Source organism: Microbacterium sp. NPDC096154, assembly GCF_040302945.1.
Classification (GTDB): Bacteria; Actinomycetota; Actinomycetes; order Actinomycetales; family Microbacteriaceae; genus Microbacterium.
On the sequence record NZ_JBEOSM010000002.1, the window covers coordinates 1 to 113713 of the forward strand.

Genomic DNA, 113713 nt, shown 5'->3' on the forward strand with positions numbered 1-113713 from the left:
CATTTGACAAGTGCACGCTGTTGAGTTCTCAAGGATCGGATGCTCCCAGCCCTGCGACTCCCGCCGCAGCCCTCCGGGGCAACTTCTCTATCTTACCGCTTGCTCATTCGCTGTCAAATCCGACACGCCGTGTCGCTTTCGACCCGCTGAACTCGCGGAGACAACCTCACCAGTGAATCAGTCAGAACCTGATCGATTCCTGAGTGGGATTGTTTGTCGCCGACCTGGGGTGGGAACCTTCCGGCTCAACCTCACCGCTTGGCGGCGACAAGGGAATACATTACGCCGATGTGGGGGGTCGGGCAAACCACGTCGCCCCTCGGGCGTGTCGCGCCGAAGCCGTGCATGTCCACCGGGGTGCCTCGCCGCGCGAACCGCGTGCGGCGCCCCGCCGGCCTGTGCTGCGCGAACGAAGAGGCGGAGAATCACGCCATGACCGCCCCCCGCCTCCACCCCCGGCGTCGCCGCACCACCATCGTCGTGCTCGCCGCATGCGGCGCCGCCCTCGTCCTCGGTGTCGCAGCCGTCGCGTTCGGGCCCGCCATCTACCGCGACGTGATCGTGGGCGCCGCACCGCCCGCACCCTCGCTCAGCCCGGGTGCGCCACCCGCAGCCGGCGCTTCGGACGCGACCGCCGTGCCGCTGACCGACCTCTCTGGTTCGTGGCACGCGTCCCCGGGCAGCTACGCGGGCTACCGCGTCGACGAGGTGCTCAATGGAACCGACGTCACCGTAGTGGGACGCACCGAGACGGTCACGGCCGAGATCCACGTGGACGGCCTGGCCGTCACCGACGCGCTCATCACGGTGGACGTGGCATCCATCGCCACGGACGAGCCGGCGCGCGACGGGTACTTCCGCGACACGGCTCTGCGCGTGAGCGAGCATCCGACGGCGACGTTCCGACTGACCGAGCCGCTCCGCGCCGAGCGCGCGCCCGCCGCAGGCCAGACCGCCACGGTCGAGGTCGCGGGCGAGCTGACCGTTCGCGGCGTGACCCGCGCCGCGACTGCAGAGATGCAGTCCGCGTTCGACGGGCGCACGGTGCAGGTGGCGGGCAGCATCCCGATCACCTTCGCGGACTACGGCGTCGAGGCCCCGAACCTCGGCTTCGTGAGCGTCGAGCCCGAGGGCTTCGTGGAGTTCCTGCTCGTGCTCGACAAAGTCTCGTAGCGGAAAGACAGAAGCCCCCGCCTTCCGGCGGGGGCTTCCTTCGGTGGACCCAGGGGGATTCGAACCCCCGACCTTCTCATTGCGAACGAGACGCGCTACCAACTGCGCCATGGGCCCGTGAACCTCGACCACATTACCAGACCTCCGCGGCCTCCCCGCACATCGGCGACCACCTCGGGCGCGCCGCGCCGTCAGGCGGATGCGCGGCGGGTGAGCAGGTCGCGCACGTGCGCCTCGATCTCGGCGTCGTCCACGTAGCCCATGCGCGCGTACGGCGACGAGGCTGCCGGCTCGGCGGCGCGCACATCCTGCTCCGCGACCCGCGCGGGCTCGACGCGTGCCGTCTCGATGCGCACGGGCGCAGGATGCAGCTGCTCGGCACGCGCGCGGAGCGCCTCCGCGCGGGCCGCCCGGTGCAGGGCCTCGCGGGCATCCGCCTCCGCACGTGCGCTCTGTGCGCGCGATCCCGCGGTCGTCGTGAGCGGTGCGGGGAGCCGGCGCGGCACCCAGCCTCGATCGGCCTCATCGATCAGGACGCCCGCAGCGCGTCGCCGTGCGGGAGCGACCGAGGTGACCGGCGCCGCCCGGCGCGCCGCCCGCGCCTGCACCGTCGCCATGCGCCGCAGCATCAGCGCGCCCGTCACGGCGAGCACGCCGCCCAGCGCCAGCCACAGGGCCCCTGCGCCGATCGCCAGCACCCACACGCCGACACCCGTCACCGCGAGCCCCGCGAGCACGAGCGCGGTCGCGACCAGCCGGACGCGACGACGCGCCTTCGCTCGGAGCACCTCGGGCGCGCTGCGCAATGCGGCAACCTCACGCCGCTGCCGCTCGATCGCGAGCAGATCCCTCTCGGCCCGCAGCCGGCTCTGCTCCAGCTTCAGGCGGCTCTGCTCGGCCTGCAGCTGACGGGCCAGCTTCTGCTTGGCGGCGGCCTCGCGCGCTGTGAGCTCGACGCGCACCTCCTCCGGCGTCTCGCTCGTCTCCGCGAGCACGCGCAGCGCCTGGTTCAGCCGCACCGCATTGCGCTCGGCCGCGTTGTACTGCATCCGGCTCTGCCAGGTGGGAAGCAGATAGACGAGCCACAGCACCGCGGCGACCGCCACGACCACGCCTCCGCCCAGCAGCTGCCCATCCATGCGCTCCACGGTAGGCGACGCGCCGCCCCTGACACGTGATGCCGCGCGCGTGTCCGCGCAGGATGGGGGTGGCGTGTCAGCCGGTGACCCGGTCAGCGGGCGGGATGTCCGCCGCGTGCTGCGGGGCGCGCCCCGTGATCCACCGCTTCAGGACGCCTTCCGGCACGTCCTCCGTGGTGAGTGCGAACGCGTAGTGATCGCGCCAGTCGCCGTCGATGTGGATGTAGCGCCGTCGCAGGCCCTCATAACGGAACCCGAGCTTCTGGACCACTCGCAGACTGGCCGCGTTCTCGGGACGGATGCAGATCTCCATCCGGTGCAGCTGCAGCTCGCTGAAGCACACATCGGTCGCCAGGGCGACCGCCGTCGGCGTGATCGCACGGCCCGCGAAGCGCTCGCTGACCCAGTAGCCGATGGTCGCCGAGGAGAGCGAACCCCGGGCGAGACCCCAGACGTTCAGCTGACCGGCGACCTCGCCCTCGTACTCCATCACGAACGGCACCCCCTGGCCGTCGCGATACTGCTGCAGCAGTCGCCGGATGCTCCCCCGCATGTCGAGGGGCGCCGCACCACCGGGGCTGGTCGCTTCCCACGGGCGCAGCCAGGAGCGGTTCGTCACCAGCTCGTGCTGCAGAGTGCGCGCATCGCGTTGACGAACGAGCCGGATGGAGATCGGCCCGTGCTGACGCGGGGCGAGGCCATCCATCCGGCTCCTTCGAACGCCGTCGAGAACGTCGTCCACCGTCACAGAGTGGCGGCGAACTCCTTGAACCACGGGCGCAGCTCGGGACCGAGGTCGGAGCGGTCGGCCGCGAGGCGCATGATCGCCTTGATGTAGTCGACGCGGTCGCCGGTGTCGTACCGGCGGCCGCGGAACACGACGCCGTACACGCCAGGCCCCGCGGGGTCGGAGGCCACCTCCTGCAGAGCGTCGGTCAGCTGGATCTCGCCGCCCTTGCCGGGCTCGGTGCGCTCCAGCACAGGGAAGATGTCGGGCGTGAGCACGTAACGGCCGATGATCGCCAGATTCGAGGGGGCGTCCTCCTTCGCCGGCTTCTCGACGAGGCCCTTGACCTTGACGACGCCCTCGGTGTCGGTCTCCTCCACGTCGGCGCAGCCGTACAGGTGGATGCTCTCGGGGTCCACCTCCATGAGCGCGATCACCATCGCGCCGCGCTTGGCCTGCTCGGCGATCATGGTCGTGAGCAGCTCGTCGCGCTCGTCGATGAGGTCGTCGCCCAGCATGACCGCGAAGGGAGCGTCGCCGACGTGGGCATAGGCGCGCAGCACCGCGTGCCCGAGCCCCTTCGGCTCGCCCTGACGGACGAAGTGGATGTCGGCCATGTCGCTCGAGGCCTGCACGCGCTCGAGGCGCCCGTGATCGCCCTTGTCGAGCAGCTTGGTCTCGAGCTCGGGCACCGAGTCGAAGTGGTTGGCCAGCGCGTTCTTGTTGCGGCCGATGATCATGAGGACATCGCGGATGCCCGCCGCGACAGCCTCTTCGACCACGTACTGGATGGCGGGCTTGTCGACGACCGGCAGCATCTCCTTGGGAGTCGCCTTGGTCGCCGGGAGGAAGCGCGTGCCCAGACCGGCCGCGGGGATGACTGCCTTGATCTGCGGGGGATGCATTCCTTCATCGTAGGTGACAAGGCGTTATCCGCCCGTGATCCCGCGAAAAGGTTCTGCCGCGTCGTCCCACCCGGCGGTGCAAACCCCCCGCACCCCTAGACTCGTCGCATGTCCGACGCGCTCGATCAGTCCAAGCGGGCGCTGCGCGCCGAGCTCCGTGAGCGGCGCCAGCAGCTGTCCGACTCGCAGCGCGAGACGGCCGCTGCGGGCATCCGCTCTCAGCTGGAGGCTCTCGTCGCGTCTCTCGGCGCGCGCAGCGTCTCGTGCTTCCTCTCCTCCCCCACCGAGCCCGGCACGCGACCCTTCATCAACGCCGCGATCGACAGCGGCGTCCGGGTGCTCCTGCCGGTGATGCGCGAGGACGGACTGCTCGACTGGACGGTCGCCTCCCCCGGCGGCGAGGAGGTGCAGAGCGCGCTGGGCGTCCCGGAGGCCGTGGGCGAACTGCTGGGACCGATCGCGGTGAACGACGTCGACCTGATGATCGTGCCGGCCGCAGCGGTGGACCGGTCGGGGATGCGCATGGGCTGGGGTCGGGGGTTCTTCGACAAGACCCTCGGTTCGATGGACCGGCGCCCGCCCGTCTACGCGGTCATCTATGATTCGGAACTGGTCGACAGCGTGCCGCGCGACGTGCACGACCAGCCGGTGACAGGCGTCGTGACGCCGACCCGCACGGTCACATTGCCGACCGATCACTGACGCCGTCTCGGCCGCCCGCTGCCGGGCGCGAGCCGGCGCCGCTCCAGCCACCCAGATCCGACGAGGTCTCATGCCCACCTACGCCTATGCCTGCAAGTCCTGCGGACACCGTTTCGATGCCGTCCAGTCCTTCAGCGACCCCACGCTCACCGAGTGCCCCGAGTGCCGCGGCGAGCTTCGCAAGGAGTACGGCTCGATCGGGGTGACCTTCAACGGCTCCGGCTTCTACCGCACGGACTCGCGCGGGTCGTCCGGCACGGGCACTTCTGCTGCTGGCGGCACCTCCGCCCCTGCTGCATCATCGAAGCCGGAGGCGTCACCCGCAGCGGGCGCGTGACGACGGATCCGAGGCGTCGGCACGCGCGCCGGCAAGAAGGGGGAACCAGCATGCTTCAGGGCTTCAAGGACTTCATCACCCGCGGCAATGTCATCGATCTCGCGGTCGCGGTGATCATCGGCGCCGCGTTCACTGCGATCGTGACCGCCGTCGTCGACAACCTCGTGAACCCGCTGATCGGCGCGCTGGTGCCCTCCGGGGATCTGGCGGAGTGGGTGATCCCGGTGCCGGGTCTGTTCGCGACGGCGAACTTCGGCATCGGCGCGATCATCTCGGCCATCATCAACTTCCTGGCCGTCGCCGCGGTCGTGTACTTCCTGCTGATCGTCCCGATGAACAAGCTCGCCGAGCGGCGCGCCGCCCGGCTGGGCGTGCAGGAGCCCGAGGCGCCCTCGGCTCCGACGCAGGAGGAGCTGCTCGCGGAGATCCGCGACCTGCTCGCCTCGCAGAACCGGGGCTGACCCGCTGCCTGCTTTCCGAAGGCCGCTCCGATTCGTCGGGGCGGCCTTCGTCGTGTCGGCCGTGCCGTCCTTCAGTAGTGCGGGGGAACGTCGCCGCGCAGCCGGTCGTCGTTCGGTCCCTTGTCCCCCGCTGCCGGAGCAGGCGGGGTCGCGCCGCGCAGCGTGGCCTCGGCCTCGGAGTCGCTCAGCGTGCCCTCGACCGGGGTGAGCTTCGCCCGTCGCGCGCCGCGCACGCGCACGACGCGCTGACGCGGCGGCTCATCCTGCCGCCCCGCGCCGTCTTCCGTCTGCCCGCTCACATCGTGAGCGGCTGCGTGTCGCCGTCGGCACGCTGCGCCTCGGGCGAGACGCCGAGCACAGCCGCGATGCGTCCGGCGACGGCCGCCGGGTCGCTGTACAGGTCGAACGCGTGCACGCGCACGTAGTGCCAGCCGAGGCGGCGCAGCACGTGCGGGCGCAGACGCAGCGACTCGCGCAGCGACTCGCCGCGCGACTCGGGGTCGGGCTCGACGACGACAGCCTTGCCACCGTGCTGCGCCACGAGCGGCAGCAGCCCGCGGTAGTCGACGTCGACAGCAACGCCGAGGCGTCGCAGCTCGCGCGCGAGGGCGAGCGTCAGCGGGTCGGCGAGGTCCTCGAGGCGGGCGTCGCGTCCGCGCGCCGCGATCGCGCCCAGGATGCCCATCAGGGTGGCGGCGCCATGCTCGAGCCGGCCCTCGTCGTAGGCGGACGGACGGATCGAGGAGACGATCACCATCGAGCGGCGCGCCCTCGTCATGCCGGCTGTGAGCAGACGCTCTCCATCGGGAGTGGAGAGGTCGCCGAAGTCACTCAGCACACGGCCGTGACGGGTCAGGCCGTATCCGACCGAGAAGATCACCCGGTCTCGACTCTCCGCCGTCGCCTCCTCCAGCGTGAGCACCGCAAGCGGCTCGGCCGTCTCCCGCGCCACGAAATCGGCGACATCCGCCCGTCCGGCGAACGCCTCCGTCACCGCATTGCGCACGCGCTCGGCATGCCGACGGCTGGGCGTGACCACCATCAGCGACTCGTTCGGGCGGTTGACCGCGTGCTCGACCACGAGCGTCACGACGCGGGCCACCTCGGCGTCCGGGCTCTCGACGGATCCCGTCACGGGATCGGGAGCGCCCGACCCGCCCTCGACGTAGTCGACCGACAGACTGCCGCGGCCCAGGTACGAGCCGGCCCAGGGCAGAGACACGATCTCGCCACCGTAGAAGGCGTCGTTCACCAGCTCGGCGAGGTCCTCGCCGCCCGCGCGATAGCTGCGGGTGAGCGTCGCCACCGGAAGGATCTCGGCCAGGCGCTCGAACAGGCTGTCGCGCTCGGCGGCCGCGCTCTCCGACGGCTCGCCGGCCGCCGCCACGACGAAGGGCGTGGGGCGCTGCGTGACCGGGTCGCCGAAGGCGACGACCTGACGCGCCCGTCGGATGGCCGGCGCCGCCTCGGTCACGTTCACCGCGCCCGCGTCGGCGACGATCACGACATCGAACGCCGGGTCATCCGGAATCGTGGGCACCTCGTACGGCGACGCGATCCAGACGGGCGCCAGGATGCGTCCGAGCGTCGGGGCCGCGCGCTCGAGCCCGGCCGCGGTGATCTGGCCCTGGGTGAGCGCGTGGCGCAGCGCGCGCGACTCGTCGGGCTCGTCCACGATGCCGATGCGCCACTGCGCGGCGAGCTGCCACGCGAGCAGCGGACCGGATGCCGCGGCGTGGGCCTCGTCGACCAGCCGGAAGTCGCGCTCGAGGCGGTCGACGACCGAGGTGTTGGCGCCGAGCAGGGCGCGATCGCTCTGCAGCAGATGCTCGAGCACCGACTGCCACCACGCGAACTCGAGCTCCTCGCCCACGCGCTCCTCGTCGACGTGACGCACCGACAGCTCGGTCAGGAGCGGCTCGAGCCCGAGGCGCGCGAGCTCACCGCGCAGCTCGGCGCGCTCGACGATGTTGTCGAAGACCTCGGACTCGGCTGCCAGGCCGGCGAGGGTGCGCACGAGGCGCTGCACAGGCATGGCCGCGAGCCGCGTGCCGCGCCCGAGAGCACCGTCGAGCTCGGAGAGCTCGGCCTCGACGCGCTGCCACTCGACCTGGACGTCACCGAGCCCCAGCGGGATGTCCGGGATCGTGCCGACGTCGACGAGCTTCTGCCACTGCGCCCGCTGGTGCTGGATGCGCACGAGCGCGTCGTGCATGTCTCCGATGTGCACGCCCGGACGCAGGTACTCCTTCGCGAGCCGCTTGAGCCGGCGGCGGCCCGCACCCGTCATCTGCGCGTCGCGGCGCGGACCGTACGCCCGGATCATGTCGGACAGGGGGCGCTCGAACACCGTCGGGCTGAAGCGATCGAGCGAGTCGCGGATGCCGTGCAGCAGACGCAGGAACTCACCGAGCTCGTCGATCGTGGTGAACGGACGCATCCGGGTCTGGGCGATCAGCTCGTACCCGCGCTCGAGCAGATCCGGCACGCTCTTGCGCTGCAGCTTGCCGGCCAGCTCGTGCGCACGGCGTGCTTCGTCGGTGGTGGCGAACGTCACCCCGTACCAGGGCGAGTCGTCGGGGCCGACCTTGAACTCGCCGAGGCGAGCGGCCAGCGCCAGGGTCGACGCGGCATGGCGGCGGTCGCCGGCGAGCGCCTCGAGTGCGCGACTGCCGAGGCGCGCGGAGGTCGAGGGGGGCTCGGGGAGCGAGGCCAGCCTGGTCAGGGCGCGTACGGCGTCGAGCACCGAGACGCCGAAGGCGTCGTGCGTCCGCGTGAGGGAGCGACGGTAGTCGCGCAGCACGGTCCGCAGGCGGACGAGGGCGTCGTCGATCTCGGCGACCTTGGGCTGCGTCGCCTTCTCGTTGCGGCCGATCGCCCTGATCAGGTCGCGACGCAGATCGGACGGCGACACGGCGAGGCCGTCCAGGCCGATGCCGGCGAGGCGATGGCGCACGCCGTCGAGCGTGGATCGGCGCGCGCTGACGACGAGCACGCGCTTGCCGGCGCGCACGAGCGACCCCACCGCGTTGATGACGGTCTGGGTACCGCCCGTGCCGGGGAGCGTGTGGACCACGAGCGATTGTCCGGCGACGATGCGGGCCAGCACCGCCTCCTGCTCGGCATCGGCGTCGAGCAGGAGGGTGTCTGCCGCGGGCGCGCGGTCGTCCGGGTTCGGAACCGCGGGAGCCTTGGCCTCGGCGTCGAGCGCCGCGAGGTCTTCGGGGTGCCCCGCGAGCGCGTTGAGCAGCGGGTGGTCGAGGTCGGTCAGATCGCGCGCCATCGCGCCGCCGACGTCGGCGAACGTCGAGACGATGAGCCGCGGGCGCACCGTGAAGGTGTCGACGTGGGCCAGCGCGGCCCGCAGGTGGTCGATCACGGGCTGGGGCTTGAAGACGCCTTCGTCATACGCGAGCGCCGCGAGGGAGTCGCCGTGGAGCTCGACGCCGAAGTGGTCGCGCGCCGCGCGCACCAGCTCGGGGTTCACCTGGAAGGCCCCGTGCAGCTTGAGCTCGAAATCGCTGTGGTGCCGCCGGATGGCCAGCGGTCGCAGCAGGACGGGTGCCGCGAACTCCTCGTCGGCGACGCGCCATACGGCCATCCCCACGGCGAGGCGCACGGCTTCGATGCCCCGCACGGTGCGCAGCTCGAGGTGCTTGGCGGTGATGCGCTCGGCCGCGATGCGCGCGGTGCGGAGGGCGACCTCGTCGCGGAACAGGTTCGACAGCAGCGTCGACTTGCCCGTGATGAACTGCGGCAGGCTGCCCGGATGGGCCTTGGTGATGTCGATGCCCGCCTCGGCGGCCTCGCGGCCGTCGGCGCCGAGCGGGTAGTGCAGCAGGGGCGAGAGGCCGCCGAGATCACCCGCCACGGCGCGCACGCGCTCGCGCTCGGGATCGGCGACGTGCGCGATCACGAGACCGGGCTCGGCCATGCCGAGGTCGGTCGGGGTCACGATGGTCCCCGTGTCGTCCGCGGCGACATGGTCGACCGCGGCGCTGCCTTCTGTTCGCCACACGTGAGTCAGGGTAGGCGCGCGACACGCTGACGACGCGCGGCGCCCCCGGAGTTTCGCCGGATTGGATCGAGCGCGTGCTCCCGCTGGGCGGGCCGGCGGCGCGGGAGCCGCACCCGCGGGGCGGGCCGGCGGCGCGGGAGCCGCATCCGGACGGCCGCGACGCCTCGTCCACAGGACGCGCGCATCCCTCGGCGCATCCTCGCCGCACCGCCGCGCCGCCGCATGTCGCCGGTGCACCCCAGGATGGAGGCGTGACCCTCCGCTACGACCTCGCCCCGACGCCTGTGGGCACCGCGATCGCCGTGCTCTCTCCCCTGGGCCTGCTGGCGCTGCGCGTGACCGCGGACGACGACCGCTGGGTTCTCGAGATGCTCGCGCGCGAACACGGCGTGGTTCCCGACCACGCGCCTGGGGCGGGCAGCGACCTCTTCGCCCAGCTCGATGAGTACTTCGGCGGCGCCCGACGCTCCTTCGACATCGAGCTCGACTGGGGTCTGACGAGAGGGTTCGCCGCCCAGGCACTGCGGGCTGTGTGCGACATCCCGTACGGCGAGACCGCCAGCTATGGCGAGGTCGCCGCCATGGCCGGTCGGCCGGGTGCCGCACGGGCGGTGGGCTCCGCGTGCCGCGCGACGCCGTTCTCGCTCGTCGTGCCGGTGCACCGCGTGATCCGCTCCGACGGCTCGCTGGGCGAGTACGGATCCGCACCGGAGGCCAAACGCTTCCTGGTCGACCTCGAGCGGCGCTCATCCCGGTCCGCCGCGTCCTCACCCGCCCGCGAACGGAGCCGCCGAACATGACCGATTCCGACAGGATCGATTCCGCCATGACCGAGCCGAAGATGACCGCGCCTGAAGCGACGGACGCCGAGCGGGTCGCGGGTCCATCCTCCGAGCTCGTGGTCGGCCCCGATGGCCTCGCCCGCCCGCTCTGGGCGGCGCGCGATCCGCTCCTCCAGGCGTACTACGACACCGAGTGGGGCATGCCCGTGCGCGACGAGCGGGGCCTGTTCGAACGGCTCAGCCTCGAGGGCTTCCAGTCGGGGCTGTCGTGGGCCACCATCCTGCGCAAGCGGCCGGCGTTCCGCGCGGCCTTCGCCGACTTCGATCCTGACACGGTCGCGGCGTTCGACGACACCGACGTGGAGCGCCTGATGCACGACGCCGGCATCGTGCGCAACCGCGCGAAGATCCTCGCCACCATCGGCAATGCCCGGGCGACGGTCGACCTGCGGGAGGACGGCGGCCTGGCCCAGCTGCTGTGGCGCTTCCAGCCGGCTCATACGCCGACGCCGCGCACGCTGGCCGAGATCCCTTCATCGTCGCCCGAGTCGGTCGCACTGTCGAAGGAGCTCAAGCGCCGGGGCTTCCGGTTCGTCGGGCCGACCACGATGTTCGCGCTCATGGAGGCGGTGGGGATCGTCGACACGCATCTGCTCGCCAGCCACCGCCGCGGCACCAGCGGCGTGTGGACGGCGTGAGCGCCGCGAGCGGAAGACGACCGAGCGCCGGTCGGGGCGAGTAGGCCGCCCCGGCCGGCGCTCGGCATGTCGCCTCTCGGCGACGCGGTCCCTAGTGCTGCACCGCCTTCTCCGCGCCGTGCCCGGTGAGCGAGCGCACTTCCATCTCGGCCGCGAGGCGGGGGTCCTCGGCCCCCTTCTTCGAGGTGAGCGAGCCGATCCAGCCGAGCAGGAAGCCGACGGGGATCGACACGATGCCGGGGTTGCTCAACGGGAAGATCGCGGTGCCCTCGCCCGTCTTCAGCACGCTGGTCTCGCCGCCGAAGAACACGGGCGACAGCACGATCAGCACGATCGCGGTCAGAAGGCCGCCGTACATGCTCCACACGGCGCCGCGCGTGGTGAAGCCCCGCCAGAACAGCGAGTACAGGATGGTCGGCAGGTTGGCCGACGCGGCGATCGCGAACGCGAGCGCGACCAGGAACGCCACGTTCTGTCCCAGCACCGCGATGCCGCCCACGATCGCGAGCGCTCCGATCACGAGGATCGTGATGTTCGCGACCTTGCGCTCGTCGCGCTCGGTGGCCGTGCCCCGCTTGATCACGCCGTTGAAGATGTCGTGCGAGAACGACGCCGCCGCCGTGATCGTGAGGCCGGCGACGACGGCCAGGATCGTCGCGAATGCCACCGCCGAGATGATGCCCATGAGGACCGGACCGCCGAGCGCCTGCGCGAGCAGCGGTGCGGCCGAGTTCACGCCGCCCGGCGCGCCCGCGATGGTGTCCGGGCCGACGATCGCGGCCGCGCCGTAGCCCAGCACGAGCGTGAGCAGGTAGAAGAGGCCGATCAGCATGATCGCCCACACCACCGAGCGACGCGCCTCCTTCGCGGTCGGCACCGTGTAGAAGCGCATCAGCACGTGAGGCAGGCCCGCGGTGCCCAGCACGAGCGCCAGGCCGAGCGACAGGAAGTCGACCGGGTTCGTGTACTGCAGGCCCGGCGCCAGCACTGCCTCGCCGTGCGGCGAGTTCGCCGCCGCATTGCCGAGCAGGTCGACACCCTGCAGCACCAGCACCCAGACGGTCATGATGATCGCGCCGCCGATGAGCAGGAAGGCCTTCACGATCTGCACCCAGGTCGTGCCCTTCATGCCGCCGATCAGCACGTAGCCCACCATGAGCACGCCGACGACGGCGACGACCACCGCCGTGCCGACGCGGTCGTTGACGCCCAGGAGCAGTGAGACCAGGCCGCCGGCACCCGCCATCTGCGCCAGCAGATAGAAGAAGCAGACGACGAGCGTGCTGATGGCGGCGGCCATGCGGACCGGGCGCTGCTTGAGACGGAACGAGAGCACATCGGCCATCGTGAACTTGCCGGTGTTGCGCATCAGCTCGGCGACGAGCAGAAGCGCGACCAGCCACGCGACGAGGAATCCGATCGAGTACAGGAAGCCGTCATATCCGTTGACGGCGATCGCACCGCAGATGCCGAGGAATGACGCCGCCGAGAGGTAATCCCCGGCGATCGCGAATCCGTTCTGCGGACCGGAGAACGAGCGTCCGCCGGCGTAGAAGTCGGCCGCGGTCTTGTTGTTGCGGGCGGCGCGGATCACGATGAACATCGTCACCGCGACGAACACGCCGAAGATCGCGATGTTGAGGACGGGATCGTTCTGGACGGTCGATTCGGCCGTTGTGAAGACCGCGTTCATGCGCCCGCCTCCCGCTTCTCGAGATCCTCGCGGATGGCGGTCGACTTAGGGTCGAGCTTGTTGTTGGCGAATGCGACGTACCAGAGCGTGATGATGAGCGTCGTCACGAACTGTCCGAGTCCGATCAGCAGGCCCACATTGATGTCGCCGATCACCGGCTGCGCCATGAAGTCCTTGGCCCATCCGGCGAGCAGCACGTAGATGAAGTACCAGATCAGGAAGAACGCCGAGAGCGGGAAGACGAATGAGCGGTGCGTCCGCTTCAGCTCCCGGAACCGGGGAGAGTTCTCCTCGGCGATGTAGTCGATGCGTCCCGTTGCTGGGGCGCCGGGGGACGTTTCTGTCACGAGGCCTCCTTGCCACATGTCCTCCGCAACGGCGCTTCACTGCGCCGCACGCGCACCACCAGCGCACACGCAGCGCCGGTGGTAGGTTCGACGCTACGAAAGACGGCGAAGCGGCCGTCACCCCCGAAAGTAGGTAGCCGGTTGCCCCTGCCTGAGCACCTCGCCGACGACCGCAGGCTGGTCGCGGACGCCGTGCGCGAGCTGGCTCGACGCACGAGATTCCCGATCGCGTTCGGAGGCCTCATCGAGGACGGCACGGCGCACATGTCGGCCTTCCTCGGCAACCACACCGACGCGCTCAACGGCCTCTCGGTGCGGCCGGAGCGCGGGCTCGGCGGACGCGCGATGGTCGAGCTGCGGCCCCGTATGACGGGCGATTACCGCACCGCTCGGCAGATCACTCATGACTACGACGGCTACATCCTCGGCGAGGGCATCGGCACGCTGATCGCCGCTCCCGTCGTCGTGGCCGGCCGGCCCCGTGGCGTGCTCTACGGCGGCGCGTGGGGCCGTTGGAACATCGGCGGCGTCGCCGCGGCGCCGGCGATGCGCGTCGCCGACGATCTCGCGCGCGAGCTCGCCGTGCGTGACGAGGTGCGCCGGCGGATGAGCGACCTCCCGACGCCCCAGCAGGCCGATCCGCTCTCCCCCAGTCACCGCGAGGAGCTGCGCGAGAGCTACGCCGAATTGCGCGCGATCGCCGCGGAGATCGACGACGCTGCCATCCGCGCCCGGCTCGCCGACGTCGAACGCCGGCTGGCGGCCCTTTCGGGATTCGCCGAAGCGCCGCAGACGGAGCCCGCCCCCGAAGTGCGCCTTTCTCCGCGCGAGATCGATGTGCTCGCCCGCGCGGCACTCGGCGAGACCAATGCCCAGATCGGCGCCCTGCTGGGACTTCGCGAAGGAACCGTCAAGGCGTATCTCAGCGCCGCAATGGCGAAACTCGACGCGTCCACTCGCCACGCCGCGGTCGCACGAGCCCGCAAATGGGGACTTCTGCCTTAGCACGCCGCCCGGGCAATTCCGGCATTTTCCACAGATGCGGCAGTGGGGAGATGTCTCCCTGAAATATCCCACTCAAAAGGACTATCATCACGGCCATGGCCCGAAAGATCGTTCACCAGCTCGTCGATGACATCGACGGCACCGTCCTCGAACCCGGTGAGGGCGAGACCGTGCTCTTCTCGCTCGACGGCAAGAGCTACGAGATCGACCTGACCGCGGAGAATGCGCAGAACCTGCGCGACGCCTTCGCGGATTACATCTCGGCCGCCCGGCGCATGTCGTCGGGCGCTTCCTCCTCGTCCGCTTCCCGCGGACGCCGCCGCGGCGGGCAGACCGACTACGCGCCCATCCGCGAGTGGGCGAAGAAGAACGGCTACACGGTCTCCGAGCGCGGCCGTGTTCCGGCCGCCATCATCGAGGCGTACGAAGCCGCCAACTGATCGCGAACGCGACTCTCCACGACGCCCGACCCCCAGGTGTGTATTGCCTGGGGGTCGGGCGTCGGCCTTGATATCGCTCGGGATTCTCGGAATCGTGGCCGGTCCCGAGGGAAGGAGAGCCAGATGCTCACGCTTACCGAGAACGCCGCGGACGCCGTCCGCACGATCGTCTCCCAGACGCCGGATGCCCCGACCGCGGGTCTGCGCATCCAGGGAACCAGCGCGTCGGTGGAGGGCTACGCGCTCACGCTCGCCCCGTCGCCCGAGCAGGGCGACACCGTGGTCGAGAACGGAGAGGCCCGTGTCTTCCTCGAGCAGGTCGCGGCCGACGAGCTGGACGACAAGGTGCTCGACGCACAGGTCACCCAGGAGGGCGTGCGATTCGCCCTCGCTCTGCAGCAGTAACGCGCCAGACGCGTCCACGCGGCGCCGCCCGGTTCCTTCCGGGCGGCGCCGCGTCATGTCTGCGGACGCCGCCGGTTAGACTGGCCGAGCCAGCCTCTGTAGCTCAATGGAAGAGCAGTTCCGTCCTAAGGAAACGGTTGGGGGTTCGAGTCCCTCCAGGGGCACCGTCTCATTTTCTCTCTGACCAGGATTCCTTCTCGGTGGCGCCAGACGTCGGCAGGCGGAAACGTGCGGGTCCGATACGGGCGGTTAGGCAGGGAATCGCTGCTCGAGACCCGAGCGCGATAGGCCAGGATGGGAGAGTTCGCGGCGCCGCAGCCGCTTGTTCGTTGCTCTACAGCAGGAGTGCCCACCTGTGGTGAATCACGTCGCCTTCATCTGGAACATCGCGGAGTCACTTCGCGGACCGTTCAAGCCCTCGGAGTACGGGTCGGTCGTCCTGCCGTTCACGGTACTTCGCCGCCTCGACGCCGTCCTCGCCGATACGAAACCCAGTGTGCTCGACGTTGCGAAGTCGATCGAATCGCTTCCGGGGATGCTGCAGGCGATCAAGCTGCAGGAGGCATCCGGTCATCAGTTCTACAACACCTCTTCGTTCGACTTCGCCAAGCTCGTCGCCGACCCGGCCGACTTGCGCGCGAACCTGTCCGCCTATCTGGCGGGGTTCTCGCCGAACGTGCGCGACATCTTCGAGCGGTTTGAGTTCGACAAGACCCTCAACAAGCTCGCGGAGAAGAACAAGCTGTTCGCGGTAACGGAGAAGTTCGCCCAGGCCGACTTCCATCCCCGGACGGTCAGCAACATCCAGATGGGGCTGGTGTTCGAGGAACTGATCCGGTGGGCGAACGAGCGCTCCAACGAAACCGCCGGCGACCATTACACCCCGCGCGAGGTCATCTCGCTGATGGTGCAGCTACTGTTCGCGCTCGACGACGACGCCCTATCGAAGGCGGGGGCCGTCCGCTCTATCTATGACCCGACCGCCGGCACCGGCGGCATGCTATCGGTCGCGGACGAGCACCTGCGCAAGATGAACCCGGGCATCCAGCTGAGCTTGTACGGGCAGGACTACAACGACCAGTCGTACGCGATCTGCAAGGCCGACATGGTCATCAAGGGACAGGACGTCGACAACATCGCCCTCGGCGACACCCTCACCGAGGACGCGTTCGAAGACAAGAGGTTCGACTACGGCCTATCGAACCCGCCGTTCGGTGTCGACTGGAAGGACCAGCGCCCTTTCGTCGATGATGAGCACACCAAGCTCGGGTTCAACGGTCGCTTCGGCCCCGGCACCCCCGCGGTGAGCGACGGCGCGATGCTGTTCCTGCTGCACCTGGTGTCGAAGATGCGCAAGCGCGAAGACGGCGGCTCCCGCATGGCGATCGTGCTCAACGGATCGCCGCTATTCTCCGGCGGCGCGGCCGGCGGCGAGTCGAATATCCGCAAGTGGCTGCTCGACAACGACCTCGTCGAAGCGATCATCGGGCTACCGAAGGACATGTTCTACAACACCGGCATCTCCACGTACATCTGGGTGCTCACCAACCGCAAGGACACCGAGCGCAAGGGCCGGGTACAGCTCATCGATGCCCGCGAGATGTTCCGCAAGCTCCGCAAGGGTCTCGGTTCCAAGCGCAATGAGTTGTCGCCGGAGAACATCGAGACCATCGTCAGCCTGTACGCGGTGTTCGAAGACGGCGAACAATCAAAGATCTTCCGCAACGAGGACTTTCTGTACCGCACCATCACCGTCGAGCGCCCGCTCAAATTGAACTGGCAAGCGAGCCCCGAGCGCATCGACGCCGTCATGCGAGCCAAGGCGGTGCAGAAGCTGAGCGAGACGGATGCCGGAGCCTTGCGCGCCGCCCTCGACCGGCTCGGCGCCGAGCGGGTGTGGAAAAACCGTGACGATTTCCACAAAGCGCTCAAGGATGCCGCGAAGGCCGAGGACCTCGCCCTCCCTGCCCCGCTGCTGAAGGCGGTGACCACCGAACTCGGCGAGCAGGACGACACCGCCGACACCTGCACCGACGCAAAGGGCAACCCCGAACCGGATGCCTCGCTCCGCGACACCGAGAACGTGCCGTGGCACGAGGATGTCGACGCCTACGTCGCCCGCGAAGTCCTCCCGTACGCGCCCGATGCGTGGGTCGATCACGCCAAGACCAAGGAAGGCGCGGAGATCCCCTTCACCCGCCATTTCTACCGGTACGTGCCGCCCCGCCCGCTCGAAGAGATCGACCGCGACCTGGAGCGTGTCATGAACGAGCTGCGCGCAATGCTCGCCGAGGTGGAGGGTTGAGGATCCAGTCCGAGCTCCTCGAGGCGCCTCAGGTCCCGCTGCGTTACTTGGTGCGGTTCAACCCTCGCCCAACGGCGATGAATAGCGACGAGTCTTGCTATCTCCCGATGGAGGCGATCTCAGAGTTCGGTGCCATCGATTCGTCCAGAATGCGCCCCACGACCGAGCTCGCGCAGGGCTACTCGTTCGTCGCGGACGGCGATGTCGCGTACGCGAAAGTCACGCCATGCTTCGAGAACGGCAAGGGCCTCCGAGCGGCAGGACTCCCTGGTGGATACGCATTCGCGACCACCGAGATCACCGTGATGCGCCCGTCCCGACAGCTCGACTCGCGGTACCTCTCCTGGGTTCTGCAGTCCGAGGACTTCCGAGCACCAGGCGAGGCGCACATGAGCGGGGCGGGTGGGCTCAAGCGTGTTCCAGAGTCGTACGCCGCCAAGTACCGCGTTTCTCACCCGAGGGTCGAGATCCAGCGGGCGATTGCGGACTATCTGGATCGGGAGACGGCGCAGATCGACGCGTTCATCGCGAAGAACGAGGAGCTCATCACCCTCCTCGCCGAACGCCGCGCCGCGTTCATTGACCACGCTTTCGAGCGGCTGGGCGCAGGGCCGACGCGGCTCAAGTACTGCGCTTCGATTCAGACCGGAGTGACGCTCAGTGGCGACGGAGACCCCGCGGATCCTGAGTGGCCATACCTGCGCGTGGCAAACGTTCAAGTCGGTCGAGTCGACCTGGACGAGATCAAGACAATCCGAGTGTCGGAAGCCAGAGCGCGTCAGTCAATGCTGAGCGAAGGTGATGTCTTGATGACGGAGGGTGGCGACCGCGACAAGCTCGGCCGTGGCGCGCTGTGGTCGGGCGAGATCAAGCCCATGCTTCACCAAAACCACGTGTTCGCCGTCAAGCTACGGTCGAACCTTGACGGTCGATTCTTGATGCGATGGCTGGATGCGAGCCCGTCGCGCCGCTATTTCGAAACCACCGCCGTGCAAACAACGAATCTCGCCTCGACGAACAAGACACTCGTCGGGAACCTGCCCGTGCCCTTCTGCTCTGTCGCGGCGCAGCTCGAGCTGGTGGGAGCACTCGATCTGCGCCTCGAAAGGCTCGACGCGGCCGTTCGCGTTGCCGAACAATCTGTCAGACTCGCGCGTGAGCGCCGTGCCGCGCTGATCTCGGCCGCGGTGACGGGGAAGATCGACGTGGGGGTGGCCGGATGAGTGGTGTTGCTGGGGCACATCTGGAGTCGGTGCTGGAGGCGGAGATCGCCGAGCATCTCGCCGCGAACGGGTGGATGTATTCGCCGACCGACGAGGGCTACGACCGAGACCTCGCGCTGTTCCCCGAGGACGTGCTCGGGTGGCTTGAGGATTCGCAGCCGACCGAGTTCGCAAAGGTCGTCCGCCCCGCTGACAGCGACGTCCAGCGGGACGCGGCGCGGCGCAGCATCCTGAACCGTCTCGCCAAGTCTCTCGATCTTGATCCGCTGAAGAACGGCGGCACGATCCGGATGCTGCACGACGGCTTCTCGATGGTGCCGCTGCACGGAGGTGCGGTGAGGTTCCGCTTGGCGCAGTTCCGGCCGGCGACGACGAACAACCCCGACACGCTCGAGGCGTACGCGAAGATGCGGGTGCGGGTGATGCGGCAGGTGCACTACTCAGCAAAGCACCCGCACAAGGCGCTGGATCTCGTCCTGTTCGTCAACGGCATCCCGGTGGCGACGATCGAGCTGAAGACCGACTTCACCCAGGCGATCGGCAACGCAGTCGCCCAGTACCAGTTCGACCGGAGCCCGGCGGGTGAGCCGCTGTTCGCGTTCGCGAAGCGGTCGCTGGTGCATTTCGTGGTCTCCAACTCCGAGGTGCGGATGTCCACGCGCCTCGCCGGCGCCGCCACCCGCTTCCTGCCCTTCAACAAGGGCGCGGATGAGGGCGCGGGCAACCCGCCGAACTCGAACGGCTCGGCATCCTCCTACTTCTGGGAGGAGATCCTTCAGCGCGACACGTGGCTGACGCTGCTGGGGTCATTCGTGCACCTGCAGGTCGAGACCGACGTCGACCCGGACACGGGCAAGAAGACGCGGTCAGAGAAGGTGCTGTTTCCGCGGTACCACCAGTGGCGGGCCGTCACGCGGCTGGTCGAGGCGGCGCGGGCAGAGGGGCCGGGCAACCGGTACCTGGTGCAGCACTCCGCGGGGTCGGGAAAGACGAACTCGATCTCGTGGCTCGCGCACCGCCTGTCGCAGCTGCACGATGACCACAACGAGCGGGTGTTCGACACCGTCGTCGTCGTCACCGATCGCACCGTTCTGGACAAGCAGCTACAAGATGCGATCGCCCAGTTCGAGAAGCAGGCCGGGGTGGTGCAGTCGATCACGCGGGAGTCGGGCGAGTCGAAGTCGAAGGAGCTCGAGGCAGCCCTGGTGGGCGGCAAGAACATCGTCATCGTCACGATCCAGTCGTTCGAGGCGCTGATCAAGGCGGTGCAGACCCTGCCGGAGTTGCAGGGTCGCCGGTTCGCGGTGATCGCCGACGAGGCCCACTCGTCGCAGACCGGGTCGACGGCGGGTGCGCTGACGAAGGTGCTGTCGCCGGCGGAGCAGGCCGCGATCGCCGAAGGCGCTCCGATCGACTCGGATGCGTACCTGCAGTGGGCGATGGAGGTCACCGCCTCCGCCCCGAACATCTCGTACTTCGCGTTCACGGCGACCCCGAAGGCGAAGACGCTGGAGCTGTTCGGTCGAGTACCCGAGGGTGGCGACCTGCCCGAGCCGTTCGACCTGTACGCGATGCAGCAGGCGATCGAAGAGGGGTTCATCCTCGACGTGCTCCAGAACTACACGCCCTACAAGGTGGCGTGGAAGCTGCAGCATCCGGATTCCGAATACGACGGTGCCGGCGAGGTCGACGAGTCGACCGCGGTAAAGGCGCTGGTGCAGTACGTGCGACTGCATCCGACGAACATCAGCCAAAAGGCGAAGATAGTCGTCGACCACTTCCGCACGTTCGCGCAGCCGCTTCTGGACGGCAAGGCGAAGGCGATGGTCGTCACCGGGTCGCGCAAGGAAGCGGTGCGATGGAAGAAATACCTCGACGCCTACATTCAGGATGCCGGGGTGCAGGGCGTGCGCTCGCTGGTCGCGTTCTCGGGAACAGTCGATGACCCGGAGGACGTCGGCGAGGGGCTGACGGAGCGGACCCAGAACCCGGGAGTGCAGTCGGATCTCGCCGAGGCGTTCAAGCCTGCAACGTTCAACGTGATGATCGTGGCAGAGAAGTTCCAGACCGGGTTCGACCAGCCGCGCCTCGTCGCGATGTACGTCGACAAGAAGCTCGGCGGCGTTCAGGCCGTGCAGACCCTGTCGCGGCTGAACCGCACCTACCCGGGCAAGGACAAGACGTTCGTGCTCGACTTCGCCAATGAACCGCAGGACGTGCTGGATGCGTTCCTGCCGTACTACCGGAAGGCGACGCTCACCGCGACAACCGACCCCAACCTCATCTACGACCTCGTGGCCAAGCTCGACTCGGCCGGCATCTACGCGATGGCCGAGGTCGAGCAGGCGTTCGACGCCGCCCTTGCTGGCGGGACGAACGCGAACTCCAAAGTGTCGGCGGCGACCGCGCCGGCGGTGGACCGGTTCCGCACCCGGTGGGTGAACGCGATCCTCGAAGAGGACGAGGCAGAGCAGGACGAACTGCGCCTGGTCAAGAGCGACATGGCCCAGTTCGTGAAGTTCTACGACTTCATCTCGCAGGCCCGCAACCTCGAAGACACCGACCTGCCCCGCCGGCACTACTTCTTCCGCCGCATCCTCCCGCAACTGTCCACGGCGACCCTGGCGGAGCCGGTGGACGTCTCGCAGGTGCATCTCACCGGCTTCAACATCAAGGCCGGCGAATCGGTCAAGCTGAACCTGGAGCAGGGGCCGGGTCTCGACCCGATCACCGCGATCGGTTCGGGGGCGATCCACGAGAAGCACCGCAGCGCGCTGGAAGAGATCATCCAGAGGCTCAACGAGCGACTCGGCGACAAGTACGGTGTCGGTGTCATCGACATCACGATGAACCACATCGTGGGGAAGCTGGCGCTGGATGTCGATCTCGCGCGGCAGGCCGAGGTCAACACCCCGCAGCAATTCGCTGAGTCGCCGGCCCTGCCGAAGGCGTTCCAGAAGGCCGTCGTGGAGGTTCGGGAAGACACGCCCGCGTTCATCGATGACTTGCTCGGCGATAGCGGTCTCTTCGCGGAATTGGGCAAGGCTCTGCCTGCGATGCTGTACGACTACCTGAAGATTAAGGGGGCGCGGCTTGGCTGACCTCAAACTGTTCCGGGTCATGGCCGGTGTGGCGACAGAGCTTCAGAGCACTGCAGTGGCATTTGAGCGGTCGCTGCAGCAGCTAATCGAGCGGAATATGGAGGAGATGTTCGCCACTCGATTCCTCGCGAGCGAGTTCTCCACGGGCAGCCGGCACGGCGGTCGGATCGACTCGCTCGGCATTGATGAGAACAACTCCCCGGTCATCTTCGAATACAAGCGCGCGACAAACGAGAACGTCATCAACCAGGGCCTCTTCTATCTGAACTGGCTCCTCGATCACAAAGCCGAGTTCACGCTCCTCGTGATGGAGAAGCTTGGCCCGGAGGCCGCGCAGGCGATCGACTGGCGTGCACCGCGGCTTGTCTGTGTTGCCAGCGGCTATACGCGGTACGACGAGCATGCCGTCGAGCAGATCAACCGCTCGATCGACCTCGTCACGTATCGCGACTTCGGCGGCGAGCTGTTCGCCCTTGAACTCGTCCACACATCGCGGGTCGAGCCGCAGTCAGCGTCCGATGCTCCGGGCGTCGCACGCGGCAGCCAGGGGAAGACGGTGAGCGAACTCCTCGCCCAGGCGTCCCCGGAACTCACCGCGCTCTACGAACAGCTCGACGCCTACCTCGTCGCTCTCGGCGACGATGTGTCGAAGAAGGCAACCAAGCAGTACTTCGCCTACCGCAGGCTCAAGAACTTCGCCTGCGTCGAAGTGCATCCGCAGTCGCGCAACCTTCTGGTGTATCTGAAGGTCGACCCCGACGATGTCGAACTCGAAGAAGGCTTCTCGCGCGACGTCAGGAACATCGGGCACTTCGGTACCGGCGAGCTTGAGCTGCGGATCTCGAATCAGCGCCAGTTGGATCGAGCGCAGAGCCTCCTGCAGGCCAGCTACGAGAACAGCTGACTCCGCCCGTCAGCCGGTCGTCGAGCGTCCGGATGGTGGTCTTGATCATGCGGGTGCCCAGGGCGGCGGCGCCGCGAGCACGGCGGCCACGTCCGCGAGGAGATCGCCCGCATCGAGATCGTCGAGATATGGCATCGACGCTCGCGCGCACTCGACCCGCACATCTACCGTCACCTCTGGCTGAACATCAAAATGCTCGGCGCGGACGGCAAGTGGTCGAACCTCGACTCGCGGGGTCGCGATGAAACTGCACACCGTCGTCAACGCCGAGGGCGAGCTCGCCGCCCGCACCGATCCGGCCTGGCTCGCCGCGCTCGCCCGGCGCGGATACACGCTCGGCGACACAGGTGAGATCGCCGAACTCGCCCACGCCGTCCGGCCTGTCTCGCGTCGGTCAGCGCAAATCGAAGGCAACCGCGCGCGCCTGATCGAGGAGTGGTCCTCGATCCACGGCCGATCTGCGCCGAGCGTGGAGGTGCTGCACCAGATCGATCGGCGCGCGTGGGCAGTGGCGCGTCCGAACAAGCCGGCCGATCTCAACGAGGCGTCGTGGGCGGCGCGTGTGCGCGACGACGTCGCAGCGATCGATCCGAGCATGATCAGCCCGCGCGCACCCATCCCCATGGCCGCAACGAGCCTGCATGCGGTCGACCTCGATCTGCTCGCTGCACAGGCGATCGTCGACGCGGACGAACGGTCCACGTCGTCCGGCGGGAGGTTCAGCATGTTCGACATACGCGCAGGCGCAATACGCGCGCTATCGCGCACGGGCATCGTTGCGGAGCGCGACCGGCTCGATGACATGATTGCCGAGATCCCGGAGCGTGCCACGCGTTCCGTCTATCGGCTTATTACGGAGGATCCGCCGGCGCACGTCAAGGCGTTCATGGCAACCGAGACCCTACGCGCCAAGGTGCGTCTAGCCGGCCGCTTGGATGTGCTCGCCCGGCCGGGCCGCTCCCTGCTCCCGGGCGGGTTGCGCCGGCTCGGAACGAACGAGGATCTGTCGGCACTGGATGCGTCGCAAAGCGTTGCTGCGTGCGCCATAGCCGGCACGGACGGGATCGTGACGGTGACCGGTCCCGCCGGCACGGTCAAGACGACGATGTTGCGCGCTGCGTCCGTGGCGCTCGTGTCGCAACAGCGACGGATGTTCGTTGTTGCTCCTGCGCGAAAAGCGGCATCGATGGCGTCTCGCGAGGTCGCGGCCGCGGCATCCAGCATTCATGCCCTGCTTTCGGGTCACGGCTACCGATGGGGCACCGACGAGGCCGGAGCGAAGGTGTGGACGAGGCTTCGAATGGGAGAGATCGATCCCAGCACTGGCGTCGTATACAGCGGACCAACCAAGTCTGTGTTGCGTTCTCGCGATCGGATCGTCGTCGACGAAGCCGGCATGGTCGACCTGCTGACGGCGAACGTGCTCGTCGAGCTCGCGATCGAGCAGAGTGTCGGGCTGGCGTTCGTGGGTGACACGCATCAGGCCTTGCCGGTCGGACACGCGGGCGCGATGGGCACTGCGATCCGGCACGCGAACGCTGCGGTCGAGCTCGACACGGTGCACCGGTTCCGCGATCCCGGTTACGCGGCGCTCACACTTCGGCTCCGGGATGCGGGTGATCGCGAGCGTGCGCTGGTGGTGGCGGGCGAGCTTGCCGAACACGGTCACGCCGCTCGGGTCGATCATCACGACGCGGCTCGTGAGTGGATGACCGACGCGTACTTCGAGCGGCACGCGCGCGGCAAGCGGGTGACGCTGGTGTCTGGCACGAATGCTGAGGCGGATGCCTTCAACGACGCCATCCAGCAGCGGCGAGTCGATCGGGGCGAGCTTGACGTCCACGTCGCCGCGTGGGGAATCGGGCAGCAGCGCATCCTCGTCGGCGACACCGTCCAGACCCGTCGCAACGACCGCCTCACGGGAGTCGAGAATCGCGCGCAGTGGATTGTGCGCGACATCCGCGATGAGTACCTGTCTCTGTCTCCGTGAACGACAGCGGCGAGGTGGCGCGGGTGTCCACCGAGTACGCGCGCGAGCACCTGCAGCTCGCCTACGCGTCCACCGTGCACGGCGTGCAGGGCGACACCGCCGATGCGTCAGTGGTCGAGCCGGATGTCGATGCCGCAGGGCTCTACGTCGGCCTCACGCGCGGGCGGCTGCACAACGTCGCGATCGTCGTCGCGCGGACGGACGCTGCGGCCCGCGAGTGCCTCGCCAAGTCGATGCAGCGCGGCACTCCGGAGCTGACGATGCAGGATGCTTTGCGCGCGGCCGAGGCTGAGGTGCGGCGCGCGACAAGAAGCCGCGGGGCGGCGATGGCAACGGGGCCGGTTGCCGGGGCGCCGAATGCTGGGCGCGGGATCGGGATGTAGGCGCTCTGTGGTCGGGCGCTCATCGACGAGAGGCTCGCACGGGCTTTTCGGGCGCGATGGGCGCGGGTTTCGACCTCGCCCACAGAATCTCCTCGCGCGTTCCGCGAACGACCCGCTTGCGGTCGCCGACGACCTTCGCTTGATCAGGTGGTTGTCGGGAGAATTGCTGCTGCGATCTTGGCGGCGATGTCCTGCACACTATCGCGGGCAGTCTCGAAGCCGGCGAGATCCGGGAGGATGCCGCTGTACTCGGCGACCTGCTCGAAGGTGACGTTGTGTAGTACGGGGATCAGGGTCTCCTGTGCAGGAGGGCTCCGAGCTCGCGCTCGGTCCAGAAACGACCTGTCAGGTATGCCGGCGTGAGCAAAGCGATCCTGCATCGGGCCGACCGCAGTCCCTTGTCCATCTGGAGGGCCTGACTTTTGCCGGCATAATCGCCACCTCGTCGAACCACACGGAAGCACCAAGGAGTTCCAGCTCAGCGCGAAGCGTGACCCCGACCTCGCTGCCGTCGATTCGCGCATAGCTCAGGAACGCATCGTGATCGCGTTCGGGGTGTTGCGCTGCCCGCTGCTGCACGCGGTCGGCTAGATCTTGCTCGGCGGGGGTGTATCGCGGTCCGGAAGCCGCAGACCGCAGCTGGCGGTTCAGTTCGGAGATCGTGGTCCGATTGCGCGCGTTCGTCTGTTCGTTGTGGGTGTTCACGCGCTGGTTGTGGGCATTCACGCGCGCGACTTCGGCGTTGTATGCATCGACTCGGCGCTGCTGAGCTTGAAGGACTTGGCGGTTGTGCTGGTCGACCTTACGGTTGTAATCGTCCACGCGTCGCTTGTTCTCGCGATTGACTCGGTCGAGTTCGGCTTTGATCTTTCGCTCCGCCTCGCGCTGGGCAGCACGAATCTTCGCCTCAATCTGCGATCTACTCAGTCTGGCCATCTGAACTTGCCCTCCGTCGTACGGACACTCAGAATAGGCGCACCCTCCGACATCCCTTCCCGCTAGCGATCCCGTTTGAGGTTCCCACGTTGGCCGCTCCGCGAGACGGCAGCATCGAGTCCGCTCGACCACCGGAACGGGCAAGTCCGAGGTGTCGCCGGTGTCGCCGAGCTCACCGCGACGCGCTGACGGGGCTACAGCGGTACCGGCGTCATCGATAGCGAGGGTCGCCTGGTCCGGATGAATGACGGCTACCGCCGCAACACGTCTCGAGCATTGTTCGTCGCGCGACCGCTGTTCACGTCCACGGTCGGCATCCTGCGCGATGAGGTGGTGGAGCATTCGACGTCGCAGCGTTAGTTTCAGATCCACATAGAGAGCCCCGATCGCCACTCGGTGACGGGGCTTCGTGCCGTCCGGGCAATGGCGCGTCAGTACCAATCCGAGTCGACGCTGCCGTCGAAGAAGTGCATCTGAGTCGCCGTCGCGGGGTCTATCGTCACGTGGTTCTTCAGGTACGCAACGAGCTCGTCGAGCTGATCAGCATGCGCTTCCAAGAAGTCGACGATCGCCCATGACAGCATCATGTCGCTTCGATTGTCATCCTTATCAACAGCCTGCTTGACGAGTGCGCCGTGGCGTTCGAGGAGGATCTCGGGCAGTGGTCGTCGCGCACGCTTTTCGGTGAGCTCGTGAGATAGATGCCACGCTTCGAGCAACCTGATGTTGGCTTCGTGTTGATCGTCAAAGGCGCGGAGATCACCCCACTCGCCGATGTTCTCGTAGGCCGCGCGAAGCCCGTCAACAAGCCGGACGACGGTGCCGTCCCAGCGCAGGTAGCCCCATAGGCCATATGAGTCGCCATCGAGGGCTTCCACCGCCAGGGAGAAGTGCGGCACAAGTTCTATCCACTTATCATCCCGATACCCGTGAAGAAGAGCCTGAAGGAAGTCGTGGTTGTCGTACACATTGGCGCTGATGTCCCACTGTGGCGCGGTCACCTCGAGCTGGTCGAGCCAGAGCCTGGCAGGGGCGACCCAGCCCGGTGAATCGGCGATCACCTTGGAGATGGACCCGCGGAATCCGGCCCACTGCGTAGCGTTGGATGTTCGCGCTCTCCCGTTGAAATGGTGAGCCGAGAGACCGCCTGTCCAGCCTTCGCATGCCTGCAGCAGATCCGCTTCTGGGAAGAGATCAGCGTCTTCAAAGACGCCAGAGCGCTCGACCAGGTCGACCTGCCAGCCATGGCTGTGGACGAGCGAACCCACCTTCTCCGGGTAACAGACGTTGAGCGGATGGCCCTCGCATTCCATCCCGAGCAGCACGAGCTCTTCCGTTGTCATCTCATCGAGGTCTTCGTCGTCGAAGTCCAGTTCCTTGCGTAGCACGTCACTCATCGGATCGCGCGGATCGTCCGAGAGGACCGTGCCGAGTGCCAGCACGACGATGTGCGCTCCGTCCAGAGAAAGATGCAGTGCGACGAAGTCATCGATCTGCAGTTCACGCAGCCGATCCTTCACTGCGTCCCAAGAAGCAGAGAGGTCATCGACAAGATCCCCGTCGATCCGTCGCTGCGCCGCGGTGAGGCTCCGCGGCGTGGAAGCGGCAAGTGCTGTCACTCTTTGTGCTGCCTTCGGCGTCAAGCCGTCGGCCTCCAGGTCGAGCTGAAATCCCCTGAGGTCGAAGTCGCTGTGGTGGACGTAGTAGCTGAACGGAACCAGGAGCTCGTGCCAGTCGGTCGATACGACGATCGCCCTGATCATCTCCGGCGGGAGTCCCTTGTCGCGACCAAGCAGGTCGACGTACTTTCCAACCTCATGCATTGCCTGCCGAGATGTCGAGATCGCCTTCTTAAGCTCGATGACGACAAAGGAACCCGTCGAGTCGCGGGCCAGAATGTCCACGAATCCGTCGGCGCCGTGGGCGTTCCGAACGTGATAGTTATTCGCCACGTGCTGCAGACCAGGCTCAATCAGCGAGAGCCGAGTCGCAAGCTGATCTCGAACATCGTTCTCGGAAGCAGTCACGTCGGAACACTACTGGACTCGGCGCAACCCGCATCAGCTTGCCCATGTCCATCCCCCGACCGAAGGTCGGCAAGGGATTCTCCTGCCCGAAAGGCGCACGGGACGCCGAGATACCGAGATTATTGGCGGGTGACTCCTCAGGACTCTCTCGACACGATCCGCGCCACATATGACGACCTCGACGCATGGCACGCTCGGGGTCAGAAGATGCCGCCTGAGGAACCGGAGCGGGGCAGCGCCCTCGCAGCCGACGACACAGTGTTCATCTGGCACCGCATCAGCGAGACCTCTCGATTGTCGTTGCTAACCGCTGGCGAACACCTCCGTTTGGCGAAGACCTCTATCGAGGCTGGGCAGGTCTACCCGAGCGCTCACTTCACGGTGATGCGCACCGCGCTCGTGTGCGCATCACAGGCCGTGTGGATTCTCGCCGCGGACGCGGCCGAGCGGCAGGAGCGCGGACTCACGCTGATCGGCGAGATGTACACGCAGCTGGCCAAGTACGACGAGGAGCAACTCAAGCTCCCGCTGAGCGCAAGCGAGAAGACGGAGTGCAGGATCACCTCGCGTGGTGCAAGTTGCGATTCAGTCAGGTAGTCGGGGCGAGACACACGAGGGCGAAGTTCATCCAGACCGACGTCATAGCGTGGGCGCTCGATCACCAGTTCCCCGACAATCGCCGACGAGGCGCCGGCCGACTGCTCTGGCGCCAGATGAGCTCCGACGCGCACGGCCTCGGGTGGGGCATGTACCAGCGGGGCTCGACGCTGAAAGCCGACCGTCGGACGGGCCTGGGTGTAGGCATGTCGGGCGGAGGTCTTGAATTCATAGCGGAGCCGTTCGTCGCGATCCACCAGCTGCTCAAGGAAGGGTGGTCCCTCTTCGACCGCCTCTGCGAGGAACCGGCTTCCTGACTTATTGGCAGACTCGCCACCTAGCGAGTCAGCAACGACGGGCCTCGCGACGCTTGAGGTCGGGCAGCAAGCTGGTTCGGCGGCAGCTCTGGTTGACCGCTCATGGACCGGTTCGCGGGCGGCGGGAGTGCCCCACACACCCAGAGGACCAGGGTCTTCCTGTCGCCTCCAACTGTTGCGTGCGAGGCAACCCTCATCCAGGGAGGCATGTTTCGATCAAGTCCCTCGGCGCGCACCGGATAAGCCACCGATTGTGGTCGGAGGGATCGCCACGAACGCAGCGTGATCAAATAGGGCCGCAGGAACTGCGCTTCCCGCTCGCGCCTTCCGCTCTCACGCCAGTACATAGCGGTACTCTCGCACTCATGACGGCAGAGCAATCATCGCCCTTTCCTACCCTGGTAGCTCTCGTCCTCCCGTCACTGGTGCCGGTGCCGCCGTACCCCGCCACTCCGCGGGAGCAGAAGATCTCCGAAGTCGCGAGGGAACTTCAGAAGACAGCCGGCAATTCCGATCTCGCCGGGATGGGTGCCTTCATCCACCTCGGGCCAGAGTGGGTGGATCAGATTGCGGAAATTCTGGGTCGTATCGGTTCGGCCGGCGAGCAACTCGCTCTTGCGCTTGCGACGAACAGAGACGCCCGGCGTTGGACCGTCGCGGATGCGGCTACCTTGGATCCGCAGCACGCGACGATGGGGGTGCGCGCGCAAGCCGAGATGACAGCCATGTGGACTCTCAGCGCCGCACACGGGTTGGCCAACGCGCTTGTACGGCTACTCCGGTTGAACGATGCCGCCCGGACGAGCATCGACGCCTCCTTCCCGAAGGCTGGAGGATTTCCACCGTTCAGCGAAAATCCCTCGGCATGGGTCTCCTTCGAACCGAGTGTCATGAAGGCAACACGCCAGGCAGCGACAGCGTCCCAGTCGCCTGCGACAATCACGGTCGCCAAGACACTTTCCGATCTCTTCGGCGACAATCGGTGGGCGAAGTTTCTCGAGCTCCGAAACGTCGGTTTCCATCGGTGGCGTCCGCAAAGCGTCGACGGCGGCACTCCGAAGGCGTCCTCTGTGACTGTGTCAGGCAGCGGCCACTCCATGGAAATTGGTATTGGACCCACGAATATTGCGCCCGACATGGCCGCAACTCTTCAGATCGCAGAGGCCGGGCTCGACCTTTTCAGCTCGGCTGCGAAGACAATGGACGACAACGTGCATGCAGCCATCAACGAGCTCAGCGGAAAGCCGATATTTCAGGTTTGACTTCTCCCCCTAGTTCCTGGAGTTGTCAACGTGTCCGGGTGGAGCATCCGCCGGAGCATCGGAGGGCCTTCGATCGGGCGATGACTCCAAAGCGGCGTGCCCAATAGCGTTGTTGGGTGTCCACCCGCCCCACCCGCCGCATTCTTCGCCTACGCGTCTCGATCGTGGGCTTGGAACCGGAGATCTGGCGCACGATCGACGTTGATGACGGCTTGTCGCTCGCCCAGCTACACATGGTGCTGCAGGTGGCGTTCAACTGGTTCGACTCGCACCTGCACCGCTTCTCCGAGGACGATCCGTGGGTCCGGACCAACGGGATCCCGCGCATCGGGCGGCAGCCTCGGGCGTGGGTTGATGCCTGGTCGCTGACAGAGGTCGAACTCCAGGGCGAAGAGGATGAGGCCGAAACGACCATCGGTGAGGCAATGCAGCACGACGGGCCGCTGTGGTACATCTACGACCAAGGCGACAACTGGTTGCACCGCATCGATCTGATGGATCGATGTCGCGAGACCTGACGAGTTGCTTGCCGCAACTGATCTCGGGGGAACGGCGCGCGCCGTTCGAGGATTCCGGCGGCCGAACCGGCTACGAGGAGATTGCCGCAATCCTCGCCGACGATTCGCATCCCGAGTATGGATCGACGAAGGCATGGGTCGCCACGGCAGTCGGACGTGGACCACAGGTGACCTCGAGGATGCCGATTTGGATGGCGCGCGCGGTGAGCCTGCCGCACTCTTCAGGCCGGCGGCATCCGACCTCTCAGGACTGGTGGATGCCGCCACCGGTGTGACGCACGACTCGCCTATCGCGCAATTCGCGTCGGGTCTGTCCGTGCCGCTCCGGTCGAACCTGCGCCGGCACCTTCGGCGGGGAGGAGCGCTTACCCCCGATCCGCTGCGCGACGAGGATTTCGCCGAGGCGGTAAAGCCGTACGCCGGGCTGATCGAGCGCATCGGCGTCGACGGGCTGACGTTGACCAAGGCAGGGTGGATGCCGCCCGCCGTCGTGCTGGAAGGGATGACGACGCTCGGCTGGCGCGACGATTGGATCCGCGAAGCGAACCGCGAAGACCTCACCTGCCCCATGCGCGATCTGCGCGCTTCGGCCGAACGACTGCGTCTGGTCCGCAAGCTCAAAGGTCGTCTCGAATTGGTGGGTCGGGCGCGCCCGACGATCGGGCGGCCTGCGACGCTGGCCGGACAGATCGCGCGCATGCTCCTGCGTCAGCGGATGACGGAAGGTCAGCGCGTTGCCAGCACGGCATTCGTCATCGGTCTCGCCGACGAGAGCATCACGACACGACGTGATGCGGAAGGCCAGGAAATCGAACTCCTCAATGAACTCGGATATGTCGACGCACAGGGTCGAGAACTCGACCATCGCTGGTTCTCCGCGCTGACCGAGCCGGTACTCGACGTACTCGAGGTGGTCGGTCTCTGGCGCTCGGGCCGCCGTCGGCGAGACGTCCCACCCACGGACGCCGTTCGCCTGATCGCGCGCCTCGCGCTCAAGTAGCGCCGTCGGTGCCATAGATCGCCACCACCGCAGGACGTCGAACTGTGGCTCGACAAGCACACCTTTTCCCGGGGACCGACCAGCAGCTCAACCGCAGGGCCGCCCGGGGAGGACGCGAGCCGTCGGGGGTCCATTCCGGGGCGAGGCCAGCGATGGGTTACTTGAGCACATTGCACGGCGAAAGCCCCGGACGTTGCCCCCAGCTTATCAATGTGCTCATTTGCTTCTCGTTGCCGCAAGAGCGAATCGTGGGCGCTGGACAGCCTGCGTCTCCGATGCTCCAGAACGCTGATTTTTCAGCGATTCTGCCCACGATTTACCCGCAAACCGTTTGCCGGAGCACGTTTCGTAGAGTTGCGCGATGTCGTCCAAGCTCCTCAAATTCCGCGTAATTCCGCGGTCCTTGCCGGTTGGTGCCCGATTAAGCAATATGCTCAGTCGTGTTCGAGTCCCTCCAGGGGCACGTCACGTGCCGCTCACGGCACCACGTAGCCGGCCGCTCGGAAGAGCTCGTACCACTCGGCGCGGGTGAGAGGCACCTCCGACCCCTGCGCCGCGGCGGCGACGCGCTCGGGCGTGGTGGTGCCCAGCACCACCTGCATCCGCGCGGGGTGACGCGTGATCCACGCGACCGCGATCGCCTCGGGCGGCACGCGGTACGAGGCCGACAGGCGGTCGATCACCGCGTTGAGCTCGGGATAGCGGTCGGAGCCGAGGAACGGCCCGTCGAAGAAGCCCGCCTGGAAGGGCGACCACGCCTGGATCGTGATGTCGTGCAGCCGGCAGTAGTCGACGATGCCGTCGTCGCGCACCAGCGACTGTTCCAGTCCCTGCATGTTGGCCGCGATGCCCTGCGCGATCATCGGCGCGTGGGTGATCGACAGCTGCAGCTGGTTGGCCACGATCGGCTGGGTCACGGACTTCCGCAGCAGGTCGATCTGCCTGGGCGTGTGGTTCGAGACGCCGAACGCGCGCACCTTGCCGGCCGCCGCGAGGTCGTCGAACGCGCGAGCCACCTCATCCGGCTCCACGAGGGCATCCGGACGGTGCAGCAGAAGGATGTCGAGGTAGTCGGTGCCGAGCGCCGCGAGCGAGCCGTTCACCGACTCGACGATGTGGGCGTACGAGAAGTCGAAGTAAGGGCCGTCCTTGACGATGCCCGTCTTGGACTGGATGACGTACTCCTCGCGCTCTGACGAGGTCAGCTTCATGGCCTCCCCGAAGCGGCGCTCGCAGCCATGCACGCTCGATCCGTAGATGTCGGCGTGATCGAGGAATGCGATGCCGGCGTCCCGGGCCGTGCGCACCAGCGTGCGCACCTCTTCGTCGCTCTTGTCCTGGATGCGCATGAGCCCGAGCACGACGTTCGGGACCACGATGTCGGTGCCCGGCAGGACGAAGGTCTTCATGGCGTTCAGCCTATGGCCGCGCGCGGCGGCCTCAGCCGCGCGCAGCACCCCCGCGCGTCAGGAGAGCAGGGCGAGCAACTGCGCCTTGGTCAGGCGCGAGTAGCCCGTGCGCTGCTCGGCGCGCGCCCGGGCGCGCAGCTGCGCGACCGTCATCGACGACAGCGCGGAGGCATCGAACGGCGCCACTGCTGCCTCGGGCTCCCGGCGCTCCGGCGCGCGCTCCTGGGCGACGGCGGGGGCCGGCTGCTCGATCTCGCCGCGATCGACGTCCGCAGGCTCGACGTCCGCGGGCGCCGCACGGGGCGGGACGACCGACTCCGCCGCATCCGGTCTCTCCCCCGCGTCGGGTGCCTCGACAGGGTCAGCGGCCTCGACCGCCGACGGCGCCTCGATCGACCCGGGCCGCTCGTGCTCGGCCGCGCGCTCGCGGGCCTTCCTGACGAGCTTGTCCGCAGCCTTCTTCTCCGCAGCGCGCTCGGAGCGCTTCGCCTCGATCTTCTCCGTGGCCTTCGCGATGGCGGCGACCGCGGCCGTCGCGTTCTTCTCGACCTTCCGCGGCTTGCGAGCCAGCCGCTTCTGCGAGACATCGGCGGCGTCCGACGCCTCCTCGGCGAGCGCGCGCAGCTTCTTGGCATGCTTCTTCGGAAGCGTCCTGCTGAGCTTCCTGGCGTCCTTCGCCGCGTCGGCGGCGGCCTCGATGGCCGCCTCCGCCGCCCGCTCGGCCTTGGTCTTCTTCGCCACGATCCAGCCTCCCTGTTGCCGCTCGGAGAGCGCGCGGCACGCGCGCGTGGCGAAGACCTTACCGGTCGCAGGCGAACGGCAGGAGAACTCGCCGCTCAGGCCGCCAGCGCCAGGTAGGGCTCCCACCGCGGATCGGTGCGCTCGGCGCCGCGCACCGTCCACGCCGTGCCGTGCGGGGGCCGCGGCGCCATCCGCAGCTCCCAGCCCATCTCCTGGGGCGTGCGATCGCCCTTGATGTTGTTGCAGCGCAGGCAGCACGCGGCAAGGTTCTCCCACGACGACCCGCCGCCGCGGGAGCGGGGCAGGATGTGGTCGATCGTCGAGGCCGCCTTGCCGCAGTACGCGCAGCGGTACGCGTCGCGCCGCAGCACGCCTCGGCGAGTGACGGGGATGCGGCGGGCTGACGGCACCCGCACATAGCGGGTCAGCACGATCACCGCCGGGCGGTCGTACGAGGCGGTCGTGCCCCAGATCGGTTCGTTCTCGTCGTGCTCGATGACCGTCGCCTTCTCGTTCATCACGAGCACCAGGGCTCTCTTGAACGAGACCACGGCAAGCGGCTCGTATCCCGCGTTCAACACCAGCGTGCGCATCTGCGTCCTCTCGATCGGTCCCGGACGGCTTCCGGGCTGTCGAACTGCCGTCACGTCGAGGACGAGACCTGTGCAGAGACGAGAAAAGGCGCTGTCAGACAGACAGCGCCTTCGGGGCCACGGTCGCACCGCGGCTCGCATGCACAGGATGAAAGAGAGAGTCGTGTCGAAGGACGTAACGCCCGAGCGCATCCATGGTTCGGATGCGAGGAATTCGCTCCATCGGCCTCTCCCTTCTCCTCTCGGCGACGGGATCAGGCTAGCCCACGCACGGCGCGGCGATGCGGAAACGACGGATGAATTCCCGCGCGTGTCCGGGCCGCGTCCCCCTGTACGACGAAGACCCCGCCGATGGGCGGGGTCTTCGTCGTACGGAGATCAGATCGGGAGCACGCCCATCGGATCGACCAGACCGCCGTTGATGCGCACCTCGATGTGGAGGTGGTTGGCGGTCGAGCGTCCGGTGCTGCCCACGTAGCCGATGACCTGACCGGCCTGCACCGTCTGGCCCGGCGAGACGGCGATCGAGCTCATGTGCGCGTTGCGCACCTCGACGCCCGAGCCGTTCACGTTGCCCGTGAACGTCACGAGGTTGCCGTACGCGCCCGACCAGCCGGCCGTCACGACCGTGCCGGAGGTGACGGCGTAGATGGGCGTGCCGGCGGCGCAGACCATGTCGGTGCCCTGGTGGCCGCTGCCCACGCTGCGGCTGATGTAGTACGAGCCGCCGGGGAGCGGCGAGCCGAAGCCGCCACTGACCGCGGCCGGCGCGGCGTAGCTGGTCGCGGGCGCCGAGGCGACGGCGGGAGCCGACGCTGCGGCTGCGGCGGCCGCCGCGGCCTGCTGCTTGGCGCGCTCCGCGGCGGCCTTCTCGGCCGCCGCCTTCTCGAGCTCCTCGGGGGTCGTCGCGGCATAGCTGGAGCCGGTCACCACGGGCGACTCGACCTCGGAGGCGACGACGAGCGACTGCGCCTCACCGGCGGCGACATCGTGCATCGTGACGGCGGTGCCGTCCGACTTGATGGCCGCGTAAGCGGGGAACGCGACACCGGCGATGAGAGCGCCGACCGCGGCGACGGTGCCGATGGCACGGAGAGGGCGCACCCGGGGGGCTCCCGCGCGACGGGCCTCGCGCTCGGCCTTGCGGATCACGGCGCGCATTCCGGCCTTCGTGCGGACGGGCGTCTCGGTGCGGGCGGGCACGAGGCTCGTCGTCTGGTCGGTGTCGGGCGCGACGGATGACGAATCGATCTGGGACAAGACTGTTTCCTCCATCGCCTCGCGGTTCGGGTCCGCCGGCTCGTCAGCACTGGGTTGTCGGGGCACGCAGTGTGCGATCCGTGGAAACGACGAGCCGCTGAGGCGATTTCCCACGGAGCAATCCGGGAAGGGTCGCCCCGGATATCCCTCGAGACTACGGGAAGGTAACGGAATTGTCACGCTCTGGTTGGCCGGAGCGCCTGTCAATCCCCTGGCAGCATCCCGTCGCCCATGTCAGTCCGTGTCGCGCGGGGCTTACCGGTCGTCCGGCGGCCGGAACGCTCGTGCGCTCAGCCGGCCACGTGCAGGGCTCCTCCGGGGCGGCCCTGGACGATGCGGTCGGCGCGGCTCAGGCCGCGAGGTCGTCCACGAGGAAGATGTGCGAGGCGAGCTCGACCGGCAGCTCGAGCCCCTCGTCCTGCCCATCCATCTGCACCAGCACGTATCCCTCGCTGTACCGGTAGTCGCCCTGGGCGCCCGGCACCACGCCCGCCTCGCGCAGCTGCTGCAGCAGGTCGGGGTCGACCTGAGCCGGCTCGGCGAGACGGCGCACGGTGCCGCGGATGGGACCGCCCGCGGCGTCGAGGCGCTTGACCAGGCCGATCACGCCCTCTTCGAACGTGTGGGCGGGCGCCCCGCCCAGCTGGTCGAGGCCCGGGATGGGGTTGCCGTACGGGGATTCCGTGGGGTGCCCGAGCAGCTCCACGAGGCGGCGCTCGACCTGCTCGCTCATGACGTGCTCCCAGCGGCACGCCTCCTCGTGCACGTACGCCCAGTCGAGGCCGATCACGTCCGACAGCAGCCGTTCGGCGAGGCGGTGCTTGCGCATCACGTCGACGGCCTTCTGCCGACCGGCGATGGTCAGCTCGAGGCGGCGGTCGTCGCCGACGACGACGAGCCCGTCGCGCTCCATGCGGCCGACCGTCTGCGACACCGTGGGCCCCGAGTGCCCCAGCCGCTCCGAGATGCGGGCACGCAGCGGCACGATGTTCTCCTCCTCCAGTTCGAGGATCGTCCGGAGATACATCTCGGTGGTATCGATCAGGTCGGTCATGCCAGCCTCCGTCGCGCGCTGCGTGTCAGGCAATCCTAACCAGCGCGACGGGCGGCCAGACGCGGTCCCGTCCGGGCGTGAGGGCCAGGCTCCCGTCCGCCTGTCGCGCGACGTGCGTGCGCGTGGCCGCCCCTTCCGGAGCAATAGAGTTTCCCCATGAGCCTGACGATTCCCGCCGATCTCCTGCCCGCCGACGGACGCTTCGGATGCGGTCCCTCGAAGGTGCGCGCCGCCCAGGTCGAGGCCCTCGCCGCCGTGGGATCGTCGCTCCTGGGCACATCGCACCGCCAGGCGCCGGTGAAGAACCTCGTGGGCAGCGTGCGGGAGCGCCTCGCGACGCTCTTCCGCCTTCCCGACGGCTACGAGATCGTGCTGGGCAACGGCGGCTCGACCGCGTTCTGGGATGCGGCGGCGTTCGGCCTGATCGAGCGGCGCAGCCAGCACCTCACGTTCGGCGAGTTCGGCGGCAAGTTCGCCAAGGCCGCCAAGGCGCCCTGGCTCGAGGCGCCGGATGTGCGGGACGCCCCGGCCGGTTCGCGCACGGACGCCGCCCCCCTCGAGGGCGTCGACGTGTACGCCTGGCCGCACAACGAGACGTCGACGGGCGTCGCGGCGCCCGTCTCCCGGGTGCACGGCGACGAGGGAGCGCTCACGGTGATCGATGCGACCAGCGCGGCCGGCGGCATCGACTTCGACGTCACCGAGACCGACGTGTACTACTTCGCGCCGCAGAAGAACCTCGGATCGGACGGCGGTCTCTGGTTCGCCGCGATGTCGCCCGCCGCCATCGAGCGCATCGAGCGCATCGCGGCATCCGGCCGCTACATCCCGGAGTTCCTGAGCCTGCAGCAGGCCGTGACGAACTCCCGCCTCCAGCAGACCCTCAACACCCCCGCGCTGACCACGCTGCACCTGCTCGACAGCCAGCTGGGCTGGATGCTCGACAACGGCGGACTCGAGTGGGCGGCCGCGCGCACCGCGGAATCGTCGCGTGCACTGTACGAGTGGGCCGAGGCGTCGGAGGTCGCGACCCCGTTCGTCACCGAGCCCGAGCACCGGTCGCCCGTGGTGGTGACGATCGACTTCGACGAGAGCATCGACGCCGCGGCCATCGCCAAGACGCTGCGGGCGAACGGCATCGTCGACACCGAGCCGTACCGCAAGCTGGGCCGGAATCAGCTGCGCGTGGCGACGTTCGTGTCGATCGACCCCGACGACGTGCGTCAGCTCATCCGCAGCATCGACTTCGTGCTGGAGGCTCAGCGCACGGGTCGCTGACGCCGCCTGCGGCGCCACGGAGGCAACGCACAGATTCGCGCGGATCGTCCTGCTAAGCGCGCGCGTATCTGCGTGCCGCTGAACTCGCTGTCAAATCGTCTCGCACGCGTTTGAGGCTCTGACCCGATTCTCGTTATGGTCGGGGCTTTGGTGCCCCCGGGCACCGGTCGAAACGAATGCGATCGATGCGAAACGAGTGATGATCCGTGAACCCCAGCAGCAGTAGTCAGCCGCCGAAGGCCCGGCCCGTGCAGGTCGCCCCCGCGATCCGGAGGCCTCGGCGGCAGCCCCGCAGACTCCGTGTCGAAGACGTGCTGGTCGTGAAGCGATCACGCATCCGCACCGCGATCTCCGGCACCGTCGTCGGCAACTTCATGGAGTGGTTCGACTTCGGCGTCTACGGCTACCTCGCCGTGACCATGGCCGCCGTGTTCACCGAGGGCCTGCCGCCGGAGGCGGGCCTGCTGGTGACGCTGTTCGGCTTCGCCGTGTCGTTCCTGGTCCGCCCCCTCGGCGGCGCCGTGCTCGGCCCTCTCGGCGACCGCATCGGGCGCCAGAAGGTGCTGTTCCTGACCATGGCGATGATGGCGGTCTCGACCGCGCTCATCGGCGTGCTGCCGACCGCGGCGCAGATCGGGCTGTGGGCCATCATCCCCCTGTATCTGCTGAAGATGGCGCAGGGCTTCTCGACCGGCGGCGAGTACGCCGGCGCGACGACGTACGTCGCGGAGTTCTCCCCCGATCGCCGCCGCGGCTTCTGGTCGTCATGGCTCGACGCCGGCTCGTACCTCGGCTTCGCGGCCGGCGCCTCGACCGTCGCGGTCACCACGCTGATCGTCGAGTCGGCCTCGGGCGCGGGCGCCATGGTCGACTACGGCTGGCGCATCCCCTTCCTCGTCGCGCTGCCGCTGGGCGCCGTCGCGATCTGGTTCCGCCTGCGCATCCCCGAGACGCCGGCCTACGAAGTCGCCGACTCCGCCGGCGAGACGACGGTCGATGCCGCCGACCCGCTGTCGCGGCACGGCCTGATCGGCATCTTCCGCCACTATTGGCGCCAGATCCTGATCGCCATGGCGATCGTGGCCGCGACCAACACCGCGGGGTACGCGCTGACGAGCTACATGCCCACGTATCTCGAGAACGAGGTGGGCGTGTCGAACCTGCTGGCCGCGATGGCGACCGTGCCCGTCCTGATCGTGCTGTCGGCATGCCTGCCCCTGATCGGCCGGCTCTCCGACCGCATCGGCCGCAAGCCGGTGTACCTGATGGCGTCGGCGTCGACCCTCGTGCTCATGCTGCCGGCCTTCGCGCTGCTGCAGCTCGGCGAGATCTGGGCGATCCTGATCGCGCTCGCGCTCTGCACGGTGCCCGTGGCGCTGTGGGTGGGCCCGTCGGCCGCCGCGCTGCCCGCGCTGTTCCCCACGGCGTCGCGTTTCGGCGCGATGGCGATCGCGTACAACCTGTCGGTCTCGCTGTTCGGCGGCACCACGCCGCTGTTCAGCGAATGGCTGATCCAGCTGACCGGCAACGCCTACATGCCGGCGTTCTACATCATGTTCTTCGGCCTGGTGGCGGGTATCGCGGTGCTGCCGATGCGCGAGTCGGCCCGGCGTCCGCTGCTCGGCTCCGTGCCCGCGGTCGAGACCCGGGCGGAGGCCGCCGAACTCGTCGAGGGTCAGGATGACAACCCGCTCATCGACACCCGTACGATGCCGCTCGAGGTCATCCGGCCCGAAGGCTCCGAGGCGCGCGAGCCCGCGGGCGTCTGACCGCGTCGACCACGCACGCGAAGGGCGCCCCGGCTCACCGGGGCGCCCTTCGTGTGCGTCAGGTCGTCTGCGTCAGGACAGGACGTCACTCCTCGTCGTCGTCGAACTCATCCTGATCCGACTCGTCGTCTTCGTCGTCCGACTCGTCGTCGTCCGACTCGTCGTCGTCCGACTCGTCATCATCGTCGTCCGACTCGTCGTCGTCATCGTCGTCATCGTCGTCCGACTCGTCGTCGTCATCGTCCGACTCGTCGTCCGAATCATCGTCCTCGTCCGACTCGTCGTCCAGCGCGTCGATGTCGACACCGTCGACGTCTCCGGCGTGCAGGATGGGCGAGCCGTCCTCGTCGAAGTCGTCGCCGTCCTCGTCGTCCGCGTCCTCCTCGGCAGCGAGCGCTGCGGCCTCGGCCGCCGCGGCCTGCGCCGCCTGGTACTCCTTGAGGCGCACGGCCCACGGGACCCACTCGGGCGCCAGGAGGGCGTCGTCTCCCGGCAGCAGCTCGGCCTCGAGCACCGTGGGCTGGGATCCCTCGACCACCGCGAGCGAGACGGTCCAGTACCAACCGGGATAGCCGAGCAGCGTGTTCTCGAAGCGCAGCGACACCACGCCGTCCGGCTCGACCAGGTGTCCCGCGGGCGCGCCGACCGTCGAGGCCGGCGTGATCTCGTGCAGCGCCGCGAGCGCGAGGTCGTGCGCCTCGAGCAGGCGCCGGTCGGGCTCGGGCAGCTCGGGCTCGGCGTCGGCGATCGGCGCGGCGTCGGCGATCGGCTCGGCGTCGGCGATCGGCGCGGCGTCGGCGATCGGCTCGGCGTCGGTGAGCGGCGCGGCGTCGGCGATCGGCTCGGCGTCGGTGAGCGGCGCGGCGTCGGCGATCGGCTCGGCGTCGGCGATCTCCGCCTCGGCCGCCGCGGAGGCCGGAACCTCCAGCTCAGCCGACGGCGCGGGCTCGGGCAGCTCAGCGCCGGGCAGCTCCCGCTCGGGGGCCTCGGCGCCGGAGGCCTCGACCTCGGGGACGGGCGCGTCGGCGTCAGACATCGAGCTCTTCCGCGACCTTGCGCAGCACGGCCGCGACCTTGCGCGCGTGACCGCTCGACGGGTAATGGCCACGGCGCAGATCGCCGCCGATGCCGTCGAGCAGCTTCACCAGGTCCTCCACGATCACGGCCATGTCGTCGGCGGGCTTGCGCTTGGCCTTGGCCAGGCTCGGCGGCGCCTCGAGCAGGCGCACCGAGAGGGCCTGCAGACCCTTGCGGCCATCGGCCACCCCGAACTCCAGCCGAGTGCCCGGCTTGGGCGCCGCCCCCGCGGGCAGGGCGCTGGCGTGCAGGAAGACATCCTGGCCGTCATCGCTGCTGATGAAGCCGAACCCCTTGTCCTCGTCGTAGAACCTGACCTTGCCGGTGGGCATGACACAACCTCTGAAAGCATGGAGGGCGCTTCGGGAGCGCCGTGCGAGACGAAAGCGGGACCGTCGGATCCCGCTTCGACCAGCCTAACGCGCCCGCGCGTGCCGTAACCTGATGAGGATGAGCACGAACTCCCCCGCCGACCCGCCGGTGCGGCGCATCGACCGCATCCTCGCGTTCATGGCGCTGGGCATCGCGCTGCTCTCGGTGATCTGCTTCTTCGCGATCATGATCTCGACCGCCGCAGGGATGACGCACGCCGAGTACGCGCACGGCATCTGGCCCACGATCGCGGCCGTGCCGATGTTCGGGCTCCCGGTCGCGTTCGCGCTCATCCTGACCCTGCTCATCATGAGCTTCGTGCGCAGGGGCAAGGCCGGTCGATCCTGACCACGCCGAACCCGTGACCGCCTGAGCGCCGTGAACAGCACCGAGATGCCACAGGGTCAGCGGGCCGGCGCCGCCGATGCGCGCGCACTCGCGGAGCGGCTGGCGCGGGCGGGCGACGGCGAGCTCGCGACGCTGTTCGCCCGGCGACTCGTGCCGGCGAACGTCAGCTGGCACGACTTCTTCGACGCGGCCGAGGCGCTGCTGGCTCCGGAGTCGGTCGCCCGCGCCGTGACCGAGCTGCCTCGCGACGAGCTCGCCGACCTCGCTGCGGGTTCGGGCGCCGAGCGCCTGGGGCTGACCGACGAGACCGGCTCCCCCTATGCCGCAGTGCGCGACGCCCTGGCCGGCGCTGCCCCGACCCGCACGCCCGACGGCGTCCCTGAGCCGGCGACCGAGCGAGCCGCCGCCCACGCCGCCGAACGGGCGTTCACCACCGCGTCGGCGCTCGCCGACCTGCTGCTGCTCACATTGCGCACCCCTCTGGGCCGCGTCGGCGCGGGCACGGTCGGCGCCGCCGATCGGCGCCGGCTGGCCCAGCAGGAGATCGTGCGCGACGCGGATGAGGCCGACGACCTCATTGCGCTCGCCGAGGCGGCCGGGCTGCTCACCGCGGGCGAACGACAGTGGCTCGTGACCCTCGACGGAGCGGCCTGGGTGCGCGAGTCGACTGGCGAGCGCTGGAGCCGCCTCGCGACCCGGCTGCGCGACGCGCTGCCGGCCGGCGTGCGCACGGCTTCGGGCGGCTGGATCGACCCCGCGCTGTGGCCCGACGCCTACCCGCTCGACGAGACCTGGCCGGCGCGCGCCGAACGGTGGCGCACCCTGCTGCGCCTGGCCGGCCTCGTGACCGAGGGCACCGCCGCCCCGTGGAGCGCCGAACCGGCCTGGGCCACCGCCCTGCGCCAGGGCGGTGCGGCCGACCCCGCGCCGCTCGTGGCCCTGCTGCCGCACGAGGTGGACCGGGTGTTCCTGCAGAACGACCTCACCGCGATCTCGCCGGGCCCCCTGGCCCCGGCGCTCGACGTGCGCCTGCAGGGCATGGCCCTGCGCGAGTCGCACGCGCAGGCCTCCAGCTACCGCTTCACCGAGGCGTCGATCATCGGCGCCCTGTCGTCGGGCGAGACGGCGGAGAGCATCCTGACGTTCCTGTCGAGCCTGTCGCTCACCGGGGTGCCCCAGCCGCTGGAGTACCTCGTGCAGCGCATCGCCGATCGGCACGGGCTCGTGCGCGTGTCGCGCGAGCCGGACACCGGGCACACGATCGTGTCGAGCCGCGACCACGGGCTGCTCGAGACCATCGCCGTCGACCAGGCTCTGCGCGCACTGGGCTTCGTGCAGGACGGCCGGATGCTGCGCACCCGCGCCGCGCGCGAGGCCGTGTACTGGGCGCTCGCGGACGCCAAGTACCCCGTCGTGGCGCTCGACGACCACGGCGGATCCGAGACGCTCGACCGCAATCGCGTCGCGACGGCGCCGAGCGATCCGGATCCATCAGCCCGCTACGGCGGGGTGATCGAGCGCCTGCGCGCGGCACACGGATCGGACGCGGACGCCGCCTGGCTCGAGCGCGAGCTCGAGAACGCCGTGCGCGCCAAGTCGCTGCTCGCGGTCGAGGTGGCCCTGCCCGACGGCTCGACCCGCACGTTCACGCTCGAGGCGACAGGGCTGGGAGGGGGCCGCCTGCGCGGCCGCGACCGCGGCGCCGATGTGGAGCGCACGCTGCCCGTCAAGAGCATCACCAGCATCCGCCCCGCGTAGCACCGGCGCCGCCGCGCGTGGCCCGCGAGTTCAGGGCCCGGTCCGTTCGGGCCCGGTGAGCACGACCATCCGGCCCTCATCGGCGCCGACGGCGGTAGGCTGGACGGCTATGGCTGATGGCCCCCTGATCGTGCAGAGCGACCGCACCGTGCTGCTGGAGGTCGCGCATCCCGACGCGGAGACGGCGCGACACGAGCTGGCGATCTTCGCCGAGCTCGAGCGCGCGCCCGAGCACATCCACACGTACCGCATCACACGTCTCGGCCTGTGGAACGCGCGCGCCGCCGGCCACACGGCCGACGACATGCTCTCCACGCTCGACCGCTGGTCGCGCTTCCCCGTGCCACCGTCGGTGTCGGTCGACATCCGCGAGACGGTCAACCGCTACGGGCGCCTGACCATCCGCCGCGGCGACGAGGGCGAGCTGCTGCTCACCTCGACCGACCGAGCCGTGCTCGCGGAGGTGTCGCGCAACAAGCGCATCCAGCCGCTGCTGCTCTCGCAGCCGACGCCCGACTCGTACGTCGTCGACGCGTGGGCTCGGGGGCACATCAAGCAGGAGCTGCTGAAGATCGGCTGGCCCGCCGAGGACCTCGCCGGCTACACGCCCGGCACGCCGCACCCGATCGACCTGGCCGAGGACGGCTGGGCGCTGCGCCCCTATCAGCGGGAGGCCGTCGACAAGTTCAGCGACGGCGGCTCGGGCGTCGTGGTGCTGCCCTGCGGCGCCGGCAAGACGCTGGTGGGCGCGGGGGCGATGGCCGAGACCAAGACGACCACGCTCATCCTGGTGACCAACACCGTGTCGGCCCGGCAGTGGCGCGACGAGCTGCTCAAGCGCACGTCGCTGACGCCGGAGGAGATCGGCGAGTACTCGGGCCAGTCGAAGGAGATCAAGCCCGTCACCATCGCGACGTACCAGATCCTGACCGCGCGCCGGAAGGGCGAGTACCCGCACCTCGCCCTGCTCGACGCGCTCGACTGGGGCCTGATCGTCTACGACGAGGTCCACCTGCTGCCCGCACCGGTGTTCAAGCTGACCGCCGATCTCCAGGCCCGCCGCCGCCTCGGCCTGACGGCGACGCTCGTGCGCGAGGACGGCCGCGAGGGAGACGTGTTCAGCCTGATCGGCCCGAAGCGCTTCGATGCCCCGTGGAAGGAGATCGAGGCCCAGGGCTTCATCGCGCCGGCGGCATGCTTCGAGGTGCGCGTCGACCTGCCGCCGAGCGAGCGGCTCGAGTACGCGGCGAGCGCCGACGAGGACCGCTACCGCCTGGCCGCCACCGCGCCGGCGAAGATCGACGTGGTGCGCAGCCTCATCGCCAAGCACCCGGATGAGCAGGTGCTGGTGATCGGTCAGTACCTCGAGCAGCTCGACGAGCTGTCCGAGGCGCTGGATGCCCCCAAGATCACCGGCGCGACGCCGGTCGACGAGCGCGAGCAGCTGTTCCAGGCCTTCCGCGAGGGCGCCATCCAGGTGCTCGTGGTGTCGAAGGTCGCGAACTTCTCGGTCGACCTGCCGGAGGCATCCGTCGCCATCCAGGTCTCGGGATCGTTCGGATCGCGCCAGGAGGAGGCCCAGCGCCTCGGCCGCCTGCTGCGCCCCAAGCAGTCGAACCACACCGCGAGCTTCTACACCCTGATCGCGCGCGACACGGTGGACCAGGACTTCGCGCAGAATCGCCAGCGCTTCCTGGCCGAGCAGGGCTACAGCTACACGATCCTCGACGCGGAGCGCCTCGAGGCGGCCTGAGCCGGATCCATCCGCCCCGGCGGCCCGCACGGCCGCTGGCGATCGTGGCGCGGGCGGGCGCTCGTGGCGCGGCGGGCGCGTGCGGCATCCATTCGCACGATGACCCACGGATGCAACACGCCCGCGTTATATTGAGCCTTCCCTCCCGAAAGGCCCCGTGTGTCCCCGAGATCGGCTCCGAGCCGCCGCACCGTCGCCCGTCATGCACACCTCGGCGAGTCGGGGTGGCGGCGCCGCGCGCTGCGCGTCGTGGGCATCGGCACGGCCTGCGTCGCGGTGGCCGCGCTGGCCACGGCGGGCTACGCACTGTACGACCTGTCGTCGGCGTTCCGCCAGAACGCGGTCGCGCTCGAGGGGCAGGGCTCCGCTCCGCCCGACGTCGCCGCGCTGGTCGACGACGAGGGCGTGGACCTGCTGCTGACCGGCATCGACGTGTGCGAGTGGGATTCGCACGAGAAGTTCGGCGACCGCTGCCCGCCTTCACGGTCGGCGTACGGCGAGGACGGGCGCGAGCTGCGCAACGGCCTCAACGACGTCAACCTGCTCGTGCGCATCTCGCCGGAACCCCGCCGGATCACCGCGATCGCGTTCCCGCGCGACCTGAAGATCCCCACACCGGAGTGCACGAACCCTCAGACCGGCGCGTACACGTACCCGTCGGACGAGCAGATGCTCAACGCCATGTACTCCGCGGGCGGGCTCGCGTGCGTCGCCAAGACGATCGACACGCTCACGACCCCGTACGACCCGGACCTGCGGATCGACTACGCCGCGACCGTCACCTGGAACGGCGTGATCGAGATCACCGACGCGGTCGGCGGCGTGGAGGTGTGCGTCGCCGAGACGATCGACGACGTCGAGGCGGGCATGCTGCACCTCGAGGGCGGGCAGACGCACGAGCTCGTCGGCGAGCAGGCTCTGGCGTTCCTGCGCTCGCGCAAGGGTGTCGGAGACGGCAGCGATCTGGCCCGCATCAGCAACCAGCAGGTCTACATGTCGGCCCTCGCCCGCAAGCTCATGGGGGCGGAGGTCCTGTCCAACCCCTCGACGCTGCTGAGCCTGGCCCGCACGGTGCTGACCAACGTCGACCCCAGCACCTCGCTGACCGACCCCATGACCCTGGTGCGCATCGCCCTGGCGGCCAAGGACGTGCCGCTGTCGGACATCGTGTTCCTCCAGTACCCCACGTACTACGACCCGACGGATCCCGCCCACGTGCTGCCGGACGTGCCCGCTGCGGAGGAGATGCTGCGCACGCTCGCCGCCAACGAGTCGTTCGCGCCCGCCCCGTCCGACTTCGCGCCGCCGACGCCGACGCCGGCGCTTCCGTCGCCCGGGACGACACCCGGGCCGACGCCGTCGTCGCAGGCGTCCGAGCCGCCCGGCACCCAGATCGCGGCCCAGGGCCGCACGGCGCTCGACGACAGCTGCGCTGCGGGCAAGCGCTGACCCCGCTGCCGCGGGATCTCCCCCGGGCACCGGCCGCACAGCATACTCCGCATGTTCGCTTTCGGCCGATCCTGCGCGGAATCGAGCCGGATCATGGGTCGCACCGACATAATGGGCGCATGACCGCACCGCGCATCCTGGTCGTCGACGACGAGCCCAACATCCGCGACCTGCTCTCGCAGAGCCTCCGCTTCGCGGGCTTCCAGGTGAAGACCGTCGCGAACGGCGCACAGAGCATCTCGGCCGTGCTGGAGGAGGAGCCCGATCTGATCGTGCTCGACGTGATGCTGCCCGACATGAACGGGTTCAGCGTCACCAAGCGTCTCCGCGACGCGGGCTACACCGCCCCGATCCTGTTCCTCACCGCGAAGGACGAGACCGAGGACAAGATCAAGGGCCTCAACGTCGGCGGCGACGACTACGTCACGAAGCCCTTCAGCCTCGACGAGATCGTGGCCCGCATCCAGGCCATCCTGCGCCGCACGATGCAGAGCGACGAGGAGGAACAGGTCATCCGCGCCGGCGAGCTGACCATGGATCAGGACACGCACGACGTGTTCGTCGGCGACGCGCAGATCGATCTCAGCCCCACCGAGTTCAAGCTGCTGCGCTACCTGATGCTCAACCCGAACCGCGTGCTGTCGAAGGCGCAGATCCTCGATCACGTGTGGGAGTACGACTTCAACGGCGACGCCGGCATCGTCGAGAGCTACATCTCGTACCTGCGCCGCAAGATCGATCCGCACGCGTCGGAGTCGCTCATCCAGACCAAGCGCGGCTTCGGCTACATGCTCAAGGTCGACAAGGCGGGCTGAGCCCGCCGCGCCCCGCGGCGCACCCGTCCGCGCGGAGACGACGCGGACACCAACGGCGAAAGAGGCACGTCCTGGCGAACAAGATCGACGCGGTCACCTCGTGGTGGCGGCGGATCAGCCTGCGAGCGAAGGTCACCGGCGTCACGGTGACCGTGCTCGCGCTCGGCCTCATCGCCGCGGGCGTCGGCACCGTGCCCATCCTGCGCACCGCGCTGCTGAACAACATCAACTCGTCGCTCACCCAGCTCGCCAGCACGGCCGTGGGCGAGCAGCTGTTCAACATCTCGGCGAACGGCGAGCGGGGTCCCACGTTCACGGCCAAGGCGGGTGCCCCGCGCACCGACTACTTCGTGGCGATCTACGGCCCCGACGGCTCGCTGCTCTCGAGCGCGGGGGGACTGGATCCGCGGCAGGCCCGCCCCCTGTTCCCGGCCGAGTTCGGCACCGACTACGCCTACTCGCGCCAGGGCTCGATCATCCAGCTGCCCGACACCACGGGCGAGCGCACCGACTTCCACGCGTCGTTCGCCGTGGTGCAGTTCCCCGGCAGCAACCGCATCTTCACGCAGATGGTGGCCCGTCCGCTCACCGAGGTCGAACGCGTGGTCGGAACGTACATCGGCATCTTCTTCCTGGTCGCGCTCGTGACGATCATCGGCGGGGCGCTGCTCACTCGATGGGCCGTGACGCTGACGTTCCGCCGCTTCGGACAGGTGGAGACCACGGCCATGTCGATCGCCTCCGGCGACTTCAGCCAGCGCCTCACCGACATCGAGCCGAGCACCGAGATCGGGCGTCTCAAGGCGGCCATCAACACGATGCTCGACCGCATCGACGCCGCGATCGCCGAGCGCGACGCGACGGTGCGGCAGATGCGTCGCTTCGTGGGCGACGCGAGCCACGAGCTGCGCACCCCGCTCGTGAGCGTGCGCGGCTACGCCGAGCTCTACCGGATGGGCGCCATCCAGGGGCCGGATGACACGGCGCGCGCGATGGAGCGCATCGAGAAGGAGGCGATCCGGATGGGCGTGCTCGTCGAGGACCTTCTCGCCCTCGCGCGCCTCGACGAGAAGCGCGAGCTCGACATCCAGCCGATCGACCTGCGCCCGCTCGCTCGGGATGCCGCGCTCGACGTGCGCGCGGCCGAGCCCTCGCGCGCCGTCACCGTGATCGACACCACGATCGAGGCGCTCACCGGGCCCATCGCGCTCCCGCGCGACGGCGAGCCTGAGGAGGAGACGGAGACCGCCGAGGCGTCGGAGGCCCGGCGCCGGCGGGGCCTCACGCTGAGCGCCGCCACGGAGGGCCTGTCGTCGCTGCTGCGACGTCGCCCCCGTGCAGCGGGCGAGCAGCCTGGCGAGATGCCCGTGGCGGAGGGCGACGGGTCGGCCGTGCCGCCGCTCGACTTCTCGGTGCCGCAGTCTCTGCGACCCGTGGCGGTGCCGCCCGTGGTGCTGGGCGATGAGCACCGCGTGCGGCAGGTCGTGACCAACCTTCTGGGCAACGCCCGCCGGTTCAGCCCTGAGGGCTCGCCGATCGAGATCGAGGTCGGCGTGGACGTCTCGGCCGGGATGGGCTGGATCGCCGTGGTCGATCATGGCGAGGGCGTGCCGGAGGCCATCCGCGACCAGATCTTCGAGCGCTTCTGGCGCGCCGACACCTCGCGCGCCCGCGAGACCGGCGGCAGCGGCCTGGGCCTCGCGATCGTCGCCTCGATCGTCGAGGCGCTTCACGGCACGGTGCGGGTGCTCGACACCCCCGGCGGCGGCGCGACGTTCCGCGTGGCGTTCCCCCTCGCGCCGCGGCCGGACGAAGAGCTCGCCCTGGCGCACACCCGGCCGGTGCCGCGGGTGGGTCGTGGCGGCCGGCCAGCCTGACGCGTCTGCCGTCCACAGCCGCCGGATCGGAGCGCCGCCATCCCGATGGGGCGCACTTCGCCGCGGAACGGCCTGCGCGCTCCCTAGCGTGAGGGCATCCATCCGTCCGACACCAGGGAGCACCCCGTGGCGATCTTCTCCGTTGACACCGATGCCGTTCTCTCCGCGAACGGGCAAGCCCTCGCGACCGCCGAGCGCCTGCGCCTCGAGACCGCGACGCTGACCGGCCAGTTGGCGCAGCTGGAGGCGAGCTGGACAGGCGGCGGCGCCGGCGCGTTCCAGGCCAGCCTGGCGCAGTGGAAGGCGGCCCAGCAGGCCGTCGAGCAGGCCCTCGACGGCCTGGGACGAGCGTTGGGCGCCGCGGGCGCGCAGTACGCCGAGGCCGAGCGCCTGACGGCCGGCATGTTCCGCTGACGAGGACCGCCGGAAACGGGACGAGCCCCCTCCCGAAGGAGGGGGCTCGTCCGCGTGAGGGACTTCAGGGGATCAGAAGTCCATGCCACCCGTCGGGTCGCCACCGGCAGGGGCGGCGGCCTTCTCGGGCTTGTCGGCGACGACGGCCTCGGTCGTGAGGAACAGACCGGCGATCGACGCGGCGTTCTGCAGCGCCGAGCGGGTCACCTTGGCCGGGTCGATGATGCCCTGCGCGAACAGGTCGCCGTACTCGCCGGTGGCGGCGTTGAGGCCGTGACCGACCTCGAGGTCCGCGACCTTGTTGGCGACGACGCCCGGCTCGAGACCGGCGTTGAGAGCGATCTGCTTCAGCGGGGCCTCGATGGCGACCTTGACGATGTTCGCACCGGTCGCCTCGTCGCCCACGAGCTCCAGGCCCTCGAACGCGGTCTTGCCGGCCTGGATCAGGGCCACGCCACCACCGGCGACGATGCCCTCCTCGACGGCGGCCTTCGCGTTGCGGACGGCGTCCTCGATGCGGTGCTTGCGCTCCTTGAGCTCGACCTCGGTGGCCGCGCCCGCCTTGATGACGGCCACGCCGCCGGCGAGCTTGGCGAGGCGCTCCTGCAGCTTCTCGCGGTCGTAGTCGCTGTCGGTGTTCTCGATCTCGCGGCGGATCTGGGTCACGCGACCCTCGATCTGCTCCGCGTCACCGGCGCCCTCGACGATGGTCGTCTCGTCCTTGGTGACGATGACCTTGCGAGCGCGGCCGAGCAGCTCGAGGTCGGTGTTCTCCAGCTTGAGGCCGACCTCCTCGGTGATGACCTGGCCGCCCGTGAGGATCGCGATGTCCTGCAGCTGCGCCTTGCGGCGGTCGCCGAAGCCCGGGGCCTTGACGGCCACCGACTTGAAGATGCCGCGGATCTTGTTGAGCACGAGCGTCGCGAGCGCCTCGCCCTCGACGTCCTCGGCGATGATGACGAGCTCCTTGCCCGCCTGGATCACCTTGTCGACGACAGGCAGAAGGTCCTTGATGTTCGAGATCTTCTGGTTCGCGATCAGGATGTACGGGTCCTCGAAGACGGCCTCCTGGCGCTCCGGGTCCGTGACGAAGTAGGGGTTCAGGTAGCCCTTGTCGAAGCGCATGCCCTCGGTGAGCTCGAGCTCGGTGCCGAACGTGTTCGACTCCTCGACCGTGACGACGCCCTCCTTGCCCACCTTGTCGATGGCCTCGGCGATGAGCTCACCGATGGCCGGGTCGGCGGCCGAGATCGAGGCGGTCGCGGCGATCTGCTCCTTCGACTCGACCTCCTTGGCCTGCGCGAGCAGCTCGTCCGAGAGCGCCTTGACGGCCTTCTCGATGCCGCGCTTGAGGCTGATGGGGTCGGCGCCGGCCGCGACGTTGCGGAGACCCTCGCGCACGAGAGCCTGAGCGAGGACGGTCGCGGTGGTGGTGCCGTCACCGGCGACGTCGTCGGTCTTCTTGGCGACCTCCTTGACGAGCTCCGCGCCGATCTTCTCGTACGGGTCGTCGAGCTCGATCTCCTTGGCGATCGAGACGCCGTCGTTCGTGATCGTGGGGGCGCCCCACTTCTTCTCGAGCACGACGTTGCGACCGCGCGGGCCGAGCGTCACCTTGACGGCGTCGGCCAGCGTGTTGAGGCCGCGCTCGAGGCCGCGACGGGCCTCCTCGTCGAAAGCGATCATCTTTGCCATGTTGGTGTCGTCCCTCCCGGACGTAGGCGTGTGGTCTTTAGCACTCATGTTGCGCGAGTGCTAGGACGATTCTGGCACTCACCCCCATCGAGTGCAAGCGCCGCGGACACGCGCGTCATCCGGTACCGGCTCCGCGGTCCGGCCGGCACGAGAAGCGCCCCGCGGCCGAAGCCGCGGGGCGCTGTCTGGGAGCTCCTGGTCGCCGAAGCGACGCGTCATACCGGGCGCACGGCCTCGGCCTGCGGGCCCTTCTGGCCGGTGCCGACAGTGAACTCGACGGACTGCCCCTCTTCCAGCAGACGGAAGCCGCTCATCTCGATGTTCGAGTAGTGGACGAAGACGTCCTGGCTGCCGTCGGCGACGGTGATGAACCCGTAGCCCTTCTCGGCGTTGAACCACTTGACGGTGCCCTGGGTCATGCGAAAACTCTCCTGGTGCGGGGGGCGGATATGGGGGAATCGTATCCGCGTGTTTTCGCGCCTCGAGCGGCTTCCGGGCGGTTTTGACACGCCCGCATCGAAGTGTTTACCCGGCCGAAACACGGTCGAGGCCGACGACCACCGTGAGCTCCTTGACCTCGGACTCCGGGTCGGCCGCGTACTGGTCGCTCTGCTCGACCTGCGCCCCGCCGATCGCCTGCGCCACGCCCCGTGCCGCGGCCTCCTCCTCGGGCGACGCGTAGTACACGGTCGTGGTCGGGAAGTCGGTCGCCGACGACTCGCTCGGCAGCGCCATGTCCTCGGTCCATCCGGCGGCGACGAGCTGCTGCGCCACCGCCTCCGCGGTGCCGGGGGTGGCGGTGCCGTTCAGCACCAGGACCGTGTAGGTGGTGTCGATCACCGGGGCGACGGTCGGAGTGGCCTCCGGCGGGGCGGGAGCGTCGACCCGCTGCGACAGCACCAGGAAGCCGATGATGCCCGCGATCGTCAGCACGACCGTGGCGAGCGCGGCCCAGAGGAACGCCACGCCGCGCGACATGCGCGGCTGCTCGGCGCGGTGAGCGCCGACGCGCTCGGCCTGTCGGGGGACGTCGTCGAAGCGGTCCCGGGGGTACGTGGTCGGCACATCCCGATGGTACCCGCGGGCGTCTGGTGATCCCGTGGACGGCGCCTGCCGCCCGGGACGCTCAGCCCGCGATGCGGGAGCGGGCCGCATCGCGCGCGTCGCGCTGTCGACGAAGCCGGCCGATCAGCATCGGCTCGGCCGCGAGAGCGTCACCGGAGTCGATCAGGCGGCCCAGCAGCTGGTAGTACCGAGCGGGCGCCATCTCGAGCTGCGATCGGATCGCCTCCTCCTTGGCGCCACCGTGGCGGGGCCACCGCGCCTCGAAGGCCAGGATGGCGCGGTCTCGATCGGAGAGTCCGGCGCGATCGGAGAGCATGCTCCCACCGTAGGCGCGGACCTCGCCCCGGCCGGTGAGGCGCACCGGTCTCCGGCCGGCCTCAGCGGCGGGCGGTCATGCGCGCCATTCGATCCACGCGCCCAGCGGGTCGGCCGCCGCCAGCACGTCGCCGCCGAGCGCCAGTGCGAAGCCGCCCGGCCAGGCATCCGGCTCGATGGGCGGCATCCACGCGTCGTGCAGCGCGGGCTGGTCGAGCGTGATCCACCGCACGCCCGCTGCGGCAGCCGAAGCAGGGCGCACGCCGCCGGGCGCCCGCAGCGCGGCGATGAGCGCGTCGCGGCGCGCGCGGGGCACGTACGGCAGCACGCCGGGCGTCGTCACGACGAGCGTCGCCGCCTCCGGAGCCTGTGCCGCCACCTCTCGCACGAGCCCGAGGTCCGCCGCGTCGCCGGTCACGAGCAGCGGCGGGTCGGCCGCGACGACCTCCAGCGCGGCGGCGATGCGCGCCGCGCGCTCGCGCTCCTCGGGCCAGACCAGCCCCTCGAGCCAGGCACGGTCGGCCGGATCCCTCGCGTCGAGGGGGTGCAGGTCTATGCCGGCACGCCACACGACCTCGGGCAGCGCGAGCGGCGGCATCCGATCGCCGCGCACCTGCACGTCGAGCACGACCCCCGAGCCGATCTCCGGCTCCAGCCGCTGATCGCCGAACCGGTACGTGTAGCGATCCGGGTAGAGGCACAGGCCGCCCGATGCGCCCAGCTCGAGCAGGGCGATCGGGCCCTGAACGCGGCTGAGTGCCGGCAGCAGGGCCGCGCACCGCAGCGGTTCGTTGGTCTGCAGGCTGCGCGCCGCGCACTCGGCGACGACCGCGTCGGCGTGTGCGCGCACGAAGGCGGCCCACTCGTCGGGCCCGCCGGTGCCGGCGCCGAGCATCCGCGTCACGGCGAACACGAGCGGCGGCTGCCTGCGCTGGGCCGGGATGCGGGCGAGGATGTCGCACAGCAGAGGCTCCTCCGCCACGCGCTCGGCCCACGCGCCATACACGTCCGACCGCCCGGGCGCCTCGTCGCGCGCGAAGCGCGCGAACCGCTCGGCGACGGCGGCGGGATCGTTCTCATCGCGGGGGCGCTGCATCCTGCCATTCTCACCGGCGTCACACCGGCCCTGCTCCCCCGGCGCGGTCGTACGCTGGTATCCGAACCCCGGGAGGATCCATGTCGTACAACGTCAGCAAGTCCGAGGACGAGTGGCGCAGCGAGCTCACGCCTGAGCAGTACGCCGTGCTGCGTCAGGCCGGCACCGAGCGTCCCTGGACCGGCGAGCTTCTGGATGAGGAGCGCGCCGGGCTCTACACCTGCGCCGCCTGCGGCGCAGAGCTGTTCCAGAGCGGCACGAAGTTCGACTCGCACTGCGGCTGGCCGAGCTTCTACGAGTCGGTGCGCCCCGACGCGGTCGAGCTGCTCGAGGACACCAGCCACGGCATGGTTCGCACCGAGGTGCGCTGCGCGAACTGCGGCTCGCACCTGGGCCACGTCTTCCCCGACGGGTTCGGCACGCCCACGGGCGACCGCTACTGCATGAACTCGCTCTCGCTGAGCTTCACCCCGGAGGCAGGCGGGGAGGACTCGGCGGCGTGACCGCCCTCGAGGCGATGCGGTCGCGCCGCTCGCTGTCGAAGGTCACCGACCACGCTCCCACGCACGAGCAGCTCGTGGAGCTCGTCTCGGCCGCGGGACGCGTCGCCGATCACAAGGAGCTGCGCCCGTGGCGCCTGATCGAGCTGCGCGGCGACGACCGCCTCACGCTCGGACGGGCGATCGCGAAGGCCGAGGGCGAGAAGGGCGTCTCGACCAAGCCCCTGCGGGCGCCGCTGCTGATCGCCGTCGTCGCGAGCGTGCGCAGCGGCAAGGTGCCCGAGTGGGAGCAGGAGGCCACCGCGGCGGGCGTCGCACACGCCCTGAGCCTGCTGCTCGATGAGGCCGGCTGGGGCGTGTTCTGGCGCACCGGCGGATACACCCGGTCGAAGCCCGTGGCCAAGGCCCATGGGCTGAAGAAGGGCGAGCGGCTGCTCGGATGGCTCTACGTCGGCGGCAAGCCGGAGCGCTCGCGCGAACTGCGCGTCAAGACCGTGGACGGCGAGCGCCACCTCTCGCGCATGCCGGCGGGCAAGACGAAGAAGCCCTGATCCCGTTCGCTCAGCGGACGCGAGGCCTCGACACGGCGATCGCGACGCCCACGCACGCGATGGCCACGGTGATGCCCGAGGCCAGCGGAGAGGGCGGCACGGCGGGCGGCCACAGCAGGTCGAGCACGAACGATCCGACCAGCATGCCGAGCACCGACCCGAGCGAGAGCAGAAGCACGCCGATGCGGGGCGCGATCGCGGCCGACAGCGCGATGTAGACCACGCCCAGCACGCCGCCCAGGTAGAGCAGCGGGTCGGCCGGGAGCGGATCGAGGTGCGTCTGCGGCATCCGCATGAGCGCGGTCGCCCCCAGCACGAGCGTGCCCACCGCGAAGTTCACGAGCGTCGCGGCCATGGCCGACTCGGTGCGGCGCTGCAAGCGGCCGTTGGTCGCCTGCTGCCACGCCAGGCCGATGCCGACGCCCACCGGCAGCAGCAGCATCCACAGGGGCACCCGCCCCAGCGTGCCGCCCGTGAGCGAGAAGCCGACCGCTCCCAGCGCGAGCGCCACGCCCACCACGCGGCGCACGGTCACGGCGGTCACACCCGCCGGGCTGTACCCGATGCGGTCGAGGACGAGCCCGCTGAGGGTCTGCCCCGCGACGACGCCGACGGTGAATGCCGCCGTGCCGATCACGCCGACCACGATGCCCTGCGATCCGACCGTCAGGGCGCCGGCCGCGCCGCCGATCAGCAGCCACCACGGGATGGATCGGTCGCGCACGCCGCGCGCCAGCCGGCCCACGGCCGCGCGGCCTGACGGCAGCACGGCGACGAGCACCGCCACGGTCGCGAGTCCGGAGCCGAACGAGATCACCGCCGCGACGATCCCGTCGTCGAGGGCCCGGCCGAGGGCGCCGTTGATGCGCGACTGGATCGCCGTCAGCAGGCCGACAGCGACGGCTCCCAGCACGGGCAGCAGACCGCGGTGCGGCGCGGCGGCCGGACGGGGGTCGGACGCGGCGCTCACTCTGTTCAGCCTAATCCTGCGGCGGCTGCCCGGGCGCGACGGCCGGCGCAGGACCCTGGGCTACGGCTTGACCGGACCCGCCGCGCGACTGATCCGCACGGTGGTCGGATACCCCTTGAGCGTGCCTGTGACGCGCACCGTCACCGTCTTGCCGACGTCGGCGCGCGTGAGCCGGTACGTGCGAGCGGTCGCCCCGGCGATCGGCGAGCCGTTGCGCAGCCACTGGTAGGTCAGGGCCACGCCGGACGGCGCCCACTTCCCGGCGGTCGCGGAGAGGGTCGAGCCCACCCGCAGCGTGCCGCCGACCGTCGGCACCGGCGCCGTCAGGGCGGGGCGCGGCACCGTCACAGCCGTGCTGGTCTTCGCCGCCGTGGTGTAGCCCGTCTTGCCGCCGGTCACGCGCACCGCGAGCTTCGCACCCCCATCCGCCACGGTCACACGGTAGGTCGGCGCCGTCGCCCCGGTGATCGCCGCGCCGTTGCGCAGCCACTGGTACGCGAGCGTGACGGGCGCGGGACCCCACGTGCCCGGCTTGGCCGTGAGCGACGCACCCACCGCCACCGTGCCGCCGACCGTCGGCACCGGCGCCGTCAGGGCGGGGCGCGGCACCGTCACGGCCGTGCTGGTCTTCGCCGCCGTGGTGTAGCCCGTCTTGCTGCCGGTCACGCGCACCGCGAGCTTCGCACCCCCATCCGCCACGGTCACACGGTAGGTCGGCGTCGTCGCCCCGGTGATCGCGGCGCCGTTGCGCAGCCACTGGTACGCGAGCGTGACGGGCGCGGGACCCCACGTGCCCGGCTTGGCGGTGAGCGACGCCCCCACCGCCACCGTGCCGCCGACCGTCGGCACCGGCGCCGTCAGGGTCTTGGCCGACGGGGCCGGCTTCGCGACCCGGATGAACCCCGACACCTCGCTGATGCGATAGACACGCCAGTCGTAGTCGGCGCTGTAGTTATCCTCCGAGACGGTGAACGTGCCGGCCTTGACGTCGACCGATTCGACGTAGGCCACGTGTCCCAGGCCGCTGCCGCCGATCGCGTCGCGATCCCACCACGCGACGTCGCCCACCCGGGGTGTTCCCTTGTCGACGACCAGGCCCGCGCGCCTCGCCTCGCTGCCCCACTGGTACGCGAAGCCGTAGCCCGCGCGCACGAACCGGGCGATGCCCGCCTTCTGCATCCGATACGCCACGTAGTTCGTGCAGTTGTGTCCGGCGGTCATGTTCCAGAACGACTGCCGGTACACGGCCTCGTAGCCCGCGTCGCTGCGGCCCTGCGCGGCGCATGCCCGGAAGCCGTCGCAGAGCTTGGGACCCCAGGTGATCGCCTGCGCCGGCGTGGCGGCCGCGAGCAGAGAGACCACGAGCGCGAGGGCGGCCAGCAGCGTTGCGACCGGGCGACCCCTGCGCGCGACAACACGCTGCTCGACAACGCTCACGACCGCTCCCTTCGGGGCGTGCGCGCGCAGCGCCCCGCGGAACACTATCGGTCGGCGGGTTCCGCTGCGAGGCACCTCCCGCCCAGTGCCAGGGAGCGCGCTCCGGACGCCCGCTCGGGCGCTATTGGGCGGGGCCGATCTCCTCGATCACGTCGTCGGCCTTCTCGTCCAGGGGCTCCCCCGCAGCCCCCGTGCTCGACGCCCCGGGAGCGGAGGGCCGGTCGACCGGCGGGGCATCCTCCGCGTCGCCGGGCTGCGGAATGCCGCCCGGATCGGCCACGCCGTGCTGGGCCGCGAGCCGATTGGCCTCCTGGGCCTTCGCGATCGTCTCGTCGTCGGCGGGCTGCTGATCCTGCGTGCTCTCGCTCATCCTGCGCCTCCTCTTGTTCAGCCGATACGAGCCCGGCTCTTCTCGTTCGAGCCTGGCGCCCCGCATCGGCAGGGTACGAGGGGCTTGTCGACCCGCGCTCGCGCCGCTAGCAGCTCGGCGCCGCGCGATCGGAGCCGCTCCGGCCGATGCGGGACATCCGCCTCCGGTCGCGACGGGCGCCTTGTCAACCCCGAGTGCCGAACTCAGGTCGCTGAGGCATACTCGCACCCGACCGACTCCAGCGATGGAGGGCCTATGACCCCCGATGCACCCACCCCCGACCCCGACGCCACCGCCGCGCTGCTCGACGGCCGGTACCGCCTGATCGAATGCGTGGGCGCGGGCGGCATGTCCCGTGTCTACCGCGCGGAGGACGTGACGCTCGGCCGCATCGTCGCGGTCAAGATGCTGCACGCCGACGTCGACGGCGGCTCGGCCGAGCGCGCACGCGGCGAGGTGGCGGTTCTCGCGTCTCTGAGCCACCCGGCGCTGGTGACCCTGTTCGACGCGCACGTGGTGCCGGGCAAGCCCGATTACCTGGTGATGGAGTACGTCGATGGCCCCACGCTCGGCGACGTGCTGCGCGAGGGCCCGCTCGCTCCCGGAGAGACCGCCGGGCTGGCCACCGAGCTGGCGGAGGGCCTGCATGCGGCGCACCGCGCCGGCATCGTCCACCGCGACATCAAGCCGTCGAACGTGCTGCTCTCTCCCACCGACCTGCCCGACCGCCGCTTCCACGCCAAGCTCGCGGACTTCGGCATCGCGTATCTGCTCGACGGCGACCGGGTGACCTCGCCGGGCATGGTCGTCGGCACCGCGGCGTACATCGCTCCCGAGCAGGCCCGCGGCGAGGCGCCCACGCCTGCGGCCGACATCTACGCGCTCGGCCTGGTGCTGCTCGAGGCGCTGACCGGCGCATCCGCCTTCCCCAAGACCACACCCGTCGCGTCGCTTGTCGCGCGCCAGACCACCGCACCGGTGATCCCGGCATCGGTCCCGCCCGGATGGGCGGGGCTGCTGGGCCGGATGACTGCGACCGATCCCGCCGAGCGCCCCTCCGCGGCCGCGGTCGCGGGCGAGACGTCGGCGCTCGCGGGCCGGTTCCGCGGGGCCGCCGCTGCCGCTTCCCCGGATGACCGGACGCAGCCGCTGACGGGGATCGTGGCCGCCGGAGCCGGAGCCGCCCTCGGCGCGGGCGCCGGGGCCGCGTCGGCCGACGCGGCCACCGAGGTGTTCGACCTGCCAGGCACCACGCCGAACGCCGTGACGGCGGACGCGCCGGCCGGGGCGACCTCGAGCGCTCCCGCGGCGGACACACAGGTGCTCGCTCCGGCCTCGGCTGCGGGAGCGGCGGCGGGCGCCGGCTGGACCGGATCGGGATCCTCCGGTGGCGACGTCGCCGCCGGAGGCCCGCGGAAGGGCGGGTCCGACCGCCGTCGCCGCCGCGGCGTGCTGCTCACGACCGGCGCTCTCGCCGCCGTCGCGGCGGCCTCGCTCGGCGCGTGGGCGCTCGGCGAGGGCGGCACCCCCGACCCCACCCGCACCGTCGCGCCGGTCACTGAGCCGACCGAGAGCCCGAGCCCGTCGGTCGCGCCTGCCGGCCCGGCCGACGCGCCCGCCCAGGACGATGCCCCTGCTCCCGTGGCGCCCGATGAGGACGCGCAGAAGGACGCGCAGAAGAAGGCCGAGGAGCAGCGCAAGAAGGCCGAGGAAGAGCAGCGCAAGGCCGATCAGGAAGCGCGCAAGGCCGCCGAGGAGCAGCGCAAGGCGGAAGAGGAAGCGCAGAGGAAGGCCGAGGAGGAGCAGCGCAAGGCCCAGGAGGAGGCCGAGAAGGCCGCCGAGGAACAGGCCGAGGAGGAGGCCGCCGACGAGGGCGACGACGCGATCGTGGAGACTCCCGCCCCGGGCGACGGCTGAGACGCTCAGTGACCTCTCGGCAGCCGGTGACGCCGGGACATCCCTCCGGCGCAGCGCATCCTTCGATAGCGGCATCGAGCTCGTGATGTGGATCTGGGCTTTCTGCGGCTTCGCGCTCGTCGCGGTCGGCTTGTCGGAGGTGTTCCGCACGCTCCTGCATCCGGTCGGTCGCGGACGGCTCACTCGCCTCGTGGCCCGCGGGGTCTGGCGGGCATGCGCCGGGTTCGGGCGGCCCGGCCTCGTGCTGGCGGGGCCCTTCGGTGTCGTGGCGGTCATCCTCCTGTGGGCGTGCCTGCAGATCGTGGGATGGGCGCTGATCTATCTGCCCGATGTTCCCGATGGCTTCAGCTATTCGCCCGGGCTGCATCCGGAGGACTACCCGGATGTGCTGGAGGCGCTGTACTTCTCAGCCGTGAGCCTCTCGACGCTGGGGCTCGGAGACGTCGCCGGTTCGTCGCCGTGGGTGCGCTTCCTCAATCCGCTGGAGTCGATCATCGGATTCGCGCTGCTCACAGCGGCGGTGTCATGGTTCATGGAGCTGTACCCCGGCCTCCGCCGGCGGCGGGCCCTGGCACTGCGGCTGGCGCTGCTCGAACGCGCCGGCTTCGCGGACGGACTGCATCACGGAGATGCGACGGTCGCCGCGACCACGCTGCACAGCCTTGCCGCCGACCTCGCCCAGGTGCGCCTGGATCTGACGCAGAGCTCGGAGAGCTACTTCTTCTCGGAGGGCGACCGCGAGATCTCTCTGCCGGCCATGCTGCCCTTCGCCCGCCGGCTGAGCGCCCAGGCGGCCTCCTCGGGCGACGCGTCTGTGCGCACCGCCGGCGCGGTGCTCGACGCAGCGGTGGACGACTTCGCCCGCGAGCTGTGCACCGAGTTCGCCCTGCCGGCACGCACGACCGACGAGATCCTCCGCGTGTACGCCGCACGTCACGGCCAGTCGGCGTGACGATGTCGGCCTGACGAGGCGTCACCGAGAAGCGAGGTCCCCGGAGAAGGGACGTCCGGAGAAGGGACGCCCGAGAAGAGGTGGTGCCGGCTGCGGGGCTCGAACCCACGACCCCCTGTTTACAAGACAGGTGCTCTACCAACTGAGCTAAGCCGGCCGATGTCCGCGCGGAGCGCGTCAGGACCAGTCGAGCATACCGACCAAGGCCGAGCGGCCGATCACTCGCCCTCGGAGTCGTCCTCGGGCTTCGCGGTCTTCAGGTAGGCCTGGCTGTCGACCGTGAGCAGGAACGCCGCGAACTCCTCGGGCTTGTCGAGCGCGCCGACATACGGCTCGCCGTTGACGAGCACCATGGGCACGCCCGTCAGCTCGATGCCGTCCGTGCCGGGCAGGGGCTCGTTCAGGGCGCGCTCGGTGGCGGCCCGGGCCCAGGCGAAGTAGTCCTCGTTCTCGATGCACGCGCGCACGGCCTTGGTGTCATCCGCGCCCGTGGCGATCGCACGGTCGGCGAGCTCCGCGTCGGTGTAGCCGTCGCTGTCCGGCTGCGGCTGATTGGTCAGCAGCTCGTGGTTGAACGCGGTGAACGCCTCGGGCGCATGATCGAACACGCACGCGGCGGCGCCGGCGGCGCGCTGCGAGTACTTGGTGCCGTTCGACTTCGAGGTGAGCATCGCGACCGGGTGGTACACGACCTCGACGGCGCCCTGGTCGACCCATTCCGTCAGCTGCGCGGCGTTGACGCGCTGGAACTGGCCGGCCGCCTGCGACAGGTAGTCGACGTAGACGTGGATCTGGATCGGCGCCTCGGAGGGGGTCTCCTCGGGCGCGGGCTTCTCCTCGGCTTCGGCGCTCTCATCCGGCGCCTCCGTCTGCTGCACCATGGTCTCGTCGACGACGACACCGTCGTCCGTGAGCCCCGCGGGGTCAAGCATGGGCTTGGACATCGCCGGCACGACGACGCTCGTGACCGCGTAGGCGATCGCCGCGACGACCGCGATCACGAGGAAGACGATGGCCGAACGCCGCAGCACGCGATTGCGCGTCTGACGCGCCTTGACCTGCTGGGCCTTCTCGCGCACCGCCTCACGACGGCCGCGCGCCTCGGGCGCCTGGCCCGTCTCGTCGCTCGACATGCAACCTCTTGGAACGTGGATCTCGAGGGCCGCGGAACACGGCCACAACGCCCTCGATGCTAATCACCGCGGCTGGGAGAAATCAGACAGGGCGCGGGATGGCGGCCGCGCGGGGCACACGACACGCCCGGGCCGACGCGGCGGTGGGCCGCCGTGCCATACTGATCCCGACCCAATGGCGGGTCTGCGGCGGCGTACACCCGAGCGATCGGGGCTGTCGCATCCATTCACTACGGATCGTCCGGCACGTACCTGCCGGTGAAGGAGAAATCATGGCATCGGTCACTTTCGACAGCGCCACCCGCGTCTACCCGGGCGGCACCCGCCCTGCGGTCGACAAGCTCGACCTCGAGATCGGCGATGGCGAGTTCCTCGTGCTGGTCGGCCCCTCGGGCTGCGGCAAGTCCACCTCGCTGCGCATGCTCGCGGGCCTCGAAGAGGTCAACGACGGTCGCATCTTGATCGGCGACCGCGACGTCACCGACGTGCCGCCGAAGGACCGTGACATCGCGATGGTGTTCCAGAACTACGCGCTGTACCCCCACATGACCGTCGCCGAGAACATGGGCTTCGCCCTCAAGATCGCCGGCGTCAGCAAGGACGAGCGCGCCAAGCGCGTGCTCGAGGCCGCCAAGCTGCTCGACCTCGAGCCGTTCCTCGGCCGCAAGCCGAAGGCGCTCTCGGGCGGTCAGCGCCAGCGCGTCGCTATGGGCCGCGCCATCGTGCGCGAGCCGCAGGTGTTCCTCATGGACGAGCCGCTGTCGAACCTCGACGCCAAGCTGCGCGTGCAGACCCGCACGCAGATCGCCTCGCTGCAGCGCCGCCTGGGCGTCACGACCGTCTACGTCACGCACGACCAGACCGAGGCGCTCACCATGGGCGACCGCATCGCCGTGCTGAAGGACGGCATCCTGCAGCAGGTCGGCACCCCGCGCGACCTGTACGAGAAGCCGAACAACGTGTTCGTCGCCGGCTTCATCGGCTCGCCGGCCATGAACCTGTTCCCCGCCGACGTGACGGACGGCGGCATCAAGTTCGGCACGAAGGTCGTTCCCGTCGAGGCCTCGGCCCTCGCCAAGATCTCGGGCCGCCAGGCCACGATCGGCGTGCGCCCCGAGGACATCACCGTCGGCCCCTCCGACGGCGAGGGCCTGACGGTCGTCGTCGACCTGGTCGAGGAGCTGGGCGCCGACGGCTACCTCTACGGCCACTCGGACATCGAGGGCGTGCGCACCGACGTCGTCGCCCGCGTCGACGGCCGCGTGCACCCGAACGCCGGCGAGACCGTCACGCTGGCCGCCGTGCCGCACCACGTGCACGTGTTCGACATCGAGACGGGCGCCCGCGTCACGGAGGCCGTGACGCAGGCGGTCTGACCCCGCTTTCAGACGGCGCGGGCGGATCGCAGGATCTGCCCGCGCCGTCCGCATTCGCCAGATCCTGGAGCGACATGCCTGACTCCCTCCGCATCACCGCGGCCGAGTTCGATCCGCAGCTGCTGACCCTCCCCTGGGCGACGCGGCTCGAGGACTGGCCGGCGCAATGGATCGTCAAGCTGCCGAAGGGCATCTCGCGCCACGTCGTGCGGTTCAGCGAGCTGTCGGGGCAGGTCGTCGCCGTCAAGGAGACGACGGCCGAGATGGCGCAGCGCGAGTACGAGATGCTCGGCGCGCTCGCCAGGCTCGACGTGCCCTGCGTGCGCCGCGTCGCCGTGATCGCGGGGCGTCAGGCCCCGGATGGCGCCCCACTGCCGGCCGCGCTCGTCACCGCCCACCTGAAGTTCTCGCTGCCGTACCGCGCGCTGTTCACGCATGCGCTGCGGCCCGACACCGCCACCCGCCTCGTGGACGCGCTGGCGCTGCTGCTCGTGCGGCTGCACAACGTCGGGTTCTACTGGGGCGACGTGTCGCTCTCGAACACCCTGTTCCGCCGTGACGCCGGCGCGTTCGCGGCGTACCTCGTGGACGCGGAGACGGGCGAGCTGCATGAGAACGGCCTGACAGACGGCCAGCGCGCCCACGACCTCGATCTCGCGCGCACCAACATCGCGGGCGAGATCCTCGATCTCGCCGCGAGCGGCCGGGTGGAGGGCGTGGATCCGGTCGCCGTCGCCGACGGCATCGTGTCGGCGTACCGCGGGCTGTGGCGCGCGCTGCACGAGCAGGAGACCTTCTCGGCCAGCGAGGCGTGGCGCATCACGGAGCGCGTGCGCCACCTCAATGCCCTGGGCTTCGACATCGACGAGATGTCCATCGAGACGGAGGAGTCGGGAACGCGCGTGTCGATCCAGCCCAAGGTCGTCGACGCGGGGCACCACACGCGTCGGCTCATCCGGCTCACGGGGCTCGACGTCGAGGAGAACCAGGCGCGTCGGCTGCTGAACGACCTCGACGAGTTCCGGGTGCGCACGGGACGGCCGGAGGAGGAAGAGGAGCTGGCGGCGCACGAGTGGCTCACGCAGGCCTTCGAGCCCGTCGTGCGTGCGATCCCGTTCGAGCTGCGCACCAAGCTCGAACCGGCCGAGGTGTACCACCAGGTGCTCGAGCACCGGTGGTTCCTGCAGGAGCAGCGCGGGGCATCCGTGCCCGTCGCCGAGGTGCTGACCAGCTACATCCGCGACGTGCTCAGCCACCGCCGCGACGAGGCGACGATCATGGGCCCCCTCACCGAGGCGATCACGGCTCCCAACGCCGTCTCTCCCGAACCCGATTGGCGCGATCTGGTGTGAGAGCCGATGCGCGGCGAGCGCGCGGGGCCGGTGTCAGTACTGCGCCGCGATGGGCAGCTCCTGCGCGGGGAACTTCGTCAGGATCTCGATGCCGTAGTCGGTGACGACGACCTCCTCCTCGATCCGCGCCGCGGAGATGCCGTCGGATGCGGGACAGTAGGTCTCCATGGCGAACACCATGCCGGGCCGGATCTCGACGGGGTCCTTCATGGAGTTGAGGCGCGAGATGATGGGCCGCTCGTGCAGGCCCAGGCCGAGCCCGTGCGCGAACTGCAGGCCGAACGCCGCGAGCTCGCTGTCGAAGCCGAACTCCTGGGCCCTGGGCAGCACGGCGGCGACCTGATCGCTGCCGACACCGGGCCGGATGGCGTCGAGCGCGGCGTCCATCCACTCGCGCGCCTGCTTGTAGGCGTCCTGCTGGCTCTCGGTCGCCCACCCCACGCCGAACGTGCGGTAGTAGCACGTGCGGTAGCCGTTGTAGGAGTGGATGATGTCGAAGAACGCCTGATCGCCGGGACGGATGATGCGATCCGTGAAGTTGTGCGGGTGCGGGTTGCAGCGCTCCCCCGAGATCGCGTTGATGGCCTCCACCTGGTCGGAGCCGTACTCATAGAGCCGCGCGTTCGCGAGCGCCACGATCTCGTTCTCGCGCACCCCGGGCTTCAGCGTCTCGGCGATCGTCTGGTAGACGCCGTCGACCATCGCGGCCGCCTGGTTGAGCAGCATGATCTCGTCGACGTTCTTGATCACGCGCGCGTCGAGCATGCGCTGCTGCGCGTCCACGACCGTGATCCCCTGCCGCTGCAGCTCGAACAGGAATGGCGGCTCGACGATGTCGATCCCGAGCGGGGCGCCGGCCAGACCGTTCTCGGCCAGGATGGAGCGGAGCTCGGACACGGCGTCGCGCATCAGGCCGGCGCCGTCGGGGTCGACGGCCCCCCGGAACCCGAGGAACCCGGGGCGGTGGTTCTCCTCGGGCATCCAGTCGCTGTAGCGCTGGTGGTGGCGCACGGCCGAGCCGAAGTCCCACAGGATCGGTTCGCGCCCGCGCATCAGCAGCGCATACCGGATCATCTTGTCGCCGAGCGCGCCGCCGATCCACGTCTGGGTCACGTACCGGATGTTGTAGAAGTCGAAGAGCAGGAACGCCCCGCACTCGCTGCCCTCGAGCGCGTCCAGCGCGCGGGCGACCCGATAGCGCCGCAGGCGGTCGAAGTCGACCCGGTGCTCGTAGTCGACGCCCATCTGCCCCGGCGCTGCGAGCGGCGGCACGCCGGGAGGGCGCTGCGACGGGCGCTCGAAGCGCCGCGACGAGGGACGGTCATGTGCGTGGCCGGTCACGCCGACTCCGGCTCGAGGCCGTCGCCGACCTCGGCGTTCTCGCTGCGGATGTCCAGGCCCGCGCCGCGCGCAACCGTGAGCAGCAGCGACGCGAAGTCCAGCTCGACGTTGCCGCTGCCGACCTCCTGCGCCACGATGTTGCGCGTCACAGACGTGACCGGCAGAGGAACGCCCAGCCGCTTGCCCTCGGTCAGCCCCAGGTCGAAGTCCTTCTGCAGCAGCACGTTCGTGAACGTGGGCGTGAAGTCGAGGTTCACGAACGCGGGGGTCTTGTAGCGCGTGAACACCGATCCCATGACCGAGTCGTTGAGGAAGGCGAGGAAGTCGGCGCGGCGCACGCCGCCCTTCTCGACGAGCACGGTGACCTCGGCGAGGGTCTGCGTCACGACGCCCAGCATCACGTTGTGAGCGATCTTCACCAGCCGCGCGACCTCGCCCTCGCCGACATAGGTGACACCACGTCCATAGGTCGCGAGCACGGGCTCCACGCGATCGAACGCCTCGCGCGGCCCCGACGCCGCCACCGTGAGCTTGCCCGCCGCGATGACCGACGGGTTGCCGCTCACCGGGGTCGCGAGGAAGGCGGCACCCTTCTCCTCGGCCGCCGCCCGCATCCGCTCGCTGACGCCGGTCGAGACGGTGGAGGAGTCGGCGATGCACCGCGGCGCGGACGTGCCCGTGAGCAGACCGCCCTCCCCCGTGAGCACCTGCTCGAGATCCGCGTCGGCCGACACCATGACGCACACGACGTCGCGGTCGGCGAGCTCCACGGGGGTCGACACGAGCGTCGCCCCCTGCTCGACCAGCGGCTGCGCCTTCGCGGCGGTGCGGTTGTACACGGCGACGTCGTATCCCGCTTTCAGCAGACGGGTCACCAGCTGGGCGCCCATCCGTCCGGCGCCGATCCATCCGATCCGCAAACCCTGCTCTGCCGTGGTCTGCTCCGCCATCATGGCTCCTCTCCGCCGCAGCCCGTGGCAGCCGCCTGCTCGGCGACCGTGTGGGGTCTGCGGTGCGACGACGATGTCGCTGTGCAATCGGTTGCACCACACGGTAGCGAGGGCCCCCGAGGGTGTCAACGGTGGCGGCGATGGGTCAGCGCACGGGGCCGGACGACTCGCGCACGACGAGGCGCACCGGCAGCGTGACCGAGGCCGCGACCGGCACGCCGCCCTCGATCGCGTCGAGCAGCAGGCGCGCGGCGTGCACGCCGATGTCGTGCAGTGGAACGTGCACCGTGGTCAGCGCCGGATGGACATCGGCCGCGAACGGCATGTCGTTGAAGCCCACGACCGACACGTCGCCGGGCACCGACAGACCGTGCTTGCGGAGGGCGTGGATCGCACCCAGGGCGACTAGGTCGTTGCCCGTCACCACGGCCGTCGGAGCGGGGCCCGCCGCGAGCACGCGTGCCATGGCCTCCTCGCCGTCGACGACCGCCAGGCCGCCCGCCGCCACGACGCGCGGCACGACGCCGGACTCGACGGCTGCGCTCACGAAGGCGTCGGCACGCTCCCGCGTGGTCGAGAAGGTCGCCGGGCCGGCCAGATGCAGGATGTCGCGGTGCCCGAGCCCGACCAGGTGCGCCACGGCCGCGACGATGCCGGCCGCGCTGTCGCTCGTGACGGACGGACGCCCGTCGGCCGCCGCGCGGTTGGCCATCACGACGGGCAGGCCCGCGGCGTCTGCGCGGCGCAGCGCGGCCTGGTCCTCCAGCCGCCCCGACGCGACGACGACCCCGTCGACGTGCCGCTGCAGCAGCGACTCGAGCACGCGGTCCTCGATCGCGTCCTGATCGTCGGTGTTGGCGACGAGCGAGGTGTATCCGCGCGGCTGCAGCCAGCTCTCGACGCCCCGTACGAGCGGCGGGAAGATCGGGTTCATCAGATCAGGCACGACGACGCCGATCGTGCTCGACTGGCGGGTGCGCAGGCTGCGCGCCACGGCGTTCGGCACGTATCCGAGCCGCTCGGCGACGCGCTTGACCCGGCGCACCGTATCGCCCGAGACGAGGTCCTGCGTCGCCGGATTGAGGGCCCGCGACACGGTGGCCTTGTGCACGCCGGCGGCACGGGCGACGTCGTCGATCGTCACCCGGACCGGCCTCCGCTCTGCGGCCACCTGAACCTCCCTCGCGGACCGGGGCCTAGCGATCCCGCAGCGTGTAACGGGCCCGCCCTGCCACGGCCCCGGCGACCAGCACGCCGCTGGCGACGGCCGACCCGAGGAAGAGCGCGCCGTACGCGGCGCCGTCGGCCGCGACCGAGCCGAACCACGCACCCAGTGCGCCGCCTCCGAACAGCGCGACCGCGAACGTCGACATGCCCACAGCCCGCGCATCCCACGTGGCGTCGGTCATCCAGGTCTGGATCTGGGTGTGCATGACCGCCCAGCTGAAGCCCATCAGCACGGCGGCGACCCCGACGGTCGCCGCGTCGACGCGCCACGTCAGCAGCGCATAGGCGATCGGGGTGGGGGCGCCGCCGAGCAGCACGATCACCCAGGGCCGCCAGCGGCCGTAGGCGAGCTTCATGACCTGGCTCGACACGATCACGGTGATGCCGAACAGCGCGGTCAGAAGGCCCGACAGCGCGATGGACGCCCCCGTGCTCTGCAGGGCGACCGGGAGGTAGCTGAAGATGCCGATCAGCAGCGCGCCCTCGAGGCCGCCGAGCAGCAGGATGCCCAGCGCCCAGGGGTTGCGCGCGATGCGCGCCAGCCCCTCGAGCATGCCGCCGGAGGCGGAGCCCTCCGCCTCCGGCAGGCGCACGAGCAGCACCGTCACGACCACGGCGATGGCACCGGCGGCCGCGAACGCCAGGCGCCACGAGAGCCACTCGCCCGCCCAGGAGGCGGCGAGCGTGCCCACGGTCATCCCGAGGGACAGGGCGGCGGCGAGATTCGCCGCCGCGGTCAGCCGCTCGCGCATCGGCAGCGCGTCGCCGAGATAGGTGAGCACGGCGGGCACCGTCGCGGCGAATCCCGCACCCGCGATGAGGCGCCCGATCAGCAGCACGGTCGGATCGAGCGCGCAGGCGGCGACGATCGCGCCGACGGCGCCGATCGGCGTGGAGAGGATGAGCGTGCGGCGCCGTCCGATGCGCACTCCGACGACGGCCCAGCCGAGCTGCATCACGGCGTAGGCCAGCACGTACGCGGTCATGGCGTGGCCCACGTCGCCCACGTCGGCGCCCAGGTCACGCGCGATGACCGGGATGAGCGGCGGCAGCAGCGCCCGGTCGAAGAACGTCAGGAACGCCGCCGTCAGCAGCACGAACATCCCCGGAAGCGCGCCCATGCCATCTCCGTTCCCGGCCGGCCGGCCGCAATCGGTTGCAACCCTAGCGCAGGCTGAGCGCTCCTCTCGTCGCTCGCGATCCCGGCGCCAGCGCGGTCACAGGAGCAGTGAGAGCGGGATCTCGACCAGCCGACGGAAGGCCGCCAGCCACTGCGCGCCGACCGCTCCGTCGACCACCCGATGATCGGCCGACAGCGTGACCGTCATCACCTGCGCGGCCACGAGCCGCCCGTCGTCGTCCACCACGGCGCGAGGCTCGGCCGCGCCGACCGCGAGGATTCCCGCGTGCGGCGGGTTGATGATGGCCGCGAAATCGCGAACGCCGTACATCCCCAGGTTCGACACCGAGAACGACCCGCCCTCCAGCTCGCGCTGCTTGAGCCGGCCGTCGCGGGCCCGTGCCGCCAGGTCGCTGATCGACGCCGACAGCTCGGGCAGCGGTATCCGATCGGCATCGCGCACCACCGGCGTCAGCAGGCCTCCCGGCACCGCGACGGCGACGGCCACGTCGACGCGGCGGAAGCGCCGCACCGCGTCGTCGGTCCAGATCGCATTGGCCTCGGGCACCTCGCGCAGGGCGAGGGCGACGGCCCGCACGACCAGGTCGTTGACCGACACGGCGACACCGGCCTCCTTCAGCTCGGCCCGCAGCGCGAGCAGCCGGTCGACGCGGCAGTCGGCTGTGACGTAGAAGTGCGGCACCGTGGCCTTGCTCTCGGCCAGCCGCCTGGCGATCGCGCGGCGCATGCCGGTGTGCGGCACATCGTCGTACTCGGCATCCGGCGCCGGGGTTGGTGCGGCCCCGGACACGTGCGGCCCCGCGGCCGCTGCGCGGGCGGCCGATGCCTCGGCGAGCGGGCCGCGGGCGACCAGGGCGTCGATGTCACGACGCACGATGCGGCCCCGTGGGCCGGTGCCGTGCACGGCACGGAGGTCGATGTCGTGCTCCGCGGCCAGGCGACGCACGAGCGGGCTGGCGAAGATGCGACCACCGGCCGGCGCGGCCACCTCCGCCGCCCCGCGCTCCGCGGGCGCGTCCGGCTCGCGGGCGTCCGCCCCGGCCGCATCCGCCGCCTGGTCCGCTGCCACGTGGGGCGCGTCATCCCGCGGCGGAGCCTCGAGAACGGGCGCACCGCTCTCGGGGTCGGCATCCTCGGCCGGAGCCGTGTCGCGTGCGGCCCGAAGGGCGGCGTGCCCGTTCGCGGCGGCCGAGGGCGAGGCATCCGGGGGCGGGACGTCCGCGGGCGCGCTGCCCGCCGACGACGCCCCCTCCGCCGCCGGCACGCCCGCCTCGGCGAGCGCGGCGGCCGCGTCCTGCCCCTCTGCCGCGAGAACCGCGATGGGACGCCCGACTTCGGCCGACTCCCCGTCGCCGACCAGGATGCCCGCGACGATTCCCCCGGCCTCGGCCTCGAGCTCGACCGAGGCCTTGTCGGTCTCGATCTCGGCGATCACCTGGCCTGCCGACACCGCATCGCCGACCCCCACGAGCCACGACTGGATCGCCGCCTCCGTGCCACCCGCGGCCACCGCCGGCATCCGCACCACGAAGCCCATCAGCGTCCTCCCGCGTTCTCGCGCACCCGCTCGAGCGCGGCGACGACCTCCTCGGTGCGGGCGATGGCCGCGCGCTCGAGCACCTTCGAGATGCTCGGGCTGGCCTCGCCGCCCGTGACGCGCTCGATCGGCTGGTCGAGCCAGTCGAAGAACCTGCGCTGCAGCTCGTCGGCGAGCCAGGCCCCGTAGCCCGTGCCGCGTGTGCCCTGCTCGACGATGAGCACGGCGTTGGTCTTGCGGATGCTCTCGCCTACCGTGTCCCAGTCGAGCGAGGCCCGGTCGAGCCAGCGCAGGTCGATCACCTCGGCGTCGACTCCCGTCCGCTCGACCGCCTCGAGCGCGTGGTCCACCATCGACAGGTAGGTCAGCACCGTGACGTCGGCCCCCTCGCGGCGCACGGCTGCCGTTCCGGGCGGGATCACATAGTCGAGGTCGCCATCCGGCACGCGGTCGGCCTTTCCGTACAGGTCGACGTGCTCGATCACCAGCACGGGGTCCTCCAGAGCGAGCGCGGCGTTCATGAGCCCCACGTAGTCGGCGGCCGTGGACGCGGCGACGATGCGCCACCCCGCGCTCGTGGCGAAGATGCCGGCGGGATCCATCAGGTGCTGCGATCCGTAGCCCGATCCCATCGCCACCTTCGTGCGCAGCACCAGGGGCATCGTGTTGTGGTCGCCGAACATGTGACGCGCCTTTGCCACCTGGTTGAAGACCTGGTCGGCGGCGACCCACATGAAGTCGGGGTACATGAACTCGACGACGGGCCGGAACCGTCCGTCCATCGCCATGCCCCCCGCGAGCCCGAAGAACGCGTTCTCGCTGATGGGCGTGCCGATCACGCGGTCGGGGCCGTGCTTCTTCGCCAGGCCCTTGGTCGCGCCGTTGGTGCCGCCGTTGAGCCGGTGCACGTCCTCGCCGAGCACGACGATGCGCGGGTCGGCGGTCATCCGACGGTCCATGACCTCGGCGACCGCGTCGACGAACTTGACGTCCCGCCACTGCCCGTCGCGGGCGAGCGGCTCGTCGGCCACGAGCGACGCGAGCTCGGATGCGTCGCCGCGCACGCCATGGTCCACGGTCGCAGGGTCGGGCCACAGGTCGGGCCGGATGCGGCGCTTGCCCGTGTCGGGGTCGGTGTCGGTCAGCTCCGCGGTGGCCGCTGCCATGGCGGCCTTCGCCTGCTCGCGCACGGCGGCGATGCCGGCGTCGTCGATCTGGCCGAGCGCTCGCATCTCGGCGGCGACGCGCTCAAGAGGGTCGCGTTCGCGCCACTCGCGCTCCTCGTCCTTGGTGCGGTATCCGAAGGCCGAGCCCGCGAACGGGCCGTTCTGATGGAAGAAGCGGTACACCTCGGCCTCGACGATCGCCGGCCCCTCGCCCGCGCGCATGCGCTCGAGCGCCGCCCGGGTCGCGAGGTTCACGGCCAGCGGGTCCATGCCGTCGACGCGCCACGACGGGATCCCGAAGCCCTGCCCGCGCACCGAGAACCGCGGGTCGGCCGTGACCTCGTCGGCGCGGGTCGAGACGGCGTAGAGGTTGTTCTCGATGAAGAACAGCAGCGGCAGGCGCCACGCCGCCGCGAGGTTCATGGTCTCGAGGACGCTGCCGATCTGACTGGCGCCGTCGCCGAAGCAGTTGATCGACACGTCGGTCGTGCCCCCGTGCTTCTGGGCCCACGCATGCCCCGCCGCGGCGGGCGCGCCGCCGCCCACGATCGCGTTGGTGCCGAGCGCACCGGCTTCGAGCCACTGCAGGTGCATGGATCCGCCGCGTCCACCCGAGAACCCGGGCGCGAGCCCCAGGATCTCCGAGAGCGTGCGCTGCAGCAGGGCCTGGATGTCGGGCGTGACGAGGGCGGCGGGATCGAGCGTGCCGCCCGAGACGTGCTCGATCGCCTTCGCCAGGAACTGGTGGTGCCCGCGGTGCGAGCCGTTGATCGCGTCGGTGGAGCGCAGCCCGACGATCGACCCCACCGCTCCGCCCTCCTGCCCGATGCTCGAGTGCGCCGGTCCGTGCACGAGCCCCTCGCCGGCCAGCTCGAGCACCTGCTCCTCGAACGCCCGGATCAGGTGCAGCTGGCCGAGCATCGTGCCGAGCAGGGGCGCGCCGGCGGCCTCCCAGTCGCCGGGCGTGGTCGTGAGGGCGATCCAGGGGACCCCGGTGTCGAGGCGTCGCTCGTGCGGCATGGTCGATCTCCATCGATCGGGCGAATGTCGTCGCGGTCAGGGTACGAGCGATTGCATCCAATCACAAGGAGCTGCTCGGGTTTTCTTGGTATCGACGGCCAACGTGGATACAATCAACGCATCTGACGCGAGGAGGCGCACGTGATCCCCGGCTTGCGAGGTTCCGATCACTTCGGGTTCACGGTGCCCGATCTCGACGACGCCGAGCGCTTCCTCGTCGACATCCTCGGCGCGGTGCGGGTGTACACGCTCGACGGCAAGCGCGCCGACGACGACTGGATGTCGGTGCAGCTGGGCGTGCATCCGCGCACCGAGATCACCGAGATCCGGTTCTACCGCCTTCACACCGGCGTGAACCTCGAGGTGTTCCAGTACGCCAGCGCCGACGGGCAGGCCCCGCAGCCGCGCAACAGCGACATCGGCGGGCACCACCTCGCGCTCTACGTCGACGACATGGATGCGGCGGCCGCCTACCTGCGGGCCCGCGGCGTGGAGGTGATGGGGGAACCCGTCGCCAGCGCCGGCGCGGCCGCCGGCCAGCGCTGGCTCTACTTCCGCGCGCCATGGGGCATGCAGTTCGAGCTCGTCAGCTTCCCCGAGGGAAAGGCGTACGAACGGGACGCCGAGACGCTGCTGTGGCACCCGGCCCGGCCGGCTCAGTGAGCGAACATGGGCTCATGCCCCGAACCGACACCGCCTCGACCGAGCTGAGCGCCGACGTCGCACGCACCCGCGACGGCGACGCCGGCGCGCGCATCGCGGACAGCGTGAGATCGGCGATCCTGTCGGGCGAGCAGCCGCCCGGCACACGCATCCGGCAGGAGGACCTCGCGGCGCGGTTCGGTGCCAGCCGCGTGCCGGTGCGCGAGGCGCTGCGGCAGCTCGAGTTCGAAGGGCTCGTCACGGTGCGTGCCAACTCGGGCGCCTGGGTCGCACAGCTGACGCTGTCGGAGTGCGAAGAGGTGTATCGCATCCGGGAGCGGATCGAGCCGCTGCTGCTCGCCTCGAGCGCTCCGCACCTCACGGATGACGACATCGATCGCCTCGCCGACCTTGCGGCACGGATCTCGGACTCCGGCGACGACACCGAGGCGTTCCTCCGGCTCGACCGGGAGTTCCATCTCGCCTCATACGCCGCCGCCCGCACCCGGCAGCTGGGCCCGTTGATCCACAAGCTCTGGAACACCACGGCGCCGTACCGCCGCGCCTACGTGGCGTCGTGGACACCGGAGGCGCGCCGCATCGCGAACGAGGAGCACCACCTGATCGTGGCCGCCGTGCGCGACGGGGACCTCGAGCACGCCGAGCGCATCCTGGAGGGGCACATCCGGCGCACGCGGCGTCAGCTCGCCCGCACGCCCGACATCTTCGCCCCGGAGCGCTGAGGCGCTACCGGGATCTTGAGGTCCGACCGGATCGAGGATCGCCGGACGGACGCGGTCACAGGTGCGGCGGCGTGGCCCCCGGCTCGCGATCCCGCACGAACCACACCGCGCGGGTCTCGCCGTCGGAGTCGTTCCAGAACCGATGCGGCAGCCCGCTGTCGAAGGCGATGGAATCGCCCGACCCCAAGACGGCGGCGCGGCCGTTCACCTCGACATTGAGACGGCCCGAGATCACGTACCCGTATTCGCGCCCCTCGTGCCGCGTGAGCTCGGCGTGGGGCTGGATGCCCGGAGCGTAGACGACCTCGAGGAACTCGGCCTCGGGCTCTCCCGCCGCAGTGAGGCGGCTCCAGCGGGGGCCGCCCGCCAGTTGGATCGACGGGTGATCGGGAGCGCGCTGCACGATGCCTGCCAGTTCCTCGCCGGGTGGCGGCGGCGCCGTCTCCGATGCGAACCGCCCCGGCACCGAGCCGTCCTCGGGCGACGCGGGACGCCGCGCGGCCTCCCGCTCGCCTTCGAGCAGCGAATGCACCGGCACGGCCAGCTCGCTCGCCACCGCGTACAGCGCCGGCACGCTGAACGCCCCCATGCCCCGCTCGACCTGCGAGACGTGGCTGGCCGACACCCCCACGCGCCGCGCGAGCTCGCGCACGCTCAGGCCAGCGGCCACGCGCGCCGTGCGCACGCGGCCTCCCATGCCCTCACGCAGGTCGGTCACGGCGCGGCCTCGTGGGGCAGCCGGCTCAGCGCCGCCATAGCCTCGACGGCCGATCGCAGCGGTTCGTCGGAGCCGGCCATGTCGCCGTCGCCGCGGCCCACGACGAACCAGATGCCCTCCGCCGCGACCGCGCCCTCGTTCACATAGAAGTGGGGCCGCATCGAGTCGAAGCAGAACGAGTCGCCGGCCCGCAGACGATAGGTCTCGAAATCCACCTTGAGCGTCAGCTCGCCCGCCGTGATCGTGCCGTACTCCACGCCGGCGTGGCGCATGTGCGTACCGTCCAGCGAGCTCGCGGCACGCGGCTCATACGTCACGCGCACCGCGTCGACGGCCGATCCCGGGCCGCGACCGGCCAGGCGGCGCCAGGTGACACCGTTCTGCATGACGAGCGCGGGCTCATCCTCGTGCCGCTGCACCAGCGTGGCTGCCGCCGACGGAACGCGCGCCGCGGACGGGGCGCCCAGCACATCGTCGACGGAGAGGCCGAGGCACGTCGTGATCGCGTAGAGCGTCGACACCGACGGACGCACCTTGCCCGTCTCGACCTGTGACAGCAGGCTCGGCGAGATGCCCGCGTCCGCCGCGATCGCGCGCAGGCTCGCGCCGCGCGCCTCCCTGGCGCGGCGGATGCGCTCGCCGAGTTCGTTCATGCGCCTTCCCCCACCAGGTGCTCCCCCACTGCTCGAGACTAGCGCCCCGTGTACCGTGCCGATGAACAGCGCTGCTGAACAGCCGGACCGCGACGATCAGCCCGCTGCGGCCGCGACGACGTGGAACTCGAAGCGCAGGCGCGGATCGGTCGCGAGCCGCGAGATCTCGAGCGTGGTCGAGGTGGGAATGTGCCCGCCGAACCACTCGCCCTGCATCGCGTTGACGACATCCTGATCGGCGGCGATATCGGTGAAGAACCGGATCATGTTGACCACGTCGTGGCGCTCGCATCCGGCGGCGCGCAATGCCAGGTCGAGATGCGCGAACGCATTGCGCGCCTGTCCGGCGGCATCCATCGGCATCGCGTCGAACACCTCCGGGCGATGCGGATGGTCGTGGTACACCGGCGCGCCGGTCACGCCGCTCACGAACACCAGCCGCGCATTCGACACCACGCGGATGGCGGGCACGAACGGGCTGACGATGCTCTCGTCGTAGCCCTCGTGGTGGATGATCTCGGCATTGCCCACGCGCCGCGGGGCGGGGATGTCGCTCATCGTGCTCCTTTCCTGGCGGTCCACTCGGTGAGCGAACCGATGTCGTGCGGCACCGCCTCAGCCGAGCGCGCCGCTGTCGTGGGAGATCCGGCCGCCGACGACCGTCAGCTCGCTGCGGACGTCGGCCAGCTCGTCGTCCGCGCACGCGAACGGGTCGCGATCGGGCACGTGCAGGTCGGCGTCGTAGCCGCACGCAAGACGGCCGCGTGTGGCGCCCTCGCCCGTGAACCACGCGGCGTCGCGCGTGTACGCGGCGATCGCGGCGCGGCGATCCATCAGGTGCTCGGCGCCGCGCGCGCCGCGACCGTCGAGCGTGCGCCCGGTCACGAGCCACGCGATCGACGCCCACGGCGAGAACCAGTTGGCGCGCGTCGCGTCGGTCCCGCCGCCGATCACGATGCCGCGACGTCGCATGCCGGCGATGGGCGGCGCAGCCGCCGTGGCCGCCTCGCCCCACACGTCGACGTAGTCGCCGCCCTTCAGCAGCAGCCGGTTCTGCACCATCACGCCGGCGCCGAGACGGGCGATCCGGTCGAGGCTGCGCTCCGACGCCTCGTCGGCGTGCACGATGGACCACCCGCGTCCGGCGACCAGCCCCGTCTCCCCCTCCACGCGCTCCCAGGCGTCGAGCACACGCGCGAGCGTGCGGTCGAGCACCGCGTGCACGCTCATGCGCCAGCCGCGCTGGGCGCACATCCGCACGATCTCGACGAGCTCGTCGTGCGCGGGGCCCGTCAGCTCGAACGGGTCGAGCCCCTCCATGTCGTGACAGCCCAGGTGCGGGATCTCCCCCACGCCCGCCACCCGCAGCAGACCGTCGCCGCTGCCGGGCTGCACCAGCTCGGTGAGCGAGCGGATGTCGCCGACCTCGCCGCCGCGGGTCCACGCCGACACGAAGGTGCGCACCCGCAGCGTCAGGTCGCCCGCGCGCCACGCGGCGTAGAGCGGGTCGTAGTCGCGCGGCGTCATGAGCAGCCCGCCCCCGTCGACCACCCCCGTGAGCCCGTGCCGCGCGAACTCGGATGCCATGTCGCGCACCCCCTGCCGGGCCTCGTCGGCGCCGACGGCCAGGGCCGCGCCGAGCGGCACGGCGAACGCGCCCACGCCGCGGATCTCGCCCGTCAACCGCCCCGCGCCGTCGCGCAGCAGCGCGCCGCGCGGCGGATCGGGCGACGCGTCGTGCCACCCGCACGCCGCGAGCGCGGCCGAGTTGAGCACCGCCCGGTCGTAGAGCTCCTGCACGTAGACGGGATGGTCGGGCGCGGTGGCATCGAGCTCTTCGCGCGTGGGGCCGCGGCGCTCCGCGAGCTGCGTCGCGTGCCACCCGCCCGTGACCGGGATCCAGGATCCGGCCGGCCGGGTCTCGGCGGCGGCCCGCACGGTCGCGAGCGCGCCCTGCAGATCGCGTACGTCGTCCCAGTGCAGCGAGCGCCCCCAGGCAGGGGCTGCCCGCACGGCGTGGATGTGCGAGTCGTTGAGCCCGGGCAGCACGCGGCGCCCCTCGAGGTCGATCACGCGCGCGGCGAGCGCGGCGTACGGCGCGACGTCCGCGTCGGTGCCGACCGCCACGATCCGCCCGCCCGCCAGCGCGATCGCCTGCGCCTCGGCCGGCCCCTGCGCCGCGTCGGCGAAGGTCGTGATCCGGCCCCCGCGCAGCACGAGGTCGACCGCGGGCAGCGAGGCGCGCATCAGATGCTCAGGTGCTTCTCGAGCAGACCGGAATCGGCCGCGAGCGCCGTCGCCTCGCCCTGCCAGGCCACCGTGCCGGAGTCGTCGATCACGATCACGTGCTCGGCGATGTCGAGAGCGAGATCCACGTTCTGCTCGGCGATCAGCACCGACAGCCCTGATGCCGACAGCTCAGCGAGACGATCCTGGATCACATCGAGCACGGCCGGGGCGAGCCCCTCGCTCGGCTCGTCCATGATCAGCAGCCGCGGGTCGGTCATCAGGGCGCGGCCGATCGCGAGCATCTGCTGCTCGCCGCCCGACAGCGAGCGTGCCATCGACCGCTGCCGTTCGGCGAGGCGTGGAAAGAAGTCGAAGACGCGCTCCACGGTCCACGGCTCGCCGCCGACGACCTTGCGTCGCGGCACGACTGTGAGGTTCTCGAGCGTTGTGAGCGATCCGAACACACGGCGCCCCTGGGGCACGAGAGCGATGCCGGCACGCGAGACCACGTGGCTGGCCTTGCGGGTCAGGTCGGCGCCCTCGAACGTCACCGTGCCGGCCGAGACGGTCGGCGGGCGCAGCCCGCAGATCGCCCGCACGAGCGTGGTCTTGCCCATGCCGTTTCGGCCGAGCACCGCGACGCTGCGGGCGTCGGGCACCTCGAACGTCACGCCGTGCAGCACACGCGCGGTCTGGTAGCCGACGTGCAGGTCGGTCACTGCGAGAGTCACATCCGGTCCTTCCGGTCTCGGCGCCCCAGGTAGATCTCACGCACGGTCTCGTGCGCGCGCACCTCGGCCGGAGTGCCGGTCACCACGTGACGACCGTTCTCCATGCACATCACGCGGTCGGTCAGGCCCAGCGCGAGCGACATGTCGTGCTCGATGAGCAGGATGGGGATCGTGCGCGGCAGCTGCTCGATGCGCTGACGCAGGGTCGCTCGCTCGGCCGACGAGAGGCCCGCCGCCGGCTCGTCGAGCAGCAGGATGCGCGGACGCCCGACGAGCGCCATGGCGATCTCGAGCTGACGCTGCTCGCCATGCGACAGCGCGGCCACCGTGTCGTCGCGCCGGTCGGCGAGTCCCACCGATTCGAGCGTCTCCAGGGAGCGCATCGTGACGTCGTCGCGCCGCCCCTGCGGGCGCCAGAAGACGCGCGCCCCGCTCGTGCCGCCGCGTGCCGCGACGCGCACGTTGTCGAGCAGCGTCATCTCGCGGAACAGGTTGGACACCTGGAACGTCCGGCCGACGCCCATCCGGGCACGCCGGGCGGTGGGCACGGCGGTCACGTCCCGACCGAACAGCTCGACCCGCCCGTCGGTGGGACTGACATCGCCCGCGATCATCTTGAACAGCGTGGTCTTGCCCGCGCCGTTCGGCCCGATCACGCCCATCCGCTCGCCCGCGCCGAGCGTGAGCGAGATGTCGTCGACAGCGCGCACGCCGCCGTAGCTCTTGCCGAGCCCGCTGACGACGAGCGCGGGGGCCACGGGCCCCGACCCCTGCGGGTCGGGAGCCGTGGCCTCGCGGACAGCGGCGTTCATCAGCCCTGGAAGTCCTGGCTGTAGGTGGGCTGCTCGAGGATCTCCTCGGGCGACTTGCCGAGCCACTGGTCGACGTCCTCGAAGGTCGCGATCGGCACGTTCTTGTACACGCCGTCGACCTCCTGCACCTCGCGCACGTAGACCGGGCTCGTCATGTTGTTGTAGTCGTCGAACGAGACCTTGCCGAAGATCGAGTCGTCGAACTCGTACTCGGTGATCGCCGAGACGAGATCCTCGCCCGTGACCAGCCCGTTCTCCTCGAGCACGGCGGCGACCAGGCTGGCGGTCATGTAGCCGCCCGCCACGTTCGCCGACGGCACGCGCCCCTCATAGCGCTCCGCGTACGCGGCCGAGAACTCCTCGACCGCGGGCGACTCGCGCCCCTCGGCCCAGTACGAGATCGAGCGGAAGCCCTCGATGTCGGCGCCGAGGGCGCGCAGGGTGGCCTGGTCCATGCCGCAGCAGTTCATGATGAGCGGCTGCGACTCGCCGAGCCCGAGGCCGAGGAAGCTGCGCAGGAAGTCGGGCCCCGGCGCGCCGCCGGCCGTCGCGACGAACGCCACGTCGGCGCCCGCCGCCTGGATCTGCGACACGTATGTCGAGAAGTCGCTCGTGCCGTTCGGGAACCACAGCTGCTCGATCACCTCGCCGCCGCCGGCTTCGAAGCCCTGCGAGAAGCCCGCACACGACTCCCATCCGAACGCGTAGTCGGGGCACAGCGTGACCGCGGTCTGGTATCCCTCCTCCTCGGCGGCCCAGCGGCCTCCGGGGAAGTTGGTCTGGGAGCCCGACTGCGATCCCGTGCGCACCGTGAGATCGTTGGCCTGCTTCTGCGTCAGGTCGTCGGCCGCCGCCACGGGGTGCAGATTGGGCACGCCCTGCTGCGACGTGTACGCCGCGACGGCGAGCGCGGTGTTGGCGAGCAGCGGGCCGACCACCACGTCGACGTCGTCGGATGTGACGAGCTTCTGCGCCTTGGTGAGCGAGGTCTCGGGGTTGCCCGCGTCGTCCTCGACGATGGTCTCGACCGTCACGTCCCCGGCGGTCTCGCCGTTGAGCTCCCAGTACAGGTTCCAGCCGTCCACCATCTCCTGGCCGGCGATGGCGAAGTTGCCGGTGATCGGCGAGATGTAGCCGACCTTCAGCACCTGCTCTCCGCCTCCTCCTCCCCCGCCGGCCGACGGGCCCTCCTGAGCGGGCTCGGCTCCCGGAGGAGCGCACGCGGCGAGCGCGAGCGCGGCCGCCGCTGCGAGCGCCGCGACGGCGGACCGCCGGGCGCGTCCTGACATCCTCATCGACGTCATTGCTGTTCCTCTCATCTGGCTTTCCTCATGTGACTTTCTCGGTGGGTTCTCCGGCCAGCGGGGCGTCGCTCGTGGCGAGCGGGTCGTCGGGTGGCCCCGCGGACACTGAGGTGGCGCGGCGGCGCGCGAGGAGCGCGATGACGCCGCCCATGATCCCCTTGCGTGCGAAGAGGATGACGAGGATGAAGACCAGTCCCAGCAGCGTGGGCCACCGCTCGACCGAGTTGGAGACGACGTTCTCGATGAGCACGACGATCGCCGCGCCGACGAGCGGCCCGAACGTGGTGCCGACGCCGCCCAGGATGACCATGACGATCAGCAGCACGGAGCGGTGCACGCCGGCGGCCGAGGGGCTGATGAAGTGGGTGTGCCAGACCGCAAGCAGGCCGGCGAGGCCGGCGACGAACCCCGACATCATGAACGCGCCCAGCTTGTAGGCCGCGACGTTGTACCCGAGGCTGCGCATGCGGGTCTCGCTGTCGCGGATGCCGCGCAGGCTGGCGCCGAACGGCGACCGGCTGATCACCCACAGGGCGCCCGTGACGAGCACGAACACGCCCACGAGGAAGTAGTAGTAGATCCAGTACGGCCCGAGGGCGTCCGGGCGCTGGATGCCGGTGATCCCGTTCTCGCCGCCGGTCACGCCCGACCAGCGATAGGCCAGGCCGAAGATCACCATGCCGAGGGCGAGGGTGACCATCAGGAAGAAGATGCCGCTCGTGCGCATGGAGAGCACGCCGTAGACGAACGACACCGCGATCGTCACCATCAACGCGATCGCGATCTGCCCGGCCGGCTCCATCCCCTGCCGGCTCGCCCACGCCGCCCCGTACGACGATGCGGCCGCGATCGCGCCGTGGCCGAGCGAGGCCATGCCGCCGTCACCCACCAGGAAGTTCACGCTCGCGGCGAGCATCGCGCCGATCAGGATGGTCATCGCCAGCGAGATCACGTACTGATCGGTGCCGAGGTACGGCAGCGCGATGGCGACGACGAGCAGCGCCGCCATGATGCCGAGCTGCAGCAGCGGCCAGCGCGAGCGGGAGTAGAAGAATGTGGGGCTGTTGATCGTCTTGGTGACGGGCGAGAGGGTCATGCGGGCCTCCCGAAGAGTCCGGTGGGGCGGAACACGAGCACGAGCGCCATGGGCGCGAAAACGGTGAAGTAGGCCAGGTCGGGCACCCAGGCCTTCGCGAACGCGTCGATCACGCCGATCAGCACGCTGCCCACGGCGGCGCCGGGGATGGAGCCGAGCCCGCCGATGATCACCACGACGAGCGCGTACAGCAGCACCTCGTCCTGGATGCCCGGTCGGATCGAGAGCACGCCCGCGCCGATCGTCCCGCCGATCGCGGCGAGCGCCGCGCCGAGGATGAACATCCCCGTGAAGACCCGGTTGATGTCGACGCCCATCGCCTGGATGATCTCGCGGTCGTCCACGCCCGCCCGCACCACGGCCCCCACGCGCGTGCGGTGCTGCAGCAGCATCAGGCCCACTCCCACGAGCACGGCCACGCCGATCACCAGGATGCGATACCAGGGATAGGTGAGCGTGCCGAGCGACATCGCGCCCGGCACCATGACCGACGAGGGCAGGTTGTGCGGGTCGCCGCCGAAGAACGCCAGGCACAGATCGGCCGTCACGAACGAGACGCCCACGGTCACGAGCACCTCCGGCAGCTCCTGACCCCGCACGAACCGCAGCAGCACGACCTCCACCACGAATGCCGTGACGGCGACGACCAGGACGGCGGTGATCAGGCCCACCAGCAGGTTGCCGGTCATGGCCGAGACCACCACGCCGAGGTAGCCGCCCAGCATGTAGAACGCGCCGTGCGCGAGGTTGATGATGCGCATCAGGCCGAACACCAGCGTGAGCCCGCTGGCGAGCAGGAACAGCAGGGCCCCGAAGCTGAGCCCGTTCAGCACCTGCTGTGCGAGGAAGAGCGGCTCGAACATCGTCAGCCGGTCGCCGTCTCGCCGCGTCCTGCGGCCGTGTTCAGGTGCGACTGCGAGTCGCGGATGCCGGGCAGCGGACCGTCGACCGTGAAGTACCGCCCGCCGCCGGCCACGAGCAGCTCCTCCGCCGGGAACTTGGTGATGACCTCGCACCCGTCGACGGTCACGACGAGCTCCTCCTCGATGCGCGCGGCACCCCATCCGTCCGATGCGGGCCAGTACGTCTCGAGGGCGAACACCATGCCCTCCTCGAGCACCTCGGGGTGGTCGAGCGAGGTGAGGCGGCTGAAGATCGGCTTCTCCCAGATCGACAGCCCCACGCCGTGCCCGTACTGCAGCGCGAACGCGGCCTCCTCGTCGGGGAACCCGAACTCCTGCGCCTTCGGCCACAGCGACACGATGTCGGCCGTCGTGGCCCCCGGTCGCACAGCCGCGATGGCGACGTCCATGTACTCGCGGGCGATCGTGTACGCGTCGCGCTGGGCCCGGCTGGCCGAGCCCACCGCGAACGTGCGGTAGTAGCACGTGCGGTATCCGTTGAATGAGTGCAGGATGTCGAAGAACGCGGGATCGCCGGGCCGCACCGAGCGGTCCGAGTACACATGCGGATGCGGCGCGCACCGCTCGCCCGAGATCGCGTTGACACCTTCGACGTACTCCGACCCCTGGTCGTAGAGGGTCTTGGCCACGAGGCCGACGCACTCGTTCTCGCGCACGCCGGGCCGCAGGAACTCGTACAGGCGGTCGTACGCGGCGTCCACCATCGAGGCCGCCGACGTGAGCAGCGTGATCTCGTCGGGGGTCTTGATCCGCCGGGCCTCGAGGAACACCTGCTGCCCGTCGAGCACCGTGATGCCCTGGGCCTGCAGCGCGAAGAGGATCGGCAGCTCGACGATGTCGACGCCGAGCGGCTCGCGAGCGAGCCCGAAGCGCTCCAGCTCGCGCTTGACCTTGCGCGCGACCTCCTCTGCGATGCCGGCGCCGGGCGGGAACGCACCGCGCAGGGTCGAGATGCCGGCGCGCGCGCCGCTCTCGGCGCGGGGTCGCGTGGCGCCGTGGTGGGGGGCGTGCGGGTCGGCGTCGGCCTCCATGTGCGTCTCGTGCAGCCACGGGTTGAGCAGGTCGTGGTGCTTGGCGGCCGATCCGAAGTCCCACACGATGGGGTCCGCATTGCGGGTGATCAGGCAGAACCGGATGAGCTTGTCCATCGCCCACGTGCCGATGTGCGTGGCCGACGCGTACCGGATGTTGCCGAAGTCGAACGCCAGCAGCGCGCCCAGCTCCGAGCGGTCCAGCTCGGCCCGCAGCCTGGCGAGCCGCTCGTCGCGCAGGCGCGCGAAGTCGACGCGCGCCTCCCAGTCGACCCCCATGTTCCCTCGGGTCGCGATGCTCATGTGACGTCCTCGTCTCTCGGATCGGATGTGTCTCGGGTCGGATGTGTCTCGGATCGGATGGCGGATGCAAGCGGATCAGGTGATGCGCCAGCCGCGATCGACGTTGAGGCTGTGCGCCGAGACGCCCCGGTTGAAGAGCAGGAAGCGCACGGCGTCGACGATGTCGACCATGGTCGCGAGCTCGCCGCCGGGCGTGCGAGACCGGTAGCCGTCGAGCACCCCCTCGGGCTTGCCGGCCCAGAACGGGCTGTCGCCGATGATGCCCGGGTGCAGCGCGTTGACGCGGATGGGCGCGAGCTCGAGCGCCAGGGTGTTCATCAGGCCCTCGACGCCGCCGTTGATCGTCGACACGGTGGTCGATCCCGGATACGGCGCGTCCTTGGCCCGGCCGCCGAACAGCACGATGCCTGTCTCGTTCGACGGCTCGAGCCGGTCGAGCAGCGCGTGCACCACCTCGGCGTAGCCGATCAGCTTGAGCGTGACCAGGCGTCGGGCGCGCTCGATGGAGTAGTCGCGGATCGTGTTGGCGTCGCGCTCGATCGCCCCCAGCACCAGGCCGTCCAGGCGCGGCACGCCGGCCAGCGCGTCGGCGATCCGCTCGGGCTCCGAGACGTCGAGCGCGATGCCCGTCGCCGCCGGCCCGAGCTCGGATGCGATCTGCTGCGCGGTCTCGCCGCTGCGGCTGGTCAGGATGACGCGGTCCCCGCCGGCGATGAGGTCTCGCGCCAGCTCGAGGCAGATGCCCGATGATCCTCCGACCACCAGGATGGTGCGATCGGTCACAGTTCCTCCTCCAGACGTTCGGTCAGGTACTCCCAGTCGCGCACGAAGCGGTAGGCGTGGCGGGGCGGCATCTGCGGCGCCTGCGTCTCGAGCCAGCGCACCGGCGCGCCGGTGGCGGCGAAGGAGTGCACGGTGCCGACCGCCGCCCACGCGATGTCGCCCTCGCGCAGCAGGTGCTCGTCGCCGTCGAACGTCGCCCGCACCTCGCCCTCGGTGATCAGGTACGCCTCTTCGAGCGGATGGTCGTGCGGGCCCGCCTTGCCGTCGGGCTCGTACTGCACCATGAACAGGGTCCCGAGCGTGGCGCCGAGGTCGGAGTCGACCATCATCTTCAGCGTGATGCCGCTGTAGACAAGCAGGGCCGTGCGCATGCTGGCAGACACCGCGAGCAGCTCCTGCGACTGGCCGTCCTTGTCCATGTGGCCGGGGCTGATGGCCCCGAACGACCGGGTGCGCGGGTCGCGGGGGTCGACGCGCACGGGCTCGCGCTCCGGCAGCTCCGGCACCCGGTACGTGTCGCCGCCGTGGCGCGCGCGGGCCGGGGGCGTGAACAGGTCGGCCCACGCGGCACCGTGGTCGCCGACGGCCGTCCAGCGGTGCGGCACCCCGATCGGGATCACGCCGTAGTCGCCGGCGACGAGGTGCACGGTCGCCTCGGGCGTCGCGAGCAGCACCTCGCCGTCGAGCACGTGGAAGCCCTCCTCGAACGAGTGCACGTGCGTGGCGGTGCCGCCTCCGGTCTCCAGGCGCGTGATGCCGAAATCGGTGTGGGCAGCGCCGTCGTCCTCGCCCACGCCGCGCCAGCGCCTCATCCCTCGGGCCCCGGGCGCGAGCGGCCCGAGGTCCAGATATTCCGCATCCGCGGCTCGACGAACGACATACCGCGCCATTGCAGCCTCCTCGCCCGAGGTGCCCGCGGCGCATCGTCGCGCTGCGGGAGCGTCACATGGACCCCCGCCGGGTGTGCAGTCGAATCCTGCGGAGTGTTCAGTGGTGCTGAACCTCAGTAAAGGAACTCGGCACAGCCGTGTCAATAGTTTCTGAACATTCGATCTTGTGGACGTCCTGATCCGGGGTCATGCTGTGCTCATCTGCTGATCAAAGGAGATCGAGCATGCCCGAATCCCCCATGCCCGCCACCGGGCAGCCCATCGTTCTGCGCAACGGCATCGTCCTCGTGATGGACGACGCCCACACGGTGCATCCGCGCGCGGATGTGCTCGTGCGCGACGGCGTCATCGCCGCCGTCGGCCCTGACCTGGAGGTGCCGCCCGGCACGTTCGAGGTCGACGCCTCGGGCGGCATCGTCATGCCCGGCATGATCGACACGCACCGCCACATGTGGCAGACCGCCATGCGCGCCTACGGCGCCGACTGGACGCTGACGCAGTACTTCGTCTGGTACTACCTCGAGCACGGCAAGACGTTCCGGCCCCAGGACATCGCCGCCGGAAACCTGCTCTCGGCGCTCGACGCGGTCGAATCCGGCGTGACCACGGGCGTCGACTGGTCGCACGGCCTGCGCACGCCCGAGCACGGCGCCGCGGCGGTCGACGCCCTGGCCGGCGCGCCGGGCCGCTTCGTGTTCGCCTACGGCAACATCCACCAGGCGCCCTGGGAGTGGACCCAGGACCCCGCGGTCGCCCGCGTCATCGAGGACGCGCGCTCGCGCCTGTATGGCGTGCAGCTCGCGTTCGACGTGCCGGGCGATGCGTCGTTCCCGGAGGCTCCCGCGTTCCGCTTCGCGAAGGACATGGGCCTCAAGGTCACGACCCACGCGGGCGTCTGGGGCGCCACGGGAGACGACGGCGTGCGCCTGATGTACGAGAACGGCGTCATGGAGGAAGGGCACGTCTACGTGCACGCCGCCACGCTCAGCGACGACTCGTACCAGCGCATCGCGGCCACGGGCGGCGTGGCGTCGCTCTCGACCGAGAGCGAGCAGACGTGCGGCCAGGGCTACCCGCCGGCCGCGAAGCTGCGGGCGCACGGCATCCCGGCCTCCCTGTCGGTCGACACGAGCGTGTGGTTCAGCGCCGACATGTTCTCGGCGATGCGCACCACGATCGGCGCCGACCGTTCGCTCGAGCACTACATCGCCCACCAGAGCGACGAGACGGTCACGCACGTCACGCTGCGCGTCGAAGAGGTGGTCGACTGGGCCACGCGCGGCGGGGCGAAGGCCCTCGGGCGCTGGCACGAGATCGGCAGCCTCGAGCCGGGCAAGCACGGCGACGTGGTGCTCATCCGCAACGAGCACTCGCCCACCATGTTCCCGATCGTCAACCCGTACGGCCATGTGGTGTACCAGGCGAGCCGCGGCGACGTGCAGGTCGTGCTGGTGGGCGGCGTGCCGGTCAAGTGGGACGGCCGGCTGTGCGGCGTCGACCTCTCGGCCGCGCGCGCCCAGGTGGACGACACCGTCGGCTACCTGCGCTCGTCGCTCGGCGACGAGGTGTGGCGTGCCGGGATGAACCCCGAGATCCCGGAGGTCGAGATCCTCACCAACCCGTATCAGTACCGCAAGGGCGGTGTCCCGGCGTAGCGGCCGTGCGCATCAGCACCGGTGGAACGCGGCGAGACGGCCGAGGCTCGCGCCCCGGCCGTCTCGCTCGTGCCACGCGTCAGTACCCGACCGTGAAGCGCTCCCGGCGGTGCTTCGGAGCCTCGATCTCGTCCACGACGGCGATCGCGAAGTCGGCGCCCGAGATGAACGACTGCCCGTCATCCGTCGACACCAGGATGTCCCCGCCCGTGCGGTAGGCGCCCGTGCGCTCGCCCGGGGCGAAGGCGCCGAAGCCGGCGGCCGGATGCACGAAGAACCAGTCGGCGTCGCTGCCGCGCAGGTCATCGAGCACGCCGATCATCTCGAGCGCCTCGGGCTTGAACTCCTCGGGGAACTGCCCGGCATCGATCAGGCGCGGGCCGCCCTCGGCCACGAGGCTGCCGCCCGCGCCGCCGATCACGCCGAGGCGCACGCCCTCCGGCAGCTCGGCGACCAGCTCGGCGATCGCGGGACGCACCTGCCCCGCCATGTCGACGCGCGGCGCGACCGCGACGACGATCGTCTCGACGCCGGACAGCTCGGCCAGCAGACCGGGCACGTCGAGCAGCGAGCCCTCGACATACGTGACACCGGCGGCGCGCTCGGCGGGTGCCTTGCGCGCGACCGAGACGACGGTGTGACCGCGGTCGGCGGCCTCCTTCACGATGTGGCCGCCGGCGTAGCCGGTGCCTCCGATGACGGCGATGCGAGCCATGGTCTTCCCTTCGTCGGGCGTTCGGTCGGGTGCTCCGTCGGCCTGGTATGCCGACCGCGGATCATCCTGACCAACGAGGCGCGACGATCCGGGATTCCCGCTACTGCGAGATCGAGCGGATGGTGGCGATCTGGTACAGCGCGACCGACGCAGCGATGCCGGCGTTGAGCGACTCCGTCGCCGACGAGATCGGGATCGACACGATCTGGTCGCAGTTCTCGGTCACCAGGCGCGACAGCCCCTTGCCCTCGCTGCCCACGACGACCACCACCGGCCGGTCGGCCAGCTCGAGAGCGGGCAGCGACACGTCGCCGCCGCCGTCGAGGCCGATCACGAACACGCCCTGCTTCTTGAAGTCCTTCAGCATCGCCGTGAGGTTCGTCGCCATCGCCACCGGGATGCGCGCGGCGGCGCCGGCGCTGGTCTTCCAGGCGCCGGAGTTCATGCCGGCCGAGCGGCGCTGCGGGATGATCACGCCCTGTCCGCCGAATGCCGCAGTCGACCGGATGATGGCGCCGAGATTGCGGGCGTCCGTCACGCCGTCGAGCGCGACGAGCAGAGGGGTGCGGCCGCTGTCGATGATCTCCTCGAGCAGATCCTGCGGGTGCGCGTACTCGTACGGCGGCACCTTGAGCGCGACGCCCTGGTGCACGCCGTCGAACCCGGCCATGCGGTCGAGCTCGGGGCGCGTGACCTCGAGCATCGGGATCTCGCGGTTCTTGGCGATGGCCAGCATCTCCTTGACGCGGTCGTCCATCTCCACGCGCTGCGCGATGTAGAACGCGGTCGCCGGGATCTTCGCGCGCAGCGCCTCGAGCACCGAGTTGCGCCCGGTCACGAACTCGATGTCACTGTCGCCCTTGGCGCGCGGCGCGCGGGTCGGCCTCTGCGTCTGACCGCGCTTGGCGGCCAGACGCTCGGCCGCCTGCTTGCGCTTGTAGGCCACGTGGTACTCGCGGTCCTCGGCCTTGGGGGTCGGCCCCTTGCCCTCGAGCGCCTTGCGGCTGTGACCGCCGGTGCCCTTCGTGGGGCCCTTCTTCTTGCCTCGGCTGGCGCCGGGACGACCAGGCTTAGCCATGGATGCTCCAAACTGTTCCGTCTGCGGTGTCTTCGAGGGCGACGCCTGCGGCCGCGAACAGGTCGCGGATGCGGTCGGCGGTCGCCCAGTCCTTGGATGCGCGGGCCGTGGCGCGCTGTGCGATCAGCTCGTCGACGAGCGTCGACAGCGCGGCCTGGGCGCCGGATGCCGCCCCCTGCCCCTGCTCGGACGCGTCCAGCCCGAGCACGCGCGTCATCGCGGCCACGCCGTCGTGCGCGGCGCGCAGCGCGTCCTGGTCTCCCGTGTCGAGCGCGGTGTTGCCGGCGCGCACGGTGTCGTGGATCACGGCGAGAGCCTGCGGCACGCCGAGATCGTCGTCCATGGCCGCGGCGAACGCCTCGGGCACGGGGGCGGCGCCATCCGGTCGGCCGCGCTGGCGCTCGGCGCGGGTGAGGAAGCCCGAGATGCGGTCGAGGGCCGCGGCGGCCTCGTCGAGCGCGCGGTCCGAGATGTCGAGGCTCGAGCGGTAGTGCGCCGCGGCGAGCGCATAGCGCACGACGGGCGCGGGCCGCGCGGTGAGCAGGTCGGTCGCCAGCGTGACGTTGCCGAGCGACTTCGACATCTTCTGTCCGTCGACCGTGACGAGCCCGTTGTGCACCCAGAAGCGGGCGAACGCGTCACCCGCGGCGGTCGACTGAGCCAGCTCGTTCTCGTGGTGGGGGAAGCGCAGGTCGAGGCCGCCGCCGTGGATGTCGAATTCGGCACCCAGGTACCGCCGCGACATCGCGGAGCACTCGATGTGCCAGCCCGGGCGGCCCGGGCCCCACGGCGAGTCCCAGGTCGCGTCGGCCGGCTCGCCGGGCTTGGCGCCCTTCCACAGGGCGAAGTCGCGCGGGTCGCGCTTGCCGCGCGGATCGGCGTCGGCGGCGGGTTCCATGGCGTCGAGCGACTGGCGGGTCAGCGTTCCGTACTCGGCCCACGAGCGCACGTCGAAGTAGACGTCGCCCGCCGCGGCGTACGCGTGGCCGCGTTCGATCAGGCGCGAGATCAGCTCCTGCATCTGCGGGATGGACGCCGTCGCCCGCGGCTCGTAGGTCGGCGGCAGGATGCCGATCGCGGCATAGGCCGCCGTGAACTCCTGCTCGACGCGGTACGCGAGCGCCCACCACGGCTCGTCGGCGGTGGCCTTCTCGAGCACCTTGTCGTCGATGTCGGTGACGTTGCGCACCAGGGTGACCTGACCGAAGCGGTGGGCGAGCCAGCGCCGCAGCAGGTCGAACGCCAGAGCGCCCCGCAGATGGCCCACGTGGGGACCCGACTGCACCGTGGGACCGCACACGTACATCGACACGTTCCCGGGCACGAGCGGCACGAAGTCGCGCAGGGTCTGCGCGCGGGAGTCGTAGAGACGGACGGTCACGTCTCCAGCCTACGGGGCGGCACATGCGAGCCCGCTGTTGTGACGCGGTCGGCCGGCCGTCACGCGGCCGCGGCCCACCACGACGCGCGAAGCGGATGACCCACGCGCGCCGTGCGATGACGTCCGGCCACATGCGTGGCGTCCCTTCCTGCGTCGAGCGCGGCGGAGCCCCGGCCGCGACGCTCGTGCGTGCGGACGGAGAAGCGCCGCGCGTGCGATAGACATGCCTGGTGCCCTTCGTGATCGCCGTGCTCGCCGCCGCCGTGCTGTTCGGAACGACGGGCACCTCGCAGGAACTCGGCCCGGGCGGCACGACGCCCTTCTCCGTGGGGGTCATGCGCCTGCTGATCGGCGGCACCGCGCTGGCGCTGTTCACGGGGCTCGCGGCCATCCTGCGACGCCGCCGCCACCCCGCCGCGCCCCGTCCGCGGCTGGATGGGCGGGCGCTGGGGCTCATGGCCGTCACGGCCGTGTGCCTGTTCGTCTATCAGCCCCTGTTCTTCCTCGGCACGTCCGTCAACGGCGTGGCCGTCAGCACCGTGATCGCTCTGGGCTCGGCGCCCGTGATCGCCGGGCTGCTCGAGTGGGGGCTCACTCGCCGGGCCCCGGGCGCTCTGTGGGGCGCCGCGACGGCGCTCTCGACGGTCGGCGTCGGCCTGCTGGGCTTCGGCGGCAGCGCCGCCGGCACGGCCGATCCCGCGGGCATCGCAGGCTCGCTCGGGGCGGGCGCATCGTTCGCAGTGCTCGCGGTGGCGCAGCGCCGCCTCCTGGACGCCGGATGGCATCCGTTCACGGTGGTCGGCGCCATGGGCGGCGGGGCCGCGGCGTTCGCGCTCATCGCCGTGCCCTTCACCGACGTCGGGTGGATGGCCGATCCGCGCGGCGTCGTCATGGCGCTCTGGCTGGGCCTGGCGACCATCACGGCAGCGTACGCGCTGTTCACCTGGGGACTCGGGGGGCTTCAGGCGGCGACCGCCGCGACCCTGACGCTGGGCGAGCCGCTCACGGCGAGTGTGCTCGGCATCGCGGTGCTCGGCGAGCGACTCGAGCCCCTGTCGACCGTGGGCCTGGTCGTGCTCGGCGCGGGGCTGGCGCTGCTCGCGTGGGGCTCCCGCGCCGCGCGTGAACCGGCGATCGATCCCGGGCATGAGCCGGATGCCGCCAAGCCGTTCGCCGTGGAGGGATGACGTCATGGGCGACATCGAGATCAGGATCGACGACCTCACGGCGCCGGAGACGCTGGCGCTGATCGCGCACCACCACGCCCGGATGCATGAGAACACGCCGTCCGAGAGCGTGCACGCGCTCGATCTCGACGGCCTGCGCTCCTCCGCCATCACGATATGGAGCGCATGGATCGGCGGCCGGATCGCGGGGATCGGGGCCCTCAAGCGGCTCGATGCCCAGCGCGGCGAGCTCAAGTCGTTCCGCACGGCCGACGAATTCCAGGGTCGCGGCGTCGCGCGGGCACTGCTGCGGCACATCCTGGGAGAGGCCCGCGCTCGGGGCCTGACGTCGCTGTGGCTCGAGACCGGCAGCGACGACGCCTTCATCCCGGCTCGCGCGCTGTACCGCAGCGAGGGCTTCAGCGAGTGCGGGCCGTTCGACGCCTACGCCGACGACCCGCACTCCACGTTCTTCACCCGCACGATCTGACCTCACCCGCGCGAGCCCGCCTGCGTCAGCCGATCCTCCCCGGCTTCCCCGGCTTCTCGGGCTTGTCCGGCTTGTCCGGCTTGTCCGGCTTGTCCGGCTTACCCGGTTTCTCGGGCTTGTCCGGCTTCTCCGGCTTGTCCGGCTTCTCGGGCTTCTCGGGCTTGCACGGCTTGTCCGGATTGCCCTTGCCCGGCTTGCCCGGGCGCTCGCACTCCTCCGCGGGCGCCGCGACCAGCTGCCCCACGCCCCAGTGCGCCGTGCTCTGATACCCGGCACCGGTGGGGTCGGCCCAGTTGCGGATGCCGGTGCGCACGCCGTCCGCGGCGTCGTTCACCTGGAAGTCGAGACCGTGGAACGTCCCCTCGCCGCCGTATTCGAGCAGCGAGATGGCCGCCTCGACGACGTATCCGCCGTCGACGATCTCGGCCGCCGACGTGACGCGGCCCTGCTGGAAGGCGACGTCACCGGTGCCGAACGAGACAGCGTTCTCCGCACTGATCCGCACCTGCATGTCGTCGTAGCGGTATGCGCCGTTCTTCGCGTTGCCGGGGTCGACGTAGATCTCGACCGAGTCCTGCACCCACGGGTCACCTCCCGACACGTCGACCTGCGCGTCGGCGACCTCCGCCAGCACGTACAGCATGTCGTCGCGCCACAGCGTGCGCACGGTCGCGGTCGCGCCGCCCCCGCCCTGCACCTGCACGTCGGTCCCGACGGCGTTCGCGGCGTCCCAGAGCCCGGCGTCGACGGCACCGTCGATCGCCGGCGCCGTCTCGGTCTCGACGACCTCCAGGTAGGCGAGCGGCTCGACGAGCGACAGGGTGCCCATCGCGCCCGGCGAGTTCCAGGAGCCGCCGCCCGCGACCCGCACATCGAAGGCCACGGTGTCACCCTCGCCCTCGTCCCCGAGGGGCAGCCGGGCGACGAGCCGCGTGCCTGCGGAGGTGGTCTCCGCCGCGACCGGCACGTCTCCGGTGCCGTCGCCGCGCACGGTGTAGACCGTGCCGTCGAGCTCGAGCTCCACCGTCGTGGCGGCAGCGCCTCCGGGCACGTCGACGAGAACCGTCAAGGCGCCGGCCTCCCACCGCGCCTGGAACGCTCCGCCGCCGTCGAGCTGGTGCAGCGGCAGGCGCGACCACTCCTCGCCGCTCGGGTCGAGCGGTACCTCGCCGGCGAACACGTTCGCGGCCCGTAGGCGATCGGGCAGCTCCGCGCCCGCGGCACCGTAGTACGCCGGTTTGGCCTGCAGGTCGTCGTCGAACAGCAGCGGCGCACCGCTCGACGCCCGCCAGCTGCGCCCGTCGACGAGGCCCCACACGGTGACGGAGAAGAGGTCGTGCGCGCGGAACACGTCGAACGCGTCGCGGTAGTAGTAGCCCTGATCGATCAGCAGCGCCTGCGTCACCGGCGTGCCGGTGGTCACGTCGAACTCGGTCACCGCCTGCTTGAGGCCCATGCCCGCGAACCGGTCGAGCGCCTCCGCGAGCGCCGACACCGGCATCGCCAGGCTCACGTGGAACTGATGCCCCACGCCGTCGATCGGCACCCCGCGGTCGAGCAGCCGCTGCACGAGCGCCGCGTAGCGATCCTGCTTGCCGTCCTGCTCGGTGTTGTAGTCGTTGATGAACAGCGTCACGGGCCGGTCCGAGCCCGCGGCGGCATGCACCTGGTTGAACGCCTCGTCGGCATAGCGGAACGCCAGGTCGATGTACTCCTCGCCCAGGATGCGGTACCACTCGCTGCGGCGCAGCCCGTCGGCGAAGTCGCCGCCGTCCGCGACGGCCTCGTTCACGACGTCGAACGCCGTCAGCGGGTTGCCCTCCGATCCGAAGGGGCCGTACGCGGCCGACAGCTGCTCGGCCACGCCGAAGATGTGCGCCCGCATCCGATCGCGCAGCGTCTGCCGATCGGAATCCGACGTCGTCAGCGGCTCCCCCGCGTCGTTCTGGAAGAACCAGGCCGGCGTCTGGCTGTGCCACACCAGCACGTGCCCGTACACCCGCAGGTCGTTCTCCTGGGCGAAGTCCATCAGTGCGGTCGCCTCGGGATGGGTCCGCAACCGTCGCTCCCCGTCGTACCAGGCGTCGGGCTTCATGTGGTTCTCCGGCGTGATCTGTGTGAAGTGCCGCAGCAGCAGCTCGGACGCGGATCCGGATGTCTCGCGCGCGTCGATCGCCACCCCCACGGGCGCCTCGATCGTGCCCGACAACGGGGGCAGGTCCTCGATCTGCGCCGGCTCGGGCACCCTCAGCACGACGTCGTCGACCAGGAAGTCGCTCGTGTTGTCCCCGTTGTAATTCGTCTCGAAGTACAGCAGCGCCTCGTCGGCGGCCCCTGCCTGGAAGGTGGCCGACACCTCGGTCCACCCCGTGTTCGAGATGCCGTCGAACTGCGCCAGCGTCGAATAGCTCGTGGTGCCGTCGACCGTGCGCGCGACCGTCAGCCACACGTCGTCGACCGGCTGCCCCTCCGCGAAGCGCAGCGCGGCGTCGAGCTGGTAGGTCACGCCGTCCTGCAGCAGATCGGTCACGTCGCGCCCGATGCCCGCGCCCTGGCCGGCGCGGTCGGTCACGATCGCCGCCTGGGCGCCGCCGTGGGCGGCGTCGGTCAGAGCGACGGTGGGCGCTCCGGATCCCGCGTCGCGCGGCATCCATCCGTCGAGTCCGTCCTCGAAGTCGCTCTCCAGCAGCACGGTGCCCGGGGCGGGGCCCTCGCCCGGCGGCTGCTCGCCGAGCGGCTCGGCGGCGATGATGAGGTCGTCCACCAGGTAGTCGTACGCCGTGCCGACGTCACCCGTGCCGATGTAGACCTGCAGCTGCGACGTGTCGGCACCCACGGGGATCTCGTACGTGCCCGTGACGGTCGTCCACGCGTCGGCGGTGACCGTGCTGTTGCCGATCCACGCGTACGCGGGCTTCATCACGAAACGCGCCTGGGTATCGGGGGTTCCGTCGCCGAGCCGCACCGACATCGTGAACGTGTACCGGTTGCCGGCCTCGAACGCGCCGAGCGCCGATTGGATGCCGGTGAAGTCGTTCTCGCGGGCCGTCACCCGCAGGGCCTGTCCGTCACCCTCGGGCACGAACGACAGGGTGTCGCCTCCGCCGCCCGACTGGCTCCAGCTGCCCGTGGTGCCGTCGTCGAAGTCGATGGCCTCGACCACCGTCGGCGCCGCCGCCGCGGGCGCGGCCGTAGCGAGGAATGATGCCGCCACGAGCCCCACGAGGGCCGCGAAAGTTTCGAACCGCCTGATACGACGCATGACGCTCCCTTGCGCTGCGAGGAGGAGGATGTGGCGCCACAGTACGCGCATCCACCGACATTCGCGAGAGGTCGTGCGGACGTCCGCCGGTCGAGTGCTCGAAACTTTCGAGAGGCGGGACGGGTCAGGCCCGGTGGATCAGCGCCACGGCGAGCGCCTGCACGCCCTCCCCCGCGCCCGTGAAGCCCAACCCGTCGGTCGTGGTGGCCGCCACCGACACAGGCGCACCGCCGAGCGCCGCCGACAGGGCAGCCTCGGCCTCGGCCCGCCGCGGGGCGAACTTCGGCCGGTTCGACTGCAGCTGCACGGCGACGTTGACGATCGCCCATCCGGCCTCGCTGAGCAGCTCGCACGTGCGCGCCAGGAAGGCATCCGCGTGGGCTCCCGCGAACTCCGGCCGCGACGTGCCGAAGTGCGTGCCAATGTCGCCCAGACCGGCGGCCGACAGCAGCGCGTCGACCATCGCGTGCGCCACCGCGTCGCCGTCGGAGTGCCCCGACAGCGCGGCCTCGCCCGGCCATTCGAGCCCCGCAAGCCAGAGCACCCCGTCGCCGCCGAACGCGTGCACATCCGTGCCGATGCCCACGCGCGGCAGCCCGCCCGCCGCCCCACCGCCCGGCACGGCCGGCACCGGCGCGGCCAGCGAGCGGGCGCGCTCCAGATCAGCGGGCGTCGTGATCTTGAACGCGTGCGCGTCGCCCTCGACGATCGCCACCCGGTGCCCGGCGGCGGCGACCAGGGCCGCATCGTCGGTGAACTCCTGATCGGCCACCGCATACGAGGTCTCGAGCACATCGCGCCGGAAGCCCTGCGGGGTCTGCGCCGCCGCGAGCTGGGCGCGGTCGACGGCGTCCACGATCTGCTCGCCCGATACCCGCTTGATCGTGTCGATCACGGGCAGCGCCGGCACGACACCCCATCCCGTGCGCTCCACGGCGCCGATCACGCGCTCGAACACCTCGGGCGGCGTGAGGGCACGTGCTGCGTCGTGCACGAGCACCAGCTCCACCGAGGGCCAGAGCGCCGCGAGCCCCGCGGCGACCGACGCCTGGCGGGTGTCACCGCCGGTGACGACCGACACGAGCTCCGCGCGGCTGCCCGCGGCCTCCCGGGCATCCGTCAGCGCCTCGCCCTCGCGCCCCTCGGGAGCGACCACGACGACCTGCGCCTCGGGGGCGGCGAAGACCCCGCGCAGGCAGTGACGCAGGATGGTGTGCGCATCGATCCCCACGAAGGCCTTCGGCACATCCTGACCGAGGCGCGTGCCGGATCCCGCGGCGACGACGACGACCGCGATGCGCGGCGATGCGGTGAGAGTCACCCCACCAACGTACCCACGCGATCCGTTCCCGTGCGCACAGACGACGACGCCCCGCCGAATGGGCGGGGCGTCGTCACAGGGATCGCGCAGATCAGGAGGCCAGGACCTCGTCGAGGACCGAAGCGGCCTTCTCCTCGTCGGTCTTCTCCGCGAGCGCGAGCTCGGAGATCAGGATCTGGCGGGCCTTGGCGAGCATGCGCTTCTCGCCCGCCGACAGTCCGCGGTCCTGATCGCGGCGCCACAGGTCGCGCACGACCTCGCTGACCTTGATCACGTCACCGGAGGCGAGCTTCTCCAGATTCGCCTTGTAGCGACGCGACCAGTTGGTGGGCTCCTCCGTGAACGGCGCACGCAGCACCTCGAAGACCTTGTCCAGTCCGTCCTGGCCGATGACGTCGCGGACGCCGACGAGGTCGACGTTCTCGGCGGGGACCTCGATGACGAGATCGCCCTGCGTGACGTTCAGCTTGAGGTAGACCTTCTCTTCACCCTTGATGACGCGGGTTTTGACCTCGGTGATCGTGGCCGCACCGTGATGGGGGTAGACGACCGTCTCGCCAACCTCGAAAAGCATAGAATTGTTTCCTTTCGGCGACTTCCAGGATACCACAGCCGCCCATGCACTAAGGTTCTCCGGCCCCGATCGGCGGGAGCGACACGCCCGTTCGAGCGAGTTCGCGGACGTCGAGGCCGCAACCGCGCCGACCGGCTCCTGGGCACCCCGGCGCGACCCCCTAGAATGGCTCGCAGGGCCCGCAGCTCGGCGGGGCCGCACGACCTGGAGGTTCCGTGAACTCCCGCATTCTCGCGTCGCTCGCCCTCGGTGCCGTCGTCGCGCTCAGCGCCACCGGCTGCGCCTCGATCACGCCTCAGGCGACCACGATCATCTACTCCGCCTCCGACGGCGTCAACGTGCCCAGTGCCGAGGGCGCCGCCGTCACGGTGCGCAACGCGGTCGTCGTCGCCGACGACGAGGGCACCGACGGCAACCTGGTCGCCGCCCTGGTCAACACGACCGACTCGTCTGCGACCCTGAACCTCGAGTGGGGCAGCCAGACCGCCACCGTGCGCGTGCCTGCGGGCGAGGTCGTGAGCCTCGGCGCCGGCTCCGAGGAGCCGCTGCTGCTCGAGGGCATCGACACCCCGGCCGGCGCCACTCTGCCGCTGTACTTCCAGTCGGGCGACGCCGAGGGCGTGGTGACCGAGGTGCCCGTGCTCGACGGCTGCCTCGAGCACTTCGCCGACCTCGTTCCCGGGGGCGCCGCCAGCGACTGCTCGCACCTCGACCGCGGCGACGAGCCGCAGGGTGCCGAGGACTCGGGCTCCGACGGGCACTGACCCGTCGCACCAGCCGACACGAAGGCCGCAGGATCTCCGGATCCTGCGGCCTTTTCGCTGTCGGCGCTCGACCGCGCGGGCGGCGCGGTCAGCCCTCGAAGCGGTAGCCCAGGCCGCGCACCGTCACGAGCATGACGGGCTCGCTCGGCACGCGCTCGATGCGCGAGCGGATGCGCTTGATGTGCACATCCAGCGTCTTCGTGTCGCCGAAGTAGTCGCTCCCCCACACCCGGTCGATCAGCTGGCCGCGCGTCAGCACGCGGCCCGCGTTGCGCATCAGCACCTCGAGCAGCTCGAACTCCTTCAGCGGCATGTTGATCTGCGCGCCGTCCACCGCGACCGTGTGCCGGTCGACGTCGAGCGTCACGCGCCCACCCTCGAGCACGCGCTCGTCGAGGTCGCCCTCGGCGTCGGCCGTACGCCGCAGCACCGCACGCATGCGGGCGAGCAGCTCACGCGCCGAGTACGGCTTGGTGACGTAGTCGTCGGCGCCGAGCTCGAGCCCCACCACGATGTCGACTTCCGAGTCCTTCGCCGTGAGCATGATGATCGGCACGCTCGAGCCCGTGCGGATCTGCCGGCACACCTCGGTGCCCGGCATGCCCGGCAGCATCAGGTCGAGCAGGATGAGGTCGGCGCCCTGCTCGCGATACGACGCGAGCGCGGCGGGGCCGTCCTCCGCGATCTCGACCTCGTAGCCCTCACGGCGCAGCAGGTAGGCGAGGGGTTCGGCGAGGTCGGGTTCGTCTTCGACCAGCAGCACACGCGTCATTCGCGGCCTTTCTTCGCGTCGGCGCGGGCGGCGACCGCCGCGGGCTTCCGCTTCTTCTTCTTGACGGGGGTATCGATCAGGGGCGCCTCGCTGAGCGGGAGCCGCACCGTGAAGGTCGAGCCGCGATCGGGCTGCGACCAGAGCTTGATCTCGCCGCCGTGGCGCGACACGGCGTGCTTGACGATCGAGAGCCCGAGGCCCGATCCGCCGGTGCGCCGTGAGCGGGCCTGATCGGCGCGGTAGAAGCGCTCGAACACGCGGGCCTGATCGGCCTCGGCGATGCCGATGCCCTGATCCGTCACCGCGATCTCCACGACTCCGTCGACGGCGCGCACCCCCACGCCGACGCGCGAGCCGCGGGGCGAGTACGCGATGGCGTTCGCGACGAGGTTGCCGATCGCCTCCTTCAGGATCTGCGAGTCGCCGCGCACGTAGAGTCCCCGCTCGCCGCCGCGCACCAGGTCGACGCCCGCCGAGTCGGCCTGCACGGCGTGCGCCTCGACCGCCGCGGCCACGACCTCGTCGATCGCGACGTCGCCCACGGAGGTGAGCTCGTCGGCCGCCTGCAGGCGCGAGAGGTTCATGATGCGGCCGGTCAGCCGGCCCAGGCGGTCGGCCTCCGCCGACAGCCGCGCGGTGAACGCGCGCACCTGCGCGGGGTCGTCGGCCGCCAGCTCGATCGCCTCGGCGAGCAGGGTGACGGCGCCGACGGGGGTCTTCAGCTCGTGGCTGGTGTTGGCGATGAAGTCGTGGCGCATCTGCTCCAGGCGCTCCTGCTCCGACAGGTCGCGCACGAGCAGCAGGATGTACCGCTCGCTGATGCGGGTCGCCCGCGCCGAGACGAGGCGCGAGTCGGACGACATCCTGCCCCGCACCAGGCGCAGATCCTGCGTCTCCGTCGTGCCGGAACGCGCCGCCCGCACGAGATCGCGCAGACCGGTGTGCTCGAGAGCGGCGCCGGCCTCGATGCCGAGCCACGGCGCCGAGGGCGAGGTGGCCACCACGACACCGGAGGCGTCGACCACCGCGGCCGCGTCGTCCATCGCATCGAGCACCGCCGTGACGCCGGCGGGAACCGTTCCGTCGGCCTCGCGGGCCGCGCGCTCGCGCGCCCGAAGGGCGGCCACCACGATGAGGGACGCCCCGGCCCCGATGACCGCCCCGAGCAGCAGGGCGAGCAGCGCCAGCTGCGTCGTGTCCATGGCTCCAGAGTAAAGTCATGGCGAACGCCGGATCGGACGGATGACCCCGCGAGACCTCCGTACGGGGAACTGTTCACCGGTTCGGCACCATCCGTTCACCTGCGCTCACGAGAATCGCGGAGAGCGTGCTTCGCGGCCGGACCGGCCGCGGGCGCCGCACCGCGACACCGACGAAAGGTCCCCGATGCGCGAAGTCTTCCACCAGTCACTCGAGGATGTGCAGTCGCGCCTCGTCGAGATCGCCGAGCTCGTCACGATCGCGATCGACAAGGCCACGCGCGCGTTCGGCACGAGCGACGTCGGCCTGGCCGAGGAGGTGATCGCCGACGACAAGCTGATCGACGAGCGCGCGGTCGCACTCGACGAGCTCGCGATCGAGATCCTCGCCATGCAGCAGCCGGTCGCCCGCGATCTGCGCATCGTGGTGACGGCGCTGCGCGTGAGCGCCTCGCTCGAGCGCATGGGCGACATGGCCGAGCACATCGCGCAGCTCGCGCGCACCCGTTACCCCGAGCGCGCCGTTCCCAAGGGCCTGAAGGGCACGTTCGCCCGGATGGGCGAGCTCGACGTCAACATCGCCCGCACCCTGACCGAGCTGCTGCGCACGCAGGATCTGTCGATCGCCGATCAGCTGCGCAACAGCGACGACGACGTGGACGAGCTGCACGCCAGCGTCTTCGAGAAGGTGCTCAGCGACAGCTGGCAGGGCGAGGCGGGCGCCACGGTCGACGCCACGCTGGCGAGCCGCTACCACGAGCGCTTCGCCGACCACGCGGTCTCGATCGCGAAGAAGATGATCTACCTGGGCACGGGCGACTGGGCCGGGCTCGAGCACGGGGCCGGACAGGGCGACCGGGCAGAGCCGTCGGCCTGACGGCTCGCGCCAGACGAGAACCCCCGCCCGGATCATCCGGACGGGGGTTCTTCGTCGCGCGGGTTACTTCTTGCCCTGGGCGGCGACCGCCGCGGCACCGGCGGCGGCGGCCTCGGGGTCGAGGTAGCGGCTCGCGCCGGTCGGCTTCATGTCGGCGTCGAGCTCGTACACGAGCGGAATGCCGGTGGGGATGTTGAGGGCGGCGATGTCCTCGTCGCTGATGCCCTCCAGGTGCTTCACGAGGCCGCGCAGCGAGTTGCCGTGCGCCGTGACGAGCACGGTCTTGCCCGCCTTCAGGTCGGGCACGATCTCGCCCTCCCAGTACGGCAGCATCCGGTCGATCACGAGCTTGAGCGACTCGGTGGCGGGCATCTCGCCGTCGATGCCGACGTAGCGCGGGTCATCCGTCTGGGCGTACTCGTCGGCGGGGTCGATCGCGGGCGGCGGCACGTCGAACGAGCGGCGCCACTCCATGAACTTCTCCTCGCCGAACTGCTCGAGCGTCTGCGCCTTGTCCTTGCCCTGCAGCGCGCCGTAGTGGCGCTCGTTGAGGCGCCACGAGCGCTTCACCGGGATCCACAGGCGGTCGGCGTGATCGAGCGCGATGTCGGCGGTCTGGATCGCGCGGCTGAGCACCGAGGTGTGCACCACGTCGGGCAGCACCCCCTGCTCCTTCATGAGCTCGCCGCCGCGCTGAGCCTCCGCGCGGCCCTGGTCGGTGAGTCGCACGTCGACCCATCCGGTGAAGAGATTGAGCTTGTTCCACTCGCTCTGGCCGTGTCGCAGCAGGATCAGGGTGTGTGCCATGCCGCCAGCCTATCGAGGCGCGCGCCGCGCCGCCCGCTGGCGACGGCGGCGCCCAGGAGAATGGGACGCATGGCGCAGCGTGCATCCGGCCCCGAGGGGCGGCCGACCCGTGGCACCACCGGCACCAACCGCCTGCGCCGCGTGGACCGCTGGATCGCGCACCTGCCCGAGTTGCGCCGCGCCGGCGATCCGCTCGTGGTGGATCTGGGCTACGGGGCGAACGGCGTGACCACGCTCGAGCTCGAGGCGAGGCTGCGGCGGGTGCGCCCCGACGTCGAGCTGCTCGGCCTCGAGATCGACCCCGAGCGCGTCGCGCGCGCGACAGCCCAGCTGGAGGCGACCCGCAGGGGCGAGACCGCGTTCGCTCCCGGCGCGCGCGTCTCGTTCGCGCGGGGCGGCTTCGAGGTGCCGCTGCCCGACGGCAGGCACCCGGCGGTCATCCGCGCGTTCAACGTGCTGCGGCAGTACGACGAGCAGGATGCGCCCGCCGCCTGGGCCCGCATGGCGGCGCGCCTGGCGCCCGGGGGCGTGCTCGTCGAGGGGACGTGCGACGAGATCGGCCGCGTGTGCAGCTGGGTCGACGTCACCCCGGCGGGCGAGCCGGCGCGCTTCACGATCTCGCTGCGCCTGGCCGATCTCGAGCGGCCCGGCGTCGTCGCCGAGCGTCTGCCCAAGGCGCTCATCCATCGCAACGTCCCGGGCGAGCGCGTCCACGAGCTGCTGACCGCGCTCGATCGCGAGTGGGAGCGCGCGGCCGCGCTCGCGCCGTTCGGCTCCGTCCAGCGCTGGATGGCGGCCGTCGCCGCGCTGCGCGTGAGCGGCGTGCCGGTGCTCGGGACCCGCTCGCGCTGGCGGCTCGGCGAGCTCACCGTGCCCTGGGACACGGTGCGCCCCGCCTGACCTCCCCCACTGCACACCAATGTGCGTGTGCACTGGCCTGTGCGTGCGCCCTGGGACACGGTGCGCCCCGCCTGACCTCCCCGACTGCACACCAATGTGCGTGTGCACTGGCCTATGCCTGTGCCCGGGCCGGTCACGGACCACGCGCGAGACCACACGCACATTGGTGTGCACTCGGGCGGTGGTCAGAGGCGCGGCAGCGCGGCGCGCGCCTCGGCGGGCGGCAGGCCCGTGGCGACGAGGAGGTCGACCACGAGCGGGCGCAGGGCCGACACCAGCGCCTGCTCGCCGATCGAGGCACCCGGCAGCATCGCCGCGGGGTCGAGGCGGCGGGCGATCGCGAGCAGCGCCTCGCGCGCCACGGGCTCCTGCGCGATGTCGTCGAGCGAGGCGCCCACCAGGCTCGCGGCCCGCGCGATCTCGGCCATGGCCTCGCCCGGAACCGGCAGCTCGCGCCCCAGATCGGTCACGTAGACGATCCGGCGCCCCACTACGCGCAGGTTGCGCATCGCGAGGTCCATCGCCTGCAGGATGCGTGCCTGGCGCTCCAGCTCCGTGCGACGGCTGCGCAGGAACGGCGAGACGCGGGCGATCGCCCGTCCCGACTCGAGAGAGGCGCGCCACGCGTCGAGCGGCCCCTGCAGCGCGCGGGCCTTCTCGAGCCCGCGCTCTGCGCGCAGCCGGTCGCCTCGCCGCAGCGCCGTGACCAGTCGGGCGGCGGCGGCGTCGAAGCCTTCGAAGAACACGCGCGCCTCGCGCAGCACGGCCGCGAGCGGGTTGCGCGGCAGCAGCGCGGTCATGACCACCGCCATCACGCCGCCGAACAGGCCGTCCAGCAGCCGAGAGAACGGCAGCGGGCCGACCGGCAGGATCATGGCGATCGCCGCCTGGATCGCCGCCGCGATCGCGAAGTGCGGCGCGGGCGACAGGAACCGGGCGACGAGCATCGTCACACCCAGCGCGACGGCGAGCTGCCACCATCCGGTTCCGAACAGCAGCCGCAGCCCCTCCGCGAGCAGGATGCCCGTGAGCATGCCGATCACGGTCTCGACGACCCGGCGGGGGCGGGCGTCCCGCGCCAGTCCGAGGCTCGAGATCGACACGGTCGCCGCGATCATGGGGGTCTGGTGGCCGAGCAGCACCTGCGCTAGCACGTACGCCGCGGTCGCGGCCACCACGATCTGGGCGACAGCGATCCAGGACTCGCGCAGGCGGGCGAGCCCCGGACGCGGCGAGAACCGGGTGCGCCACGTGACGGGGACGGCGACCGTGTTGGTCGACGGGGCGGGCCCCTGTGCGTCCGACATCCCGGATGCGCCGGCTTACTTCGCCGGGGGCTCGGCGAGCGGGCGGCGAGACAGGCGCGTCAGGCGCGGCACCTCCGCCGTGGCGCCGGCATCGGCGGGCACGATGATCTCCTGGGCGGCCGCGATGCGCGCGCCGTCGGCACGGATCTCGAGCGCCGCGGCGGCCGGCACGCGGCGCGCGAGCACCGCGAGGGCGATCGGCCCGAGGTCGTGGTGCAGCGCGCTGCTGGTCACATGTCCGGCTTCGGCCGCCTCGCCGTCGGGCCCCGCCTGCAGCACGGGCGTGCCGGGCTCGGGCAGCACGCTGTCGCTCCCGTCGAGGTGCAGCAGCGTGAGCCGGCGCGGCGGATGCCCGAGGTTGTGCACCTTCGCGACGGTCTCCTGACCGCGGTAGCACCCCTTGTTCAGGTGCACGGCCGTGCGCAGCCAGTCGTACTCGTGCGGGATCGCCCGCTCGTCGACCTCGCGGCTCCATCGCGGGCGCCAGGCCGCGATGCGCAGGGCCTCGGCCGCGAGAAGCCCCGCCAGCTCGAGGTCGGCGAGCCGGGGCAGCGCGCTGCGCTCGACCAGGGCCTCGATCCACGCGTACCCGGCTCCGGGATGCGCGTCGGATGCGGCGTACTGCCACCCTCCCACGGCCACGTCGCGCCATGGGTCGCCCCAGACGACGGGCAGGCCGTGGGGCCGGAATGCCTCGAGGGCGACGCGCTTCTCGGCGTCTCCCCGCTCCATGAATCCCAGCACCGCGAGGTCGTCGCGCAGCCGCACCTCGACCTGCGAGCGGAAGCGCATCATGGTGAGCCACTTGGCCAGGCCCGCGGCGTCGCCCGAGTCGACGATCAGCCAGGTGGATGATCCGTCGTCGAGCACCCCGGCGGCATGCTCCACCCGGCCGTGCGGATCGAGCACCAGCAGCTCCGTGGACTGGCCCGCCGCCAGGCCCGTGAGCGCCTGCGACGTGATCGAGTCGAGCCACGTGAGGCGATCCGGTCCCGCCACCTCGATCACCGCACGATCATCGCGGGGCACGGCCGCGTGGCCCGCGGCCAGGCGACGCTGCTCGCGCACGGGATCGCCGAAGTGCGCGATGCCCTCGTCTCCGGCCACGGCGCCGGAGCGGTCGGCGAAGAAGAAGGGCGTCGCCTCGCCGGTCATCAGCTCACCTTCGCGAGCCGGGCCGACGCGTGCGAGCCGAGCTCACGGCCGAGCGCCGCGATGTCCCACGCCCACAGCAGGTGGCCCTCGACGAGGCCGTAGATGCGCGTCGCCGCGGCGTAGTGACGCGCGCTGGCGGTGCGCACCACGGCGTCGGTGGCCAGATCGATGCGGGGTCCCTTGACCTGCCCGAGATACAGCTCGCTCACGCCGTCGGAGTGGACGACCGAGACCTCCAGGTCGAAGCCGCCCTCCGCGTTGCGCAGCTTCTCGACGTCGTCGGCCGTGCGCACGTACTCGGACTCGAGCGGCGGCAGCAGGCCGGGGCCCGGTTCGGCGCCGCCGAGCGGACGGGCGAGGCGCCAGAACCCGGTCTCGGAGTTCAGCGCCCGTGCGGGCGTGCCATCCGAGGAGGTGAGGAACGCCGTGGCGGCGTAGTTCAGATAGGGGCCGCCGTCATGGCTGAAGCTCACGCGATGCGTGAACTCGCCCTCGAAGTGCGTGTCGCCGACGTGATAGTCGATCACGCCGGTCCCCTCCCACACGCCGAGCAGCCACGAGAGGGGCGCCAGGTCGGCGGGGAGGTCGGTGGGCAGCTCGATCATGCTGCCGCCTTTCAGCGCTGGCCGCGGAACAGGTTCCAGACCACCGCGCCGGAGACGAAGGCGATCGCCAGGCTGGCGAGGCCCAGCAGCCCGACGAAGAAGAGTTCGAGCGCGACGAGATCCATGCGTCCCACTCTAGCGTGTCGGCCCGGGAGGGTCTCGCCGCCGGTCGCGTCAGACCGGGCTGACGGCGACGAGCACCGCCACGAGCGCGACCACGCCGATGAGCGCGAGCGCACCCAGCGCCGCGACCCCCACGCGGAAGATGTAGCCGCTCGTGCGACCGTCGATCAGATGCGCGACGAAGCCGAAGATCACCGAGAGACCGCCCGCCACGCCGAACCAGCGGAAACGCCACTCGAACGGCACGAACACGGCGATCGCGAGGGCGGCCACGAGGGCGAACGCCCACGTCGCCACGATGCCGCCGTATCGACGCCGCGGGGCGAGCTCGGGAAGGGTCACCGACACATTGTCCAAGAGGAGCGGGCGATCCGGCAAACGACCGCGCCGCGCCGCGGGAGCAGCGGGCCTGCGGCGTGCGGAGCACGGCCTATGATGGGTGCCACGATGCGCGACCCCACCGCATCCATGGGGCGGCCGCCGTGCCGCCGCACCATCGAGAAGGATCGAAGGTCTCGTCCTGTCCGGGGGACTTTCGGCCCGAGGCGCACTCCCCACCGCGCCGGAAGGACGTCGTTTGGCCCAGCTGCTTGTCCTGAGCTCCGCCCCGGGCGGGGGCGCCGTTCTGCCCGCCCTCGAGCTGCTGAGCCACCGCGTGCGACAGATCCCCGCCGAGCCCGCGCAGCTCGTGAACGCCCCGAGCGCGGACGTCATCTTCGTCGACGCCCGCACCGACCTGGTGGGCGCGAAGTCGCTGTGCAAGATCCTCAACACCACGGGCCTCGACGCGCCGCTCGTGCTGGTGGTCACGGAGGGCGGCCTGACCGCGGTGTCGACCGACTGGGGAATCGACGACGTCATCCTGGTCACCGCGGGGCCCGCCGAGGTCGACGCGCGGGTGCGCCTCGCGATCGGACGCCAGGCCAGCGAGCAGGTGTCCACCCGCATCCAGACATCCGGCATCACGATCGACGAGTCGTCGTACTCGGCGAAGGTGCACGGCAAGCCGCTCGACCTCACGTACAAGGAGTTCCAGCTGCTGCACTTCTTCGCGACGCACCCGTCGCGGGTGTTCACGCGCGAGCAGCTGCTCAGCGAGGTGTGGGGCTACGACTACTTCGGGGGCACGCGCACCGTCGACGTGCACGTGCGGCGCCTGCGCGCCAAGCTCGGCGACCTCGAGCAGCTGATCGGCACGGTGCGCAACGTGGGCTACCGCTTCAACGTGTACGAGGACGACCAGCTGCCGGCCCCCTCCTCCTCGTCCTGAGCGACGTCGCGATGAAGAGGATCGGACTGCTCGGGGGCATGAGCTGGGAGAGCTCGGCCCTCTACTACCGCCTGCTCAACACGGGCGTGCGCGATGCCCTGGGCGGATTGCACTCGGCCTCCTGCGTCATGGGCTCGGTCGACTTCGCCGAGATCGAGCGCCTGCAGAGCGCCGCGCGCTGGGACGAAGCCGGAGAGGTGCTCGCGCGCGAGGCGCGCGCGCTGGTGGCGGCCGGCGCCGAGGCCCTCGTGCTCTGCACGAACACCATGCACCTGGTGGCCGAGCACATCGAGCGTGCCGTGGACGTGCCCCTGCTGCACATCGTCGACGTGACAGCCGAGGCGATCCTCGCGGCGGGGAAGCGCCGCGTGGCCCTGCTGGGAACGATCTTCACCATGGAGCAGCCCTTCTACGCCGATCGCATGGCGCGCCACGGCGTCGAGACGCTCGTCCCCGCCCCCGGCGAGCGCCAGGACATCAACCGGGTCATCTACGACGAGCTCGTGCGCGGCGTCGTGAGCGACGACTCGCGCAAGCGGTACATCGAGATCGTCGAGCGCCTCGCCGCGGAGGGCGCGGAGGGCGTGATCCTCGGCTGCACCGAGATCGAGCTGCTGATCGGCGCCGACGACGTGAGCATCCCCGTGTACCCGACGACCGCTCTGCACGCACAGGCCGCCGTCGCATTCGCGCTGGGGCGCTGACTCCCCGCGCCGGATGCGAGGCTCGTTCACGCGCGCGACACGTCACGGTGGCAGGATGTCCGCATGATCGACTCCGCCATCGTGGACACCGGCATCGGCGACGCCGAGGACGACGACTTCGACGCGGCGATCGAGGCACCGGACGCCCAGCTGCCCGAGAACCGCTATCTCGACCGCGAGGTGAGCTGGCTCGCCTTCAACCAGCGCGTGCTCGAGCTGGCCGAGGACCCGTCGCTGCCGGTGCTCGAGCGGGCGAACTTCCTGGCCATCTTCGCCAGCAACCTCGACGAGTTCTTCATGGTGCGCGTCGCGGGCCTGAAGCGCCGCATCGTGACCGGACTGGCGGTGCCCACCAACGTCGGCAAGGCGCCGGCCGAGGTCCTGGCGGCGATCTCCGACGAGGCGCACGCGCTGCAGCTGCGCCACGCGGCCGCGTGGAACGAGCACGTGCGTCCCGCTCTGGCCGAGGCGGGCATCGAGGTGGTGGGCTGGAGCGCGCTCGGCGACGAGGAGCGCCAGGCGCTCTACGACTACTTCCAGGCCAAGGTGTTCCCCGTGCTGATGCCGCTCGCGGTCGACCCGGCGCATCCGTTCCCGTACATCTCGGGGCTGTCCCTGAACCTCGCCATCCGCATCCGCAACGCCCGCACGGGCCGGCAGGAGTTCGCTCGTCTCAAGGTGCCGCCCATGCTCCCGCGTTTCGTGGAGGTGCCGGGAAGCACCGCCGTGCGCTACCTGCCGCTCGAGGAGCTCATCGCGCAGCACCTCGACGACCTCTTCCCCGGCATGGAGGTGCTCGACCACCACGCGTTCCGGCTCACGCGCAATGAGGACGTGGTGATCGAGGAGGACGAGACAGAGAACCTCATCCAGGCGCTCGAGGCCGAGCTGCTGCGCCGGCGGTTCGGTCCTCCCATCCGGCTCGAGATCACCGACGACATGGACGACGTCACGCTCGACCTGCTCATCAAGGAGCTGGACATCACCGAGCAGGAGGTCTACCGCCTGCCCGGACCGCTCGACCTGCGGGCGCTGTTCGACCTGTCGCGCATCAAGCGTCCCGACCTGCACTACCCGCCGCACGTGCCGACCACGGCGCTGGCATTCCAGGCGGCCGAGCAGAGCAGCAGCGCGCGCGCCGACATCTTCGCCGCGATCCGCAAGGGCGACGTGCTCGTGCACCACCCCTATGAGTCGTTCGCCACCAGCGTGCAGGCCTTCCTGGAGCAGGCCGCCAAGGACCCCAACGTGCTGGCCATCAAGCAGACGCTGTACCGCACGTCGGGCGACAGCCCGGTGGTGCAGGCGCTGATCGACGCGGCCGAGGCGGGCAAGCAGGTGCTCGCGCTGGTCGAGGTCAAGGCGCGCTTCGACGAGGCCAACAACATCGTGTGGGCGCGAAAGCTCGAGAAGGCCGGCGTGCACGTGGTCTACGGCCTCGTCGGGCTCAAGACCCACTGCAAGCTGGCGCTCGTGATCCGCGAGGAGAAGGGCGAGCTGCGCCACTACAGCCACGTGGGCACCGGCAACTACAACCCCAAGACGAGCCGCCTCTACGAGGACTTCGGCCTGTTCACGACCGACCCGCAGGTCGGCCGCGACCTGACCCGCCTGTTCAATGAGCTCAGCGGCTACGCCATCGAGAAGAAGTTCAAGCGGCTGCTGGTGGCGCCGCTGCACCTGCGCAAGGGGCTCATCCGGCTCATCGACCGGGAGCGCCGCCATGCGCTCGCCGGCAAGCCCGCCCACGTGCGCATCAAGGTCAACTCGATGGTCGACGAGCAGATCATCGACGCGCTCTACCGCGCCAGCATCGCGGGCGTGAAGGTCGACGTGTGGGTGCGCGGCATCTGCTCGCTGCGCACCGACCTGCCGGGCGTCAGCGACAACATCACGGTGCGATCGATCCTGGGCCGCTACCTCGAGCACTCGCGCATCTTCGCGTTCGAGAACGACGGCGAGCCGGAGGTGTACATCGGCAGCGCCGACATGATGCACCGCAACCTCGACCGCCGCGTCGAGGCGCTCGTGCGGGTGACCGCCCCCAAGCACATCAGCGAGCTGCTCACGCTCTTCGAACAGGCGATGGACGAGCGCACCAGCTCGTGGCATCTCGGCCCCGACGGCGTGTGGACGCGCCACAGCGTGGACGACGACGGCAAGCCGCTCGTGGATCTGCAGGACCGCAGGATGAGCGCCGTGCGCCGCCGACGTCAGGCCCGCGTCACGCGATGACGTCGGAGGTCGCCGTCTATGCCGCGGGAGGCGTCGTGTGGCGTCTCGCCGACGGGAAGCTGCGCGTGCTGCTGATCCACCGCACCAAATACCGCGACATCACGCTGCCCAAGGGCAAGGTCGACCCGGGCGAGATGCTCGCCGAGACGGCGGTGCGCGAGATCTGCGAGGAGACGGGCATCCAGGTCGCGCTGGGCGCTCCGCTCGGGGTGTCGCACTACCGCCTGCCGAGCGGCCGGCAGAAGATCGTGCACTACTGGGCCGCCGAGGCGCGCGACAGCGCGATCCGTGCCAGCACGTTCAAGCCCAACGCCGAGATCGCCGCGCTCGAATGGGTGAGCCTGAAGAAGGCGCACGCGCGCCTCAGCTACCCGGTCGACATCGAGATCCTCGAGAGCTTCGAGCGCCTCGTCGACGACGGGGTGCTGCACACGTTCCCCGTCATCGCGCTGCGCCACGGCAAGGCGCTCCCCCGCGACGAGTGGGACGGCCGCGACGCGCTGCGACCGCTGCACCCCAAGGGCAAGCAGCAGGCGAAGGCCGTCGTGGGCCCGCTGAGCGCGTTCGGCGTGCGGCGCATCGTGTCCAGCACCGCCGTGCGCTGCGCCAAGACCGTCGCGCCGCTCGCGAAGGCGCTCGGGCGCCGCGTCGACGAGACCGACCTGATCAGCCAGGACGCCTGGGAGGACGGCACGTCCGACGTGCGCGAAGTGGTGGGGCGGCGCGTCCGCGCCGGCAAGCCGGCGGTGCTGTGCAGCCACGGACCCGTGCTGCCGGACATCCTGTCGGAACTGGCCCTCGCGACCGCCACCCTCCGAGGCTCCTACCTGACGGACGCGGCGTCCCTGGAGACGGGTGCCTTCAGCGTCGTGCACATCTCGGCTACGAATCCCGGATCCGGCATCGTCTCGATCGAGACGCATGCCCCGAAGGTGTGAGTCGCCGCTTCCCCGAGAATCTCCTGCGTGATCCGGCATCTCTGCAGGATCGATGCGGGCAGTTCACCTTCCGTTCACCACTTCAGCGCAGTCTCTTCACTGTCAGCTTCTACGGTCACGAAGTGCCCTGCGACCCGGCGGGGCCGTCCCCTGAATCCTGATCGAACGGAAAAACAGTGAAGATCACCCGTCTCACCAGCATCGCCGCCCTCGGCACGCTCGCCGCGGTCGCCCTCGCGGGCTGCGCCGCCAACGAGGGCGCGCCCGCCGGCAGCGGTGCTCCCACCGACGGCGGCACCGCCTCGACGATCAGCGGCACCATCGAGGCCACCGGCGCCTCGTCGCAGGAGGCCGCGCAGCAGGCCTGGGTGGCCGCCTTCCAGACCGCCAACCCCGAGGCGAACGTGCTCTACACCGCCACCGGCTCTGGAACGGGCCGCGAGAACTTCATCTCCGGCGCCTCGAACTTCATCGGCTCCGACCGCGCGTTCAACGCGGAGGAGCTCGAGGCGGGCGGCTTCGGCGCCTGCGTGAGCGACGACATCGTGGAGGTGCCGGCCTACATCTCGCCCGTCGCCATCGCGTTCAACCTCGAGGGCGTCGACACGCTGAACCTCGACGGCGAGACGATCGCGAAGATCTTCTCGGGCGAGATCAGCAACTGGAACGACGAGGCCATCGCCTCGCAGAACGAGGGCGTCGAGCTGCCCGACCAGACCATCGTCCCGGTGCACCGCGCCGACGCCTCGGGCACGCAGGAGACCTTCACCTCGTACCTCGCCGCCGTCGCCCCCGACGCCTGGACCCACGAGCCCTCGGACGAGTGGCCGCTGCAGTCGGGTGAGGCCGGCGACGGCACCTCCGGCGTGGTCGACGCCATCACCAACGGCGCCGGCTACATCGGCTTCGCCGACGCGTCGCGCACGACCGGTCTCGGCCAGGTGGCCGTCAAGAACGGCGACGAGTACGTCGCCTACTCGGCCGAGGCGACCGCCGCGCTGGTCGAGGCCTCGCCGCTCGAGGAGGGTCGTTCGGCCCACGACCTCGCGTTCGCGGTCGACGCCGCCGCCGCGCCGGAGGGCTCGTACCCGATCGCCCTGGTCAGCTACCTGATCGCCTGCACCGAGTACGAGGACCCCGAGGTCGCCGCGCTCGTCAAGGAGTACATCGGCTACGTGACCAGCGAGGAGGGCCAGCAGGTCGCCGCCGAGGCCGCCGGCAGCGCACCGCTCTCGGCCGGCCTGCAGGAGCAGATCGCGTCCGCCCTCGAGGCGATCACGGTCGAGTGACCTCGTCGGGACACGCCATTTCGAAGCGATAGCGACGGTGCCCTCGCGCCTTCCCTCATGGGATTCTGAGCGCGAGGGCATCGTCGCGTCACCTCTCACCCAGCAGCATCAGCACGACCCCAGCACCTGAGGAGCGGGACCGCATGACAACGACCACGACGGAGCCGAGCGCGCCCCCCAGCGGCTCCGCCCGGGCGCCGAAGCCCGTGCTTCGGCCCGGAGACCGGATCTTCTCGGGCACCGCGCTCGCGGCGGGCACGATCATCCTGATCACGCTCGCGGCCGTGGCCATCTTCCTGATCGTGCAGGCGCTGCCGGCGTTCAAGCCCGACACGTCGGGCAACCACATCCTCGAGGGGCAGCCGTTCCTGCAGTGGGTGTGGCCGTTCGTGTTCGGCACGCTCTGGGCGTCGGCCATCGCGCTGGTGATCGCGGCGCCGATCGCGCTCGGCATCGCGCTGTTCATCTCGCACTACGCCCCCCGCCGCCTGGCCGCACTGCTCGGGTACGTGATCGACCTGCTCGCGGCGGTGCCCTCGGTCGTGTTCGGCCTGTGGGGCGCACTGACCTTCGCGCCCATGCTGGTGCCGTTCTACAAGTGGCTCAACGAGAACCTCGGCTGGATCCCGATCTTCGGCGGAACGCCCTCGGGCACAGGCAAGACCATCCTGACCGCCTCGCTCGTGCTGGCGGTGATGATCCTGCCGATCATGACCGCGATCTGCCGCGAGGTGTTCCTGCAGACCCCGAAGCTGCACGAGGAGGCCGCTCTCGCCCTGGGCGCCACGCGCTGGGAGATGATCCGGATGGCCGTGCTGCCGTTCGCGCGCAGCGGCATGGTGTCGGCCGCGATGCTGGCCCTCGGGCGCGCGCTGGGCGAGACCATGGCCGTGACGCTTGTGCTCTCGCCGCTGGGCGTCGTGACGTTCAACCTGCTGAATCCCGAGAACCCCACGACCATCCCCGCGATCATCGCCCTGCGCTTCCCCGAAGCGCACGACGAGGGCGTGTCGACCCTGATCGCCGCGGGCCTCATCCTCTTCATCGTCACCTTCGCGGTGAACGCCATCGCGCGCTGGATCGTCGCCCGCCGCGCCGAGTTCTCGGGAGCGAACTGATGTCGGCCACCACCACCGCCACCGCCCGGGCCACGACGCCCAGGGTCTCGCTCACCACGGGTCGCCTGCCGCGCTGGGCGCCGTGGGCTCTGCTCGGCTTCGTGCTGTTCGTGTCGTGCGTGCTCTTCGCGTTCCTGAACACCTCGGGCGACGTCGCCGACTTCAACATCGTCGGCGCGCTCGTCGTGGGCATGCTGCTGTACCTGGTCGCGATCGCCGTGATCTCTTCCATCGCGGAGACCCGCCGCCACGCCGTCGACCGCATCATGACCGCGCTCGTCGCAGGCGCGTTCGTCATCGCGCTGCTTCCGCTCGTGTCGCTGCTCTACACGGTGATCGTCAACGGCGTGCAGCGCTTCGACCCCGAGTTCTTCAGCTTCTCGATGCGCAACATCGCGGGCGAGGGCGGCGGCGCCGTGCACGCCATCTGGGGCACGCTGCTGGTGACGCTCGGCGCCACGATCATCTCGGTCCCCATCGGCCTCATGACGTCGATCTACCTGGTCGAGTACGGTCGCGGGCGCCTGGCGAAGGCCATCACGTTCCTCGTCGACGTCATGACCGGCATCCCGTCGATCGTCGCCGGTCTGTTCATCTACTCGGTGTTCGCCCTGCTCGTCGGCCCCGGAACGCGCATGGGCATCATGGGCTCGCTGGCCCTGTCGGTGCTGATGATC

106 protein-coding genes, 3 tRNA genes and 1 pseudogene (1 of these 110 cut by a window edge) are annotated in these 113713 nt (G+C 70.5%); 52 read left to right on the top strand and 58 right to left on the bottom strand.

Annotated elements, in window-relative coordinates; all coding sequences use genetic code 11:
• The first annotated feature begins 432 nt into the window (after positions 1 to 432).
• Complete coding sequence (locus tag ABTW64_RS02465) at positions 433 to 1173, top strand: YceI family protein (protein WP_350618849.1); 741 nt, start codon at positions 433 to 435, stop codon at positions 1171 to 1173.
• A gap of 44 nt (positions 1174 to 1217) precedes the next feature.
• On the opposite strand, the gene ABTW64_RS02470 is transcribed toward ABTW64_RS02465, so the two are convergent.
• From ABTW64_RS02470 to galU, 4 genes are all read right to left on the bottom strand, one after another.
• A tRNA-Ala gene (locus tag ABTW64_RS02470) sits at positions 1218 to 1290 on the bottom strand.
• 74 nt (positions 1291 to 1364) lie between these two features.
• A complete protein-coding gene (locus tag ABTW64_RS02475) occupies positions 1365 to 2312 on the bottom strand; it encodes an AAA family ATPase (protein WP_350618851.1) in 948 nt (315 codons plus the stop codon).
• A gap of 76 nt (positions 2313 to 2388) precedes the next feature.
• Positions 2389 to 3018: a GNAT family N-acetyltransferase gene (locus ABTW64_RS02480; RefSeq protein ID WP_350618853.1), complete on the bottom strand. Its 630-nt coding sequence runs from the start codon at positions 3016 to 3018 to the stop codon at positions 2389 to 2391.
• A 38-nt stretch (positions 3019 to 3056) separates the two neighbouring features.
• Entirely contained in the window at positions 3057 to 3944 is an 888-nt protein-coding gene (gene galU / locus ABTW64_RS02485; protein ID WP_350618855.1) for a UTP--glucose-1-phosphate uridylyltransferase GalU, read from the bottom strand.
• Between the two features lie 108 nt (positions 3945 to 4052).
• Here galU and ABTW64_RS02490 point away from each other — a divergent pair, with 108 nt between their 5' ends.
• From ABTW64_RS02490 to mscL, 3 genes are all read left to right on the top strand, one after another.
• Positions 4053 to 4646 carry a 5-formyltetrahydrofolate cyclo-ligase gene (locus tag ABTW64_RS02490; RefSeq protein WP_350618857.1) on the top strand — a complete coding sequence of 198 codons (594 nt, stop codon included), beginning with the start codon at positions 4053 to 4055 and terminating at the stop codon, positions 4644 to 4646.
• Between the two features lie 70 nt (positions 4647 to 4716).
• A complete protein-coding gene (locus ABTW64_RS02495; RefSeq protein ID WP_350618859.1) occupies positions 4717 to 4983 on the top strand; it encodes an FmdB family zinc ribbon protein in 267 nt (88 codons plus the stop codon).
• A gap of 50 nt (positions 4984 to 5033) precedes the next feature.
• Complete coding sequence (mscL, locus tag ABTW64_RS02500; RefSeq protein ID WP_350618861.1) at positions 5034 to 5444, top strand: large conductance mechanosensitive channel protein MscL; 411 nt, start codon at positions 5034 to 5036, stop codon at positions 5442 to 5444.
• Positions 5445 to 5515: 71 nt separating this feature from the next.
• Here mscL and ABTW64_RS02505 read toward each other — a convergent pair whose 3' ends face one another.
• Positions 5516 to 5743 (bottom strand): hypothetical protein, encoded by a 228-nt coding sequence (locus tag ABTW64_RS02505; protein WP_350618863.1) that lies wholly within the window; start codon positions 5741 to 5743, stop codon positions 5516 to 5518.
• On the bottom strand, positions 5740 to 9378 hold the full coding sequence (locus ABTW64_RS02510; RefSeq protein WP_350619700.1) for an AAA family ATPase: 3639 nt from the start codon (positions 9376 to 9378) through the stop codon (positions 5740 to 5742). Before ABTW64_RS02510 ends, ABTW64_RS02505 begins: the two co-directional genes overlap by 4 nt.
• Positions 9379 to 9713: 335 nt before the next feature.
• Here ABTW64_RS02510 and ABTW64_RS02515 point away from each other — a divergent pair, with 335 nt between their 5' ends.
• Together ABTW64_RS02515 and ABTW64_RS02520 are read left to right on the top strand one after the other, a co-directional pair.
• On the top strand, positions 9714 to 10262 hold the full coding sequence (locus ABTW64_RS02515) for a methylated-DNA--[protein]-cysteine S-methyltransferase (RefSeq protein ID WP_350618865.1): 549 nt from the start codon (positions 9714 to 9716) through the stop codon (positions 10260 to 10262).
• Between the two features lie 41 nt (positions 10263 to 10303).
• Positions 10304 to 10942 (top strand): DNA-3-methyladenine glycosylase I, encoded by a 639-nt coding sequence (locus ABTW64_RS02520; protein WP_350619703.1) that lies wholly within the window; start codon positions 10304 to 10306, stop codon positions 10940 to 10942.
• Between the two features lie 91 nt (positions 10943 to 11033).
• Here ABTW64_RS02520 and ABTW64_RS02525 read toward each other — a convergent pair whose 3' ends face one another.
• Together ABTW64_RS02525 and ABTW64_RS02530 are read right to left on the bottom strand one after the other, a co-directional pair.
• The gene (locus tag ABTW64_RS02525) at positions 11034 to 12635 is read right to left on the bottom strand and encodes a monocarboxylic acid transporter (protein WP_350618867.1); all 1602 of its coding nucleotides are present in this window, start codon (positions 12633 to 12635) and stop codon (positions 11034 to 11036) included.
• The gene (locus ABTW64_RS02530; RefSeq protein ID WP_502892293.1) at positions 12632 to 13000 is read right to left on the bottom strand and encodes a DUF485 domain-containing protein; all 369 of its coding nucleotides are present in this window, start codon (positions 12998 to 13000) and stop codon (positions 12632 to 12634) included. The genes ABTW64_RS02525 and ABTW64_RS02530 overlap by 4 nt, the downstream gene beginning before the upstream one ends.
• Positions 13001 to 13123: 123 nt before the next feature.
• Here ABTW64_RS02530 and ABTW64_RS02535 point away from each other — a divergent pair, with 123 nt between their 5' ends.
• The 11 genes and pseudogenes from ABTW64_RS02535 (at position 13124) to ABTW64_RS02585 (ending at position 24738) form a co-directional block, all read left to right on the top strand.
• A complete protein-coding gene (locus tag ABTW64_RS02535) occupies positions 13124 to 13987 on the top strand; it encodes a LuxR C-terminal-related transcriptional regulator (protein WP_350618871.1) in 864 nt (287 codons plus the stop codon).
• 95 nt (positions 13988 to 14082) lie between these two features.
• Positions 14083 to 14427, top strand: coding sequence for a histone-like nucleoid-structuring protein Lsr2 (locus tag ABTW64_RS02540; protein ID WP_350618873.1), 345 nt, complete (start codon positions 14083 to 14085; stop codon positions 14425 to 14427).
• A 123-nt stretch (positions 14428 to 14550) separates the two neighbouring features.
• Entirely contained in the window at positions 14551 to 14832 is a 282-nt protein-coding gene (locus tag ABTW64_RS02545) for a Fe-S cluster assembly protein HesB (protein ID WP_350618875.1), read from the top strand.
• A gap of 92 nt (positions 14833 to 14924) precedes the next feature.
• Positions 14925 to 14996: transfer RNA gene (locus ABTW64_RS02550), tRNA-Arg, on the top strand.
• A gap of 191 nt (positions 14997 to 15187) precedes the next feature.
• Positions 15188 to 17137, top strand: a complete 1950-nt coding sequence (locus ABTW64_RS02555; RefSeq protein ID WP_350618877.1) for a type I restriction-modification system subunit M — start codon at positions 15188 to 15190, stop codon at positions 17135 to 17137.
• Positions 17138 to 17214: 77 nt separating this feature from the next.
• A complete protein-coding gene (locus tag ABTW64_RS02560) occupies positions 17215 to 18360 on the top strand; it encodes a restriction endonuclease subunit S (RefSeq protein WP_350618879.1) in 1146 nt (381 codons plus the stop codon).
• Positions 18357 to 21461: a type I restriction endonuclease subunit R gene (locus tag ABTW64_RS02565; RefSeq protein WP_350618881.1), complete on the top strand. Its 3105-nt coding sequence runs from the start codon at positions 18357 to 18359 to the stop codon at positions 21459 to 21461. Before ABTW64_RS02560 ends, ABTW64_RS02565 begins: the two co-directional genes overlap by 4 nt.
• The gene (locus tag ABTW64_RS02570; RefSeq protein WP_350618883.1) at positions 21454 to 22365 is read left to right on the top strand and encodes a DUF5655 domain-containing protein; all 912 of its coding nucleotides are present in this window, start codon (positions 21454 to 21456) and stop codon (positions 22363 to 22365) included. Before ABTW64_RS02565 ends, ABTW64_RS02570 begins: the two co-directional genes overlap by 8 nt.
• Before the next feature lie 78 nt (positions 22366 to 22443).
• Positions 22444 to 22716 (top strand): annotated as a pseudogene (locus tag ABTW64_RS02575) (relaxase domain-containing protein); the annotation flags it as partial.
• Positions 22607 to 24355 carry an ATP-dependent DNA helicase gene (locus tag ABTW64_RS02580; RefSeq protein WP_350618885.1) on the top strand — a complete coding sequence of 583 codons (1749 nt, stop codon included), beginning with the start codon at positions 22607 to 22609 and terminating at the stop codon, positions 24353 to 24355. The pseudogene ABTW64_RS02575 and the gene ABTW64_RS02580, both read left to right, overlap by 110 nt.
• 23 nt (positions 24356 to 24378) lie before the next feature.
• Positions 24379 to 24738, top strand: a complete 360-nt coding sequence (locus ABTW64_RS02585; protein WP_350618887.1) for a hypothetical protein — start codon at positions 24379 to 24381, stop codon at positions 24736 to 24738.
• A gap of 345 nt (positions 24739 to 25083) precedes the next feature.
• On the opposite strand, the gene ABTW64_RS02590 is transcribed toward ABTW64_RS02585, so the two are convergent.
• The gene (locus tag ABTW64_RS02590; RefSeq protein ID WP_350618889.1) at positions 25084 to 25674 is read right to left on the bottom strand and encodes a nucleoid-associated protein; all 591 of its coding nucleotides are present in this window, start codon (positions 25672 to 25674) and stop codon (positions 25084 to 25086) included.
• Positions 25675 to 26105: 431 nt separating this feature from the next.
• Positions 26106 to 27701, bottom strand: coding sequence for an endonuclease NucS domain-containing protein (locus ABTW64_RS02595; RefSeq protein ID WP_350618891.1), 1596 nt, complete (start codon positions 27699 to 27701; stop codon positions 26106 to 26108).
• Positions 27702 to 27830: 129 nt separating this feature from the next.
• On the opposite strand from ABTW64_RS02595, the gene ABTW64_RS02600 reads away from it, so the two are divergent.
• The 5 genes from ABTW64_RS02600 to ABTW64_RS02620 all read left to right on the top strand — a co-directional run bounded on the left by ABTW64_RS02600 (position 27831) and on the right by ABTW64_RS02620 (position 31395).
• A complete protein-coding gene (locus tag ABTW64_RS02600) occupies positions 27831 to 28298 on the top strand; it encodes a hypothetical protein (protein WP_350618893.1) in 468 nt (155 codons plus the stop codon).
• Between the two features lie 682 nt (positions 28299 to 28980).
• A complete protein-coding gene (locus tag ABTW64_RS02605) occupies positions 28981 to 29877 on the top strand; it encodes a hypothetical protein (protein WP_350618895.1) in 897 nt (298 codons plus the stop codon).
• A 116-nt stretch (positions 29878 to 29993) separates the two neighbouring features.
• Positions 29994 to 30395 carry a plasmid pRiA4b ORF-3 family protein gene (locus ABTW64_RS02610; protein WP_350618897.1) on the top strand — a complete coding sequence of 134 codons (402 nt, stop codon included), beginning with the start codon at positions 29994 to 29996 and terminating at the stop codon, positions 30393 to 30395.
• Positions 30380 to 30670, top strand: a complete 291-nt coding sequence (locus ABTW64_RS02615) for an IS1096 element passenger TnpR family protein (protein ID WP_350618899.1) — start codon at positions 30380 to 30382, stop codon at positions 30668 to 30670. The genes ABTW64_RS02610 and ABTW64_RS02615 overlap by 16 nt, the downstream gene beginning before the upstream one ends.
• Entirely contained in the window at positions 30583 to 31395 is an 813-nt protein-coding gene (locus ABTW64_RS02620; RefSeq protein ID WP_350619740.1) for a hypothetical protein, read from the top strand. Before ABTW64_RS02615 ends, ABTW64_RS02620 begins: the two co-directional genes overlap by 88 nt.
• Before the next feature lie 476 nt (positions 31396 to 31871).
• Here the strand turns inward: ABTW64_RS02620 and ABTW64_RS02625 are convergent, their stop codons facing one another.
• The 5 genes from ABTW64_RS02625 to ABTW64_RS02645 form a co-directional block, all read right to left on the bottom strand.
• On the bottom strand, positions 31872 to 32804 hold the full coding sequence (locus ABTW64_RS02625; protein ID WP_350618901.1) for an aldo/keto reductase: 933 nt from the start codon (positions 32802 to 32804) through the stop codon (positions 31872 to 31874).
• A 57-nt stretch (positions 32805 to 32861) separates the two neighbouring features.
• Positions 32862 to 33545, bottom strand: a complete 684-nt coding sequence (locus ABTW64_RS02630; protein ID WP_350618903.1) for a hypothetical protein — start codon at positions 33543 to 33545, stop codon at positions 32862 to 32864.
• A gap of 95 nt (positions 33546 to 33640) precedes the next feature.
• A complete protein-coding gene (locus tag ABTW64_RS02635) occupies positions 33641 to 34138 on the bottom strand; it encodes an HNH endonuclease (protein WP_350618905.1) in 498 nt (165 codons plus the stop codon).
• Positions 34139 to 34516: 378 nt separating this feature from the next.
• Positions 34517 to 35398, bottom strand: coding sequence for a M23 family metallopeptidase (locus tag ABTW64_RS02640; protein ID WP_350618907.1), 882 nt, complete (start codon positions 35396 to 35398; stop codon positions 34517 to 34519).
• 349 nt (positions 35399 to 35747) lie between these two features.
• The gene (locus ABTW64_RS02645) at positions 35748 to 36452 is read right to left on the bottom strand and encodes an iron-dependent transcriptional repressor DtxR (protein WP_350618909.1); all 705 of its coding nucleotides are present in this window, start codon (positions 36450 to 36452) and stop codon (positions 35748 to 35750) included.
• A 156-nt stretch (positions 36453 to 36608) separates the two neighbouring features.
• Between ABTW64_RS02645 and serC the strand changes: the two genes are divergently transcribed.
• The gene (gene serC / locus ABTW64_RS02650) at positions 36609 to 37730 is read left to right on the top strand and encodes a phosphoserine transaminase (RefSeq protein WP_350618911.1); all 1122 of its coding nucleotides are present in this window, start codon (positions 36609 to 36611) and stop codon (positions 37728 to 37730) included.
• Between the two features lie 320 nt (positions 37731 to 38050).
• Complete coding sequence (locus ABTW64_RS02655) at positions 38051 to 39499, top strand: MFS transporter (RefSeq protein ID WP_350618913.1); 1449 nt, start codon at positions 38051 to 38053, stop codon at positions 39497 to 39499.
• Between the two features lie 85 nt (positions 39500 to 39584).
• Here ABTW64_RS02655 and ABTW64_RS02660 read toward each other — a convergent pair whose 3' ends face one another.
• Both ABTW64_RS02660 and ABTW64_RS02665 read right to left on the bottom strand, forming a co-directional pair.
• Positions 39585 to 40535 (bottom strand): DUF3027 domain-containing protein, encoded by a 951-nt coding sequence (locus ABTW64_RS02660; RefSeq protein WP_350618915.1) that lies wholly within the window; start codon positions 40533 to 40535, stop codon positions 39585 to 39587.
• Entirely contained in the window at positions 40528 to 40908 is a 381-nt protein-coding gene (locus ABTW64_RS02665; RefSeq protein WP_350618917.1) for a cold-shock protein, read from the bottom strand. Before ABTW64_RS02665 ends, ABTW64_RS02660 begins: the two co-directional genes overlap by 8 nt.
• Positions 40909 to 41026: 118 nt before the next feature.
• Here ABTW64_RS02665 and ABTW64_RS02670 point away from each other — a divergent pair, with 118 nt between their 5' ends.
• From ABTW64_RS02670 to ABTW64_RS02700, 7 genes are all read left to right on the top strand, one after another.
• Complete coding sequence (locus ABTW64_RS02670) at positions 41027 to 41296, top strand: multidrug ABC transporter ATPase (RefSeq protein ID WP_350618919.1); 270 nt, start codon at positions 41027 to 41029, stop codon at positions 41294 to 41296.
• Positions 41297 to 41326: 30 nt separating this feature from the next.
• Positions 41327 to 43054, top strand: coding sequence for a helicase-associated domain-containing protein (locus ABTW64_RS02675; RefSeq protein ID WP_350618921.1), 1728 nt, complete (start codon positions 41327 to 41329; stop codon positions 43052 to 43054).
• Between the two features lie 109 nt (positions 43055 to 43163).
• Positions 43164 to 44807, top strand: coding sequence for a DNA repair helicase XPB (locus ABTW64_RS02680; RefSeq protein WP_350618923.1), 1644 nt, complete (start codon positions 43164 to 43166; stop codon positions 44805 to 44807).
• Between the two features lie 159 nt (positions 44808 to 44966).
• Complete coding sequence (locus tag ABTW64_RS02685) at positions 44967 to 46256, top strand: LCP family protein (RefSeq protein WP_350618925.1); 1290 nt, start codon at positions 44967 to 44969, stop codon at positions 46254 to 46256.
• Between the two features lie 119 nt (positions 46257 to 46375).
• Positions 46376 to 47071, top strand: a complete 696-nt coding sequence (locus ABTW64_RS02690) for a response regulator transcription factor (protein ID WP_350618927.1) — start codon at positions 46376 to 46378, stop codon at positions 47069 to 47071.
• Between the two features lie 146 nt (positions 47072 to 47217).
• Positions 47218 to 48948 carry a sensor histidine kinase gene (locus ABTW64_RS02695; protein WP_350618929.1) on the top strand — a complete coding sequence of 577 codons (1731 nt, stop codon included), beginning with the start codon at positions 47218 to 47220 and terminating at the stop codon, positions 48946 to 48948.
• 126 nt (positions 48949 to 49074) lie between these two features.
• On the top strand, positions 49075 to 49362 hold the full coding sequence (locus tag ABTW64_RS02700; protein WP_350618931.1) for a WXG100 family type VII secretion target: 288 nt from the start codon (positions 49075 to 49077) through the stop codon (positions 49360 to 49362).
• 72 nt (positions 49363 to 49434) lie between these two features.
• On the opposite strand, the gene groL is transcribed toward ABTW64_RS02700, so the two are convergent.
• The 5 genes from groL to ABTW64_RS02725 form a co-directional block, all read right to left on the bottom strand.
• A complete protein-coding gene (gene groL / locus ABTW64_RS02705; protein ID WP_350618933.1) occupies positions 49435 to 51057 on the bottom strand; it encodes a chaperonin GroEL in 1623 nt (540 codons plus the stop codon).
• Positions 51058 to 51272: 215 nt separating this feature from the next.
• Entirely contained in the window at positions 51273 to 51476 is a 204-nt protein-coding gene (locus ABTW64_RS02710; RefSeq protein WP_350618935.1) for a cold-shock protein, read from the bottom strand.
• Positions 51477 to 51582: 106 nt separating this feature from the next.
• Positions 51583 to 52122: a LytR C-terminal domain-containing protein gene (locus ABTW64_RS02715; protein WP_350618937.1), complete on the bottom strand. Its 540-nt coding sequence runs from the start codon at positions 52120 to 52122 to the stop codon at positions 51583 to 51585.
• A gap of 61 nt (positions 52123 to 52183) precedes the next feature.
• The gene (locus ABTW64_RS02720) at positions 52184 to 52438 is read right to left on the bottom strand and encodes a DUF3263 domain-containing protein (protein WP_350618939.1); all 255 of its coding nucleotides are present in this window, start codon (positions 52436 to 52438) and stop codon (positions 52184 to 52186) included.
• Between the two features lie 75 nt (positions 52439 to 52513).
• A complete protein-coding gene (locus ABTW64_RS02725) occupies positions 52514 to 53533 on the bottom strand; it encodes a DUF2332 family protein (protein WP_350618941.1) in 1020 nt (339 codons plus the stop codon).
• An 80-nt stretch (positions 53534 to 53613) separates the two neighbouring features.
• Here ABTW64_RS02725 and msrB point away from each other — a divergent pair, with 80 nt between their 5' ends.
• Both msrB and ABTW64_RS02735 read left to right on the top strand, forming a co-directional pair.
• Positions 53614 to 54036: a peptide-methionine (R)-S-oxide reductase MsrB gene (msrB, locus tag ABTW64_RS02730; RefSeq protein ID WP_350618943.1), complete on the top strand. Its 423-nt coding sequence runs from the start codon at positions 53614 to 53616 to the stop codon at positions 54034 to 54036.
• Positions 54037 to 54050: 14 nt separating this feature from the next.
• Positions 54051 to 54584 (top strand): nitroreductase family protein, encoded by a 534-nt coding sequence (locus tag ABTW64_RS02735; protein WP_350619705.1) that lies wholly within the window; start codon positions 54051 to 54053, stop codon positions 54582 to 54584.
• 10 nt (positions 54585 to 54594) lie between these two features.
• Here ABTW64_RS02735 and ABTW64_RS02740 read toward each other — a convergent pair whose 3' ends face one another.
• From ABTW64_RS02740 to ABTW64_RS02750, 3 genes are all read right to left on the bottom strand, one after another.
• Positions 54595 to 55554, bottom strand: a complete 960-nt coding sequence (locus tag ABTW64_RS02740; protein ID WP_350618945.1) for a DMT family transporter — start codon at positions 55552 to 55554, stop codon at positions 54595 to 54597.
• 60 nt (positions 55555 to 55614) lie between these two features.
• Positions 55615 to 56991 (bottom strand): CHAP domain-containing protein, encoded by a 1377-nt coding sequence (locus ABTW64_RS02745; RefSeq protein ID WP_350618947.1) that lies wholly within the window; start codon positions 56989 to 56991, stop codon positions 55615 to 55617.
• A gap of 121 nt (positions 56992 to 57112) precedes the next feature.
• Positions 57113 to 57361 (bottom strand): hypothetical protein, encoded by a 249-nt coding sequence (locus ABTW64_RS02750; RefSeq protein WP_350618949.1) that lies wholly within the window; start codon positions 57359 to 57361, stop codon positions 57113 to 57115.
• Positions 57362 to 57616: 255 nt separating this feature from the next.
• Here ABTW64_RS02750 and ABTW64_RS02755 point away from each other — a divergent pair, with 255 nt between their 5' ends.
• On the top strand, positions 57617 to 59278 hold the full coding sequence (locus tag ABTW64_RS02755; protein ID WP_350618951.1) for a serine/threonine-protein kinase: 1662 nt from the start codon (positions 57617 to 57619) through the stop codon (positions 59276 to 59278).
• Positions 59279 to 59363: 85 nt separating this feature from the next.
• The gene (locus ABTW64_RS02760) at positions 59364 to 60230 is read left to right on the top strand and encodes a potassium channel family protein (RefSeq protein WP_350618953.1); all 867 of its coding nucleotides are present in this window, start codon (positions 59364 to 59366) and stop codon (positions 60228 to 60230) included.
• An 81-nt stretch (positions 60231 to 60311) separates the two neighbouring features.
• Here ABTW64_RS02760 and ABTW64_RS02765 read toward each other — a convergent pair.
• Together ABTW64_RS02765 and ABTW64_RS02770 are read right to left on the bottom strand one after the other, a co-directional pair.
• Positions 60312 to 60387: transfer RNA gene (locus ABTW64_RS02765), tRNA-Thr, on the bottom strand.
• A gap of 61 nt (positions 60388 to 60448) precedes the next feature.
• Complete coding sequence (locus tag ABTW64_RS02770; protein WP_350618955.1) at positions 60449 to 61363, bottom strand: DsbA family protein; 915 nt, start codon at positions 61361 to 61363, stop codon at positions 60449 to 60451.
• Between the two features lie 272 nt (positions 61364 to 61635).
• Between ABTW64_RS02770 and ABTW64_RS02775 the strand changes: the two genes are divergently transcribed.
• Together ABTW64_RS02775 and ABTW64_RS02780 are read left to right on the top strand one after the other, a co-directional pair.
• Positions 61636 to 62739 (top strand): ABC transporter ATP-binding protein, encoded by a 1104-nt coding sequence (locus ABTW64_RS02775; protein WP_350618957.1) that lies wholly within the window; start codon positions 61636 to 61638, stop codon positions 62737 to 62739.
• Between the two features lie 74 nt (positions 62740 to 62813).
• Positions 62814 to 64091 (top strand): DUF4032 domain-containing protein, encoded by a 1278-nt coding sequence (locus tag ABTW64_RS02780; protein ID WP_350618959.1) that lies wholly within the window; start codon positions 62814 to 62816, stop codon positions 64089 to 64091.
• A 33-nt stretch (positions 64092 to 64124) separates the two neighbouring features.
• On the opposite strand, the gene ABTW64_RS02785 is transcribed toward ABTW64_RS02780, so the two are convergent.
• From ABTW64_RS02785 to ABTW64_RS02810, 6 genes are all read right to left on the bottom strand, one after another.
• Entirely contained in the window at positions 64125 to 65432 is a 1308-nt protein-coding gene (locus ABTW64_RS02785; RefSeq protein WP_350618961.1) for a M24 family metallopeptidase, read from the bottom strand.
• The gene (locus tag ABTW64_RS02790; RefSeq protein ID WP_350618963.1) at positions 65429 to 66382 is read right to left on the bottom strand and encodes an NAD(P)-dependent oxidoreductase; all 954 of its coding nucleotides are present in this window, start codon (positions 66380 to 66382) and stop codon (positions 65429 to 65431) included. The genes ABTW64_RS02785 and ABTW64_RS02790 overlap by 4 nt, the downstream gene beginning before the upstream one ends.
• Before the next feature lie 145 nt (positions 66383 to 66527).
• Entirely contained in the window at positions 66528 to 67526 is a 999-nt protein-coding gene (locus ABTW64_RS02795; RefSeq protein ID WP_350618965.1) for a LacI family DNA-binding transcriptional regulator, read from the bottom strand.
• 52 nt (positions 67527 to 67578) lie between these two features.
• Positions 67579 to 68730, bottom strand: coding sequence for an MFS transporter (locus tag ABTW64_RS02800; RefSeq protein ID WP_350618967.1), 1152 nt, complete (start codon positions 68728 to 68730; stop codon positions 67579 to 67581).
• Positions 68731 to 68826: 96 nt separating this feature from the next.
• Complete coding sequence (locus tag ABTW64_RS02805; protein ID WP_350618969.1) at positions 68827 to 70287, bottom strand: pyruvate dehydrogenase complex dihydrolipoamide acetyltransferase; 1461 nt, start codon at positions 70285 to 70287, stop codon at positions 68827 to 68829.
• Positions 70287 to 72473 carry an alpha-ketoacid dehydrogenase subunit alpha/beta gene (locus tag ABTW64_RS02810; protein ID WP_350618971.1) on the bottom strand — a complete coding sequence of 729 codons (2187 nt, stop codon included), beginning with the start codon at positions 72471 to 72473 and terminating at the stop codon, positions 70287 to 70289. The genes ABTW64_RS02805 and ABTW64_RS02810 overlap by 1 nt, the downstream gene beginning before the upstream one ends.
• A 141-nt stretch (positions 72474 to 72614) precedes the next feature.
• On the opposite strand from ABTW64_RS02810, the gene ABTW64_RS02815 reads away from it, so the two are divergent.
• Positions 72615 to 73136, top strand: a complete 522-nt coding sequence (locus ABTW64_RS02815) for a VOC family protein (RefSeq protein WP_350618973.1) — start codon at positions 72615 to 72617, stop codon at positions 73134 to 73136.
• A 14-nt stretch (positions 73137 to 73150) separates the two neighbouring features.
• Positions 73151 to 73858: a GntR family transcriptional regulator gene (locus ABTW64_RS02820; protein WP_350618975.1), complete on the top strand. Its 708-nt coding sequence runs from the start codon at positions 73151 to 73153 to the stop codon at positions 73856 to 73858.
• A gap of 55 nt (positions 73859 to 73913) precedes the next feature.
• Here ABTW64_RS02820 and ABTW64_RS02825 read toward each other — a convergent pair whose 3' ends face one another.
• The 12 genes from ABTW64_RS02825 to ABTW64_RS02880 all read right to left on the bottom strand — a co-directional run bounded on the left by ABTW64_RS02825 (position 73914) and on the right by ABTW64_RS02880 (position 85253).
• The gene (locus tag ABTW64_RS02825; RefSeq protein WP_350618977.1) at positions 73914 to 74576 is read right to left on the bottom strand and encodes a helix-turn-helix domain-containing protein; all 663 of its coding nucleotides are present in this window, start codon (positions 74574 to 74576) and stop codon (positions 73914 to 73916) included.
• Positions 74573 to 75229, bottom strand: a complete 657-nt coding sequence (locus ABTW64_RS02830) for a helix-turn-helix domain-containing protein (RefSeq protein ID WP_350618979.1) — start codon at positions 75227 to 75229, stop codon at positions 74573 to 74575. The genes ABTW64_RS02825 and ABTW64_RS02830 overlap by 4 nt, the downstream gene beginning before the upstream one ends.
• A 96-nt stretch (positions 75230 to 75325) precedes the next feature.
• Positions 75326 to 75787, bottom strand: a complete 462-nt coding sequence (locus ABTW64_RS02835) for a RidA family protein (RefSeq protein WP_350618981.1) — start codon at positions 75785 to 75787, stop codon at positions 75326 to 75328.
• Between the two features lie 57 nt (positions 75788 to 75844).
• Positions 75845 to 77476, bottom strand: coding sequence for an amidohydrolase (locus ABTW64_RS02840; RefSeq protein WP_350618983.1), 1632 nt, complete (start codon positions 77474 to 77476; stop codon positions 75845 to 75847).
• Entirely contained in the window at positions 77476 to 78189 is a 714-nt protein-coding gene (locus tag ABTW64_RS02845) for an ABC transporter ATP-binding protein (RefSeq protein WP_350618985.1), read from the bottom strand. The genes ABTW64_RS02840 and ABTW64_RS02845 overlap by 1 nt, the downstream gene beginning before the upstream one ends.
• Entirely contained in the window at positions 78186 to 79001 is an 816-nt protein-coding gene (locus ABTW64_RS02850) for an ABC transporter ATP-binding protein (protein WP_350618987.1), read from the bottom strand. The genes ABTW64_RS02845 and ABTW64_RS02850 overlap by 4 nt, the downstream gene beginning before the upstream one ends.
• Positions 79001 to 80305 carry an ABC transporter substrate-binding protein gene (locus ABTW64_RS02855; RefSeq protein WP_350618989.1) on the bottom strand — a complete coding sequence of 435 codons (1305 nt, stop codon included), beginning with the start codon at positions 80303 to 80305 and terminating at the stop codon, positions 79001 to 79003. Before ABTW64_RS02855 ends, ABTW64_RS02850 begins: the two co-directional genes overlap by 1 nt.
• A gap of 25 nt (positions 80306 to 80330) precedes the next feature.
• Positions 80331 to 81401, bottom strand: a complete 1071-nt coding sequence (locus ABTW64_RS02860) for a branched-chain amino acid ABC transporter permease (protein ID WP_350618991.1) — start codon at positions 81399 to 81401, stop codon at positions 80331 to 80333.
• Complete coding sequence (locus ABTW64_RS02865; RefSeq protein ID WP_350618995.1) at positions 81398 to 82264, bottom strand: branched-chain amino acid ABC transporter permease; 867 nt, start codon at positions 82262 to 82264, stop codon at positions 81398 to 81400. Before ABTW64_RS02865 ends, ABTW64_RS02860 begins: the two co-directional genes overlap by 4 nt.
• A gap of 2 nt (positions 82265 to 82266) precedes the next feature.
• A complete protein-coding gene (locus ABTW64_RS02870) occupies positions 82267 to 83658 on the bottom strand; it encodes a M24 family metallopeptidase (RefSeq protein ID WP_350618997.1) in 1392 nt (463 codons plus the stop codon).
• 75 nt (positions 83659 to 83733) lie between these two features.
• Entirely contained in the window at positions 83734 to 84441 is a 708-nt protein-coding gene (locus tag ABTW64_RS02875; RefSeq protein ID WP_350618999.1) for an SDR family NAD(P)-dependent oxidoreductase, read from the bottom strand.
• A complete protein-coding gene (locus ABTW64_RS02880) occupies positions 84438 to 85253 on the bottom strand; it encodes a cupin domain-containing protein (protein ID WP_350619001.1) in 816 nt (271 codons plus the stop codon). The genes ABTW64_RS02875 and ABTW64_RS02880 overlap by 4 nt, the downstream gene beginning before the upstream one ends.
• A 302-nt stretch (positions 85254 to 85555) precedes the next feature.
• On the opposite strand from ABTW64_RS02880, the gene ABTW64_RS02885 reads away from it, so the two are divergent.
• Entirely contained in the window at positions 85556 to 86986 is a 1431-nt protein-coding gene (locus ABTW64_RS02885; protein WP_350619003.1) for an amidohydrolase family protein, read from the top strand.
• Positions 86987 to 87065: 79 nt separating this feature from the next.
• On the opposite strand, the gene ABTW64_RS02890 is transcribed toward ABTW64_RS02885, so the two are convergent.
• From ABTW64_RS02890 to cysS, 3 genes are all read right to left on the bottom strand, one after another.
• Positions 87066 to 87701 carry an NAD(P)-dependent oxidoreductase gene (locus ABTW64_RS02890; protein ID WP_350619005.1) on the bottom strand — a complete coding sequence of 212 codons (636 nt, stop codon included), beginning with the start codon at positions 87699 to 87701 and terminating at the stop codon, positions 87066 to 87068.
• A 100-nt stretch (positions 87702 to 87801) separates the two neighbouring features.
• A complete protein-coding gene (rlmB, locus tag ABTW64_RS02895) occupies positions 87802 to 88779 on the bottom strand; it encodes a 23S rRNA (guanosine(2251)-2'-O)-methyltransferase RlmB (RefSeq protein WP_350619007.1) in 978 nt (325 codons plus the stop codon).
• Positions 88772 to 90160 (bottom strand): cysteine--tRNA ligase, encoded by a 1389-nt coding sequence (cysS, locus tag ABTW64_RS02900; protein WP_350619009.1) that lies wholly within the window; start codon positions 90158 to 90160, stop codon positions 88772 to 88774. The genes rlmB and cysS overlap by 8 nt, the downstream gene beginning before the upstream one ends.
• Before the next feature lie 230 nt (positions 90161 to 90390).
• Between cysS and ABTW64_RS02905 the strand changes: the two genes are divergently transcribed.
• Positions 90391 to 91347: a DMT family transporter gene (locus tag ABTW64_RS02905; protein ID WP_350619011.1), complete on the top strand. Its 957-nt coding sequence runs from the start codon at positions 90391 to 90393 to the stop codon at positions 91345 to 91347.
• A 4-nt stretch (positions 91348 to 91351) separates the two neighbouring features.
• On the top strand, positions 91352 to 91816 hold the full coding sequence (locus ABTW64_RS02910; protein ID WP_350619013.1) for a GNAT family N-acetyltransferase: 465 nt from the start codon (positions 91352 to 91354) through the stop codon (positions 91814 to 91816).
• 25 nt (positions 91817 to 91841) lie between these two features.
• Here ABTW64_RS02910 and ABTW64_RS02915 read toward each other — a convergent pair whose 3' ends face one another.
• The 3 genes from ABTW64_RS02915 to ABTW64_RS02925 all read right to left on the bottom strand — a co-directional run bounded on the left by ABTW64_RS02915 (position 91842) and on the right by ABTW64_RS02925 (position 96973).
• Positions 91842 to 95078 carry an endo-1,4-beta-xylanase gene (locus ABTW64_RS02915; RefSeq protein WP_350619015.1) on the bottom strand — a complete coding sequence of 1079 codons (3237 nt, stop codon included), beginning with the start codon at positions 95076 to 95078 and terminating at the stop codon, positions 91842 to 91844.
• A gap of 124 nt (positions 95079 to 95202) precedes the next feature.
• Positions 95203 to 96399, bottom strand: coding sequence for a 2-C-methyl-D-erythritol 4-phosphate cytidylyltransferase (gene ispD, locus ABTW64_RS02920; protein ID WP_350619017.1), 1197 nt, complete (start codon positions 96397 to 96399; stop codon positions 95203 to 95205).
• 91 nt (positions 96400 to 96490) lie between these two features.
• On the bottom strand, positions 96491 to 96973 hold the full coding sequence (locus ABTW64_RS02925) for a CarD family transcriptional regulator (RefSeq protein WP_055993827.1): 483 nt from the start codon (positions 96971 to 96973) through the stop codon (positions 96491 to 96493).
• 215 nt (positions 96974 to 97188) lie between these two features.
• Here ABTW64_RS02925 and ABTW64_RS02930 point away from each other — a divergent pair, with 215 nt between their 5' ends.
• Positions 97189 to 97737 carry a DNA modification methylase gene (locus ABTW64_RS02930; RefSeq protein WP_350619020.1) on the top strand — a complete coding sequence of 183 codons (549 nt, stop codon included), beginning with the start codon at positions 97189 to 97191 and terminating at the stop codon, positions 97735 to 97737.
• 88 nt (positions 97738 to 97825) lie between these two features.
• On the opposite strand, the gene ABTW64_RS02935 is transcribed toward ABTW64_RS02930, so the two are convergent.
• Both ABTW64_RS02935 and ABTW64_RS02940 read right to left on the bottom strand, forming a co-directional pair.
• Entirely contained in the window at positions 97826 to 98509 is a 684-nt protein-coding gene (locus ABTW64_RS02935) for a response regulator (RefSeq protein ID WP_350619022.1), read from the bottom strand.
• A complete protein-coding gene (locus ABTW64_RS02940; RefSeq protein ID WP_350619024.1) occupies positions 98506 to 99711 on the bottom strand; it encodes a sensor histidine kinase in 1206 nt (401 codons plus the stop codon). Before ABTW64_RS02940 ends, ABTW64_RS02935 begins: the two co-directional genes overlap by 4 nt.
• Positions 99712 to 99895: 184 nt before the next feature.
• On the opposite strand from ABTW64_RS02940, the gene phoU reads away from it, so the two are divergent.
• On the top strand, positions 99896 to 100585 hold the full coding sequence (gene phoU / locus ABTW64_RS02945; RefSeq protein WP_350619026.1) for a phosphate signaling complex protein PhoU: 690 nt from the start codon (positions 99896 to 99898) through the stop codon (positions 100583 to 100585).
• 63 nt (positions 100586 to 100648) lie between these two features.
• Here phoU and ABTW64_RS02950 read toward each other — a convergent pair whose 3' ends face one another.
• Positions 100649 to 101392, bottom strand: a complete 744-nt coding sequence (locus ABTW64_RS02950; RefSeq protein ID WP_350619028.1) for a phosphoglyceromutase — start codon at positions 101390 to 101392, stop codon at positions 100649 to 100651.
• 69 nt (positions 101393 to 101461) lie between these two features.
• Here ABTW64_RS02950 and ABTW64_RS02955 point away from each other — a divergent pair, with 69 nt between their 5' ends.
• Positions 101462 to 102292 (top strand): class I SAM-dependent methyltransferase, encoded by an 831-nt coding sequence (locus ABTW64_RS02955; RefSeq protein WP_350619030.1) that lies wholly within the window; start codon positions 101462 to 101464, stop codon positions 102290 to 102292.
• Positions 102293 to 102477: 185 nt separating this feature from the next.
• Here the strand turns inward: ABTW64_RS02955 and ABTW64_RS02960 are convergent, their stop codons facing one another.
• From ABTW64_RS02960 to ABTW64_RS02975, 4 genes are all read right to left on the bottom strand, one after another.
• Complete coding sequence (locus ABTW64_RS02960; protein WP_350619032.1) at positions 102478 to 103599, bottom strand: FUSC family protein; 1122 nt, start codon at positions 103597 to 103599, stop codon at positions 102478 to 102480.
• Positions 103600 to 103614: 15 nt separating this feature from the next.
• Complete coding sequence (gene ygfZ / locus ABTW64_RS02965; protein ID WP_350619034.1) at positions 103615 to 104754, bottom strand: CAF17-like 4Fe-4S cluster assembly/insertion protein YgfZ; 1140 nt, start codon at positions 104752 to 104754, stop codon at positions 103615 to 103617.
• Positions 104754 to 105359, bottom strand: coding sequence for a nitrobindin family protein (locus tag ABTW64_RS02970; RefSeq protein WP_350619036.1), 606 nt, complete (start codon positions 105357 to 105359; stop codon positions 104754 to 104756). Before ABTW64_RS02970 ends, ygfZ begins: the two co-directional genes overlap by 1 nt.
• Before the next feature lie 174 nt (positions 105360 to 105533).
• Positions 105534 to 105824, bottom strand: a complete 291-nt coding sequence (locus ABTW64_RS02975) for a hypothetical protein (RefSeq protein ID WP_350619038.1) — start codon at positions 105822 to 105824, stop codon at positions 105534 to 105536.
• Positions 105825 to 106059: 235 nt separating this feature from the next.
• On the opposite strand from ABTW64_RS02975, the gene ABTW64_RS02980 reads away from it, so the two are divergent.
• The 7 genes from ABTW64_RS02980 to pstA form a co-directional block, all read left to right on the top strand.
• The gene (locus ABTW64_RS02980) at positions 106060 to 106752 is read left to right on the top strand and encodes a response regulator transcription factor (protein ID WP_350619040.1); all 693 of its coding nucleotides are present in this window, start codon (positions 106060 to 106062) and stop codon (positions 106750 to 106752) included.
• A gap of 11 nt (positions 106753 to 106763) precedes the next feature.
• Complete coding sequence (locus ABTW64_RS02985; protein WP_350619042.1) at positions 106764 to 107456, top strand: aspartate/glutamate racemase family protein; 693 nt, start codon at positions 106764 to 106766, stop codon at positions 107454 to 107456.
• A gap of 63 nt (positions 107457 to 107519) precedes the next feature.
• Positions 107520 to 109691 carry an RNA degradosome polyphosphate kinase gene (locus tag ABTW64_RS02990; RefSeq protein WP_350619044.1) on the top strand — a complete coding sequence of 724 codons (2172 nt, stop codon included), beginning with the start codon at positions 107520 to 107522 and terminating at the stop codon, positions 109689 to 109691.
• The gene (locus tag ABTW64_RS02995; protein ID WP_350619046.1) at positions 109688 to 110629 is read left to right on the top strand and encodes an NUDIX hydrolase; all 942 of its coding nucleotides are present in this window, start codon (positions 109688 to 109690) and stop codon (positions 110627 to 110629) included. Before ABTW64_RS02990 ends, ABTW64_RS02995 begins: the two co-directional genes overlap by 4 nt.
• A gap of 176 nt (positions 110630 to 110805) precedes the next feature.
• Positions 110806 to 111918: a phosphate ABC transporter substrate-binding protein PstS gene (locus ABTW64_RS03000; protein ID WP_350619048.1), complete on the top strand. Its 1113-nt coding sequence runs from the start codon at positions 110806 to 110808 to the stop codon at positions 111916 to 111918.
• 143 nt (positions 111919 to 112061) lie between these two features.
• A complete protein-coding gene (gene pstC / locus ABTW64_RS03005) occupies positions 112062 to 113036 on the top strand; it encodes a phosphate ABC transporter permease subunit PstC (protein WP_350619050.1) in 975 nt (324 codons plus the stop codon).
• Positions 113036 to 113713, top strand: the 5' portion of a protein-coding gene (pstA, locus tag ABTW64_RS03010; protein ID WP_350619052.1) for a phosphate ABC transporter permease PstA. Its footprint extends 420 nt past the window's final position; 678 of the gene's 1098 nt are visible here — the first part of the coding sequence; its start codon is at positions 113036 to 113038; its stop codon lies beyond the right edge, outside the window. The genes pstC and pstA overlap by 1 nt, the downstream gene beginning before the upstream one ends.

Bases quoted from the DNA above. Each gene is read 5' to 3' on its own strand.
- ABTW64_RS02725 (WP_350618941.1), bottom strand. From the start codon at position 53,533: ATGCAGCGCCCCCGCGATGAGAACGATCCCGCCGCCGTCGCCGAGCGG.
- ABTW64_RS02755 (WP_350618951.1), top strand. From the start codon at position 57,617: ATGACCCCCGATGCACCCACCCCCGACCCCGACGCCACCGCCGCGCTG.
- ABTW64_RS02960 (WP_350619032.1), bottom strand. From the start codon at position 103,599: ATGTCGGACGCACAGGGGCCCGCCCCGTCGACCAACACGGTCGCCGTC.
- ABTW64_RS02865 (WP_350618995.1), bottom strand. From the start codon at position 82,264: ATGTTCGAGCCGCTCTTCCTCGCACAGCAGGTGCTGAACGGGCTCAGC.
- ABTW64_RS02840 (WP_350618983.1), bottom strand. From the start codon at position 77,476: ATGCGCGCCTCGCTGCCCGCGGTCGACCTCGTGCTGCGCGGGGGCCGG.
- ABTW64_RS02950 (WP_350619028.1), bottom strand. From the start codon at position 101,392: ATGGCACACACCCTGATCCTGCTGCGACACGGCCAGAGCGAGTGGAAC.
- ABTW64_RS02560 (WP_350618879.1), top strand. From the start codon at position 17,215: ATGAATAGCGACGAGTCTTGCTATCTCCCGATGGAGGCGATCTCAGAG.
- ABTW64_RS02860 (WP_350618991.1), bottom strand. From the start codon at position 81,401: ATGACCCTCTCGCCCGTCACCAAGACGATCAACAGCCCCACATTCTTC.
- ABTW64_RS02710 (WP_350618935.1), bottom strand. From the start codon at position 51,476: ATGACCCAGGGCACCGTCAAGTGGTTCAACGCCGAGAAGGGCTACGGG.
- ABTW64_RS02935 (WP_350619022.1), bottom strand. From the start codon at position 98,509: ATGACGCGTGTGCTGCTGGTCGAAGACGAACCCGACCTCGCCGAACCC.
- ABTW64_RS02780 (WP_350618959.1), top strand. From the start codon at position 62,814: ATGCCTGACTCCCTCCGCATCACCGCGGCCGAGTTCGATCCGCAGCTG.
- ABTW64_RS02925 (WP_055993827.1), bottom strand. From the start codon at position 96,973: ATGCTTTTCGAGGTTGGCGAGACGGTCGTCTACCCCCATCACGGTGCG.
- ABTW64_RS02990 (WP_350619044.1), top strand. From the start codon at position 107,520: ATGATCGACTCCGCCATCGTGGACACCGGCATCGGCGACGCCGAGGAC.
- ABTW64_RS02955 (WP_350619030.1), top strand. From the start codon at position 101,462: ATGGCGCAGCGTGCATCCGGCCCCGAGGGGCGGCCGACCCGTGGCACC.
- ABTW64_RS02835 (WP_350618981.1), bottom strand. From the start codon at position 75,787: ATGAGCGACATCCCCGCCCCGCGGCGCGTGGGCAATGCCGAGATCATC.
- msrB (WP_350618943.1), top strand. From the start codon at position 53,614: ATGTCGTACAACGTCAGCAAGTCCGAGGACGAGTGGCGCAGCGAGCTC.
- ABTW64_RS02915 (WP_350619015.1), bottom strand. From the start codon at position 95,078: ATGCGTCGTATCAGGCGGTTCGAAACTTTCGCGGCCCTCGTGGGGCTC.
- ABTW64_RS02820 (WP_350618975.1), top strand. From the start codon at position 73,151: ATGCCCCGAACCGACACCGCCTCGACCGAGCTGAGCGCCGACGTCGCA.
- ABTW64_RS02680 (WP_350618923.1), top strand. From the start codon at position 43,164: ATGGCTGATGGCCCCCTGATCGTGCAGAGCGACCGCACCGTGCTGCTG.
- serC (WP_350618911.1), top strand. From the start codon at position 36,609: ATGAGCCTGACGATTCCCGCCGATCTCCTGCCCGCCGACGGACGCTTC.
- ABTW64_RS02995 (WP_350619046.1), top strand. From the start codon at position 109,688: ATGACGTCGGAGGTCGCCGTCTATGCCGCGGGAGGCGTCGTGTGGCGT.
- ABTW64_RS02670 (WP_350618919.1), top strand. From the start codon at position 41,027: ATGAGCACGAACTCCCCCGCCGACCCGCCGGTGCGGCGCATCGACCGC.
- ABTW64_RS02540 (WP_350618873.1), top strand. From the start codon at position 14,083: ATGGCCCGAAAGATCGTTCACCAGCTCGTCGATGACATCGACGGCACC.
- ABTW64_RS02475 (WP_350618851.1), bottom strand. From the start codon at position 2,312: ATGGATGGGCAGCTGCTGGGCGGAGGCGTGGTCGTGGCGGTCGCCGCG.
- ABTW64_RS02735 (WP_350619705.1), top strand. From the start codon at position 54,051: ATGCGGTCGCGCCGCTCGCTGTCGAAGGTCACCGACCACGCTCCCACG.
- ABTW64_RS02590 (WP_350618889.1), bottom strand. From the start codon at position 25,674: ATGGCCAGACTGAGTAGATCGCAGATTGAGGCGAAGATTCGTGCTGCC.
- ABTW64_RS02665 (WP_350618917.1), bottom strand. From the start codon at position 40,908: ATGCCCACCGGCAAGGTCAGGTTCTACGACGAGGACAAGGGGTTCGGC.
- ABTW64_RS02810 (WP_350618971.1), bottom strand. From the start codon at position 72,473: ATGCCGCACGAGCGACGCCTCGACACCGGGGTCCCCTGGATCGCCCTC.
- ABTW64_RS02850 (WP_350618987.1), bottom strand. From the start codon at position 79,001: ATGAACGCCGCTGTCCGCGAGGCCACGGCTCCCGACCCGCAGGGGTCG.
- ygfZ (WP_350619034.1), bottom strand. From the start codon at position 104,754: ATGACCGGCGAGGCGACGCCCTTCTTCTTCGCCGACCGCTCCGGCGCC.
- ABTW64_RS02760 (WP_350618953.1), top strand. From the start codon at position 59,364: ATGTGGATCTGGGCTTTCTGCGGCTTCGCGCTCGTCGCGGTCGGCTTG.
- ABTW64_RS02880 (WP_350619001.1), bottom strand. From the start codon at position 85,253: ATGAGGCGCTGGCGCGGCGTGGGCGAGGACGACGGCGCTGCCCACACC.
- ABTW64_RS02885 (WP_350619003.1), top strand. From the start codon at position 85,556: ATGCCCGAATCCCCCATGCCCGCCACCGGGCAGCCCATCGTTCTGCGC.
- ABTW64_RS02855 (WP_350618989.1), bottom strand. From the start codon at position 80,305: ATGACGTCGATGAGGATGTCAGGACGCGCCCGGCGGTCCGCCGTCGCG.
- ABTW64_RS02545 (WP_350618875.1), top strand. From the start codon at position 14,551: ATGCTCACGCTTACCGAGAACGCCGCGGACGCCGTCCGCACGATCGTC.
- ABTW64_RS02530 (WP_502892293.1), bottom strand. From the start codon at position 13,000: ATGTGGCAAGGAGGCCTCGTGACAGAAACGTCCCCCGGCGCCCCAGCA.
- mscL (WP_350618861.1), top strand. From the start codon at position 5,034: ATGCTTCAGGGCTTCAAGGACTTCATCACCCGCGGCAATGTCATCGAT.
- ABTW64_RS02565 (WP_350618881.1), top strand. From the start codon at position 18,357: ATGAGTGGTGTTGCTGGGGCACATCTGGAGTCGGTGCTGGAGGCGGAG.
- ABTW64_RS02910 (WP_350619013.1), top strand. From the start codon at position 91,352: ATGGGCGACATCGAGATCAGGATCGACGACCTCACGGCGCCGGAGACG.
- groL (WP_350618933.1), bottom strand. From the start codon at position 51,057: ATGGCAAAGATGATCGCTTTCGACGAGGAGGCCCGTCGCGGCCTCGAG.
- ABTW64_RS02645 (WP_350618909.1), bottom strand. From the start codon at position 36,452: ATGACCGACCTGATCGATACCACCGAGATGTATCTCCGGACGATCCTC.
- ABTW64_RS02605 (WP_350618895.1), top strand. From the start codon at position 28,981: ATGACGGCAGAGCAATCATCGCCCTTTCCTACCCTGGTAGCTCTCGTC.
- ABTW64_RS02580 (WP_350618885.1), top strand. From the start codon at position 22,607: ATGAAACTGCACACCGTCGTCAACGCCGAGGGCGAGCTCGCCGCCCGC.
- ABTW64_RS02805 (WP_350618969.1), bottom strand. From the start codon at position 70,287: ATGGGCTTCGTGGTGCGGATGCCGGCGGTGGCCGCGGGTGGCACGGAG.
- ABTW64_RS02510 (WP_350619700.1), bottom strand. From the start codon at position 9,378: ATGGCCGAGCCCGGTCTCGTGATCGCGCACGTCGCCGATCCCGAGCGC.
- ABTW64_RS02615 (WP_350618899.1), top strand. From the start codon at position 30,380: ATGTCGCGAGACCTGACGAGTTGCTTGCCGCAACTGATCTCGGGGGAA.
- ABTW64_RS02495 (WP_350618859.1), top strand. From the start codon at position 4,717: ATGCCCACCTACGCCTATGCCTGCAAGTCCTGCGGACACCGTTTCGAT.
- ABTW64_RS02830 (WP_350618979.1), bottom strand. From the start codon at position 75,229: ATGAACGAACTCGGCGAGCGCATCCGCCGCGCCAGGGAGGCGCGCGGC.
- ABTW64_RS02775 (WP_350618957.1), top strand. From the start codon at position 61,636: ATGGCATCGGTCACTTTCGACAGCGCCACCCGCGTCTACCCGGGCGGC.
- galU (WP_350618855.1), bottom strand. From the start codon at position 3,944: ATGCATCCCCCGCAGATCAAGGCAGTCATCCCCGCGGCCGGTCTGGGC.
- rlmB (WP_350619007.1), bottom strand. From the start codon at position 88,779: ATGGCTAAGCCTGGTCGTCCCGGCGCCAGCCGAGGCAAGAAGAAGGGC.
- ABTW64_RS02770 (WP_350618955.1), bottom strand. From the start codon at position 61,363: ATGTCGAGCGACGAGACGGGCCAGGCGCCCGAGGCGCGCGGCCGTCGT.
- ABTW64_RS02790 (WP_350618963.1), bottom strand. From the start codon at position 66,382: ATGGCGGAGCAGACCACGGCAGAGCAGGGTTTGCGGATCGGATGGATC.
- ABTW64_RS02970 (WP_350619036.1), bottom strand. From the start codon at position 105,359: ATGATCGAGCTGCCCACCGACCTCCCCGCCGACCTGGCGCCCCTCTCG.
- ABTW64_RS02490 (WP_350618857.1), top strand. From the start codon at position 4,053: ATGTCCGACGCGCTCGATCAGTCCAAGCGGGCGCTGCGCGCCGAGCTC.
- ABTW64_RS02720 (WP_350618939.1), bottom strand. From the start codon at position 52,438: ATGCTCTCCGATCGCGCCGGACTCTCCGATCGAGACCGCGCCATCCTG.
- phoU (WP_350619026.1), top strand. From the start codon at position 99,896: ATGCGCGAAGTCTTCCACCAGTCACTCGAGGATGTGCAGTCGCGCCTC.
- ABTW64_RS02480 (WP_350618853.1), bottom strand. From the start codon at position 3,018: ATGGATGGCCTCGCCCCGCGTCAGCACGGGCCGATCTCCATCCGGCTC.
- ABTW64_RS02800 (WP_350618967.1), bottom strand. From the start codon at position 68,730: ATGGGCGCGCTTCCGGGGATGTTCGTGCTGCTGACGGCGGCGTTCCTG.
- ABTW64_RS02890 (WP_350619005.1), bottom strand. From the start codon at position 87,701: ATGGCTCGCATCGCCGTCATCGGAGGCACCGGCTACGCCGGCGGCCAC.
- ABTW64_RS02750 (WP_350618949.1), bottom strand. From the start codon at position 57,361: ATGAGCGAGAGCACGCAGGATCAGCAGCCCGCCGACGACGAGACGATC.
- ABTW64_RS02465 (WP_350618849.1), top strand. From the start codon at position 433: ATGACCGCCCCCCGCCTCCACCCCCGGCGTCGCCGCACCACCATCGTC.
- ABTW64_RS02520 (WP_350619703.1), top strand. From the start codon at position 10,304: ATGACCGCGCCTGAAGCGACGGACGCCGAGCGGGTCGCGGGTCCATCC.
- ABTW64_RS02660 (WP_350618915.1), bottom strand. From the start codon at position 40,535: ATGTCTGACGCCGACGCGCCCGTCCCCGAGGTCGAGGCCTCCGGCGCC.
- ABTW64_RS02525 (WP_350618867.1), bottom strand. From the start codon at position 12,635: ATGAACGCGGTCTTCACAACGGCCGAATCGACCGTCCAGAACGATCCC.
- ABTW64_RS02625 (WP_350618901.1), bottom strand. From the start codon at position 32,804: ATGAAGACCTTCGTCCTGCCGGGCACCGACATCGTGGTCCCGAACGTC.
- ABTW64_RS02985 (WP_350619042.1), top strand. From the start codon at position 106,764: ATGAAGAGGATCGGACTGCTCGGGGGCATGAGCTGGGAGAGCTCGGCC.
- ABTW64_RS02870 (WP_350618997.1), bottom strand. From the start codon at position 83,658: ATGAGCATCGCGACCCGAGGGAACATGGGGGTCGACTGGGAGGCGCGC.
- ABTW64_RS02690 (WP_350618927.1), top strand. From the start codon at position 46,376: ATGACCGCACCGCGCATCCTGGTCGTCGACGACGAGCCCAACATCCGC.
- ABTW64_RS02940 (WP_350619024.1), bottom strand. From the start codon at position 99,711: ATGGACACGACGCAGCTGGCGCTGCTCGCCCTGCTGCTCGGGGCGGTC.
- pstC (WP_350619050.1), top strand. From the start codon at position 112,062: ATGACAACGACCACGACGGAGCCGAGCGCGCCCCCCAGCGGCTCCGCC.
- ABTW64_RS02635 (WP_350618905.1), bottom strand. From the start codon at position 34,138: ATGCGCACGCTGGTGTTGAACGCGGGATACGAGCCGCTTGCCGTGGTC.